The following is a 114,726-nucleotide window of genomic DNA, read 5'->3' as shown; positions in this document are numbered from 1 at the left end:
GAATGCTACGAAAGCTGGAAGCCCTGTTAGCCGTCGCCGATGAAACCGGCTCACTGATCATCACAGGTAACGGTGACGTCGTACAACCAGAAAATGACCTAATTGCAATTGGATCTGGCGGTAATTTTGCCCAAGCCGCAGCAACAGCTCTACTGGAAAACACCGATCTCGATGCCCGTGAAATAGCAGAAAAAGCCCTCAATATTGCAGGGGATATCTGCGTGTTTACCAACCACTACCACACCATCGAAGAGCTCGACACAAAAGAAGGAAGCGACCATGTCTGAGATGACCCCTCGCGAAATCGTTCATGAACTTGATCGCCATATCATTGGTCAAGATAAAGCCAAGCGTGCAGTTGCTATTGCCCTGCGTAACCGCTGGCGCCGTATGCAGCTCCCTGAAGAGCTGCGTGTCGAAGTCACACCGAAAAATATCTTGATGATCGGTCCGACTGGTGTAGGTAAAACCGAAATCGCTCGTCGTCTTGCCAAACTGGCCAATGCACCTTTCATTAAGGTAGAAGCCACCAAATTCACAGAAGTTGGCTATGTGGGTAAGGAAGTGGAAACCATTATTCGTGATCTGACGGATGTGGCGATGAAAATGACCCACCAACAAGCCATGGAAAAAGTCCGTTTCCGCGCCGAGGAGCACGCCGAAGATCGCATTCTTGATATTCTGCTACCACCCGCACGCGATGCGTGGGGGAAAAACGAAGAAAGCGACACTCACTCGTCCACACGTCAGTCTTTCCGTAAAAAACTGCGTGAAGGCAAATTGGATGATAAAGAGATTGAAATTGATGTTGCCGCGCCACAAATGGGGGTTGAAATCATGGCGCCTCCAGGCATGGAGGAAATGACCAACCAGCTACAGGGCATGTTCCAGAATCTGGCTGGCAACACCACCAAAAAGCGCAAAATGAAGATCAAAGACGCGATCAAAGCAGCCACGGAAGAAGAAGCGGCCAAGCTGGTTAACCATGACGAGCTCAAAGAACAAGCTATCTTTGCAGTCGAGAATAATGGCATCGTGTTCTTAGATGAGATCGATAAGATCTGTAAGCGCGGTGAGTCATCAGGCCCAGACGTTTCTCGCGAAGGGGTACAGCGTGATTTGCTTCCTCTGGTTGAAGGTAGCACAGTCACGACCAAACACGGTATGGTCAAAACTGACCACATCCTGTTTGTCGCATCTGGCGCATTCCAGGTTGCGAAACCATCAGATCTGATCCCCGAGCTACAAGGCCGTCTACCGATCAGAGTCGAGCTAGAGGCCCTGACCAGTGGTGACTTCAAACGTATCTTGACCGAGCCTAACGCTTCCCTAACGGAGCAATATAAAGCACTGATGGCAACCGAGTCGGTCGAGATCGAGTTTACCGAAAGTGGCATCGATAAATTGGCTGAGGCTGCCTGGCAGGTCAATGAGCGGACCGAAAACATTGGTGCCCGCCGCCTGCATACCGTTATGGAGCGTCTCATGGAGGAATTATCCTTCGATGCAACGGATCAGTCCGGTTCAAAGACCATCATTGATGAGGCCTATGTCACCAAACGCCTTGGTGAGCTGGTAGAAGATGAAGATCTGAGCCGCTTTATCCTATAGCAACAAGCTGCTTATTTACCCGTAAACGGCGTCCCACGACGCCGTTTTTTTGTTCTCAAACAAACAATATCGCGATAAAGTTGCCCATTGCGACAGTTTCGCCATAATAGGTCTCTACACGTTATAGGCATAAGACCACACTATGAAATCATCTTCACTCGCAATTTGGCTAGATGCTGCACGGCCTAAAACCCTGCCGCTGGCCATCGCCTCAATTGTATGCGGCAGCGCAGTAGCAGGATGGCAAGGAAGTTTTTCTGCAGTGATAGCAGGCCTCGCCTTGCTAACCGCGCTCTTACTCCAGATCCTCTCGAATCTGGCAAATGACTACGGCGATGCCGTGAAAGGCACTGACAACAACCAACGACTCGGCCCCCAGCGTGCCATTCAATCAGGTTTAGTGACACCCAAGGCAATGCAAAAAGCCATGGTACTCAATATTATCCTGACTATGATCAGCGGGCTAAGCTTAATCTTACTCGCCACCAATAACTTACACGATATGTTTGGCTTCATGTTGCTCGGCATCATGGCCATCGTGGCATCGATAGCCTACACCGTAGGCAATAAACCCTATGGCTACCGTGGCCTTGGCGATCTGTCGGTACTGATGTTCTTTGGCTGGTTAGGCGTAGCAGGTACCTATTACCTGCAAGCGGGTCAAATTGACTCTATTATCATGCTACCGGCAACTGCCTGTGGACTGCTAGCGGTCGGCGTTTTAAATATCAACAACTTACGCGACATAGATAATGACCGAGCCTGTGGCAAACTGACCCTCGCAGTGCGCATGGGGCCGGAATGGGGACGTAAATACCACTTATTCTTGCTTATCACCAGCGTGATCTGTCTGGCATTATTTGCCCTGTTAGAGCTGCACTCACCTTTTGGCTGGCTTTTCATCCTTAGTGCTCCGCTGTTATTCAAGCATGGTAAACAAGTCATGCAAGCCACTGACGGGGCGGCGTTACGTCCAATGATGGCCACGATGGTCAAGTGTGCTCTGCTCACTAACCTGCTGTTCGCCACTGGCGTTATACTCGCCACATCGTGATAACCTTTGCAAAATGAAAGAATAATGCTGTTAATCAGTTTGGCATCGCGACACGCTAGCTGAGTAGCTTTCACCCTCTGTTATTTGGCTGCCAATACCGTAGCCAAATAGCTCTTTCCCACTTGCCACAAGAAGAAGCGCGCTTATGGAATACAATACGTCCGAGTTATGCGACATCTATCTCGACCAGGTCGATGTTGTCGAACCTATGTTCAGTTCTTATGGCGGCCGTAGCTCATTTGGCGGCCAGATCACCACCATTAAATGTTTTGAAGACTGTGGTCTGATCCGCACTGTCTTAGAAGAGCCTGGAGCGGGCCGGATATTACTGGTTGATGGTGGCGGCTCATTACGCCGGGCTCTTATCGATGTTGAATTAGCCCAGCTCGCCACGCGCAATGAGTGGGAGGGTATTATTGTCTATGGTTGTGTTCGCCATGTGGATGAACTGGATGCACTGGAGCTGGGCATTCAAGCTATGGCCTCAATGCCTGTCGGGGCGGATGAACAAGGGGGCGGTGAAATTGATGTGGCGGTGAATTTCGGCGGTGTCACTTTCTTGCCAGAAGATCATATCTACGCTGATAACACAGGCGTGATCTTATCGCCTGAGCCTCTGGATATTGATTAAATCCAACCGCCTAGGGATGGCGGCACCATAAAGCGGTGCCATAAAAAACAGAGCCATAAGGCTCTGTTTTTTTTATTCATCACTCAAGTCCATCACCATCAAGGCACCGACTGTCATGCTGACTTACTCGACGTGTTCCATCTTGCCAAGTAGCGCACGTACACGCTCTTGCCATGCTTCATGGTCATTACGTAGCTTATCGTTATCTTGTGCTAGCGTTTCACCACCAGCACGCAATTCACGAGCTTCAGCAATAAGGCTTTCATTTTGTTCTTTTAGTTCTTCAATTTCCATTTGTAGCAAAGAAATTGTATCTACAGCCATTTGTACTTTGGCTTCCAGCTTTTCAAACATTTCTAATGACATAGTATCCACCTGTCTTTAGCCTATCTGTTTACCCTAACCGTTAAGGCAACTTTTTACAGGCACGGTTGCGATTCATTACTGCCTATTCTAACGAGGCGACTGCATTCTTACATCTACAAATACCACGCTTTACCGTGAGTGGACAAAAAACAAGCAAATTTGATGAAATTATTGCTTTCGCTCTGATGCTTTCCACCGGCCCTCCGTCCGGAAATCCCTTTCACCTATAGGGGATAACAAATCAACAATCCGTACCGGTTTCACTCAGCGCCACCGTGGGCAACACTAGCCGAGTTTAAACTGACTCACAATATTCACGAGGTGGCTGTTTGACTCAATCAAGCTATGAGTACTGTCGACGGTTGCCTGACTATTCACCTGAAGCTCTGTTACCATATCGCGAATAGCCGTCATATTTTGGGTTATTTCCTCAGCAACAGCACTCTGCTCTTCTGCAGCGGTCGCAATTTGCGTATTTAAGTCATTAATATGCCCGATAGAATCCGCGATAACATCTAGATTCCCGGCAACCTCAGACGTACTCTCTACGGTTTTTTCACACGTCACCTTGGTGGCCCCCATCGCAGAAATCGCCTGACCAGAACCAGAACGAAGCTTACTCAGCGTTTGTTCTATTTCTGCTGTACTGCTTTGTGTTCTTGCCGCCAATGCACGTACTTCATCAGCCACAACCGCAAAACCACGGCCTTGCTCACCCGCACGCGCGGCTTCAATGGCAGCATTTAAAGCTAAAAGATTTGTTTGATCGGCAATATCACCAATGACCTTTAACACATTAGTAATATCAATCGTGTCTTTATCGATCTCTTCAATACTGTCAGACGTTGCATCAACTTCCTCGGCCAATTGAGAGACGGTCTCCGTGGCCCCTTCAACGGTATTTTTAGAAATCACAACCTGCTCTGTGGTCTCATGGGTAAACTGTGACGCTTTTGATGCATTATTGGCAACATCAGCGGCTGTCGCACTCATTTCAGCAACCGCTGCGACAATTTGCTCTGTTTCTGAACTATGGTGGAGCAGTGCTTTATCATTCGTCTCTGACTGTTGTTTAATCTCTTCCACTTCGACTGTAATAGCCTCAGAAGATATATTAATTTTATTAATAACATCATGGAATTGTATCAACATTTTATTTATCCCTGCGGATAAAAGTGTCAATTCATCATCACCTGTCATTTTAATCCGTAACGATAAATCATAATTTCTCGCTACATCATTCATCGTTTTATTAATATTTGAAATTGATGTGGTTATTGCTCTGATTATCATAAATGATATTAAAATCTGAATGATAGAGAAGGCAACACTGAGAATACCATTAATAATGGTTGTTTTCTTACTGAGCGTTGTTGATTTATTATATACCGATTCAGTAATATCCAGCTGAAGGTTTATTAACTTTTCTAAGTCTGCCGTAAGCGGATCAACAATCCTATATGTATCGATTATAATATCATCTATATTTTTTTGACTGTGATTTTTAAGTCTAGACACAATATTATTAAGTTCATTGTTCGTATTGTATAGTCGAACCTTAACCTCAAGTGCCAATGCCTCTTCGTTTGGCGTCAACTTTGTATTTAAGTATGCATTATAAAGCTTTGTTGTTAATACAATTGATTTTTCAATTTCTAACAACGTTTCTTCTCGTGTTTTAATTCCTACTCTATACTTATTTAAACTATCAATAATATCGACGGAATATTCATCTGATAATGTTTTTAATTCTTTTAGCGGTACCACTCGATTAATATAAATCGAATGCATAAAATCATTCATTTTTTCTAAGCTTGAGAAAGATATGTAACTCAGTAATATTAAACTACTGACCGCAATAATAGGCATTAGTGTTAATTTTTTTGAAATATTCATTTTAACCTTTATATTTACAACTTCCATAACAAGATATTGTTATATGATTCCATAACAATGTTGCATTCTATATATTTATTTTAAAGGTCACTATTACATACTTTCACAGTATTTGTTGTTCAATATTCAATCAAACAGTCTTTTTATATTTCATCTTATGATATAGTCACGCTATACGTTAACCTTCCACTATCTCAGTGCTTAAAAATATCAACAACCGCAATATTTTTCCACAAAGTGCAAAAAGTTATCTATTTTTGACATATTTATATTGCATCTTTTAATCAACTACAATTATATATATGGTTTTCCTGTATATAACAATTTTCATCAGGGATCATGTTATCACTCGTGGCACATTGTGCTGATAAGAACTGAGTGAGAAAATATATCCCCAAGCGACTCCAATCCCTACCCCCCAATACGAATAAAAGAGCAAAAGAGGAACCGTCATGACCATTGAGCAAAAATACATTGTTGCACTCGATCAAGGTACGACCAGCTCACGCGCGGTAATACTTGATGAGCACGCCAACATTGTGTGCTCATCACAGCGTGAATTTAGCCAAATCTACCCGAAGGCTGGTTGGGTGGAGCATGATCCGCTGGAAATCTATGCCTCCCAAAGCTCAACCCTCATTGAATCCTTAGCGAAATCCGGAATCCGGCCAGACCAAATCGCAGGGATCGGGATCACTAACCAACGTGAAACTACAATTGTTTGGCACAAAAAAACCGGCAAACCAGTATACAACGCTATTGTCTGGCAGTGTCGCCGGACAGCCGACATCTGCGAAGAACTAAAAACAGCCGGATTAGAAACCTATATCCGCGAAAACACCGGCCTAGTGGTTGACCCTTACTTTTCCGGCACCAAAATCAAATGGATCCTCGATAACGTGCCGGGTGCACGCGCAGAAGCGGAAGCGGGCAACCTACTCTTTGGTACTGTCGATACTTGGTTGATTTGGAAAATGACTCAGGGCCGAGTCCATGTAACCGATTATACCAATGCCTCACGCACCATGGTGTTTAATATCAATACACTTAATTGGGATCCAAAACTCCTCCAGGCGTTGAATATTCCATTGACCATGATGCCCGCAGTGAAATCCTCCTCTGAAATTTATGGACGGACTAATATCGGCGGAAAGAGCGGCACTCGAATCCCCATCGCAGGCATCGCTGGCGATCAGCAAGCCGCACTATTTGGCCAGATGTGTGTCAATCCCGGTCAGGCAAAGAATACCTATGGCACTGGCTGCTTTTTACTCATGAATACGGGTAAAGAGAAAGTGACCTCTCATAACGGCCTGCTGACCACACTGGCCTGCGGTCCGAAAGGGGAAGTGGCCTACGCGCTGGAAGGCGCCGTTTTCATGGCAGGAGCGTCGATTCAATGGCTACGAGATGAGCTCAAATTACTGGATAACGCCAAAGAATCAGAAGCCATCGCTGAAAGCATCGGCAGCACCAATGGTGTTTATATGGTCCCCGCCTTTACGGGCTTGGGCGCTCCCTACTGGGATCCGTATGCCCGAGGAGCCATTGTCGGCTTAACTCGAGGCGTCAATAGCCAGCATATCATCCGGGCAACACTGGAAAGTATTGCCTACCAAACCCGTGATGTCCTCGAGGCGATGCAGATGGATGCCGCCATCAAGCTTGATACTTTACGGGTCGATGGCGGAGCCGTCGCCAATAATTTCCTGATGCAATTTCAAGCCGATATTCTCAATACTCCGGTTCAGCGCCCAGTGGTGACCGAGGTGACGGCATTGGGAGCCGGTTATTTAGCGGGTCTCGCCGTCGGCTTCTGGGACAGTATTGATGAATTGCAGGATAAAGCGGAGTTGGATCGTACATTTATCCCTTGTCACGATGAAACCAAACGTCACCGCCGTTATCGAGGTTGGAAGCGGGCTGTCGAATGCGCTAAAGGCTGGGCTATCGAGGATGAGTCTGATCACTGATACTGACGTCCACATCAAAAGGCCTGTATCACAGGCCTTTTTCCTATCCTTATATGCAGAGATCCGCCGTGAACGTCGGACATTGGCACATTTTTGTTTTAACGCAAACGTTTCACTGTTAGCTGTGCTAAAATCGCCGCCAAATTATTGGGGGTGGGATAATGAATAAGATCCTACCTCTTGCCCACTGATTTCTATGTCTGGAGTTACCATGAAACGCGATTTGGCGATGGCATTTTCTCGTGTCACTGAAGGTGCAGCCCTAGCTGGCTATAAATGGCTTGGCCGAGGTGATAAGAACGCGGCAGATGGTGCTGCGGTAGAGGTAATGCGCACCCTGCTTAACCAAACCGAGATTGACGGTGAAATCGTAATTGGTGAAGGCGAAATCGATGAAGCACCGATGCTCTACATCGGTGAAAAAGTTGGCGTCGGAGGCGATTCGGTTGATATTGCTGTCGATCCAATTGAAGGTACCCGTATGACAGCCATGGGCCAGAACAACGCATTGGCAGTGTTGGCGGCCGGTGAAAAAGGTTCATTCCTAAAAGCGCCTGATATGTATATGGAAAAACTGGTCGTTGGCCCAGCCGCCAAAGGCAGCATCGATCTGGCGAAACCACTGGCAGAGAACCTAGAAAATATCGCCGCAGCGCTAAATAAACCGCTCAGCAACTTAGTCGTCACCACGTTAGCCAAACCCCGCCACGATGCGATTATCGCGGAGATGCAGGCAATGGGTGTACGCGTGTTCGCCTTCCCTGATGGCGATGTGGCCGCATCTATTCTGACCTGTATGCCAGACAGTGAAGTCGATGTCATGTACTGTATCGGCGGCGCACCGGAAGGTGTGGTTTCTGCGGCAGCCATCCGCGCTCTGGGTGGTGATATGCATGGCCGTCTACTGCCTCGCCATCTGGTCAAAGGCGATACCGAAGAAAACCGCAAGCTGGGTCAAATTGAAATTGACCGTTGCCATGAAATGGGTATCGAGCCCAATAAGCTCCTTCGTATGGAAGACATGGCACAGAGCGATAATGTCATTTTTGCCGGTACTGGGATCACCAAAGGGGATCTGCTGGACGGGATCAGCCGTCAAGGCAACATTGCAACCACCGAAACACTATTGATCCGCGGCAAATGCCGTACCATTCGCCGCATCAAATCGACCCACTATCTGGAACGCAAGGATGAGGCGATTAAGAGCCACATTCTGTAATCCATCACAATATTTATAACCTCAGCAAGGCGCACTTTCTAGTGCGCCTTATTTTTCTGCGTTCCGCCTCCCCCTATCACGCCTCATTATGTAAAGTGGTTGCTTTATTTAGCTTGCTGATTACATAATTAACTTAAGGCCGATGTATTCCCCACCCACCCGTAGAGATTGTAGAGACGGCAGCAATGAAAACGATAGACAGAATACTGTACCAAATGAAACGAGAAGGGCCTGTCACGGCTAAGAAATTGGCTGAAGAATTCAATCTCACCACCATGGGGGTACGTCAGCATTTACAGGGTCTGGAAGAGGATGGACTGGTTGACTTTGAAGATATTAAAGTCAAAGTGGGGCGCCCCACCCGCCATTGGAACCTTACACAAAAAGGGCATAACCGCTTTGCCAATCACCATGGCGAACTAATCATCCAAATGATTGATTCAGTAGAAGATATTTTCGGTCACTCTGGGTTAACCCAAGTCATTGAACAGCGAGAGAAGAAAACCCTGGCCCATTATCAATCACAGCTGGTCGATACGGCAAATATAGAAGAAAAACTGCAAATCCTGACTACACTCAGGGAGCAGGAAGGCTACATGGCTGAGTTTCATCAACATGGCGACGATTTCATTTTTATCGAAAATCACTGCCCGATTTGCCATGCTGCCCAGCGCTGCCCATCGCTATGCCAATCCGAGCTAACCGTTATTCAGCGTCTGCTGGGGAGCGAGTATCATGTGACAAGGAATGAACACATTATTGCCGGAGAGAGGCGCTGCGCTTATCACATAATAAAATCATAATGAGGAGAAAACGATGGCTGACTGGATCCCCGCAAAAATAATCACCAACCGCCACTGGAACCATGATTTATTTAGTCTTACCCTCAATGCCAATATCGAGCCATTTCGAGCGGGTCAGTTCACTAAACTGGGACTGGAGATTGATGGTCAATTAGTCCAACGCGCTTATTCTTTCGTTAATCCCCCAAGCAGCAGCAATATCGAAATCTATGCAACCCGCGTTGCCGACGGATTGCTCTCACCGCGCCTTCACGCTCTGGAAGCCGGAGACGAAGTCCTTATCTCTGCCCGTGCGAATGGCTTTTTTACCTTAAATGAAGTGCCCGAGGGCAATAACCTCTGGCTACTGGCCACGGGTACCGCCATCGGCCCCTACCTATCCATTCTTCACGAACCAACGGTCTGGAAGCGATTTCGTAAAATTATCCTCAGCCATGCGGTACGCTTCTCTGCGGATCTCAGCTATCAGGCCGAAATTAATGCGCTCAAGGAGCGTTATCCCGATCAGCTGATCGTTCAGCCGTTTGTCAGCAGAGAACCCGCGCCACCCGCGTTGTCAGGACGGATCCCACAAGCTATTGCAGATGGCATGCTAGAGCGCCATGTTGGGGTTAATTTGGATCCGAAGACCAGCCAAATCATGCTGTGTGGTAACCCTGAAATGGTCAAAGACACCAGGGCTGTGCTAGAAAGTATGGGATTTCACAAAAACCTACGCCGACAACCAGGCCAAATTACCATGGAGCATTACTGGTAATTCACCTCATCCGCTATCATTGCGTCACACGCACAATGGTCACTAGCCAGTGGCCATTTCGTCCACCGTCTCAACCTTGAAGCACTCCGCCGCAAAAGCGCAAACTAGTTTTATAGGCATAGCCCCATTTCATGACCGATAGGGACCACCTATGCAGACATTGCCTGACTTTGATACCTTAAAGCACATGGCCGAAAATGCGCCGGAAGAACTCGAAGCGCTGCGCCTGACGATGAGTGAGGAAATCATTGAGCGGGCCAGTGATGCCATGAAACCACGACTGCGCGCCCAAATGAGCCATATCAACCATGTTATTGAATACGGTAAAAACCCGAACCATACCAATATTCTACTGATGGCAGAACTACAGCAACAGCTTAAACGGTTTGCTCAAGCGCTCAACGCACCTGACACCCTGACTGAAAACCAGGCTGATATTCATCCGTTTGTCCGCCCGAACCAAAATCACGCTGAGAAATAGCCCACCTCACGCGTTTCTTAACAGGTCAGCTTCAGAAAGCAGTCTCTATCCATATCTCGAATATCGACGGTTAAACTGTTTATCGTCGCGGCATGCTGCTCCAATACCCCCATCAGCAACTGTGACAGCTCCCGCTTTACCGCTGCCGTACGCCCCGAAAGCATACTGACTTCGATATGGATAAACGTCGCAATATCAGCCTCATCGCCCACCAGCCAATCTTGGCAAGAGTAACTTCGCGATTTGACGGTATCGGGTGTAAATAAGCCACAGCCCAACAAAGCTTGATGCAAATCAGTCAGCAGCCCAGGTATATTAACCCGCTCAGCCACTGGCTCTGCATATTCCATAACAAGGTTTGGCATCTCAACATCCTCCATGTAATCAGATGCCCAAGTTAGCTCAAGATACAGGGTTCACTCCCAGTGGGCGAATTGTCTTGAGATCGCTTGGGTATATAACCTCGGTAACACAGTAGCGGAAATCGGTCTTGCAAGCCAAATCTACGACGGAGATATCAACCCTCGATCACTCTCTTTTATTCGCATTGTGATGATCAAATTAAGGCCTAAATGAAATTTATTTCCTCGCAGCAGTTCACTTTTTCCGGTGAAAAAGGTACAACCAAGCACAGAAATGATTTCGGACAGTAAATTAACTTCCCAAATTGTTATATAGTTACAGAGATGTTCAATCATCGATACCCCACAGCATAGTCATCTGGGTTGTCCGATAGATGCACCTTGGTCATCAATCAGATCACTATGCTATTAGGTATTCATTTATTACATCAAATTGATTTGGAGAAAAGCTATGCGCCATCCTGTGGTTATGGGTAACTGGAAGCTAAACGGCAGCAAGGAAATGGTATCTAACCTACTTAAAGGTCTGGATGCAGAACTTAAGGGTGTTAACGGTGTTGACGTAGCAGTTGCTCCACCTGTGATGTATCTTGACCTGGCTGAGCAGCTAATCGGTAAGGCAGAGAGCAAAATTATCCTTGGTGCACAGAACGTAGACGTGAACCTAAGCGGTGCATTTACGGGTGATATCTCTCCAGCGATGCTGAAAGACTTTGGTGCAAGCCACATCATCATCGGCCACTCGGAGCGTCGTGAATACCACCACGAATCAGACGAGTTCGTTGCACAGAAGTTTGCGTTCCTGAAAGAGAACGGCCTGACTCCTGTACTGTGTATCGGTGAATCAGAAGCACAAAACGAAGCGGGCGAGACGGTAGCAGTTTGTGCACGTCAACTTGACGCAGTGATCAACACTCAAGGTGTTGAAGCACTGAACGGCGCAATCATCGCATACGAACCAATCTGGGCGATCGGTACGGGTAAAGCAGCAACCGCGGATGACGCACAGCGCATTCACGCAGCAATCCGTGCTCACATTGCAGCGAAGAGCGAAGACGTCGCGAAGAACGTTGTGATCCAGTACGGCGGCTCAGTGAAGCCAGAAAACGCAGCAGCATACTTCGCACAGCCAGACATCGACGGCGCACTTGTTGGTGGCGCAGCACTAGATGCAGCAAGCTTTGCAGCAATTGCTAAAGCAGCGGCTGAAGCAAAGAAATAATCATCCATACACGATGATAACAAAAGGTCACCTTCGGGTGGCCTTTTTTATACTCGCACATTCATGCTCGGCGTACACGACTCAACGACCGTAAAAACAAAAAGCCGGCACAAGGCCGACTTTCTATCATGGTATGTCTGACGTACTGTTCTTTAGAACAGCTTATCCGCCAACTCATACAGGTCTTTACGCACTGGACGCTTCATGTTTTCAATGGCATCAATGATATCGTGATGAACCATTTGCTCGTTCTGAATGCCCACACAGCGACCGCCGTGACCTTGCATCAGAAGCTCAACCGCGTAAGCCCCCATGCGAGAAGCCAGGATACGGTCAAATGCCGTCGGCTGACCACCGCGCTGAATGTGGCCCAATACGGTTGCACGTGTTTCACGGCCAGTTTCATCTTCGATGAATTTAGCTAGCTCATTCACATCCGTCATTAACTCAGTAATGGCGATAATGGCGTGCTTCTTACCCTTGTAAATACCTTCTTTCACTTTCGCCAGCAGATTATCACGGTTCAAACCGGTCTCTGGCGTAATGATGTATTCACAACCACCTGCAATGGCTGACATCAGCGTCAAGTCACCGCAATGGCGCCCCATCACTTCAACAATTGAAATACGCTGGTGAGAAGAAGACGTGTCACGTAAACGGTCAATCGCATCGATAACGGTATTCAATGCCGTCAGGTAACCGATGGTGTAATCTGTTCCTGCTACATCGTTATCGATTGTACCCGGCAAACCGATACATGGGTAACCCATCTCAGTCAACTTCTTGGCGCCCATATAAGAGCCGTCACCGCCGATCACGACCAGCGCATCGATACCGTGAATCTTCAGATTCTCGATCGCTTGCTCGCGCACTTTCTCTTCCTTAAACTCAGGAAAACGTGCAGAACCCAGGAATGTACCGCCTCGGTTGATCACATCTGACACACTTTGGCGAGTCAATTTTTCGATACGGTTCTGATGCAAGCCCTGGTAACCGTCATACACACCGTAGACTTCAATACCTTCAGACAATGCCATGCGAACCACACCGCGAACTGCCGCGTTCATACCAGGTGCGTCACCACCACTGGTCAATACACCAATCTTCTTAATCATGGTTACCCTCTGACTTTGGGAAATGAAACTTCAAATCCGACACGAGTTGCCAAGGTTCCCCCGCTTGGCATCACACACCATGTTCAGGCCTGTGCTCATGTAAACTGTAACTTTCCTACTAATGTAGGAGTATTACAATTTTGATAAAAAATTTTGTTGATTCACATCACGATAGCCTGAGACTGCATCAGTCTGCAGAACTTTCACCCCACTCTGGCAGGGCCGGATATCAATCGAAACTGTTAGCCATTGGTTGATATCAGGGGCTGGGCGGACGATATAACTCAAATCAACGCCACTGTGACAAGTATATCCCCTGACAACAGAGCCACCAGTTGTGCTGAGCGAGGGCGACGACCGCGGGTGATGATACATTCATCCATGATAATCACGCTTGATGTGCTGCACTGACTGGGCAATACCCCGCAGTATAGCTTTTTTACGATGAAAATTAATAACAAAAAAAGTCACCATTGGTGATTTGTTACCAACTATTGAGGTTAACTAACATAAAAAAGCCACCGCATATTGGGTGGCTATCACTGTTTTAATGATCGTGTACAGGCTTAGTTATTGTGTTTTTCGGCCATGCGGGCCTGACATTGCTCACTACGTTCCGCCTGTAGCTGCTGATATTTTACCTTTTGATCAGGGGTCAGAATCTGTAGCATGTCATGGCGTTGCTTTAGCATCGACACCCGGCGATCAACCTGCTGCTCTGTCATCTGCTCAGCCAGCGCTCTCACCGCAGATTCATCAAAGTTATCCGCGAGCACCAACTGCTGTATCTTCTGATGCTGGGCTTGCATCTCTGCATGGTGGCTGGCTATCTCGCTGCGCATCGTGTCGCGATTTGCTTGACGAAGTGCTTTCATTTCTTTCTTCTGAGTATCGGTCAAATCCAGTCCACGAAACATGGCATGCCCGCTTTTCATTCCGCAACTGTTTTTGCCGCCCTGATCATGGTGCTGCTTACCACCACCATATGCCAGCGCAGACGCTGAGCCCAAAGCCAGTGGTAGTGCAATAACGAGGGCCAGTGTTTTCTTAAATGATGTCATGATATTCGTCTCCAGGGTTGCTGTCTCAGCGTTACGATATTGGGTATATGACTAAGCTTATCCGCTACAAGGTAAATAGCTGTCTAAAAAACGTAAAATTGCGTAAAGCTAAGCCATACTCACTTGGCGTACTGAGGCGGTTCAGAGATACTTCATACTAATGCGAATAGATAAACACTAAAAGGTAGCTCTCATGGCCAAAATCCTGCTTGTTGATGACGATATCGAGCTTACTTCATTGCTGACGGATATCCTCGAAATGGAAGGCTTTGATGTGGAAGAGGCGAATAATGGCGAACAAGGCCTAGCCAAAATAGATACCAGTATCGATCTGATCTTACTGGATGTGATGATGCCGGTAATGAACGGGACCGAGATGCTGCGCCGCCTGCGGGAGAAACATTCGACCCCGGTACTGATGCTGACGGCCAAAGGAGAAGAAATCGACCGTGTCCTTGGCCTTGAACTTGGCGCTGATGACTATTTGCCCAAACCCTTTAGTGATCGCGAGCTTCTGGCTCGGATGCGGGCTATCTTGCGCCGAACCCAATCAGCGGCGACAACCAAGTCTGGGCCAGAGTGCCTAACCTATCAAGATATTATCATCTACCCTGGCCGCCAGGAGGTACTGTGCCACGGCCAGCCGATTGAGATGACGGGCACCGAGTTGGCACTACTAAGCTACTTCATTCAGCATCCGGGAAAAATTATCGCCAAGAATGAACTCAGTCTAGAAGTTTTAGGGAAACGCCTTGCACCGTTTGATCGCGCTATCGACATGCACGTCTCCAATCTGCGTAAAAAACTCCCTGAACGCAGCGATGGAAAGACATGGATCAAAACGCTACGCGGCAAAGGCTACTTATTGGTCGAGGATGCCTGATGAAATTGCCTCGAGTCACAAGCTTATACGGCCGGATTTTTGCGGTATTCTGGCTCACCTTGCTCATTGTGGTACTGACTCTGCTTCTGCTGCCTCATCTTGATCCCCGGACTCAACACACGATTCCCGAACCACAGCTCAAGCGCCTGAATGGATCCGCTTTGCGAATTTCTGCGCAAATCAACCATGATACCGGCAGCCTGAAACAACGCCTGCAGCGTTTGACCAAACATGAACGTCACAACAGTAGCCAACTCTATTTCACTACAACGGAGGGCGAAATAATCGCCCCTCAGGGGCGTAATAAGGCATTGCGCAATTTCATTACCATGGCTGATGATCCGGCCACGCCGCGACAAAAATTGTATGGCCGCTGGATGATGGCGGGTCCTTTTGTGGTGAAATATAACAGTGACACCCTCTTAATGTATGTGGGAAGAATGTGGCGTGAAGCCCCACCGTTCTTTATCCAAATCCTCGATAAACCCTTCCAGTTACTGCTCATCACCATGCTGGTCAGTACCCCGTTACTGCTCTGGCTGGCATGGGCGATATCCATTCCCGCACGTCGGCTGCAACACGCGGCTGAGCGTGTCGCAAAAGGGGAATTCGAAGCCGATCCGGCACTGGAGTCAGGGTCGCTAGAGTTCAAACAAGCTGGCGCGAGCTTCAATCAAATGGTGCAAGCGATCAACCAGATGATCGGAGGCCAGCAGCGCCTGCTGTCCGATATATCTCACGAACTTCGATCCCCGCTGACCCGACTGCGCATGGCAACTGCGCTAGCCCAACGCAAACAAGGCCAGAGCAAAGAGCTGACCCGCATTGATACTGAAGCCGAGCGACTTGAAGCGATGATCAGCGAGCTGCTTGAGCTATCCCGTATGCAAGTCAACAGCCACGAGCAACGAGAGCGCTCTGATGCCCAAACATTATGGTACGACATGCTCGAAGATGCCCGTTTCGAGGCTGAGCAGTGCGGTAAGTCTCTCGACTATAGCCCTCTAGGAGAGTGGCCGATCAGCGGCAATCCTAGCTTGCTGATCAGCGCACTGGAAAATGTAGTCCGTAATGCGATTAAGTATGGAGACAGCACCATTCACGTGGCTTTCACTGTGCATGAGACGCGATTGACAATCACCGTTGACGACAATGGTGACGGCGTTCCAGAACCTGAACTGGATGATATCTTCCGTCCCTTCTACCGGGTCTCCACCGCCCGAGACCGCAGCAGTGGCGGAACAGGGCTAGGGCTGGCGATCACTGAAAGCGCCATCCGTCAACATAGTGGTACAATCAAGGCCAGTCGCAGCCAGTTAGGGGGACTGATGGTCACCATCACGCTGCCACTGAGCCACTAATCTGGCATTATCTGAGACAGAACCATGGCGAACCATAACGGCTTCGCCATTTTTTCGCTACAATAGCGCGACTGTCACCACGGAAAGAAACACAATGTTTGATATTGCCCTGTATGAACCGGAAATCGCCCCTAACACGGGTAACATTATCCGCCTGTGCGCCAACTGTGGTGCGAACCTGCACCTGATAGAGCCACTCGGATTTGATTTAGAAGAGAAGAAGCTGCGCCGAGCAGGGTTGGATTATCATGATTTAGCACATGTCCACCGTCATAAAAATTTCGATGCCTTCCTTGCCCACATTGGTAACCGTAGGATTTTCGCCTGCACCACCAAGACTACCAACTTCCACACCAATGCAAAATTTGAGGAAGGGGATGTACTATTGTTTGGCCCGGAGACCCGAGGTCTACCTGCTGACTATATTGCCAGCCTACCACTGGAGCAACGCCTGCGGATCCCGATGCATCCCACCAGCCGCAGCCTCAACTTATCCAATGCTGCTGCCATCATCGGCTATGAAGCCTGGCGTCAACTTGGATTCAATGGCGCGATTTAAATCCCACACGGATCCAACTCCATTAAAAAAGCGAGAGCCTAGACTCTCGCTTTTTATCATTCATCACCCATTGCCACTAAATACCATCACCGGCAATAAAGGTCTGGCTCGTGCCATTAAAACACTGATCCATATCCATGGACGGTTTTTCCGTGCTTGGTCGTCCCACGACCTTCGCGGGGACACCAGCTACTGTGGTATGAGGCGGCACAGCATTCAGCACCACAGAACAAGAACCAATCTTAGCCCCCTTGCCCACTTCAATGTTGCCCAAGATTTTAGCCCCGGCGCCAATCATCACGCCTTCACGGATTTTCGGATGGCGATCTCCGCCCTCTTTGCCGGTTCCGCCAAGCGTAACGTCCTGAAGCAGTGATACATCATTCTCAATCACCGCCGTTTCACCAACCACTATCCCTGTCGCATGGTCAAACATGATCCCCTGGCCGATCTTTGCAGCAGGATGGACATCCACCTGACACGTCACCGAAATTTGATTTTGCAAATACACGGCCAATGCGACCCGCTGCTGCTTCCACAGCCAGTTAGCCACTCGGTAACCCTGCAGCGCATGAAAACCTTTCAGGTACAGCAAGGGGATCGAAAACATCTCGACAGCCGGATCGCGCTCCACCACGGCCCGAATATCACAGGCTGCCGATTCGGTAATATAACAATCAGCAGCAAAGGCCTCCTCAATCACTTCCCGTACGGCCATCGCCGGCATCGACGGGGTTGCCAGCTTATTGGCCAATATATAGCTCAAAGCCGCAGCCAGGTTATCGTGCTTAATGATGGTGGCATGGTAGAAACTGGCCAGCATCGGCTCCTGTTCTGATTGCTGCCGTGCTTCCTGCTTAATTGCCTGCCAGATGGCATGTTGTTGACATTCCCTCACAGTGCCCTCGGTATTGTTATCGATTTGTTGTTTCCGCTTGCTATAACTTTAACCTGCCCTGAAAAAAAAACAACGCAGGCTTTGCAGCCCGCGTTGCGATTTCGCGTCAGATCGGGGTGCCGGCCATCCGGCGATACCCGCTAAACCGTTATTCGTCTTTTTTCTCGCGTGCCAGTAGATCTTTGGCGGCTTCTCGGGCATCTTTACCCTGATAAAGCACCTGATAGATCTGCTCACTAATCGGCATTTCCACGCCCATACGTTGAGACAGTACCCACACCTCTTTGGTGTTACGATACCCTTCCACAACTTGACCAATTTCTGCCTGTGCGGTTTCCACACTCTTTCCTTGGCCAAGTGCTAAGCCAAAACGGCGGTTACGAGATTGGTTATCGGTACAAGTGAGTACCAAATCACCCAAGCCGGCCATCCCCATAAAGGTCTCTGGTTGGGCTCCCAACGCAGCACCTAGGCGACACATTTCCGCCAGTCCTCGGGTAATAAGAGCAGTACGCGCATTCGCGCCAAAGCCAATCCCATCAGACATGCCCGCACCAATAGCAATCACGTTCTTGACGGCTCCACCGAGCTGCATACCAATAAAGTCACTGTTGCTATAGACTCGAAACGTCTTGCTGCAGTGAATTTTTTCCTGCAAATCACGGACAAAACCCTCATCGGGTGATGCAACGGCAATCGCGGTCGGCATACCAGCAGCCAACTCTTTAGCAAACGTCGGTCCCGACAGCACCGCTAACGGTACGGTATCGCCCAGCACCTCAACCGCGACATCCTTCAACAAACGACCGGTTTCAGGCTCCAGCCCTTTGGTGGCCCAGCACACACGAGAATCTGTACGCAGGAAAGGCTTCACGCTAGCCAATACGTCGCCAAAAACATGGCTTGGTACGACAACCAACAAATCACGACTGGCTTGGACAGCTTGCTCCAGATCCGCAGACACAATCAGCGAATCGGGAAAAGCAACACCGGGAAGAAAAGCCTCATTGGCACGATCAACTTCTAGCTGAGCCATATGCTCAGGCTCATGACCCCATAAGATCACGTTAGCCCCATTACGCGCCAGCGAGATAGCCAGAGAGGTCCCGTAGGATCCCGCTCCAAGGACGGTCATGCTGATAGCTTGTTCACTGCTTGGATTCATAACGGTCCCCAAAAAATTACGCTTCAGTATTTTCTGGGTTAGCTTGAGCTTGGTTCTGAAGGTAGTTCATGAACAGAGCATCAAAGTTAACAGGTGCCAGATTTAGCTGAGGGAAAGTCCCTTTCACCACTAGGCTAGAGATCGTTTCGCGCGCATATGGGAAAAGGATATTCGGGCAGAATGCACCTAGGCAATGTGCAAGCTGTGGCGCTTCCATGCCAGCAACAGAGAAGATACCACCTTGCTGAACTTCACATAGAAATGCAGTTTCTTCAGCATTCTTAACCGTCACAGTCAGACGCAGGATCACTTCAAATACACCTTCACCCAATTCGCGGCTCTGGGTATCAAGATCCAATTTCACATCAGGGTTCCATTCTTTCTGGAACATTTGTGGTGAATTTGGCGCTTCAAAAGAGACGTCTTTTAGAAAAATACGCTGGATTTGAAAGTTTTGTTGTGCGTCGTTGTTTGCTGCTTCAGCCATTTTAGAGTCCTTTTTTCTCTCTGGCTCACCACCGTGAGCGCATAAATATTGCAACCATGATAGATATCACAACTGCACAAAGTTTGACGGTCACCGGATCAAAGCGAACATCGTGTTCTCGCCTATTTCAGTGACCTATCGAATTATTTTTTGCCTTTACCTGACTTACTGCGGATCAGCGGCAAATTTGCCTCATTCCATGAAATCAGGCCATCTTTTAGCAAGTTTACATTTTCAAAACCGGCTTTATGCAGTAGCGCCGCGCTTTCTTGGGCGGTCTGACCGGTCTTGCATACCACGATGATTGGGGCATTTTTATGTTTTTCAAGCTCACCAAAGTTCTGATCTTTGATCTGACTTGGCAGAATGTGAAGTGCTTCCGCAATATGGCCACTGCGGTATTCATCACGACTACGAATATCAACAAAGACACCGTCCTCGCGGTTAACCATGGCAGTCGCCTCGTTCGGCGTAACGACATTGTAGCCCGCCGTTTTCTGCTTGACGAAAGAGGTAATAATTGCCACAACCAGACCCACCCAGGCCACAGAAAGAATTGGGTTGCTTGTTACAAAATCAATGTATTGCTGCATGATGTTCGCTCTATTTTCCTAATATCAGCCAACTGTAACCAGGGCTAAACTCCACCAAATTAAGGGCTCCGAGTATACCCGCGACAAGCTGGTTGTACAGCAAGATGCAATAATTACGCGCCACGGCTCACTCTGTTACAGTGCATTGAGTATACGTCGTAAACAAGATTGCGAATATTTCGCCACGATTATAAAGTAAAAAAAACTGTGCTTCAGGACTTACACTCGTCGACAGAAAGCCCTATATTGCGGTAGTAAGATAACAATCCATTTACAGCATAGTTTGATCTTGCCCTACAGTTTACGGCATAAATTGTAGTAAAATTACGGCGTTTAGCCCCATTACCTTAGCTAGGCACTCGCGCCAGCAGCTAAGGTAATGGATCCAAATTATACTCAGATTTCTAACTTACTTTACGAGGGACAGCATATGTCTGCTAAGAAGCCACTGGCTTTAGTTATCCTGGATGGCTGGGGTTACCGCGAAGACAACGCCAACAACGCTATTGCAAACGCCAACACGCCCGTCATGGACGGTTTAATGGCGAATGAAGCAAATACTCTGATCTCAGCATCAGGTATGGATGTTGGTCTTCCTGATGGGCAAATGGGTAACTCTGAAGTAGGTCACACCAACATTGGTGCTGGTCGTGTGGTTTATCAAGATCTAACCCGTATCACCAAATCAATCGCTGATGGTGATTTCTTTGAGAATGCCGCACTAACAACGGCAATCGATAAAGCGGTGAATGCGGGTAAAGCCGTTCATATTATGGGCCTGATGTCACCGGGTGGCGTACACAGCCACGAAGACCACATTGCCGCAGCCGTTGAAATGGCAGCCCAGCGTGGTGCTGAAAAAATCTATCTACACTGCTTCCTTGATGGTCGTGACACCCCACCTCGCAGTGCTAAAGCCTCATTGGAACGCTTCCAAGCCTTGTTTGCCAAACTAGGCAAAGGCCGCATTGCATCATTGGTTGGCCGTTACTATGCCATGGACCGTGACAATAACTGGGATCGTGTAAAGGTTGCTTACAATCTACTAACGGCCGCTACTGCTGAGTTTACTGCCACCACGGCGGTTGACGGTCTGGAAGCCGCTTATACTCGCGACGAAAATGATGAGTTTGTCAAAGCCACTGAAATTCGTGCCGAGGGCCAGCCTGTAGCGGCAATGGAAGATGGCGATGCTGTGATTTTCATGAACTACCGTGCTGACCGTGCCCGTCAAATCACCCGTGCTTTCGAGCCAGGCTTTACTGGTTTTGAACGAGCTCAGTTCCCACAACTGGCTGATTTCGTCATGCTGACCCAATACGCAGCGGACATCAACCTGACCACCGCATACCTGCCAGCAAGCCTAGACAACACGCTGGGTGAATGGCTGGCGAAGAAGGGTAAGAAACAATTGCGTATTTCTGAAACAGAAAAATACGCACACGTTACTTTCTTCTTCAATGGCGGTATTGAAGATGAGTTCGAGGGCGAATCACGCCAATTGGTCGCGTCACCAAAAGTAGCAACCTATGATCTCCAACCAGAGATGAGTGCACCGGAGCTAACCGAGAAGCTAGTTGCTGCCATCAAGAGCGGCGAATTCGATACTATCATCTGTAACTACCCGAATGGTGACATGGTTGGCCACACTGGCGTTTACGACGCTGCAGTAAAAGCGTGTGAAGCCCTAGACTCATGTATCGGCCAGGTTGTCGCGGCAATCAAAGAAGTCGACGGCCAATTGTTGATCACAGCGGACCACGGTAACGCTGAAATGATGATTAACCCAGAAACGGGCGGCGTGCACACTGCACACACCAACCTGCCTGTTCCTCTGGTTTACGTCGGCAATAAAGCGCTTACATTAAAAGAAGGCGGCAAGCTATCTGATCTCGCACCAACCATGCTGGCGCTATCAGATATTGAAATCCCTTCAGAGATGACTGGTCAGGTGCTATTTGATCTGAAATAATCCCCCTATGCGGGAATTAATCAAACACCTACACCATACTCTCCGCGCCAGTGCATTATGCACTGGCGCTTTGTTATGCCTAACGTTTGCCTCACTGGTCAATGCCAACCAAGGCCAGCTTGATGGCGTAAAACAAGAAATCTCACGCCAACAAATTCAGGTTACCGCGAATAAGAAACGCATTGATAAACTGCAAAAATCACTCCGCCAGCAAGAAATCAAGATTGCTGAAACAACCAAGGCAATGCATCAAGCTAAACAGCGGACAGCCTCACTGACAACATCGATTCAAACTCTCCAGCAGCAATTAGCCCAGCTCAAGCAGCAACAGCTTGGTCAACAAGAAATGCTCAGAGCACTGCTCAACACCCAATACCGCCAAGGCAAGCAAAGCCAATTGGCTTTGCTACTCAGTGATGAAAACAGTAGTCAGCTTGATCGCTATACTGTTTATGCCGAGCACCTGAGTCTTGCCCGCAGTCATGCTTTAGACGAACTCGCAGCAACGGCAACCGAGCTACAGCTCAAGCAACACCAACTTAGTGAACAACAAGCACAGCAGCAGGCCTTGCTCACTCAGCTGACCCAACATAAAAAACAACTGGAATCTGAACGTTACCAACGGCAGAAAACCGTTCGTAGCATTAAGGGTGAAATACAATCAGACAATCAATACCTCACTGAACTCAAGCACAATGAACAGCGCTTGGTCAAAGAAATTGCCCAAGCTAAAGCTGCTGCAGAAGCGGCACGACGAATCGCCCCGATGGATGGCCTCGCTAAACATAGAGGTCGGCTACCCTGGCCGGCAAAGGGCGCAATTTTGCATGATTTTGGGGAAACCCTACAGGGCGAGCTGCATTGGAAAGGGATGGTGATCCAAGAAGCCGCTGGCAGTCAAGTCAAAGCCATTTACCCCGGAAAAGTAGTCTTTGCCGACTGGTTAAGAGGCTATGGACTGATGGTGGTGATTGATCACGGCAAAGGTGATATGAGTTTCTATGGCTATAACCAGACCTTACTCAAGAAAGTCGGCGACAACGTACAAGCCAAAGAAGCTATCGCGCTGGTCGGTGACAGTGGAGGCCAAGAACAGAGCTCACTGTATTTTGAGATCCGCCGTAAAGGCAGCCCGACCAACCCGCGAGGCTGGCTGACTCGCTAGCGCTTTTACTGAGAACCTTAGATATTAGATAACAGACATGCGACGGATTGCTTTCTGGATAACCCTTTTACTCTTGGCCTCCCTACCCACCCTCGTACAGGCTGCGCGGTTGGCCATCATCATTGATGACTTGGGGTATCGCGCCATGCCCCCCGCGCTCTCTGCCTTACCATCGGAAGTGAGCATCTCTATCCTGCCGGGTACCCCATTTGATGCTGCAATCAGCCAGCTAGCCCGCAAACAACAACGTGATATCTTGCTCCATATGCCGATGGAACCCAGCCGCAACGTCTCCCTTGAGCATGCTACCCTGACCCGCAGTATGACCAAAGAGACACTACAGCTGACCTTGCAGCAAGCCCTTAACCGAATACCCGATATTATTGCCGTTAACAACCATATGGGCAGCGCATTAACCCAAGATCCAACAGCGATGGGATGGGTGATGGATGTGCTAGCACATCAAGGACTCTCATTTCTCGACAGCCGGACATCGGCCCAGTCTGTCGCGTTCGAACAGGCAATATCCCATCAAGTTCCCGTATTGCGAAGAGATGTATTTTTAGACCACTTTCGCTCCGAAGCCTTTGTTAAGCAACAGTTAACCTTGGCAGCTAAGCATGCTAAACGCCATGGTTATGCTATCGCGATTGGTCACCCCTACCCGGTAACCCTTACCACCATAAAGCAACAGCTCCCCTCTCTCGCCGCTCAAGGTATTACCCTGGTCCGGCTCTCCGATCTCTATCCACCATCTTAAGCATCACTGATCTTGCTTAACCTGATTACAGTAGTGCGCCTCAAGCTGCTGTACCTGTGCTTTGCCTCTTTCGGTTGTCAGAGGCCGGACAATGCTCAGCATTTGTAACACCCCTTGGTAAATCACCGCTTTGGTAATTTTAGCGCCAGGCACCTGTGTGGTTTGATAAAAGATCCAGCTTGATGCCACCAATTTAAGGGTGTCGGTTAAATTCAATATTTCGCTATCATCCAGATCCAGTAGCCCACTCAGACAAAAGCTGTTCATCATCGCCATGATATTCTGGCGTAAACCGTCCTGTGCCAACAGGTATTTCTGCTGCAGTACCGCGTCACGACGCAGTATGTCGGGCAGGTTGGCGTAAAAGAAACGATAGCGCCACATCAGCATAAAAACAGCATCAAGATAAACCAATACGTTATCGACAGTGATCTGTGTATGCTCAAGCGGCTGAAAATGAATACTGAGATCATCCGCGTATTGATCAAAAATACTGTGTATAATCTCCTCTTTATTGCGGAAATGATAATACAGATTGCCGGGACTGATCCCTAGGTGGGCAGCTATATGATTCGTAGTTACATTCGGCTCGCCGCTTTCATTAAAAAGCTCAAGGGCAGCCAGAATGATTTTATCGCGGGTTTTCATTTGCTTCTCTCTTCTCTGCCCATACAGTTGGCACTCTGCTCATACTATCATAAAGATAATTCATAACGATGGCGGATACCCATCGTTACTCCAAATAGAAGACTGGAATAGCCATGATAATTGTAACTGGTGGGGCTGGTATGATCGGCAGCAATATCATCAAAACCCTTAATGAACGAGGCCACACCAACATCTTGGTCGTGGACAACCTGAAAGATGGGACCAAATTCGCTAACTTGGTTGATCTGGAAATTGCCGACTATCTCGATAAAGACGATTTTATCGCTCGCATCCAGGCCGGCGAAGCGTTCGGTCATGTCGACGCAGTCTTCCATGAAGGTGCCTGCTCATCCACCACCGAGTGGGATGGCAAATACATGATGCGCAATAACTACGAGTATTCGAAAACACTGCTGCACTACTGTCTGACGCGCCGCATTCCTTTCCTGTATGCCTCTTCCGCCGCCACCTATGGTGGTCGTGATCATGACTTCATCGAAGAAAAACCCTACGAGGGGGCGCTGAATGTCTATGGCTTCTCTAAACAGCAGTTTGACAATTATGTTCGCCGCCTGTGGCAAGATGCCGAACAACGCGGTGAAAACCTGTCACAAATTACCGGCTTTCGCTATTTCAATGTCTACGGCCCTCGCGAACAACACAAAGGCAGCATGGCATCGGTCGCATTTCATCTTAACAGCCAAATCACCGCAGGCAGCAACCCGAAACTGTTTGAAGGCTCTGATCTGCTCAAGCGTGATTTTGTCTATGTCGGCGATGTCTGCAACATGAACCTCTGGTTCTGGCAAAATGGTGTCTCAGGGATCTTCAACTGTGGTACCGGCCATGCCGAACCCTTTAGCGAAGTAGCCAAAGCGGTGATCAAGCATCACGGTACAGGCGCTGTTGAGGAAATACCCTTTCCGGAGCACCTCAAAGGCCGTTACCAAAAATTTACCCAAGCCGATCTGACCAAGGTTCGCGCCGTGGGTTACAAGGAAGAATTTAAGTCTGTAGCCAAGGGCGTGGCGGAATACATGACGCATCTAAACCAGAAATAATATGAGCCAGTGAATAGTATCGCCCTATGAATGATCATTACGACAACAAAGCCTACCACCCAGCCTTTAGCTGGTCTTTCCTGCATCCCAAGTATTGGGGGACCTGGCTGGCTGTGCTATTAGCTTCATTACTCAGCCTCTTACCCCACAACGTGCGTCGTACGCTTGCTGCCGCGTTTGCTAAACAAGCGGTTAAGTTAAATAGCAAAGCGAATCAACGGGCCCGGATAAATCTGGCAATGTGCTTTCCTGACAAATCAGACACTGAGCGGGAAATGATGCTGCAAGACAGCTATACCACTGCAGGTAGCTTTCTGATGGGCTTTGCCTCCTTGAGCTTACGTAACAAACAATGGCTCGAAAACAATACCGTGATCCGTGGTGAAGAGCATCTAACCGCACTTAAAGAACGTGGCGAAAGCGTGATTTTACTGGTACCCCATACCTGGGCCATTGATATCCCCGCGGTTTTACTGGCATCTCGCGGACTCCCCGTCTCGGCGATGGCTAAAAAACAAAAAAACGCCGTCTCTGACTGGCTAATGCACAAACAGCGAGTACAATACGGCGGTCGGGTGTATGAGCGTAGCGGTGGAATCAAACCCTTCATCAAATCGATCCGTGAAGGGTATCTAGGTTACTACCTCCCTGATGAAGATCTTGGCCCAGAGCATAGTGTATTCGTTGATTTTTTTGCCACCACCAAAGCCACCATTGCCGGCCTTGGCCGCCTGGCTAAACTCAGCCGCGCGAAAATCGTCCCGCTGTATTCCATCTATAACAGTGAAACTGGTCAGTATGAAATCGACATCTACCCGCCGCTTTCTCCGTTTCCGATGGAAAACGAAGCCCAAGACGCCCGAATGATGAACCAGTGTATCGAGCAGTATGTGACTGAACGTCCCGAGCAGTACATGTGGATTTTACGTTTATTGAAAACTCGGCCAAATGGCGAGTCAAATCCCTATAAGACCAGTCAGTGACATGAAAGATAATACACTCTCAAATACCCTGATCCTGCTGCCGGTCTACTGGCTCTTCAGCGGGATGCTCGTTATGAACAGCGGTGATAAGCCGATGGTCGCCATCACACTGATTTCCATCATCGTCACTCTGTTCAGCTACGGTCTGACAAGCGCTAAAGCCAATATCAGGCATGACAAAACGCTGTGGCTTATTCTGACCATGACGGGCTATGCCTTATTCAGTTACCACTACCATGGCCTGAGTTCGCGTGAAATACGTGCGTTACTCACGGCCTCACTGTTTTTACTGTTTTTCCCCAAGCAACTACTGACGATAGCCAAGCTCCAGATATTGGCGTTGATTGGCAGTATTTTTGCCCTCGGAACCACCTATTATTTTAACCAATACTTAGGAATCGATCGTGGGTTATGGCCGATTAATGCCATACCATTGGCGACCATGAGTGCTGCTTTCGGGCTGATTTCAGTGACATTGTTATTTACCGCCCCGAGAACAAAAAAAAATATCGCCATCACACTGTTGGCAATATTATTCAGTTCTGGTGCCGTTTTGTTTAGCCAAACCAGAGGGATCTGGCTTGGCTATACCATTGTTACCGGCATTGTAGCCATCACTTTAAACAGAGGTAAGGTACTAAATATAAAAGCAATTGCCATTGCAGTTGCCTTACTGTCGGTGACTGGATTTTCACTCAAGCCGGTGATCAGTGAACGCTTAGCACAAACTCAATATGAAATTAACCGTATTCTCAGCGGTCATTTAAATACCTCTATTGGCCTACGTTTGCAGATGTGGATGCTCAGTCCAGAAATGCTACGCAATGATTGGGTCTTAGGGTTGGGTAATGACCATGTGACTAAATTCAAAGAACTTACGGCAGAAGGTCAGGTATCAAGTGATCTGGCAGGGTTTAAACCTGCCCATTATCATAATCAATACATTGATCGCTCAATAAAAAATGGCATTGTTGGCTTGGCTATCCTGCTTGCACTGTTAATTTTCCCCGTATACAGTTCAATGAAACTATCACGAGATAGGCGTTTCATCCTTCTTAGTATATCTCTGCTCTATGCTATCGCATCACTCACTGATGTGCCCTTTAATCATACTCAGACATTACTGCTCTATTTGATCGTAATATCGAGTGTGAACATGCAACCAGCTACCGAAAAAATAACATTATTATGATTGATATTTTTGTTGTAAATCTTGAAACATCTACAGCACGCAAGGCCAGTATTTCTGCTAGGCTGGATGCTTTAGGCCTCAATTATCATATTTTCCCAGCGGTTGATGGACGAGTTGGCGAACACCCTTTATTTCAAAAATACCGCGATGATCTCAGCCAGCACTATCGGGGCAAATCGCTCAGTAAAGGCCAGCTAGGCTGCTACGCCAGCCATTATCTATTATGGGAAAAATGCATCGAGCTCAATAAGCCCATCATCGTACTGGAAGATGATGCACTGTTTAACTCGGCGTTGTTTTCTGAATTTTGTGAAGATAGCGCTTTACTACCCAGCCAGCTAGGGTTTATTCGCCTGCATAAACATCAGCGCAAGAAATACAGCTCTTGTGAAGTTTATCATCACAATAATGTTACGATTCATCGCTTTAGCAAAGGTCAGATGGGCACGATTGGCTATTACCTGACTCCTGATGCGGCGAAGCAATTTCTTAACCACTCACAACAATGGATATTCCCCGTTGATATCATGATGGATCGCTTTTGGGCGACTCATGTTGAGTGCTATGGGCTGGTTCCTGAGTGTGTACTGCACGATGATGATGAAATCTCAGACATTGGTTATGGCAAAAAAGCCCCTCGTAGCTTGCTAACCAAGTGCAAGCGAGAATGGTTCAATCTCAATGAATTTATTCAGCGAGAAACCCATAACCTTCATTTCAAATTCAACAAAAAGTAGCATTATGAAAATTTTAATTGCCAGCTCCTACCACCACGCCTGGAACAGCGTTCGCCCTGAAGCAGAAATGTTCATTGAAATGGTTCGCCAAGGCCATCAAGTGACGGTTGCAACCCAAGGTGATGCCGAGTACGTGGCGCGCTTTCGTGAGCATGGCGTTAAAGTGATCGACTGCTACCCGAAGAAAAAAATCTGCTGGCAAACTATTAAGACGCTTCATCAAGAGCTAAAAGCAGGCGATTACGATATCTGTTATGCGTTTAACTCCAAAACGATCCCTAATGCTGCGTTTGCCTGTATCGGTACCCGTGCCAAAATGATCACCTACCGGGGTACCACGGGCGGACTCTACCGTCATGACCCGAGCGCCTATCTAACCCATCTTCATCCTCGCGTTAATGGGATCGTATGTGTATCAGATGCCGTACGCAAAGATGTTAGCCAGCGAGTATGGCGCAATCAACAGAATATCGTCACCATCTATAAAGGTCATCAACTCGACTGGTACAGTGTGGCTCCCACCGAACGCAGTGAATTTAACCTAACAAATGATAACGTCATTGCGGTCTGTGCCGCACATGTACGTCCAAGTAAAGGGATTTCGGTACTGGTAGAAGCCACGCATCATATTGATAATCCAAACTTCCATTTGCTGCTGGTAGGCAGCGGTTTTGAACCGCATGTTGAGGAAATCAAGCAAAGTCCTATGGCCGATCGCATTCACCTTATCGGTCATCGCAAAGATGTGCCATCAATTATGGCGATGGCCGATTTCCAAGTTCAGCCATCAGTCAGTGGTGAAGGGCTTCCTCGTACCATTATCGAAGCGATGGCGAATGCGACAACATCAGTCGTTACCACAACAGGAGGCTCACCAGAACTGGTCGATGATGGGGAAACAGGATTCATCGTGCCAACCAAAGATGCGAAATCACTCGCAAGGGCAATGAACAAGCTCATTAACGACAAAGCCCTTATTGCACAATTCAGTCAGGCGGCACAACAAAAACTCGCAACGGAGTTTAATGCCGCTCAAACAGTTAAAAAACACATAACCTTCTTTGAGCAACTGCTTCAGCAACATTAGTAACACAGTCAAGCAGGGATCGAGAGGGTCCCTGATTGACACGTACACCAACACATTACTAAAAAAACGGTCAGCGTAGCAAGGCTAAGCTCAAACCTTATGGCTCACATTTCTTTATAAAAACATAATTATCAATACAATAAATACGGCAAAAGCGGTATAGTGCTGCACTTTATTTTCTGTACTATGCCACGTTGAATGTAATGAACATTAAATCAAGAAACTTCATTTTACAGCTTTTGTTAATATTTATATTAGCTATCAGTATTAACTATATGATGGGCTATAAATTTAAAGCAGATCGAACATTCGTCCTCTTCACATTCATTTGCATACTTATTAATACTAATCTTGGCAAGAATATTATATTTGGCATAGCGATTATTGCTGCACTATTTTTCCCGACATCTTGGTATTACGGCCAACCAAACCTAACTATTATGTCGGCAATCCTTGAAACAAATATGGATGAGGCAACAGAATTTTTATTTGACCTACCTGTTATCGCCATTATTAGTTCCATTCTATATATAGCTATTGTATATTTTTTTATTTACAAAAACAAAACACCTATAAATACGAATAATCATAATATTTTTATAGCAATGTTCATCTTATTATTTTTCTTAAAACCTATTGAGTATTACATTAAAGATAAAAGCCATGGGTTTATAAATGACATTAGATTTACCCCTATAGAATTTATTTATGATTTTTATGCAGCTTATCACGCATATCAAGATGAAAATGAAAAAATAAAAAAACAAGTCCATCAAAAACCTAACTGGAATTTAATATCAAGTAACCAGAAATATAAAAACTACATTCTGGTTATCGGAGAGAGCGTCCGCAAAGACTACTTACACTCCTATGGGTTTCCATTACAGAGCACACCTTTTATGTCAAGCGCACCTGGCACCCTCTGGAATGGCTTAATCGCCCCGGGCCCCAATACCTATACCTCTGTCGTACGTCTACTTTCGAATAATAATGGCATTGATGTAGAATTAAATAAAAATATCATTTCGCTCGCTAATGCATCTGGTATCGAAACCTACTGGCTATCCAATCAAGGAAAAATTGGCCCGGTAGACACGGTCATTAGCACGATAGCTTACTACGCTAATAATGTTTTCTTTTTAAAAAAAGGCAGCTATCAAGATGTCGACACGGCTGACAGCGATCTTCTCCCTCATTTAAAAGATATCCTAAACAAAAAAACCGCAGCACCGAAGTTGATTGTGCTGCATTTAATGGGATCACACCAAAACTTCTGTCAACGAGCAGGTGATAATATTCGCTTTGACTATGTCAATAAAAAAATATCTTGCTATTTAACTAGTATCTATAATACCGACGCGTTACTCCAAGAGATTAATAATATTGCACGACATAGCGGCAATAACTTTTCAATGCTCTATTTGGCGGATCATGGTTTAGGGCATCCAAACCACAAAAAAAACAACCTAAAACATAATCCCGACGTCAAGCAAGCTTATGATATCCCCTTATTTATGATATCCAGTGATGACGTCACACGCTCTTATATCGAGAGACAACGTTCTGGCATGCACTTTATTCATTTTTTATCCGAATGGATCGGAGTTAAATCATCTCAGCTGAATAATAATTATGACTTTTTCCATGCTGGCGATGATATCGACATAAAAGTTAACACCGGGAGTGGAAAATTAGTTAATTATTCCACATTAAGAAATGATCCCGTATAGCTCAATGATTAACATTAATAATTGTAATGGGCAGTTAAGGATAATGCGATTAGCTTTACCTCTCATCCCCTCTTACAACAACATCTAATACCCCGCATCATGGGGGAGTCCTCCCCCATGATATGTTGCGTTCAGCGTATTATCTATCGTGCTCAAGCAGCCACAAACCAACATATTTATTGAAGTTCACTTGAGCGTAGGTCATTGCCATAATAAAGCCGACACTGCCATCGAGAAAGCCGCGGCGCAAAATATAGATATGGAAAAATGTCCACATTGCCCGCAGCAATGCCAAGCCTAATCCATGTGATTTTTTCCCTTTCCGATGGTACTTCTGCGCACCGAGCCATGCATACTGAGCTGCTTTATCCAAGCCATGGCCATAATCACGATGGGTATAATGCAGCAAAAAACCCTTCAACGTTCCCGTTGAACCCTGAGTCGGAATCACAGTCTCATGCACCTCATCTAAGGTATACCGTGCTCCATCACGTTTAAATAGGCGCAACACAGAGCGAGCACTACGGCCATATTTCAGGGTTTTACCATAGAGCGTGACACCCCATGGTAATTTATAAGCAGTATGTTCAATCGTTTCTTGATCCAGTAAGGCTACCAACGCCTTTGCCATCTCTGCATCAAGGGCCTCGTCTGCATCAATAGACAATACCCAATCACCCGTCGCCTTGTCCAAAGCTCGCTGCTTCTGCTTACCAAAACCCGGCCAGTCTGTAATGGTGATATTGTCGGTGTAGCGGTGGCAGATTTCTACCGTGTTATCGGTAGAACCACTGTCTAAAATGATAATTTCATCTGCAATATCAACCACAGAGCGCAGACACGTCTCCACTCTATCGGCTTCATTTTTTGTGATCAACATAACTGAAAGCGTATGTTTTCTCATCGTGCTACCACTCCCAATACCCTAGTGACTTTCTCATTTTTAAATTACGCCAAAGGTTCTTCGGCTTCTTGTCTGTCCAGCCCTGCCCCAACATATCCGTAACAGCTGCCAGTACTCGCGGGGCTGATTGCCCATCTAAATACGGTGTGATAGCAGGGCCATATGCCGCAATTTCACTGACTAACTCAGGTTCAGGATTCAAGGCTCGCTCAATTGCACTTCCCAGCAAATCAGGCTGAGTAATATTAATAAAGCTTGGCTGAACCTCGCGATTATTTACCGTAACCACAGGTTTACCTAATAAGAGAAACTCTTGGAAAATTGATGAGTTATCACATACCATGACATCAGCACGGTGGAGTACTTCTATGACCTGATCATTCTCAAAAAACGTCAAATTGTCATTGGCCAACGCCCGGTATTTGGCCACCGTCTCTGCCGCCATCTTAGGATGCAGCGTCACCAGCCAGTGCCAATGACCTTGCTGACTCAACGTCTTGATTTGCTCATACACCAACTCAGCACACGATAAACTCGGCGAAAATGTCGACGAAAAGGCAATTTGCGGTTTATGACCAACCTCATCGCCTGACGGGATATAATCAAACAAGCTATCCAGTTTGATCCAGCCGGTTTCAACTACCTTAAAATAGCCACGCTGTTCCGCCAGGGGCTGTAAGGTCCCCGTTCGCTCATGACCCTCAGTGCAATAGAGATCAAATAAACCGCGCTCCGGATATAAATTACCACGCTTACTTTCATTCAAACCGTGGAATACCTGAACTTTAATCCCCGGAATAAAATTCGGTATGCGATCACCTGGCGCAAACACAGCATCCGGTCGATAAGCCACTGCAGCCGTCACACTCTCCAGTACCTCGTCATCTGGCAACAAATACTGGGGAGAGACATCTTGCCCAACCAGCAACCATTTCACGTCATGGCCCTGTGACTTCGCATAGTCCTGTAACGACCGAAGAATTGAAAAAGAATAGTTTTGCTCAACATAAAACAAGAACCGGTATAACGGTGTCTTGGGGGGCATATTACCATTTGCTTGCATGGGGTGTTCCTGGCTGATTTTTCAACGGGTGTCGGTTCAACATAAAGCCATTGCGATTCATTTTAAGGCCAATAATCATATCAGAAAATCCATCATCTCCCTGCCATTACGGCAAATGGTTGATAAAAAAACGCACACCCACAACAACATCGTTTACACTCTCGGTTGCACAATATTCACCGAGATACAGGACACATTATATGCTCTTGCGCTGCTTATATACCTTGCTGCTTAGTTTAGCGGCTCCTTTCCTGCTTTATGGCCTGTACCGTAAACGAGAAGGCAAACCTACTTTCGGTCCGCGCTGGAAAGAGCATTTTGGCATTACGCCAGTCACCACAGGCGTTAACCCCATTTGGATCCATACTGTCTCGGTAGGCGAATCAATTGCAGCCATTCCGGTGATTAAGGCGATTAAAGCACGCAACCCGCAGCAAGCCATTGTGGTCACCACCACCACCAGCACGGGCGCTCAACAAGTCGAAAGACTAGGGGATTTAGTTGAACATCGCTACATGCCCATCGACTTTGTCTGGTGTATTCGTGGATTTCTCCGTGCAACGAAACCGTCTGCCCTGCTGATCATGGAGACCGAGCTGTGGCCCAATACACTGGCTACCGTCCATAACACCGGGATCCCGGTGATTGTCATGAATGCCCGCTTATCAGCACGCTCTGCGGCACGTTATGCTCTTTTTAAGCCTGTGTTCAATATGATGGCCAGACATATCGACCACCTGCTCTGCTTGCATCACGATGACGCCGAACGTTTCCAGCAATTGGGGGTTGAGGCAAATCGGTTAAGTGTCACGGGTTCGGTCAAATTTGATATTCAGATCGATGTCACTACTCTTGAACAAGCCAGCCAGCTCCGCCACCAACTGGGGACCGTTCGCCCGATCTGGATCGCAGCCAGCACCCACAAAGGGGAAGATGAACAAGTGCTCACGGCCTTTCAACACGTCAGGCAGCAACACCCAACCTGCTTGCTGATCCTAGTACCGCGCCATCCCGAGCGGTTTGATCAGGTGGCACAGCTCTGCCAGCAACAAGGATTCAACTGCCTTCGCCGTACATCAGAGCAGCTGCCGGATAGCGAAACAGATATTTATCTCGCTGATACCATGGGCGAAATGCTAGTAATGATGGGAGCGGCTGATATCACCTTTATGGCGGGCAGCCTGATTGGTGATCGTGTCGGTGGGCATAACATGTTAGAGCCTGCCGCCCTCGGCAAACCGATATTAACCGGACCGAGCTATTACAACTTTACCGATATTACCCTGCAGCTAGAAAGCGCGGGAGCGCTTGAAGTGTGCAATGATGCTAACGCGTTAGGCACCAACCTGTCAGCCCTGCTCAGCGATAAAGCCAAGCAAGCTACAATGGGAGAGGCTGCACAACAAATCGTAAAGCAAAATCAGGGCGCAGTCACAAAAACACTCAACACCCTCACTCAACTGCTGGGCAATTAATCCTGCTGATAACCCGCCAGCAACCATTGCCAGCACTGCGCATCAAACACGATACCCCGCTTGCTCTGCTCTTTGACAAAAGAGCGGTGCAGGCGGGCTAAATTACGCGCTTTCCACTCATCGCCTGTCTGCTCATAACACTTATCAAAATCAATCAGCCATACCTGCTGTGCCTGATCCAATAAAATATTATGGCTGTTAAGATCGGTATGACAGACTTGAAGATCATGCATCTGACGCACCATCTGGCCGATCGCCATCCAGCATGTTTCCGGTAAGGCGGCAGCCGCTAGCAAGGCGACTAAATCACGCGCCCCCACCACCTTTTCAACTAAAAGATCCGCCTGATAAGTCATGCCTCGGCGAACCGCCCGGGCAGCAACAGGCCGTGGGACGTTAACTCCCCCCTGAGCCAACTTATCTAATAACCGGAACTCCTCGGCACCACGCGTTTTCTCCCAGCCTGTAAACCAGTAAGCGTCTTTAACCAATTTGCCAAACAGACCACCGCGACGATAATGCCGCAACGCCATCTCTAATTGATCGCCTTTAACAAACCAGGTAGTGCCACGCCCTTGCGCCGACCCAACCACTCGGCCAGCACGATGCCAATACTCAGAGTCAAAGCATTGTTCAGGATCGTCAGTCAACAAATCCGGATTAAACCAGATGCGCTGGTTACCAATGGACATCTCTTGCATATATTTTCTCCAAGCTGGGGCGACGGAGTATTTTACAATCACTTATGTGAACTGCATAATTTCATCTCTGAATCATTAACAGGTATTTGTCATGGCGCTTTTTACTGCCCCGCCACGCTCGCTCTGCATTCTTCGGCTCTCCGCCATTGGCGATGTCTGCCATGCCATTGCCGTTGTCCAAGCTATCCAGGCACACTGGCCATCGACGGAGATCACTTGGGTAACCGGAAAGATAGAAGCTCAGCTGATCGGTGATCTACCCGGTATTCATGTTGTTGTTTTCGATAAAAAAGCAGGATTCGCCGGCATGAAGTCGGTCTGGCAAATGCTGAAAGGTCAGAAATTTGATGCGCTGTTACACATGCAAGCCGCCCTGCGTGCCAGTGCTCTATCTCTGGGGATCAAGGCAAAATATCGCATCGGGTTTAGCAAAAACCGCACTAAAGAAGGTCAGTGGCTATTCACCAATCGCCATCTACCGAACACCGACAGTTTTCACGTACTGGATAACTTCGCTGACTTTGCTCGCTACCTTGGGGTACCGTTTGATAAACCCCATTGGCAGATCCCGTTAGGGCCTGAGGATGTATCCTTTGCCGAGCAGCAAATCAATGGCAAACCAACACTGATCATCTCGCCAGCTGCCAGTAAAGACGAACGTAACTGGCTGACGGAGCGTTACAGCCAGTTAGCTGACTATGCCAGTGACAAAGGCATGCAGGTGATATTATGTGGTTCGCCTGCGCCACGGGAGATCACCCTTGGCCAAACGATAGAACAACACTGCCAGCATTCGGTAGTGAACTTGATCGGTAAAACCAGCCTCAAGCAACTGACCGCTTTGCTCGGACAGGCTACGGTGGTCGTTGCCCCCGATACCGGACCGGCCCACCTAGCGACGACACAAGGGACACCCGTGATTGGCCTCTATGCCCACAGTAATCCCAAACGTACAGGCCCCTATAACAGTCTTAATATCGTCGCCAGCGTCTATGACCAACATGCGCAGCAACAACACGGTAAAAACGTGGGCCAGCTTCCATGGGGAACACGCGTCAAAGGCGATAACCTGATGAAAGACATTACTCTTGAGAGTGTCACGTCTCAGCTTGATACACTTATTCCATCACCTGAATCTCATTGATTGGTATCCATTATGACAACCCGTGTAATTTATCCTGGCACTTTTGATCCTATTACCAATGGCCACCTTGATTTAATTGAACGTGCCGCAGCAATGTTCGACCATGTTGTCGTCGGTATCGCTTACAGCCCCAGCAAAAAACCGCTGTTTGATCTTCAAGAGCGGGTTGATCTGGCTCAACAAATTACCCAACACCTTAAGAATGTCGAGATTGTCGGCTTTTCCGGTCTATTGGTCGATTTTGCTAAAGAATACCAAGCCAATATTTTAGTTCGAGGCCTCCGTGCCGTGTCAGATTTTGAGTATGAATTTCAGCTGGCCAACATGAACCGTCGCCTGATGCCCGAACTGGAAACAGTGTTCCTGACCCCTGCCGAGGAAAACTCATTCATCTCTTCCACTATCGTCAAGGAAGTCGCCTTGCACAAAGGCGATGTCAGCCAATTTGTTGATCCTATAGTGACCCAAGCATTGCTGAAAAAATTCAGTCAGCAGTAATAACCGGTTTACAATCAATCACAACCAATAAAAAAAGGAGGCCAAGCCTCCTTTTTTTATTTCATCACAATGTCATTAACGCTGATAATACTCACGGTACCAGTCAACAAACGCTTGCACGCCTTCTTTGACCTTCACCGCGGGCTGATAGCCTGTCGCAGCAAACAAGTCCTGAGTATCAGCATACGTCGCATACACATCACCCGGCTGCATTGGCATGAAGTTCTTCTTCGCTTCGATCCCCAACGCGTCTTCCAATGCCTCGATATAGTCCATCAGCTTCACCGGACTGCCATGACCAATATTATATACCCGATAGGGTGCCGAGCTTGTCGCAGGAGAACCCGATTCGACAGTCCAGTCCGGCGTTTTTTGCGGAATCACATCCTGAATACGGATAATACCCTCAACAATATCGTCGATATAAGTGAAGTCACGGCGCATGTCGCCATGGTTATAAACATCAATGGTTTTACCTTCAACAATGGCGTTAGTGAATTTGAACAGCGCCATATCAGGGCGCCCCCATGGGCCATAGACGGTAAAGAAACGCAACCCTGTCGTTGGTACGCCGTACAGGTGGGAATAGGTATGCGCCATCAATTCGTTCGATTTCTTCGTTGCTGCATACAAAGATATTGGGTGATCAACGCTATCTGACGTATCAAACGGCATCTTCTGGTTTAAGCCATACACTGAACTGGAGGAGGCATACACCAAATGCTCAATTTTATGGTGGCGGCAGCCCTCAAGAATCGTCAAATGGCCGACTAAGTTGCTGTCAGCGTACGCCATTGGGTTATCAATCGAATAACGCACCCCTGCCTGCGCGGCTAGGTGGATCACCCGGTTAAACTGCTGTTCAGCAAACAGATTGGCGATCCCATCGCGATCAGCCAAATCCAACGTCAGGAAAGTGAAGTTCGGATGAGCAATACGTGCCAGACGGGCCTGCTTCAGTGACACGTCATAATAATCATTGAGATTATCAATCCCCACGACCTCATGCCCCATCGCACACAATCGTTCAACCACTGCACTGCCGATAAATCCTGCAGCCCCTGTCACCAGATATTTCATCATCCGTTTAACCCTTACATCAGTGCCCAAAAGACACAAAAAATTACCATCAATGACAAGATCATAGCATTCAACCGCTGACTAGGATATGTCATGGAAAAAAAACCAGAGTCAATAATATTGACCCTCGTAGTAAGCCTAATTGAAAGGAAACTACACAATAAACAGTACTACTTCTGACAATCGCTACAATAGACCGTTGCACGCTGGCCAATTTTAAGCTCGCTCAGCGGTTTATCACAGCGCGGGCACGGCTGCCCCCCCTTACCATACACTTGCAGCTCCTGAGCGAAATAGCCCGGCTTACCATCGGCATTTTTAAAGTCCTTGAGCGTTGTTCCGCCCTGCTCAATAGCAAATGCCAGCACTGCTTTGATTTCTTCCACCAGCTGCGCCAATTGCTTGGCTGATACCTTACCCGCTTCACGCTTAGGGTGGATCCCCGCCATGAACAACGACTCGTTGGCGTAGATATTTCCCACCCCTACCACCACGTGGTTATCCATGATCAGCTGCTTGATAGCAATTCGCTTCCCTTGGGCTTTGGTTTGCAAATACTCAGCAGTAAACGCGTCACTGAGTGGTTCCGGCCCAAGCTTTTGCAATACCGGATGCTCACTGCCGCATACTTGCCATAACCAAGCGCCAAAACGGCGGGGATCGTTATAGCGCAGCACTTCTCCGCTCGCCAGGCACAAGTCGACATGATCATGCTTTTCCGCAGGGATCTCGGCAGGCAGTATCCGTAAGTTACCCGACATGCCAAGATGGATAATGGCGTAACCAATGTCAGTTTCCAGCATCAGGTATTTAGCCCGACGGGTCACCCGGCGGATCACCTGGCCTTCAATCTGCGTGATCTCGTCCGGGATCGGCCAGCGCAATTTTGCATTACGCACCACTATTTGGGTCACACGCTGGCCAATCACATGGGGGGAAATCCCCATCCGACTTACTTCCACTTCTGGTAATTCAGGCATCTATACCCTCACAGAGCTATTTTTGGTTAGAGGTAGGCGGAAATAAATACGCCTCATCAACCGACAGCGCAAACCAGTCGCCCTGCCAGTTATTCAGTAACCAAAACTGAGGCAGTGCATATACCGTCACCCGAACCGGCTCCTCATGATCGGCTAGCCAAATCTCGACGGTACGAGGCGTTGTCAGTTGTGGCTTCAGCTTAGTCATCATGTCATGACTCACGGGTGTCCCGGCGAGAGTCTGCCAATGGCCTATCAATGTATGAGCGGGCACACTCAATGCCGGAACAGCCTGCCACCCCAGCGACTGGCGCGATAGCTCGGCCTCAGGCAATACCATCCGGACCGGTTTGGCTCCTTCCGGTAATAAACGGGTTAAGGCAGCATCACTGGCGGCAGGCGCATCTTGGCTGGCAAAACGGTTTTTCACCAACTCGGGCAACTGGATCACCGCGATAAAGCAGACCACCCCGATGATAATGACATTATTCCATCCCCGGCGAGACAATCTCATACTCATTTCCTTCGCTAATAAGAGTGAAAATCATAGCATGGATAAGTGCGGTTCAAAGCAGCAGAAAAACACAAGGGAGAACAAAAAGATAACAGGGATGATAGCGGGGAGAAATTTCAGGTATAAAAAAACCCAGCTAAAAACTGGGTTTTTATCAAAAAAGTCTTAAATCAATTACTTGATTTTAGCTTCTTTGTACATAACGTGCTGGCGAACTACTGGATCAAATTTCTTGATCTCAAATTTGCCTGGCATGTTACGCTTGTTTTTGTCGGTAGTGTAGAAGTGGCCTGTACCAGCTGATGATACTAGACGGATCTTCTCACGAATGCCTTTAGCCATTGTTCAAATCCTCTTAAACGTTCTCGCCGCGAGTACGCATATCTGCAAGAACGACATCAATGCCTTTCTTATCAATGATACGCATACCTTTCGCAGAAAGGCGTAGTTTAACGAAGCGTTTTTCGCTTTCTACCCAGAAACGATGAGTTTGCAGGTTCGGCAGAAAACGACGCTTGGTGGCATTACGTGCGTGTGAACGGTTGTTACCCGTTACAGGACGCTTACCAGTTACTTGGCATACTCGGGACATTACTGTCTTCTCCAAATCGTTTCAGCTCGATATCTACCGTGGTCTATTCAATACAAAAATATTTTTTTGCATCTAACCACAGCTATCAAAGGTCGCGCATTATACTAAGTCAAAACCAGTTGCTCAAGTCCCGAGCAGTGCTTTCTCAACTTTTTAAGCAAAAATAGGCTAATTTATAGCCATCCTCGCTCAGCAAAAGAAGTAATTTCTCCGTCACCGACAACAAAGTGATCCAGAACGCGAATATCCACCAACGCCAATGCATCTGTAATGCGACGGGTGATTCGACGATCTGCTTGACTCGGCTCAGCTACGCCTGACGGGTGATTATGCGCTAAAATGAGCGCGGCTGCATTAAGTTCTAGTGATCTTTTTACAACTTCTCGCGGATACACGCTCGCAGCGTCAATGGTTCCTTCAAATAATACCTCCCCATTTAGCACTCTATGCTGATTATCCAGGAACAACACATAGAAGGCTTCTCGCTGGCGATCGCGTAAAATCTGGCTCAAATAACGCCGGGTATGCGCCGGACTCGTCAGGGCATCGCCCTTTTGCATTATCTCTTCAAAGTGGCGCTGGCTCATTTCCAGCACCGCTTGCAATTGAGCAAACTTGGCGGGCCCCAATCCCTTATGGAGACAAAATGCCTGTTGATCCGCCGCCAGCAACGCCCGTAATGATCCAAACTTAACCAATAAGTCCGCCGCCAGCTCTATGGCATTCATGCCCGTGATCCCAGTACGCAAAAAAATGGCCAGCAGCTCGGCATCAGACAATGCCCCGGCTCCCCTCTCAAGCAGTTTTTCCCGAGGTCGTGATTGTTCGGGCAATAACTTTAGTGACATAAGCACCTCCTATCCCCCCAGCTAATCGCCCCAACAACGTCACGACAAGATGAAAACAGCCATAGCCCAGCGACTACACACACTTTGCCGAGACACCACGCAATAACCACCGCCGTAATGCGTGCCGGCTCACAGTTCTGAGCATTTAACCGTTACAGAGCCATGCTGCCCCCCTGTCATTGCGCATGCTTTTTTTGCTGACCCGTATTTGTTGGTGGTAAGGTGTGGCGCAGTCCTATTCCCAATATTGAAAGCAGGCAATTAAGATGCACACTCTGGCAGGAAAAAAAATACTTCTTGGGATCAGCGGCGGCATTGCCGCATACAAATGTGCTGAACTGACTCGACGGTTAATTGAACACGGTGCCCAAGTGCGTGTCGTCATGACTCAAGCCGCTCAGGAATTCATTACCCCGTTGACCATGCAGGCCGTATCTGGCAACCCTGTCGCAGATAGCCTATTCGATCCTGCTGCCGAAGCATCGATGGGCCATATCGAGCTCGCAAAATGGGCAGATCTGGTACTACTGGCCCCGGCTACTGCTGATCTCATTGCCAGAATCGCAGCAGGAATGGGGAACGACTTACTGTCGACCCTTTGCCTGGCAACGGATGCCCCGCTCGCGATTGCGCCGGCAATGAACCAACAGATGTACGGCAATATCGCTACCCAAGACAATATTGCCACCCTTAAGCGCCGTGGCTACCATATCTGGGGACCAGCCAGCGGTGAGCAAGCCTGTGGCGATGTTGGCCCAGGGCGGATGCTTGAACCAATGCAATTGGTCCATCTCGCCGAGGACTTCTTCCAGCCAGCTGATCTGCATGCACTCACACTCACCATTACAGCAGGACCGACCCGAGAAGCCATCGATCCGGTCCGTTACCTGAGTAACTACAGCTCCGGCAAGATGGGCTATGCCATTGCGGCGGCGGCGGCCAAACGAGGGGCTAGCGTGACCTTAATCAGCGGGCCGACAAACCTAGAGACACCCGCAGGCGTTACCCGTATCGATATCAACAGCGCCCAAGACATGCATCAGGCAGCACTAGAGCATGCGCCACACAGCGATATTTTCATTGGCTGCGCCGCCGTTGCCGACTTCCGTCCAGCCAGCGTGGCTGAGCAGAAGATGAAAAAACAAGCCGGGGAAGATGAAATGGTGATCCGGTTAGTCAAAAACCCTGACATCATCGCCAGCATTGCCCAGCTAGAACATAATCGCCCGTTCACTGTTGGTTTTGCCGCCGAGACCCAAGATGTCGAGCAGTACGCCAAAGACAAGCTCAGCCGCAAGCGACTGGATTTGATCTGCGCTAACGATGTCGCCCAACAGGATCAGGGATTTAATAGCGATAGCAACGCCCTCCACCTCTACTGGTCAACAGGCGATAAAGCCCTGCCGCTGACATCCAAAACCCAATTAGGCCTGCAACTCGTGAGTGAAATCGTCAACCACTATCGGACCAGCCACAACCAATAAGCATGGTTTTAGTCAGACAGCTGCTGATGAATTAAGCGAATGCGATCAAAAAAAAAGCCCAACCCTTCAGGTTGGGCTTTTTTTGTCGATAAAGAGATCAGTATCGGTCAGCCGCGCTTTTCACAGCCCCGCTGCGCCGCTAAGATATGCGGGTTTCATACTGTCCAAGACAGTCTCTATTTGAAAAGGATCGGTTTCATGGCTGGCAACAAGAAAAACAACCGCCGCGAAGAAATTTTACAAGCGCTGGCACAAATGTTGGAATCTGCTCAGGGTAGCCAACGCATTACCACCGCCAAGCTGGCCGCACAGGTGGGAGTCTCGGAAGCCGCTCTCTATCGCCATTTCCCGAGCAAAGCGAAAATGTTCGAGGGTCTGATCGAATTTATCGAAGACGCCATTACCACTCGGATTAACCGCATTCTAGATGATGAAAAAGACACTCTTAACCGTTTACGAATGGTGCTTCAGCTTATTCTCGGGTTTGCCGAACGCAATCCAGGCCTGACCCGTATCATGACTGGCCACGCTCTGATGTTTGAACAAGATCGCCTGCAAGCGCGCATCAACCAGCTGTTTGAACGTATCGAAACCCAACTTCGTCAAATCCTCCGTGAACGTAAACTGCGCGAAGGCAAAGGCTTCCCAGTGGATGAGTCCATTCTTGCCGCTCAGCTCCTCGGCCAAGTAGAGGGCAGCCTGAATCGCTTTGTCCGCTCAAGCTTCAAATATAAGCCGACCGCCAATTTCGATGACTACTGGCGCTTGCTCAGTGCAGAGTTGGGCTAGGTTCGAGGTTCGAGGTTCGAGGTTCGAGGTTCGAGGTTCGAGGTTCGAGGTTCGAGCAGTGTGTAAAAATAAAAAAGCGAGCGTCAACGACACTCGCTTTTTTCGTTTTGAGTAATTTGCAGCTGGCTTCATGGAATCAGACATAACATCACGCTTTTGTTTCTGCTCTTCCTCGTCCCTCAAACCGGCTTTAACGCGTCCCTAAACGTTTATACCCCATACTCTGCACGGTAGGCTTTCACCGCTTCTAGGTGCTGTTCCATACCGTCTTGAGCTTCCAGGTAGTTCACCACATCACCCAGAGAGACAATCGAAACCACGGCACAATCGAAGTCACGCTCGACTTCCTGAATCGCAGATAACTCGCTCTTGCCTTTTTCCTGACGGTCGATGGCCACAAGGACACCCGCGAGATCGGCACCGTTCGCCTTGATGATTTCCATCGATTCACGGATCGCCGTACCGGCAGTGATCACATCGTCAACCAACATGATACGGCCTTCTAATGGGCTACCTACCAAGTTACCGCCCTCACCGTGATCTTTAGCTTCTTTACGGTTAAAGCAGTATGGCGTATCTACGTCATGATGATCCGCCAATGCAACGGCAGTCGTCGTTGCAATTGGGATCCCCTTGTAAGCCGGACCAAATAGCACATCGTACTCAATCCCTGCATCCACCAAAGCTTCAGCGTAAAAACGGCCCAGACGTGCTAAATCACGCCCTGAATTAAACAGCCCCGCATTGAAAAAATACGGGCTCTGACGGCCAGATTTCAGAGTGAACTCACCAAATTTCAATACGCCTTTTTCCAGGGCAAATTCAATGAACTGACGCTGATATGCTTTCATGGTTTCTCCTTATATATAACTAGGCACTGTCGATGCCGCTTGAGAACAAACAGACAAAAAAAAGCGGCTCCAATAGGAACCGCTTAAAAATTAATTTTCCAACGCTCGTTTCTGAACGCCGATAATGTTGTCAATGCCGCTCTTCGCCAGAGCCAGCATTGCCAGTAATTCGTCATGGCTGAAGGCTTCCCCTTCCGCCGTGCCTTGGATCTCAATCATCCTGCCGTCTTCGGTCATGACCACATTCATGTCCGTTTCTGCCGCTGAGTCCTCAACATACTCTAGATCGCAAATTGGCTCACCGTTGTAGATACCAACTGAAACAGCAGCCACCATCCCTTTAAGTGGGCTCTTTTTGATCAAGCCTTTTCCCAGCATGTAGTTAATCGCATCCACCAACGCCACCATGGCACCGGTAATCGATGCAGTGCGGGTACCGCCATCCGCTTGGATCACATCACAATCCACCGTGATCATCTGCTCACCCAGCACTTCCAGATCAACCGCAGCACGCAGGCTACGTGCAATCAAGCGCTGGATTTCCATGGTGCGGCCACCCTGCTTGCCATTAGCCGCTTCACGACGATTACGAGAATGGGTTGCACGCGGTAACATGCCGTATTCAGCCGTCACCCAACCTTGACCCTTGCCTTTTAACCAACGTGGTACTGACTCTTCAACACTGGCGGTACAGATCACCTTGGTATCGCCGAACTCAACCAACACCGAGCCTTCGGCATGGGCAGTAAAGTTACGGGTAATGGTAATTGGACGAACCTGGTTGGCACTTCTTCCGCTTGGACGCATCGGGTTTTCCCTTTGGCTGGCTGACATTAACGGGCGATTATAGCTACAACCACGCAGCAGTGCACGAGAAAACCCATCAGTTACTCAACCTCGACCTCAATCCCCTCAGAGATGGAAGGGGACACCACGACAGGCGCTTGAGCAACCTCACACAGATAAGCATTCGCCATCATGGTCACCGAGCCTGTAAAGCCTAATGGCTGATACAGGTATAACGTGTCGGCGCCCAAATCCGCAGCTTTAATCCGCATTTCATTGAGCGTTCCCCACACCATATCGCGATCGGCATGAAGCCAATAATCATAAAAATGCCCTTGTGAGCCAATCACCGTGCCACGATGCTCACAATGACGCAGCGCATGGGTATCATCCCACAGCACCCGCACTCGATTCGACTCGGCAGTCGGAAAAGTCACACAACCACTGAGGGTCAATAATGTCGATAACACAGCGACAACACGAACGTTTTTCATTGTTGATAAAATAAGCAAGTAGAAAAGCGCGGAGTGTAGCCGTAACCTCGGCGAAGTGCACTCAAAATATGCGCACAACGCCCCTTGGCGACCAAGGATTAAAAAATACCGCAATCTCTTACCGATATTCCACCGTAATACCATCGGTTTTTCTTCGGTTGCCTCTCCCCTTCAGAACAAATCACTGGCTCGTTGCCTATGCTCGTTGCCTATCTTTTACCCGCAAGGCTCAGTATAATCAGCCTACGACGACAACTGCGCCGTATCGACACACCCCGCGGCCCACAGCCTCCTAGGCTGCGAGCTCATTAGCAGTTATCTTTTTCTATATAGAGGCCACCCGCCAATGATCCATAGCATGACCGCTTATGCCCGTCGCGAAATTAAAGCCGACTGGGGCACCGCCGTTTGGGAAATTCGCTCTGTTAATCAGCGCTACCTAGAAACCTACCTACGTATGCCAGAGCAATTTCGTAGCCTTGAGCCTGTGCTTCGCGAACGTTTCCGTAAACGTCTCGCGCGCGGAAAAGTAGAGTGCAACCTGCGCTTCGAGGCCAATACGGCCACCCAAACCGAACTGACCATCAACAAGACACTGACCAGCCAAGTAATTAAAGCGGCAGAGCAGGTGATGACGATGACCGGAGAGCGTAGCCGCATTAACCCATTTCAGGTCATGCAATGGCCGGGCGTGATGGAAACCCCAGAGCAAGATCTTGACATTATTAACAAAGATCTTCTGACTGGCTTTGAAGCCACAGTAGATGATTTTCTCGCGGCCCGAGCCAGCGAAGGTGAGAACATGAAAGATCTGATTGTTCAGCGCCTAGAAGCCATCACGGTTGAAGCCAATAAAGTACGCGCACACATGCCGGAAGTCATGGCATGGCAGCGTGACCGCCTGATCAACCGCTTTGAAGAAGCCAAAATCGAACTTGACGCGAGCCGTGTTGAGCAAGAACTGATTTTACTGGCGCAAAAAAGTGATGTCGCGGAAGAATTAGACCGTCTTGACTCTCACGTTAAAGAGACGCACAAGATCATGAAAAAAGGCGGGGCGTGTGGCCGTCGTCTGGATTTTATGATGCAGGAATTTAACCGCGAGTCGAACACCCTAGCATCAAAGTCGATTAACACTGATATCACCGCCTCAGCGGTAGAGTTAAAAGTGCTGATTGAGCAAATGCGCGAGCAGATCCAGAATATCGAGTAAGATTTTTACTGGCTTATTAGTTTTCACAAACATATCTAACCATAAATTAAAAAGGGTCTAGTTAAAACTAGACCCTTTTTAATTATCAGTTTACTCACATGAATACTTTTTTATTTCGTTAAATTTGATTCATGGCGTACAGAATCTTTATTACTCTTTTTCGACTGAATAACATAGCGTGGTCTTGCTTTTACCTCGGTATAAATTCTACCAACATACTCACCTAAGATACCGTTCGTAATTAATTGAATACCTCCCATAAACGCCATAACCGTCATTAAAGATGCATATCCTTGGACATCAATGCTAAAGAAAATCTTTTCAAAAATAATACTGCAGCCATATAAAAATGACAAACATGAAATAGTAAATCCGATATAGCTTGCTAGCTTCAATGGTGTTGTACTAAAACTAGTAATACCTTCTATTGCTAAATTTAACAATTTGAAACCATTGAATTTTGTTTCCCCTGCAATACGCTCAGGTCTTTTATATTCAACAATAGTAGGATTAAATCCAGGCCAAGATAAAAGCCCTTTCATGAACAGATTCTTCTCCTTGAGGGTAATAACGATATCGACAACACGACGATCCATTAACCTAAAGTCACCCACATTTTCTTCTATTTTAGAATATGATAGTTTGTTATGGAGCTTATAAAACCAATTCGCCGAGATCCGTTTTAACCAATGATCACTACTTCTGTCACTACGCTTAGCTAAAACAAGTTCTGCACCTTCTTCCCATTTTTTATACATAACTTCGATCAATTCAATAGGATCTTGCAAGTCGACATCTAGTGGAATAACCACCTCCCCTTGACTATGTTCCAAACCACAAAACAGTGCGGGCTCTTTACCGAAATTACGAGAGAAATTAATAAGATGCACAAAATTATCGGTCTTGATTATTTTTTCAATAATAGATGAAGTTTGATCGCTGCTGCCATCATTGACAAAAATAATCTCTACATTTTTATGTTGTAAGAAGGCATCGTTTCGCACTGTATTATAAAACGTATCAATCGTTTCTTCTTCGTTAAAAACAGGTACAACGAGAGATATAAGCATTACTGTTCCTTTAAAAATAATATTTTCGAGAATTTATAGCCAATGAATAAACTTAATGCTGAGAATGTTAACAGCGATATGATTGAAGGAAAAGCCAGCTGATCGCCAATATAGCCGATTAGATAACTAACCGTGCCCATAAAGCAGATATACAGACCATATTCTTTAGGTCTGTATTTTGCTTGGAATGTGAATTTTGCGTTTAGAAAATATGAGCAGGTTACAGCAACAAAAAAAGCCATAACATTACTATTACTCTGATTAAATCCTGAAGCAATCAGAGTAAAATATGTAAAAAAGTGGACGGATGTATTTAATACACCGACCAACATATAACGTATAAACACTATAACGAACTCTTAATTTTGGTTAAATAATCAAGATAATCAGTAATAGAAACCTCTTCTATCTCATGGGGTTGCGATATACTTTTAATGTTATAAAAACGAACAAAGCAATGATTAGCCCAATTCTTTTTATCGATTGACAGAGGAGACCAATCATAAAATTGTGGTGCTTTTAATAATAACTGCTCAGAACGGATGATGAAATCATCTTCTACAGAAAGAGCGGATATCGGTTTGATAATAAGAGCTTCATTCGTTATCGATAGTCCCCATGTTTCAATAGTTAAAAAGGAAGCGCTAATAAAAAACAATGGAATGAAAAAGCATTTTTGTATGAATGTTTTCCATTTTAATTGAACAAATAGTGCCAATATTAGTGATGCAAGTACGCTAGCTGTCAAGTAAGCCCTTCGAGCAGGGAGGACACCAACTGTATATGCTGAAACATCAATAATTAGGAGACAATATAAAAAGACAAACATAAGAGCAGTTGAACGTTGCTCAACGCTCAAGACTTTTGTTTTAACTAGATATATAAGCGCAATAACAGAGAATAAAAAATTACTAAAAAGAATCGTTGCCCCTAATGAATCCCCAGAAGGTTTACTGCTATTGAGATAAAGCAGGCCCAATTGAATGATAATTGCAACTAGATACCCACAAAGGAGCTTCATGCGTTTAAATGGTATAAAGTGATATTGTTTTTGTAATGTTATAATAAAATAGGTTGTTGCAATGGATGCTAATGCCACCAAATAATTGGTTTTATACATCGATCTTCCAAGAGTATCGAGGTAGTGCCCAGCTAATTGAGGCAGCTCAAAATTCAACAGCCATGATAGTATTTGCCCCAACGATGTATAATCGTTAACACTCTGCACTCTAACTTGTGTACCTGGCGCGGTATATAGCGTAATAAATCCGGCGATAAAGCAGATAACAGGCAGCATGAAACGCAGACTGCTCTCTTGTTTCTTCGTGATTTTTCTGTAAACAAAAAAACCAAAGTGAATCAAACAGCCTAAAGCACCTAAATCAAAACTACTCATCCCAGCAATAAAACTGAGTAGACAAAAAAGTGCAATAACAAAACTATTCGTGCTCTTATACCAGCTCGTTATGCCCGTATAGTGATATCGATAAATGGTAAAATGCATCATACAAAATGCAAGTGACCATGCATAATTCATCGCGCCAGCACGCCATAAGAATACCGCACCAAAAACTGTTGATATCGACAATAAGCTAAAAAAGATTATGAGGAATAATCCATCACGACTTGTTTCGCCTTTTCGAGCAAAAAGGAGAGGATGAATCATAGCGAAAATAATAAAAAACACCAATGTATTAACAATGGCAAAAGGAAGGCCGATTAAATGCGTACCAAATAAAACCGCCAATATTTCTCCTGTTCTTGCATTCCACGTCATGTAGCTTCTTATCGCAGCATCGAGTCCTCCGTAGGTTAAGTAACTATCTAGATGACAGAAGTCATCAGAAATCAATGGAAAAAGTACATTGAGAAAAAAAATAAAAAGCGTGATTAACGCAAGCGTGAGGATGTACCTGTTTTTTAAGGAGCTATACATAATGGATATGAGCAATGGTGAAAATTTTCTCGATTTTACAATATTTAAGTCATCGTTAGCTATAGGTCGAGCAATTACCCTTCAACGGCTGATTGAAGGTGTATAGTTAAGTTGACTTTTTGTCATTCGGCATGAAATTACGACAAATTCCATCTAGGCTTGAACTAGGGCTTCATACCCTAAGCAAAAAGATGAATTATCAAGCAATCAGCCAATTTCAATTAGGCGCAGTTCATGATAATCTGCGCGCCCTTCTATCACTGAGTGAAAATAGGTAATGAGCAAAGGTACTCTATACATCGTGTCGGCCCCGAGTGGTGCTGGTAAATCAAGTCTGATTAATGCCCTTTTGGAAACCAATCCGACCTATGACATGAAAGTATCCGTCTCCCACACTACGCGCGGTATGCGCCCAGGTGAAGAGCACGGTGTTCATTACAATTTTGTGAGTGTGGAAGAATTTACTGACCTGGCGGATCAGGGTGCCTTCCTTGAGCATGCTGAAGTTTTCGGTAACTATTACGGAACGTCACGCCCTTGGATTGAGCAGCAGCTAAATAAAGGAATCGACGTATTCCTTGATATTGATTGGCAGGGTGCGCGTCAAATTCGCACACAAATGCCAGAAGCGAAAAGCCTGTTTATCTTACCGCCATCGAAAGAAGAGCTTGAGCGCCGTCTGAATACCCGTGGTCAAGACAGCGATGCTGTTATTGCCCGCCGTATGGAAGAAGCCCGCTCGGAGATCTCTCATTACAACGAATACGACTATGTGATCGTTAATGATGATTTCGACATGGCGTTGGTGGATTTTAAAGCCATCATTCGTGCAGAACGATTGAAGCAAGATAAACAAGCTGCTAAATATACCAGTATGCTGAATGCTCTACTGGCAGATCAGTAAGTATTTTTGTACAATTTTCAATCTTTATTTTTTATAACCACTGGAGCCCTCCATGGCACGCGTAACCGTTCAAGACGCAGTTGATAAAATTGGCAACCGTTTCGATCTGATCCAAATTGCTTCACGCCGCGCTCGTCAGATGCAAACCGGCGGCAAGGATCCATTGGTTCCTGAAGAAAACGACAAGTACACTGTTATCGCCCTTCGCGAAATCGAAGAAGGTCTGATCACAAAGGATATCCTTGATGCACGTGAGCGTCAGGAACTTCAAGAGCAAGAAGCTGCAGAGCTAGCCGCTGTTAGTGCTATTGCTGGCGACAACCACCGTTAATTCAGGGAACCGGGCGAATTGTATCTTTTTGATAGCCTGAAAGAAGTCGCAACCCAATACCTGCCTGAGACTCAAATCGAGGCCCTCAGGCAGGCATATCTCGTTGCGCGTGACGCCCATGAGGGACAGACACGCTCCAGCGGCGAACCATACATCATCCACCCTATCGCGGTGGCACGTATCTTGGCGGAAATGCGCCTCGACTACGAAACCTTGATGTCCGCTTTGCTCCATGATGTCATTGAAGATACCGAAGTCACCAAAGATGATCTCGATAGCCGCTTTGGCTCAACCGTCGCTGAGTTAGTGGATGGTGTCTCAAAATTGGACAAGCTCAAGTTCCGCGACCGCAAAGAAGCGCAAGCTGAGAACTTCCGCAAAATGATCATGGCTATGGCCCATGATATCCGCGTCATTCTAATCAAACTGGCCGACCGCACGCACAATATGCGCACTTTAGGTGCCCTGCGTCCGGATAAACGCCGTCGTATTGCCCGTGAGACGCTGGAGATATTCTCTCCACTGGCCCATCGTTTGGGTATTCATAACATCAAGACCGAGCTGGAAGAGTTGGGCTTTGAAGCGCTCTATCCCAATCGCTACCGAGTTTTGAAAGAAGTGGTCGCCGCCGCGCGTGGTAACCGCAAAGAAATGATCAACAAAATCCACGCTGAAATTGAAGGTCGTCTCAATGATGCGGGGATCCAAGGCACCGTCCTCGGCCGCGAGAAAAACCTCTACTCCATCTACAACAAGATGAAGAACAAGGAGCAGCGCTTCCACAGCATCATGGACATCTATGCGTTTCGCGTATTAGTCTCTGATCTGGATACCTGCTATCGCATTCTCGGCCAAGTCCATAACTTGTATAAGCCTCGGCCAAGCAAGATGAAGGACTATATCGCCATTCCTAAAGCTAACGGTTACCAGTCATTACATACTTCGTTGGTTGGCCCACATGGGGTCCCGGTTGAAGTACAGATCCGTACCGAAGACATGGATCAAATGGCCGATAAAGGGGTTGCTGCCCATTGGGCGTATAAAGATGGCGAAAGCTCAAGCACCACAGCACAGGTGAAAGCCCAGCGCTGGATGCAGAGCCTGCTGGAATTACAACAAAGTGCAGGCAGCTCGTTTGAGTTTATCGAGAGTGTAAAATCTGATCTGTTCCCAGATGAGATTTATGTTTTCACGCCAAAAGGCCGAATTGTCGAACTGCCCGTCGGGGCAACCGCGGTGGACTTTGCCTACGCGGTACATACCGATGTCGGTAATGCCTGTGTCGGTGCGCGCGTCGAGCGCCAACCTTATCCGCTCAGTAAACCGCTGAAGAACGGCCAGACTATCGAGATCATCAGTGCCCCTGGCGCACGTCCTAATGCCGCCTGGCTCAACTATGTTGTGACCTCTCGGGCCCGCGCGAAGATCCGTCAGGTTCTCAAGACCATGCGTCGTGAAGAGTCCGTCACGCTTGGACGTCGTCTGCTCAACCATGCCCTGGGTTCATTAAATATCGACCAAATCAACACCGACAACCTGCAACAGGTACTGGCCGATCTGCGATTAAATACTCTCGAAGAACTGTTAGCCGCAATTGGTTTAGGCGAGTTAATGAGTGTAGTGATCGCCCGCCGTTTATTAGGCAAAGCCGATGAGCTCACGGAGAAAGAAAACGACCGACGCTTACCAATCCGTGGCGCGGACGGGATCTTACTGACATTTGCCAACTGCTGTCACCCGATTCAAGGTGACCCAATCATGGCCCATGTCAGCCCGGGTAAAGGCTTGGTGATCCACCGTGAGGAGTGTGCCAATATCCGCGGTTACCAGCGTGAACCCGATAAGTACATGGCTGTTGAATGGAGTGAAGACTTCGAGCAGGAATTTGTTACCTGCCTCAAAGTTGATATGCAAAATCACCAAGGTGCATTGGCCGATCTGACCAATACCATTGCGGCAACCGGTTCGAATATTCAGGGTCTGGCTACCGAAGAGAAAGATGGCCGCCTGTATACCATCACCGTTAAGCTCACCACCAAGGGACGTATCCACCTGGCTAATATCATGCGCCGGATCCGAGTGATGCCTAACGTGGTTCGTGTTTCGCGACAAAAAAACTGATCGCCGGAAGCTGGAATATCATCCGGCCCCGACCATTAATCCAAACGCCCGCATGCGGGCGTTTTCTTTAGCTCGCTTTTTTCAATATCTTGCTTTAGGTAAACCTGTACCATGACCCCTGATCGCTTCCAACGAATCCACTCTGTCCTTGCTACCCGTCAGCCCGATCTCACGGTATGCATGGAAGAAGTGCACAAACCTAACAATGTCTCAGCGATCATCCGTACAGCTGATGCGGTGGGCGTACATAAGGTCCACGCGGTCTGGCCGACAGAAAGTATGCGGCTGCACAGCCATACATCCGCAGGGGCTCGTAACTGGGTTGAGCTGGAAACCCACGACTCCATGGTGGATGCAATTGCCACGTTAAAAGCTCAGGGGATGCAGGTACTGGCAACGAACCTGTCTGATGATGCGGTCGATTTTCGTGAAATTGACTACACCCAACCCACTGCCATCATTCTCGGCGGGGAAAAAAATGGCATCACCGCTCAGGCACTGGCAATGGCTGATCAAGATATCATCATCCCCATGGTGGGTATGGTACAGTCGCTGAATGTTTCTGTTGCCAGTGCACTGATCCTGTATGAGGCACAACGCCAGCGCCAGAATGCGGGGATGTACGATCGCGACACCACCCAATTGCCTGATGACGTGGTTCACCGTATTCTGTTCGAGCGGGGGCATCCTGTACTGGCAAAAGTGGCTCGCCGTAAAGGGCTGCCTTACCCGCCACTGGATGAACATGGCCAAATTGATGCCGATGCACAATGGTGGCAGACCATGCAGGCCACCGAGCCTAAAAAGCACAAACGATTACCGTAAATAGGATAAGCGATGAGCGGACAACTTCTTGATACCATCGCCCTGACCGAGCTGTCAGGGGTTGGTGCCAAAATAGCAGAAAAACTGGATAAAATAGGCCTGCACACGGTGCAAGATCTGCTGTTCCATCTTCCGCTCCGCTATGAAGACCGCACCCGGATCTGGCCGATTGCCAGTGTGATGGCCGGTCAGCACCTGACCATTCAAGGAGAGGTCATCAGCAGTAATATCGCCTTTGGCAAGCGTCGAATGCTGACCGTGAAGATCAGCGATCACACTGGCAGTGCGACACTGCGATTTTTCAACTTCACTGCCGCGATGAAGAACAGCTTCGCTGACGGCAAGCAAGTCAAAGCCTACGGTGAAATCAAACGCGGCCAATACGGGCTGGAGATCATCCATCCTGATTATCGTATTTTTTCTGAACCCACCGAGCTCAGTGTCGAAGAAACTTTGACCCCGGTCTACCCGACTACCGATGGCTTGCGCCAGCTGACCCTGCGTAACCTCACCGATCAGGCAATGCGGCTGCTCGATAAAGCCGCGGTACGTGAGCTACTGCCTGAAGGCCTGTATGATCGCCAAATGACACTCGCCCAAGCCTTGCATGTGATGCACCGCCCAACACCGGATGTTTCGTTGGATCAACTCGAGGAAGGCAGGCATCCCGCTCAGCAACGGTTGATTTTAGAAGAGCTGCTGGCGCAGAACCTTTCAATGCTCGCGGTACGCAGCAAAAGCCAGCAACATGCCGCCTGGCCTCTGGCGGCACCGGACTCCCTAAAACAGACGTCCCTCAAGCAGCAACTGCTCGACAGCCTGCCGTTCAGCCCGACAGGCGCCCAGCAACGGGTCGTGGCCGATATCGAAACCGATCTCACCAAGCCACACCCGATGATGCGTTTAGTCCAAGGTGATGTGGGTTCTGGTAAAACCCTTGTCGCCGCCCTTGCCGCTTTGCGTGCCATCGAACACGGTTATCAGGTGGCCCTGATGGCGCCAACGGAACTGCTGGCCGAGCAACACGCAATTAACTTCGCCAATTGGCTCAACCCGCTTGGTATCAACGTCGGTTGGCTCGCAGGCAAACTCAAAGGCAAAGCCCGTGACGCTGAACTAACCAAGATCGAAGGCGGTGAAGCCAAGATGGTGGTCGGCACCCACGCTTTATTTCAAGAGCAGGTGGTGTTTAATAACCTCGCATTGGTGATCATCGATGAACAGCACCGTTTCGGGGTCCACCAGCGACTGGAGCTACGCGAAAAAGGAGCCAATGACGGCCGTTTCCCGCATCAGCTGATCATGACCGCAACGCCTATCCCACGCACCTTGGCGATGACCGCCTATGCCGATCTGGAAACCTCGGTGATCGATGAACTACCACCAGGCCGTACCCCAATCCAAACCGTTGCCTTGCCGGACTCGCGTCGTCCTGACATTATCGAGCGGATCCGCTCTGCCTGCCTCAATGAAGGACGTCAGGCCTATTGGGTCTGTACCCTGATTGACGAGTCCGAGGTGCTGGAAGCACAAGCAGCCTCAGATACCGCTGATGAGCTCACCGCACTACTGCCCGAACTGAATATAGGCCTCGTGCACGGCCGAATGAAACCGGCAGAAAAACAAGCCGTGATGCAGCGCTTCAAGGCAGGTGAGCTTCAGCTACTAGTCGCCACCACTGTGATTGAAGTCGGGGTCGATGTCCCCAATGCCAGCTTAATGGTGATCGAAAATCCAGAACGCCTTGGTTTGGCCCAGCTCCACCAGCTCCGAGGCCGGGTAGGTCGAGGCCAAGTCGCCAGCCATTGCGTGCTGCTCTATCATGCGCCACTATCTAAGACCGCTCAGAAACGTCTGGGGGTATTACGCGAAAGTAGCGATGGCTTCGTCATCGCCCAACGTGATTTGGAGATCCGCGGCCCCGGTGAGCTACTCGGCACCAAACAAACAGGGATTGCCGATTTCAAAGTGGCAGATCTTATTCGCGACCAACATCTGATCCCGCAGGTGCAAAAACTGGCACGCTACCTTCACGATAATTACCCAAGCAATGCCAAGGCGATTATCGACCGCTGGCTTGGTCAACGCGAAAACTACTCTAATGCCTAGCGCCAGACCAATGGCTCCCTCTCTGCCGTAGATTGCATGTATGCATCATTACTTTCCACCGCGCAATAACGCAAACGATTGCTTTCTACTGAGAGATCACTAAAATAGCGACAAATTCTATCTAGCCCTTCTCTCCAGTGGAATTCTGGTTCTGAGTAACAGCAATCACAGAGCAATCCAGACCCACGGTTTATCGCCCATTCAGCGCAATAAACAGGAATAAAGAGAAACACCAAGGAAGCATTGGCCATGACTCACCAGCACAGCACCGTTGAAACACCACACAAGTCGGATTTGATTTATCGCTTAGAGGATCGACCACCTCTGCCACAAACCTTATTTGCCGCCACCCAACATTTGTTGGCGATGTTTGTTGCTGTGATCACCCCGTCGCTGATCATCTGTCAAGCTCTGGGATTACCCGCCAGTGAAACCAATACCATTGTCAGCATGTCACTGTTTGCGTCTGGTATCGCCTCGTTCATTCAAATCCGCACATTTGGTCCGGTTGGTTCAGGCCTACTGTCTATCCAAGGCACCAGTTTTAATTTCCTTGGCCCAATCATCGGTTCAGGCCTCGCCTTAAAAGCCGGGGGCGCAGATATTCCCACCATGATGGCCGCTATCTTCGGTACCATTCTGTTTGCCTCACTAACCGAAGTCCTGATCTCTCGGATTCTCCAGCATGCACAACGGGTCATTACCCCACTGGTGTCCGGTATTGTCGTCACCCTGATCGGTCTGACTCTGATCCAAATCGGCCTGACCTCCATCGGTGGTGGCTATGAAGCCATTGAAAGTGGCACCTTCGGCAGTCTCGACAATCTGATGTTAGCCGGCACGGTACTAGGCATGATTGTGCTGCTTAACCGCGTTAAAAATCCTTATTTGCGCGTTTCCTCGATTGTGATTGCGATGGCCGCAGGTACCTTGTTGGCCTGGATGACTGGTATGCTCGATACCAGCCGCACCACCGAGGCTGATTTCATCGCGATCCCTATCCCGATGCAATACGGGCTAGGCTTCGACTGGGGATTATTGATCCCGCTAGTGATTGTCTTTGCGATTACCTCACTGGAAGCGATTGGCGATATCACGGCGACCTCTGAAACGTCTGAGCAACCCGTAGCTGGCCCAATCTACATGAAGCGGATCAAAGGCGGTGTACTGGCTGATGGCATTAACTCTGCCGTTGCTGCACTGCTCAATAGCTTCCCCAACTCTACCTTCAGCCAGAACAATGGCATCATCCAGCTAACCGGTGTTGCCAGTCGCTATATTGGCTACTTTGTAGCAGGGATGCTGGTCTTGCTCGGATTGTTCCCAGGGGTAGCTAACTTAGTGCAACTCATTCCAGAACCGGTTCTTGGCGGCGCGACCATCGTCATGTTCGGTACCATTGCCGCCTCGGGAGTTCGGATCATTTCACGCTGTAAACTCGACCGCCGAGCCATTCTGATCATGGCCCTGTCGTTCTCAATGGGTCTGGGAATTGCTCAAAAACCGGAGATCCTCCAGTTCATGCCAGATATAGTCAAAAGCATCCTGTCATCAGGCATGGCTGCCGGTGGGATCACCGCAATTATCCTGAACTTGGTACTTCCGGACGATAGAGACTAGGTTCGAGGTTCGAGGTTCGAGGTTCGAGGTTCGAGGTTCGAGGTTCGAGGTTCGAGGTGAGTGTAAAAACAAGAAAGCGAGAGTCAATGACTCCCGCTTTTTTTTGTTCGACGTAAATGGATTATTTTCGGATGGCTAACGGTAGGCTTATTTGCACCTTCAGCCCGCCGTCTCGGCGATTAGACACCTGAATAGAACCTTCATACTGGTCAATGATCCGCTTAACGATAGCTAACCCCAACCCCGTTCCTTCGGTATCGGTTCCTCTCGCGGTATCACCCCGAGTCAGTGGCTGGAACATCTTCGCAACCTGATCCGGTTCAATCCCAGGGCCGTCATCTTCAACACAGAACCAAGCACTCTTACGATCAGCCGTCACCCCACTGGATATTTTCACCCAGCCGTTACCATAGCGCAGTGCATTAATCGCAAGATTGGCAATCGATCGTTTAATCGACACGCCATTAGCAATAATCACACCAGGGATAGCGGTCAGTGCCAATTCAATCCGTCGCTCATAGCCACCTTCCGAATTAGCGACTTCCTCCAGCAAGCTGTTCAGATCCAACTCTTCCTCAGCCTGCTTCTTGGTGGATTTCAAATAGTCCATAAACTGGCTGATGATGTCATTACACTCTTCCGTATCCTTAATCATGCTTTCAGCTAAATAAGCATCTTCCGGCGACATCATCTCTGTCGCCAGCCGGATCCGAGTCAACGGGGTGCGCAAGTCATGGCTCACCCCTGCTAATAACAGCGCCCGATCATCTTCCAGTTGCTTGATCCCAGCCGACATCCGGTTAAATGCTTTGGTCACAGCACGAATTTCAGAGGCACCACGCGCAGGTAACACGGGCGGTGTTTCTCCTCGAGCCACTTGCAACGCGGCTTTTTCCAACGCGACTAATGGCCGATTTTGGATCCGGATAAACAGCCACCCACCAGCGATCACCATAAAAGTAATGATCAGGCTGTAATGAAATAGCGGTGAGAAATCATCTTCCTGCAGCTCTGATAGCGGGATCCGCATCAGGTAACCCGGAATCGCCTTACTCTGTAGCCATAACACATAGCTGTCAGCGCCTAGCACCAGTCGAACTTCGGTCGGTGAATTGAGCTCTCGGCTCATTTCCTCGCTCAGGTAGTCCACCACGGTGGCTTTCTTAAACTCTTCCATATCTGCATCAGTGACATCGGAGCCATCCATTGCATGCAGCGTCACGCCGAGCTGCTCAAGCAATTGTCGCCGGATCGGGGTATCAAGGTGTACCGTCTTACCATCGGCCAGCTCCACATCTTCTTTGAGCATTAGCCTGACCTCATAAGCCAGAATACGGTTGAACTGCTGCAAACTGGGCAGCAACGCATAATTTAAAACCGCGAGATATGAGAAAACCTGGCTTGCAATCAGCAAGCCAGCTAGCAGGATCAGAGTTCGGGTAAAAGTACTGCGAGGAGATAATCGCATGACTTACGCCTCATTACCGTCCGGCACAAAGACATAGCCTAACCCCCAGACAGTCTGGATATAGCGAGGCCGGCTTGGATCTTCTTCTATCATCCGACGCAAACGGGAGATCTGTACATCAATCGATCGTTCCATGGCCGAATACTCACGACCACGCGCCATATTCATCAGCTTATCACGCGACATTGGCTCACGGGCATTAGTGACCAGTGCCTTCAACACCGCAAATTCACCGGAGGTCAACGGCATGGAATTTTCGCCACGAAACATCTCACGGGTACCGAGATTCAGGCGGAACTCACCAAATTCAATCGTCTTGCTGTCAATGCTCGGAGCCCCAGGCACCTCCACCGTTTGACGACGCAATACCGCACGAATACGCGCTAACAGTTCGCGTGGGTTAAACGGCTTAGGCAGATAATCATCAGCCCCAACCTCCAGCCCGACAATACGATCGACTTCATCGCCTTTGGCAGTCAACATCAAGATCGGCAACATATTATTGGCATTACGTAACCGGCGACAAATCGACAAACCGTCTTCACCCGGCAACATTAAATCCAACACCATCAAGTGGAAAGTTTCTCGGGCTAATAGACGATCCATTTGCTCACCATTGGCAACACTACGAACCTGGAAGCCTTGCTCAGACAGGTAACGTTCCAAAAGCGCACGCAGGCGCATATCATCATCAACAACCAGAATCTTATAATTTTCCTGCATAAATCACCTTGCTTGCGTCGACTGAATTTATCGAACTTGCGCGTATGTTACTCGACCCATCCCATGTCTCACTGAATTTTGCGGCTAAAATACGCGTTAAATTGTTACTGTTTATGTCTAGTCAGGGCCGTCTTTTCATCAACGTAATCCCCGGTGGACCGTTTTACATTTACCTTTCGCTTAAACTAACCTAAATTCAACGAACTATCCAAATTATCCCGAACAGAAAAGCTATCGCACTGATCATCAGACCTGTAGCATAATGCTCTGTAATAACACCTTGTTCAGCTTTCAGCAACCTGACAGGAGCGACACCATTCATGAAAACCAACCTTATCACCCGTGAAGGATTCACCAAGCTCAAAACTGAACTCGATTTTTTATGGCGAGAAGAGCGCCCCGAAGTCACCAAAAAAGTCACCTGGGCCGCCAGTCTGGGTGATCGCTCAGAGAATGCCGATTATCAGTATAATAAAAAGCGTCTGCGTGAAATCGACCGCCGGGTACGCTACCTGCGTAAACGTCTCGAACAAGTCCAAGTGGTAGACTATTCCCCCCAGCAAGACGGTAAGGTATTTTTTGGCGCCTGGGTTGAGATTGAAAATGATGACGGCGATACCAAAGCATTCCGCATTGTCGGCCCGGATGAGATCTATGGCCGTAATGACTATATCTCAATCGACTCTCCGATGGCCCGCGCCATGCTCAAGAAAGAGATTGACGATGAGTTCACCGTCACCACCCCGCTAGGAAAGAAAGAATGGTTCGTCAACAGCATTCGTTATCAGTAAGCCGACAATCAGCCACCGGTCACGTACTGACACGACGCTAACACGCCACACCTTGCCAGCCCCCTATTCCGCCGTAAAATGGGGCCATTCACGATAACAAGAGAAACAAACGGATGAGCAACACGATCAACCAGACGATTGCCCTCGAGCTGAACGCTCGCCAGGAACAAGTCATCGCTGCCATTACTTTGCTTGATGACGGTAACACCGTGCCCTTCATTGCCCGTTACCGTAAAGAAGTCACTGGCGGGTTAGATGATACCCAGTTACGGACACTGGAGTCGCGCCTTGGCTACCTGCGTGAAATGGAAGACCGCCGTCAGGTGATCCTAAAAGCCATTACCGAGCAAGGTAAACTGACGCCAGCGCTACAGGCTGACATCCTGTCTGCAGACAGCAAAACCCGCCTAGAAGATCTCTATCTTCCTTATAAACAGAAACGCCGCACTAAAGGCCAGATTGCCATTGAAGCGGGTATCAAGCCGCTAGCCGATACGCTGTGGAACGATCCAAGTCAGACCCCAGAAACAACAGCACAAGCCTACGTAGATACCGAGAAAGGCTTTGCCGATATCAAAGCGGTACTGGATGGTGCCCGCGCGATTCTAATGGAACGCTTTGCCGAAGATGCCACGCTGCTGGAAAAAATTCGCCGCCATCTTCAGAGCCAGTCCGAGCTAACGGCGCGTGTCGCGGAGGGGAAAGAGCACGAAGGTGCGAAATTCAAAGATTACTTTGAGTACAATGAAGGCCTGAAAAATATCCCGTCACACCGTGCATTGGCCCTATTCCGTGGTCGAAATGAAGGGATCTTACAACTGTCCCTCAATGCCGACCCAGGCCAAGAAGCAGGCAGCCGAGGTTCATACTGCGAAGTGATGATTGCCGACCACTACGGGGTAACTCTGGGCAGCCAACCTGCCGATGCATGGCGCAAGCAGGTGATCAGCTGGGCATGGCGGGTCAAAATCCTGATGCACATGGAAACCGAGCTGATGAGCGCACTGCGCGAAAAAGCCGAAGACGGCGCAATGCAGGTGTTTGCCGATAACCTCAAAGATTTGCTGATGTCGGCACCGGCGGGCCCTCGCGTCACCTTGGCTCTCGATCCCGGTTTACGTACCGGCAGTAAAATTGCAGTCGTGGATGAAACCGGTAAGTTACTTGATACCGCCACTATCTATCCGCACCAGCCACACAACAAAATAGCCGAATCAAGCAAGGTCGTTGTGGCTTTAATCGCCAAACATAACGTCAACTTGATTGCGATTGGTAACGGCACTGCTTCACGTGAAACAGACGCCTTTGTGGCCAAGCTACTGAAAGACAATGACTTGAAAATTCAGAGCGTGATGGTCAGTGAAGCGGGCGCCTCGGTATATTCAGCATCAGAGCTGGCCGCCAACGAATTCCCGAATCTGGACGTCTCGCTGCGTGGTGCGGTCTCAATTGGCCGTCGTCTGCAAGATCCACTGGCAGAGCTGGTGAAGATTGATCCAAAATCCATCGGGGTGGGCCAATACCAACATGATGTTAGCCAAAATATGCTGGCCAAGCGTCTGGACGCGGTCGTCGAAGACTGTGTTAACGCCGTCGGGGTTGATGTGAATACGGCATCTGCCGCCCTGCTGACTCGTGTTGCTGGCCTCAACGGCACCATTGCCCAAAATATCGTTAACTACCGTGATGAAAATGGCCGCTTTGACGCCCGTACGACCTTGAAAAAAGTCGCACGTTTGGGGCCAAAAGCCTTCGAACAGTGCGCGGGCTTCCTACGGATCATGAATGGCAAAAATCCGCTCGATAGCTCGGCGGTGCACCCTGAATCATACACGGTGGTTAAGAACATTGCCGCCGCAAACAGCAAACCGCTAGATGCTATCATCGGTAACAGCGAGTTCCTACGAGGACTAAAAGCGGCCGACTACATCGATGCCCAGTTTGGCCTACCAACCGTGACCGATATCATCAGTGAACTGGATAAACCCGGCCGCGATCCCCGCCCTGAATTCAAGACGGCCACCTTTGCCGATGGCGTCAATGAAGTCAAAGATCTGATCCCAGGCATGGTACTGGAAGGCGTGATCACTAATGTCACCAACTTCGGTGCATTTGTCGATGTCGGTGTTCACCAAGACGGCCTGATCCATATTTCCGCCCTGTCTGACAAGTTTGTCTCTGATCCGCGTGAAGTGGTCAAAGCCGGTGACATCGTGAAGGTGAAGGTCATGGAAGTTGACCTGCAGCGTAAACGTATCGGGATGTCGATGCGCCTAAGCGACGAGCCGGGTCAAGAAAAGCCACAGCGCAAACCGCAAGAAAACCGTACTCAGGCACCACGCTCGACGGGCTCTCGCCCATCAGGCAATCAGTCAAGCAACCACGGTGGCAATCAAAATAACGCTGCCATGGGGGGGGCATTCGCCGCCGCCTTTGCCAACGCGAAGAAGAAGTAAGTTCGAGGCGCTAGTTTCGAGTATCGAGGGACTAGAGCTAAAGAACTAGGAACGAGGGACTAGTTTCGAGTCTTAAGAGACTAGGATAAGCATAAAACGGAGGGCGAAAGTCTTCCGTTTTTTATGCGCAGAGAAAGGCGGGAGGGACGAGGAAAAGAAGCGCTGGAACGAGGGGCTAGGAAGAGCGGAAAAGCAAAAGAGAGGTGGTCTTGTGGTCTTGTAAGCAGGAACGAGACTCGAGTGTAAAGGAAAAAGAACGAATTCTGAGACCCCGCCTCTGATTTTATTCCGCTCTTTCTAGTCCCTCGAACCTAGATTCACTCTTACCCATAGGGCCTAGGGCCAAAGGACCGCTCTTGATCTTCCGCTCTTCCTAGCCCCTCGTCCCTGCTTTTCCTGCTCTTCCCTACAACACTACCAAATACTCGGTAGGCGGATTGGGAATCGTCGACTGGGCATACTTATGGGCAATGACACCACGAGTGCGTTCGGTCTGGCTGATAGTTTCCAGTTGATCCAACAATTCACGGGGTAACTTGATATGCATGGAATACCCCAATTCACTGACATCGCCAAGATAACTGCTGGCAGAGAGTGCTTTAACCAGTTGCTCTAGTTCAGCTTGATAACCATATTGCTGACCCGTGACGCTACCGTGATAATCAGGATGTTCACTGGGATCCCAGGAGGGTTTCTTGAGTTGTTTTTCATCACTACTGAGGGGTTTTTCCCGCCCAGAAGCCGTCATTTCAGCGGGAGGGACAATTTTATCACGGACACGATTATCCCGTGCCACCTGCTCGGTCGGCGGATTAAAGGATGGAGCAATCGTCGGAGCACCGACTTGTACAGGGGATACTAACATGCTGATACTACACTCCAATGGTCGATTGCGCGTGTATCATCCGACCGATTACTAAGCTAAAGCCATCACAACAAACATGAACATCCATCAACATGTTTGCAGACTAGACGATCGCCAATAATACCGTCGCCACGGTCCCCATCGCCGACAATACTTGCCCAGCGGTATAATACTCATCGCCCTCGTTTTTCACTTCACTAGGATGACCCATCCCCAGCACACCAAAAGCGAAGGCTTCGGCTTTTTCTGTCGCCCCTTCCTGCCCGGCAGGCCGTGACGTCTGATTGGGCATCTCACTGGCTTGTCGCTGGCGGGCAGTATCCGAAATGGAAACCTGAGTCGCGGCTACCGGTGCTGCTGCCATCGGTGGAACCGTTGCCTGTTCAGCTGACTGATGATTATGCGCTAGCCTGGCAGAGGCTGCTTTTACGCTGGCAGGTGTATATGTGGCTGTATTCGTGATATTTCTTATCGTCATTATGGCCTCTCTCTATCCCAGAGCAACTCCATTATTAATAGTATCGGCAACATTCAGCAAAAATTTAAACAAATAATGTGGCTATACGGCGACACATCACACTCCCCCCGCTAGCTCTCTTCCATAAATTCCCGCAGTCTCTGAAAGAATTCCTCCGGATGAGAAATAAACGGCGCATGGGATGCCGAGGCAAAAGTTTGCCGTTGTGATCTCGGTGCGAGCATATCAATATCGTCAGCACTTTTCATTGGCACTAATCCATCCAGTCGACCATAAAGCCGCAGCCAAGGCTGATGAATCGCCGCCAACTGCTCTCGTAGATCAATGTCTGCCAACATCTGTAAGCCCGTCGCCAATGCGGCCGGATCGGGAGCAGGTCGAGACAGTACTGCATCTTTCAACAGCCGTATATCTTGCCTTGCCGTTGGGCTGCCCATCGCTTGCAGCGCCATGAACCGCTCAACGGTTGCCACTAAATTGTCATCCAGCTGATGGCGAAAATTGGCCAGAACCTCAGGCTTAATACCTCGCCATCGGTCTTGCGCCGAAAACCGCGGTGAACTGGCAACCGTGACTAATTTATTCACCCGCTCAGGAGCCAGTAAGGCCGCTTGGGTCGCAATGAGCCCCCCTAATGACCAACCCAGCCAGACAGCGGAGTCTGGTGAATTTTCAAGCAAAAGGTATGCCATTTCCTCGATGTTCGCTGCCGATAATCCGCCGCTATGGCCATAACCAGGCAGATCAACCACATGCACTCGATAATGATCAGCAAGCCAAGGCAACTGCTGCTGCCATACCGCCCCATTCATTCCCCAGCCATGAATGAGAACCAGATCGGAACCTTGGCCTTCCGTTTGCCAATAGAGTCGAGCTGTCATTTATATTTCCTTTATGTGCACTTCTGGATGGCAAGAATGGTATCCCTATTATCTCCAATCACCAACTTCCTACGCCGCTATCACCGCTGCCAACTGTGTCAACTTCCCGTTGCTGATACCTCTATTGGTAACAAGACGCATATGTGGTGCCACGATTGTTTGAGTCGGTTTCCTCGGCCGCCATATTGTCATCGCTGTGGCCGTACTACACTCTCTAATACCGCCTATTGTGGCCACTGCTTGGTGGAACCACCGCCCTGGCAGCACCTCTATCGTGTCGGTGAATACCACTTTCCTCTCCGTCAACTGATCCACCAATTCAAATTCGGGCGCCAATTTTGGCTGGCACAACCACTGGCCGATATGCTGGTATCTGAAATAGTCCAACCCGCACCGGTTATTCTGCCTGTTCCGCTCCATCCACTGCGACGCTTTACGCGAGGTTTCAATCAGAGCACCTTACTGGCTGATGCCATCGCGAAACAAACCGCCAGCCGTTGCCAACCCTCACTCCTTCGACGCCAACGTTATACCCGCCCCCAGCACATGCTAAATAAGTCACAGCGCCAACAAAATCTCGACCAAGCATTTATACTTAAGAAACAGGCGCTCCCCAAACATGTTGCCATTGTTGATGACGTCGTCACAACGGGCAGCACCGTGGCTGCAATCACGACTTTATTGCAACAGCATGGTGTCGAGAAGGTCGATATTTACTGTATTTGCTATACCCCAACCGATCTTTAATCACAAAAAAAGCCCCGATCCATGCCAAAGTCATAGATGTATCGATTAAGGGGTGATAGAAAGACTGTCACAGAGTAGAATAGAATTAATCTTACTAAATAAGTCAGGTATTACGTCGTGTCTATGATTACTATTTCTGAAAATGCTCAACAGCACTTCGGCAAACTTTTGGCCCAACAGCCGGAAGGAACAAACATCCGCGTCTTCGTGGTCAACCCTGGTACTCAAACTGCAGAGTGCGGCGTGTCTTACTGCCCCCAGGAAGCGATCGAAGCAACCGATACGAAAATTGATTACGATCTATTTTCAGCTTATATCGATGAACTTAGCCTCCCTTTCCTAGAGGATGCTGAAATTGATTTCGTCACCGACAAGATGGGATCACAGCTGACCCTTAAGGCACCTAACGCCAAACTGCGTAAGGTTTCTGATGACGCATCATTAATGGAACGCGTTGATTACGTGATCCAAACTCAGGTGAACCCGCAACTTGCCGGTCACGGTGGCCATGTATCACTGGCTGAAATCACTGAAGACGGTGTCGCGATTTTGCAATTTGGCGGCGGCTGTAATGGTTGCTCAATGGTCGATGTCACCCTGAAAGAAGGGATCGAGAAAGAACTATTGGCACAATTTACCGGCGAGCTAACAGGCGTGCGCGATATTACTGAGCATGCCCGCGGCGAGCATTCTTACTACTAAGTAAACAATGCCACCCCGGTAGACCCGCTTAAAATAAAAAAGTCAGCCCAAAAGGCTGACTTTTTTGTTGTGATTCATCCACGCCTATTAACGTCATTACACCTTAATAACCGTAATGGTGACATGGCGTCGCCCCCAGTGACGGGCCGCTCTCACATCTTTACCCATATAGATATCGATCTTATTGCGCCAGCGTTTGTGCATCTTGTCGAGCACCACGTATTCACCCGGTAAGCCAGAAATTTTCACCTTCGACCCATGCCTTAAACCTTTGCTCAACATATCTCGAGACACGGCAATCGCCTTCATGCCAGGTTTGAGTCGATCCCCCCAGGCTGCAATCGAGGGATTTCCATCCGTCTGACTATGCACTGAATTATACGCTGTTGCCGTCACCTTATATGACTTCCCCTGGATCCCGGCCATGGCGGGCGTGACCCAACTCAGCGTCATGAGCGCTAATAAAAGTCCGATTACTGCGTTTTTCATTTAACCTCCCGCGGTACAATTGGTCGCAATTTAACCAGAAGAGATTGCCGTTGGGTAGTACTTTTCGCCTAAAAAACAAACAATTTTAGATGAAAATTTCTAACTATCTGTTTGTACAGGCCAGTTCAAGGAAAATATCGTTCTTCCATTGGTAAGCAAATATTACCGCTAAGCCAATACCGCGCATGGCCATAAAACCAAGCATTGCTCCCCACAGCGCATGATTACCGTAAGCCTGCAATAACCACCAGATCGCAAAGAAGCTACAAATGGCTACGAACATACTATTACGCATCTCGCGACCTCGGGTGGCCCCAATGAAGATCCCATCTAACAAGAAACACCACATCGCGACTAACGGGACAGCGGCCAGCCATGGTAAATATGTTGCCGCCTCTCGCTGAACCGCAGGAATATCAGAGATCAAACCAATAATCTCTCGGCCAAAACCAGCAAATGCCAAGGTGATCAGCAGGGAGATCATCAAACTCCAGAAGGTCGTACCAATCAGGGTCCGCCCCAACGCCTCACGGCTACGCGCCCCAATGGCCTTACCGACCATCGCCTCCATGGCATAGGCAAACCCGTCCATCGCATACGACACCAGCATCAAAAAGCTCATCAGTACCGCATTGGCCGCGACCACATTATCGCCCAGCGTAGCCCCCTGAAAAGTCATAAAGGTAAAAGCCAGTTGCAGACACAGGCTGCGCAGAAAAATATCGCGATTGAGTTTTAACAGCCGCCCAATCCCGTCACGGACTGTACCGAGCTTCTCTCGCAGCGGCGGTAACGCACTGGCCAGCCACTGACGAGACACAAACCATAACCCCAACGCTAAACTGCTGTATTCTGCCAGTACGGAGGCGGCTGCAGCACCCTGCACTTTCCAGCCCAGCCCCATTACGAAAAACACATCCAGCACAATGTTAACCACATTGGTGATGATCAGTAACCACATCGGCAGGCGGGCATTCTGACATCCCAGCAACCAGCCCATAATGACAAAATTGGCCAGTGCAGCAGGTGCCCCCCAGATCCGGATCGAGAAATACTGATCGGCATACAACTTAACCTCGGTACTGGCGCTGCTGAAATGAAAAATCAATGCCGCGACAGGCTGATGAAACACAATCAAGAACAACGCAAGCAACCATGCCATTGCAAGCCCCTGCAAGAAAACTGTCGCCTGAGCCCCTTTGTCCGAGGCGCCATACGCTTGCGCGCTGAGCCCTGTAGTCGCCATCCGTAAAAAACCCAGTAACCAGAACGTCACATTGATCATGGTTCCACCGACGGCCACGCCCCCCAGATACCAGGCATAATCAAGGTGACCAATCACCGCCGCATCAACCAACCCCAACAGCGGCACCGTAATATTCGACAACACCATAGGTAACGCTAACGCCAACACCTGACGGTGCAAAGACATATCCCGTAACGCTTTGAACACAATAACCTCAATCCCTCATTATTTAAGCCGCGATTATACCCAAGCTGCCTCTAAATGCAGGATTCAGAATAGGCGTTTAGGTATATCGGCAAATCAGATTAGGGAGAGACAAAATAGAACGCCCCTGTCAGCACGCACAGACAGGGACAAAAACAATACAACGGAGAAGGAATTACCCAAGCATAATCATCAACCAGTGATCGGCTAACAACACGACAAACAGGACCAGCAGATGCCAAATCGAATATTTAAATGTCGCCCAGGCATGGCCGCGCTGATCGGCAAATTTGAGCTTTAGGGCATAGCCAATAAAACCCAGATTCAATATACTGCTGCCTATCAAGTACAACTCGCCACTCATTCCCGTCAGCCATGGCAGTAACCCGACCAAAGCTAAAATTACGGTATAAAGCAGCACCATGGTCTTGGTAAATTCAATACCATGCGTCACTGGCAGCATCGGGATCCCCGCCTTGGCATAGTCATCACGGCGATGAATGGCCAGCGCCCAGAAGTGTGGCGGCGTCCAGGTAAAGACCAGCATCACCAGTAACAATGCATGGGGATCAAGCTGGCCAGTAACGGCTGTCCATCCCAGCAATGGCGGCGCGGCCCCCGCCAAGCCGCCGATGACAATATTTTGCGGCGTCGCGTGCTTGAGCCAAGCCGTATAAATCACCGCATAACCAATCAAGCTGGCAAAAGTCAGCCAAGCCGTCAATGCATTGAGCTGCCACAGGATGGCAAACCCCGCCACCATTAAACTGGAGGCAAAGATCACCGCTTTATGGGTGTCGACCCGCCCCTTCGCAAGCGGACGATTATGAGTACGGGCCATCTTGGCATCAAACTGACGATCAAGTACATGGTTGAAGGCCGCTGCTGCCGCTGACTGCAAGCCAATCCCCAATAATCCAAGCACAACTGCATGAAGCGGTGGGATCCCCTTGACGGCCAGACACATACCTACCAATGCGGTGAGTAGCAGCATTGCCACCACCTTGGGCTTCGTCATGGTAAAGTAATCCTGCCAAACCCGTGATCTGACTGCGCCCAGCTGAGGCTTGATGCCCCCCTTAGCGGCTATCTGTAATTTTGCCATCTTATGGCCCTCCCTTGCGCTTATCTTGCTCTCAACGAGCGATTCCCGTACAGTTTCTTACGAGGCCACAACCTAGTCAGATTGTGAAACCGTCCCATAGCATGTCACCCACCTCTGCCGGTACACTTGCATATTGACCATCACCAATGTCAGCAACAACATCACCCCCGTCACATTATGTGCCACTGCCACTGCCAATGGCAGGCTGGCAACCACATTGGTGATCCCCAATCCAACCTGCACCGCCAGAACCACTAACATCACCAGTGCGACGGGGCGCAACACGGGTCGCAACCATAGCCGCCATCCCAGCACGAGCAAGAGTACCGTCGTGATCATCGCCCCAATTCGATGACTCGCGTGAATAGATACCCGTTGCTGAAAATTCAGCACCCCATATTGATAGCTATCATGTACAGGCTGGATCGGCGCAAAGGCGCTCATATCAAAGCCCTGCAACCAATCCACCTCACACACTGGCAGTTGAGTACACACCATGGCGGCATAATTGGCAGCGGTCCATCCTCCTAACCCAATTTGCGCGATGACAACAACCAGACCGAACAGTGACAAAATCTGCAACCGACGGCCTGCCCGCACACTATTCTCAGCACTCGGTATTCGAACCGGTGAAGGCACAGTCATCAAGCGTAAACGCAGTAGTAACAACAGCGACACGGTCGTAAATCCACCCAGCAAGTGCCCCAGAACGACAACGGGCATCAACACCATTGTGACTGTCCACATTCCCAATAATGCTTGAAAAATAACCGTCACTAATAGCAAACCGGGGATCAATTTAGGTTGTTCAGGCCGTCGCCATGCCATGATGTTGATGATCAGTATCAATATCCCCAGCGCGCCGGCAACATAACGATGCAACATCTCATTCCACGCTTTATGGGGTTCCAACGGGCTATCGGGAAAACGCATTGTCGCAGTGGCTTGTTCAGCTTCACTATCTGGTACCGCCACAAAACCGTAACACCCCGGCCAATCAGGGCAACCTAGCCCCGCCTCCGTCAACCGGGTGTAAGCTCCGAGGGCAACCACGCATAGCGACAATATCAAGGTCATATTGACTAGCCACTTAAATCCATTCTGCTTCATCCCCAGATCTCCTTATCTTCAGCCCGTCGTACTAACCAATTTTCGATATTTTCAACAATCGCTTCAGATCTCGCAGCACATCCTTGCCCTGAGCCAATACCGCGGGCATGCCTTTGACCAATGGGTAGGCCAGCATCACATTGCCCAGAGGGTCGGCGATATAAATCGCCTTCGCACCGTACTCCAGTGTTTTCAACTGGGTAACAACATGGCTGGGGATCTGACGCAGTTCAACCGCCCCCTCTTTGGCGCGAATCGCTTTTGGATCGGAAAATTGTTCCTCATTGCTGATCAGTAAAACACTACTGACCCGCAGCTGATCGGCCCCGACCGCCTGTGGGATTTGACGTAAATTGAACAATGCACCGCGACACTTGTCATCACAGTCATTGGGCAACAAGTAGATCAGTTGCCACTGCTGACTGCCTCCCAACCATTGCGCGGTCATCGGAGACTCCAACAACTCACCGCGATTGGTCACCCCACCTTGATACCAGTTCAAATCTAATATCAACTTGGCCAATATCACCGGCAAGGAAAAAGCCGCCAGTAATAGCAGTAACGTTCCATGTTTCTTCATACCTTACTCCGTTTTAACCACCACACCGCCAGGCCTGATACCGCCAAAGCCAGCAAAAACCATTGCATGGCGTAGGCGTAGTGCTTTTGTGGCCCCACAACGACGGGGATCCAGGTTTGCTCCAAGGCCACTGGGTTCTCGGCATCAATCTGTAGCACCCAAGGCTGGAGTGGCAGCGCTAACTTTTCAGCCAGCAGTGCAATATTCAAATTTTGAACGCGCAACGGATAGCTGTCGCCCAATTGCTCCGGTGCCAGTTCCAGTAAGTTAGAAGGTGGTGCGATCATGCCTGAAACCTTAAGGTCACCATGATGCTCCGGCAGAACGGGGATCTGATCGCGATAAAGAGGTGCGGCTATCCAGCCTAGATTGACCAGCATCCACTGGTTATCCGTTTCAAAAGGATACAGTACGTGATAGCCCGGCTGTCCGCGGAACAGTTGATTATCCAGTAACACCGCCCGGCGATGATCAAACGCCCCCCTCAAAGTCAGGCTGTACCAACGCGGGTCCGGCGGTAAACTGGCCAGGCTGTAATACATTTGCTCACTACGAAACTTCAGTGCGTTACTGAGGCTTTCTTTTTCCTGAGCACGTGACATTTGCCACCAACCCAACTTGACCAATGTCAGTAGTACCGCCACAGTAAAAAGTATGAAACCAATCCTTCGCATCGCCCATCCTTAAATGACTGGCTCTCAAACATCTATGGAGGTTACCCATGCTATTGAAAGCGCTTATTCTCGGCCTGCTGGTTTTTATCCTAATCAATCTTTTCCGGGCTCTGCCAATCATGCTCAAAGGCAAGCACAGCCAGCCCATGTCACGTAGCCTCGGTCGCCGAGTGCTATTTTCGGTATTATTGTTTGCTCTGCTACTCCTCGCCTTAGTCTGTGGCTATATCACACCGAATCCACGACCATACTGAGACAGGGCTTTTCTCTCATAGCTAACACCTAGCACCTAGCACCTAGCACCTAGCACCTCAGAGAATATAAACAAACACAAAGAGCCCGAGCCACACCACATCAACGAAATGCCAATACCATGCTCCAGCTTGGAAGGCAAAATGCTTTTCCGGGGTAAAATGGCCCCGCAAGACCCGTAGCCAGACAATAAACAAAATTACCGTTCCCAAGGTGACATGCAGGCCATGGAAACCTGTCAACATGAAGAAAGTATTGCCATAAATCCCAGCATCCAAGGTCAAGCCCATCTCTTCATAAGCATGGATATATTCCACACCCTGCAAATAAATAAACAAGCAGCCAAGCAGCACTGTCAACAACAGGAACAGTGTCAAGCGGGGACGGTTATTCTGCTCAAGGGCGACATGGGCAATATGCACGGTAATCGATGAGGTCAACAGGATCAGGGTGTTGTAGAGAGGAAGCCCGATAGGCCCCATCGCTTGCGTCTCTGTGCCATCCGGTGTCAGTATCAATGGCCACTGCGCAACAAAATCTGGCCACAGCACCGCATTGGTCATCGCATTGTTGCCCGCCCCGCCGAGCCAAGGCACCGCAATCATCCGGGCATAGAACAGCACGCCAAAGAAAGCGACAAAGAACATCACCTCAGAGAAAATAAACCAGCTCATACCCTGCTTAAACGAGCGATCCATTTGGTGACTGTACAGCCCCCCCATCGATTCAGTGATCACATCGCGAAACCAGCCAATCAGCATGATCAGCAGTAATCCAACCCCTGCTAGTAATAGCCACGGCCCCTGACCATTGAAAAGATCGCCGACGGTGGCACCTGCGCCCATCGCGATCAGAAACAGCGCGACGGCCCCGAGAATCGGCCAGGCGCTAGCCTCGGGGACATAATAGGATTCAGGTGGGGTTTTCATTGATTGATCATGTTCAGAATAAGGATTCGCCATCATTCAACCTCATTGCGTTTGTGCCGCGGGATCCGGCGTGGCGTTGTAAAGGGTATAGGCCAATGTCAGTGTGGTGATCTCTTCGGGTAGCTCGGGATCGACGTAGAAGACAAGGGGCAAGCTCGCGGTATCACCCGCCTCAAGGGGTTGGTGATTAAAACAGAAACACTCAATTTTATTAAAGTAGCGCGCACCGGTTCCTGGACTCACCGATGGCACGGCCTGGCCAATTGTTGCGGCATTGGTCAAGTTACGCGCCTGATAATTAATGGTATGAGTTTGACCCGGATGCACCACCAACGAGCGAACCGCAGGCTCAAACGTCCACTTCATACCCGGATTGATGTAGGCCACAAACTCAACCGTAATTTCCCGAGAAGTATCGACCTTCGTACTGCCTGCGGCTGGCCCATCTGCGGTTTTACCGTTAATCCCGGTGATGTCGCAGAACACATCGTAGAGCGGGACCAGTGCAAAAGCGAAGCCGAACATCGCCACTGCCATAATGACCAATGACCATAGTGAGCGCTGCTGGCGCTGTCCCTGCGTTTTGCTGCCCGTCTCAGGCTGTGGCTGCTGGCTCATCCCGCCCCCTCATATCAGTCAATCTTTGGTGGTGTCGAAAACGTATGGTGCGGCGCTGGGGACGGTACCGTCCACTCCAACCCTTCAGCGCCTTCCCAAGGCTTGGCCGCTGCTTTTTCTCCGCCACGTACACACTTGATCACGACCGCGAGAAAAATGAATTGCGACAGACCAAAGAGGAACCCACCCACACTGACGACGGCATTGATATCAGCAAATTGCAGCGCATAGTCAGGGATCCGCCGTGGCATCCCTGCCAGCCCCAAGAAATGCATCGGGAAAAACAAGATATTGACTGAAATGATCGAGCACCAGAAATGCCACTTTGCCAAGGTTTCATCAAACATGTGCCCGGTCCATTTTGGCAACCAGTAATAAGCGCCCGCCATGATCGAGAATATCGCCCCCGAGACCAGTACATAATGGAAATGTGCCACCACGAAGTAGGTATCGTGGTATTGGAAATCCGCTGGGGTAATCGCCAACATCAGGCCAGAGAACCCACCAATGGTAAACAGCACAATAAAGGCAAGAGCAAACAGCATCGGTACTTCAAAGGTTAGCGATCCGCGCCACATGGTGGCGACCCAGTTAAATACCTTCACCCCGGTCGGCACCGAGATCAACATGGTGCAATACATGAAAAACAGCTCTGCGGCCACTGGCATCCCAGTAGTGAACATATGGTGCGCCCAGACCAGAAAGCTGAGCCCGGCGATAGAAGCGGTGGCATACACCATCGAGCTGTAACCAAAAAGCTTCTTACGGGAAAAGGCGGGAATAATTGCCGAAATAATGCCGAAACTGGGCAATATCATGATGTAAACTTCAGGATGACCAAAGAACCAGAAAATGTGCTGGAACATCACCGGATCCCCACCACCAGCGGCAGAGAAAAAGCTGGTGCCGAAGTATTTATCGGTCAACACCATGGTTACCGCTCCAGCTAACACCGGCATCACTGCAATCAAGAGAAAAGCGGTGATCAGCCAGGTCCAGACAAACAGCGGCATCTTCATATAGGTCATGCCGGGTGCTCGCATATTTACAATGGTGACAATCACATTGATGGCCCCCATGATGGAGCTGATCCCCATGATATGGATAGCAAACACAAACAAGCCAGTGCTCTGCGGGCTAAAGGTGGTCGATAGCGGCGCATAAAATGTCCAGCCGAAGTTAGGACCGCCCCCTTCCATGAACAACGACGCCAGTAACATGGTGAACGCAAATGGCAGAATCCAAAAACTCCAGTTATTCATTCGAGGCAAGGCCATATCTGGCGCCCCAATCATCATCGGGATCATCCAATTTGCCAAACCGGTAAACGCAGGCATTACGGCACCAAACACCATGATCAGGCCATGCACCGTCGTCATCTGATTGAAAAAGTTTGGATCTACCAGCTGTAAACCCGGCTGAAACAACTCAGCACGGATCACCATCGCCATCGCCCCACCAATCAAGAACATGGCAAAACTGAACATCAAATACAGTGACCCGATGTCTTTGTGGTTGGTCGTAAACAACCAGCGCTTCAAACCTGTCGGCTGATGATGTTCCTCATGGTGGTTTTGTTCACTGTGAGTATCTTCCACTTGATCGTCTTCTATCTCAGCCTGATCGCGCAACATATCCGTCATTGTGACTCTCCTATAACTCTTGGCCATTCAGCACGGCTTGTACCTCGGCGGCCTGCACCGTATCTCCGGTGTTGTTTTCCCAGGCATTACGCTCATACGTGATCACCGCCGCGAGCTCTTTCAGGCTCAGCTGCGCACCAAATGCCTGCATCGCCGTGCCTGTTCGGCCATGAACAACGATGTTGATATGCTCAAGCTTGGCCGTTGGATCGATCGAAATCCCCTGCCCGGCTAATCCAGGGAATGCTCCCGGCAGTCCCTGACCATTCGCCTGATGACACATCGCACAACGGGTGTTGTAGACCTTTTCACCCAAATCCATCAGCTCATCCATGGTCATCTGCATTGCCAATAAGCGCTGCTCTTCTTCGTAGGCCTGCTGTTGTGCTTCCTTGGTCATTTTCAACCATTCGTCATATTCGGCTTGCGGCTTCGCGATCACTACAATTGGCATAAACCCATGATCTTTACCGCACAATTCCGCACATTGACCTCGGTATATCCCAGGCTGATCAATCTTGGTCCAGGCTTCATTGATAAAGCCCGGGTTGGCATCTTTCTTAACCGCAAAGTCAGGTACCCACCACGAGTGAATCACATCCTGTGAGGTGATCAAAAAACGCACTTTTTTTCCTATGGGTAATACCAGAGGTCGATCGACTTCCAACAGGTAGTTATCCCGCTTAGCGCGTACGTTCTCAATCTGGGCTGGTGACGTGGCTAACAATGAATAGAAATCGACATCTTCATCGAAATAGCTGTAATGCCACTTCCACTGTGAGCCTGTTATCTGGATGGTCATATCGGGCTTAGAGGTGTCTTCCATCGCCAGTAAGGTCTGTGTGGCAGGAACAGCCATCACGATCAGAATAATGAAAGGGATCACCGTCCAAAGGATTTCCACCTTGGTACTTTCATGGAAGGAGGCTGCCACTGCCCCTTTTGACTTACGGTGGTGAATGATTGACCAGAACATTACCCCGAACACAATCAGCCCTATCACCACGCAGATATAGAGAATGGTCATATGAAGATCAAACACCCGTTGGCTGACGGCTGTCACCCCTTGGGTCATATTCAGTGGTATGGGTTGGGTTTCGGCATAGACTGGCAAGGCCAGCAAAATAACCAGACAGCACATCAGATGGCGAATCATCACCTGGCTCCCTCCTATCCTTATCCTTGAGATATACCGTTCTGGCTCCTTTTTAGTGCCAGTCAGCAGCGCAAAAATGTTTCAATGTTAAGCACGCTTAACATTTCAGTTAACACTTTATTTACATTTAACTTAGAACAGGATCAGGCTAATACGCAAAAAAAGGCAGGGAAAAAATTTAGCGAAGGGCTGTGCTGACACCGGATCTGCCAGCAAGAAATCATAATAATCGGCTAGGTCACAGGCGAATATTCAAAACAACGGGTAACACGCGGTATTTAAGTCCAGGAATGAAGGCAATCCAACGCTGCCACCGTCGCCATCGAGTGCAAGGGTTATCTAAAGGGCTATAACATCCTACCGATTCGGCCCAAGGTAACCAGCACAACACTTGCTGGCGTGGATCACGGAAGCCATGAGCATAGCCACGTACTACGCCCATTCGATGCGAGATGTCTTGATGACACCGATCCCCCGCCAGTACCAAACACAGTTCTAGGTGACCAAAATGACACGCTATCGCCTGCAAGAAACGGGAGATACTCGCAGCATTGTGTTGCAGCAAAGCCTGATCACATACGAGCATCACGGGTGTGCAATTCATGGTGGGCAATGCTTGCAGCCAAGCCAAATCATCAATAGACCCCGACAACATGCGATAACGCTCACTACGGTGGAATAACCGCTGACGCCATACTAGGTGTTCACTGAAATCAATATCAAACCATCGGCAACGGCCATTATCGATACGGTAAAAGCGTGTATCGAGTCCACCGCCAAGGTTTAGGATTCGCCCTGATGGATGGCGACGCAGGAACTGCTGAACTTGGCGATCACACAACTGAGCCACACTGGCATGCAGTAACTGTTGCGCGGTGACATTGCCAAGCAGGCAATCAGGCTTAAGAACACATTGGCTACAAGCCGCAGCGGCAACGGGATCATAAAGAAGGCGATTGTCACTTAAGCTCTCACGACTGCGAAGCCAGAGAGGGTGTAACAAATCAGCAGGAATATCATAGCGGGTAGGATCCGTCATTATCATCTCTATCGCCTTCATGGAATAGACATAAGATGATAATGACTCTCATTTGCTTTTGCAAAGCCTTTCTCTGTAATTCTTACGCGATAAGCATCCGCCTAAAAAATCACATCCAGTCGCTGTTGCGGATCACGCCAACGGCAATCCCCTCAATCGACAAATGCTGGGTATTGAGATCCACCACAATCGGAGAAAAGGCTTCATTTTCAGCATGCAAAATAACTTGCGCCCCTTTACGTTCAAGACGCTTAACTGTGACGTCATCTTCCACGCGGGCAACAACAACCTGACCGTTATGCACATCCTGAGTTTTATGCACCGCCAGCAGATCACCATCCATGATCCCGATATCTTTCATGCTCATTCCGTTAACCCGTAACAGAAAATCTGCTCGCGGCTTAAACAGTGAGGGGTCAACCTCATAATGGGTTTCAACATGCTCTTGTGCCAGAATCGGCTCACCGGCAGCCACTTGGCCAATCAGTGGCAGTCCACTTTCTTCGACACTCTCATTACCCAGTAATAAACGGATCCCGCGCGAGGCGCCCGGAATAATTTCAATGACTTCTTTTCGTGCGAGTGCCTTGAGGTGTTCCTCGGCAGCATTGGCTGAACGGAAACCGAGTTCACGGGCTATTTCAGCACGTGTGGGCGGCATTCCATCATCTTCAATTTTTGCTTTGATCAAATCAAAGACTTCTTGTTGGCGCGGCGTTAACGGCTTCATTCTTCACCCTGTCTTTTTATACAGTCCCTGTGAGTATATCCAGTGTTAACACTCTTGAAAAGATCATTGTTTAGGAAAACAGCAATTTTGCTGCGAATTCACCAGCGACAACAGCCTGTTAGGCTGGCTCGGCTACCAACCTCTCGCCAAAAAAGGAGATTTCACCATATTGCTGAAAGAAAATTGTATTTAACTACAAGTAACCACTATTTCGCTGCTTATCGAAGCGCTTTTTCTGCTAGACTTGCCTCGCATTAAGAATTCGAGGCTAGTAAAAGATATGTCAAGTTGGCAGAAAATCTACCAAAAAATACTGGATTTGCCGCTTTCTCTGCTGGTTAAAACCCATTCCATTCCATCTGATCCCATCGCGGATTTGGATCTCGACCTAGAACGACCGATTGTCTATATCCTACCGTTCCGGTCTAACACCGATTTAATGACCTTGCGCAGCAGTACCCAAAAGCTGGGCCTGCCTGATCCGCTGACACCACTGGAAATCAATGGCCTGCATTTTACCCGCTACGTCTATGTGTCCGATGGCCCGCGCTTGTTTAGCTCCAATGACGCACTTCCGCAAGCTTCTATTGACCTGTTCACAGCACTGCTTGAACAGCATAAGCAAGACAGTGAATTAGATATTCAGGTGGTTCCCGCATCCATTCTTTGGGGCCGTAAACCCGGAAAAGAAGACAACCAACGCCCTATTTTGCGCCCATTAAACGGACCGGAAAAGTTTTTCACTATTCTGGGCCATGGCCGTGATTGTATGGTGCGACTCAGCCCAGCGGTATCATTGCGCTATATGGCGGATCACCACGGTACGGACGACTCCATTGCCAATAAACTGGCACGAGTCGCTCGCATCCACTTTTCACGCCAGCAACTCGCCGCCTCGGGGCCGAAACTGCCCGATCGCCAAGCCCTATTCAAACGTCTGCTCGCCTCTAAAGCAATTGAGAAAGTTGTTGCTGAAGAAGCCGCCAGCCGTGATGTACCCATCGAGAAAGTACGTAAAGAAGCCATCGACATGATGGAAGAAATTGCTGCTGACTTCTCCTATTCGCTGATCAAACGCGGTGAACGCTTTCTGGGCTGGCTGTGGAATAAGCTCTATCAAGGGCTGAATATCAATAATGCCAAGCGAGTACGTAAACTGGCTCAAGATGGTCACGAGATCGTCTATGTGCCCTGTCACCGTAGCCACATGGATTATCTGCTATTGTCCTATGTGCTGTACCGTGAAGGACTGGTACCTCCGCACATTGCGGCCGGTATCAATCTGAATTTCTTCCCGGCAGGCCCGATTTTCCGTCGCGGCGGAGCGTTCTTTATTCGCCGTAGCTTCAAAGGGAATCGCCTCTATTCAACCGTATTTCGTGAGTATCTTGCTGAGCTTTTCGCCAAAGGTTATTCGGTTGAGTACTTCAGCGAAGGCGGACGTTCACGAACCGGTCGTTTGCTACCGGCCAAAACGGGTATGTTGTCGATGACCATTCAGGCGATGTTACGCGGCCTTAACCGACCAGTCACACTGGTTCCGGTCTATATCGGCTACGAACACGTGATGGAAGTGAGCACTTACGCCAAAGAGCTGCGTGGGCACCGAAAAGAGAAAGAAAACGTCGGCCAAGTGCTACGAACCTTACGTAAACTGCGCAATCTTGGCCAGGGTTACGTCAATTTCGGGGAGCCTATTTCCCTTAACCAATACCTGAATGAAAACGTGCCACAATGGCATAAAGACATCGACCCTATCGAACCACAACGTCCGCAATGGTTGAATCCGGTGGTTAACGATCTGGCAGTTAAGATGATGACCCATATCAACGATGCTGCCGCAACCAACGCCCTAACCCTGTGTGGCGTTGCGCTATTGGCAGCACGCCAACGCGCCCTGAGCCGTGAAGATCTGGAACAGCAGATCGATTGCTACCTACAGCTATTGCGCAATGTGCCTTACTCTGCGCAGTTCACGGTACCGGCTGATGATGCCAAAACGATGGTTTCACATGCGCTTGAGATGGATAAGTTCGTTGTCGAACGCGATAGCTTAGGGGAGATGGTGTCACTGAACCGCCAACAGGCGATTTTGATGACCTACTACCGCAATAATATTATCCACCTGTTTGCGCTACCGTCATTGATCGCCAATATCGTGATCTGCCACCAGCAGCTGCCAATCAGTACGGTGATCGAGCAGATCAGCCGCCTGTATCCATTCCTTAAAGCAGAGCTATTCTTGCGTTATAGCAATGAGGAACTGGCCGCCGAAATAGAGGCACAGATTGAAGAACTGACACGCCAGCGTCTGATCTTACGCGATGGTGACGCTATCGCTATCAATAATGCCCGCATTGGCCCGCTTCACTTACTGGCGGGTACCATCATGGAAACCTTACAGCGCTATGCGATTACGCTGACCCTGCTCAACTCTGAACCACAACTGATGAAGAGTGATCTGGAGCAGCAGAGCCAGATGATGGCCCAACGCCTGAGTCGCCTCCATGGGATCAATGCCCCAGAGTTCTTCGATCAGGGCGTATTCGCTTCACTCGTGAAAACCCTGCGCGAAGAAGGCTACCTCAATGACGAATGCCATGCGGTGTCTCAGCCCGTTGAAGCATTGGCTGAGCAGCTGGCAGCCTTGGTCTCCCCAGAAGTGAAGCTCACTATTCAAGCGGTTATGAGCCGCGAAGATAGACTCGAAGACAATGCGTCAGAGGCCTAACTCGGCACACTAAAAAGGGCTGCCTCGGCAGCCCTTTTTTGATTATTGTCACAGCGAGATAAGACTCAGGTCGTCATCACGCTCTTAACGCCAGTGAGCGGTTAGAACACACAAACACTCATCACGATACCAAGACACACCAGCATCCCAACATAATTGTTATTAAGGAAAGCGTTAAAACAAAGCTCGCGTTCTCGGCTGCGGATCTGCATCTGCTGGTACACAAACAAGCAAGACGCGGATAAGAGGAACCAATAATACACCTGCGGTAATGCCTGAACCGCCCCTACCGCAATCAGCAATATCACCGTCGTCAACTGCAGCAAACCGATAATCATCTTATCAAAGCGACCAAACAGAATGGCGGTCGACTTGATACCAATTTTCACATCATCATCACGATCGACCATGGCATATTGGGTATCGTAGGCGATAGTCCATAAGATATTAGCGGCAAACAATAACCAGGCGACAGGCGGTAGCATGCCAGATTGCGCGGCATAGGCCATTGGGATTGACCAACCAAACGCCATCCCCAAAACCAATTGTGGGAGATGGGTATAGCGCTTCATAAAAGGATAGGCAGCCGCCAATATTAAGCCCACGACTGACAGTAGAATCGTCAGGGTATTCATGGTCAGGACCAGTAGAAACGACACCAATACCAGCAGGCCAAACAACGCCAGTGCCTCACGCTCTGAAATTTTACCCGACGGCATCGGCCGCTGAGCCGTACGCTTTACATGGCCATCAACGTTACGGTCAGCAAAATCATTGATCACGCACCCTGCCGCACGCATGAAAATAACCCCCAGCACAAACACTGTCATGACATGGGGATCAGGGAGACCATCAGCGGCGAGAAATAAGGCCCACAATGTCGGCCACAGCAGTAACAGGCTGCCGATCGGGCGGTCAAAACGAGCCAGTTGCCAAAATGCTTTCGCTTTTGTCATTTCCAACGTTGGGTCTCCTTATAAATAGGTGCATCCTGCAAAAAAAGTTCTGCCACCAATAATGGCTTATCATTTAGCCATAATCGGGAGCGGCGAGCCCAGAGCTGATTAATATCACTGCCGACCTTGGCAACAACCAGCGCATCACGACGCGCACTATGATCAGTGAAGACCCGAAAACCAAGGGGAACTTCACCCAACTGCTCAAGATCTTGCTCTTGCCCGGTCAGCGTGTCTAATGGGATCAACGTGCGGGCATACACCCAAGGCACACCATCTCCCTTCAAGACGACCTTACGCAGCAGACAATCAATATCACCAACCAATGCTCGCTCATCATCCGCGAGTCGCTTACGGCTTATCCTCACCTGCTCGAGCAGTGATACGGTAAAATGTTCACAATGGCGCTCCAAACGGCGGGATAGCGAATCCGGCTCTAGCAACCAATGTCCAAACTCAGTCCCATCTATGGCTGCAGAGTCCGGTGTCAACCATCGGGCACCATCCAGCAAGGGTTTGTACAACTGCTTGAATTTCGACATTTTTCCAATAAAAAACTACGCAAGTCTCCCTTAGGGCTTGGTAGATTAAAGTTAATTTATTACCATGAAGAAACACTATTGTAGCAAGCTGTAACCAGTACGAATATCGTTACTGTCGAAAGATAGTAACTCCTCCCACAAATATACCGTAACCCAATGAGTGTAATGATGAAATCGACAATCTCAGGACTACTAATACTGCTGACAGCCTGGTTAATGCCGATGGCAGCTCATGCCGAAGAGGCGCCCGCCCCAGCCGCCACAACACCGCAATATACCTATTACACTTTGGCCCCTGATATTACGACCAACTATTTCACCCAAGGTAGTCGAATCGGCTACCTGCGCCTGCAAGTCGATTTAATGCTGGCAAATCCCGCTGACATCAAAGAAGTGGAACATCATGCGCCGCTGATCCGCGATGCCATTATCAATATCATTGCTCAACAACCTGAAGCTCGGGTGAAATCACTGGCTGGACGTGAAGATATTCGTCAGGCGTGTTTCAATAAGGTCAATGAACTACTGATCACAGAAACCAAGAAAAAACTACTCACCGAGCTACTATTTACTGAATATCTTTATCAGTAGATGATCTGACATACTTTGCATTCCCAAGGTGCAACGCAGGCACCTTGGTACTCAGTATCATCACATCATAGAAAAACTAAATCGCATGCCAATGGCGAATATACTCGGCGACGGCCTGCTGCTGTTCATCACTCAGGAACAAGCCCAGCTTACTGCGACGCCATAGTGCATCTTCAGCGTATAGCACAAACTCATGCTGTAGCAGGTAATCCAATTCTCTTGCATATAAACCCGCCCCGAAACACGGCCCCATATCGGTTTCACTAACGACCCCTGCCAATAAACACGCGGTGCGATTCCCATAGCTAATCACCAGTCGATGGGCCGTCTCAGTGAGTAACCAAGGGTAGCGATGCGTCAACTCGCTGACCTGTTGCGCAATATCAAATCCAGCCTCGCCGCCGGGTAAGTATGATTGTTCCGTCCATGCTCTACCCATGGTGGGGAAAAAAGGAGCGAGCTTCGCCATTGCTGACTCTGCCAGCTTACGGTAGGTCGTCAACTTACCACCAAAAATAGATAACAGCGGGGCGAAATCCCCACACTGATCCAATTCCAGGGTGTAATCACGGGTGATCGCTTGTGGGGAGTCCGATTCATCATCACACAGCGGACGAACCCCACTGTAGCTCCAGATCACCTCTTCAGCCGTGAGCTGACGAATAAAGTGGGCGTTGTATACATCAATGAGATAACGGATTTCACCATCATCAATCGCCACCTCGCGTGGATCCCCTTTAAACTCTTGATCTGTAGTACCAATAATAGAGAACTGCTCCAGATATGGGATCACGAACACAATTCGGCTATCTTCATTTTGCAGAATATACGCCTGAGTCTGATCATGCACCCGTGGTACCACTATATGTGAGCCCTTAATCAGACGAATATTGCGTGGCGATGTCAGGGCCAAACTGTCATCATAAAAGGCCTTTACCCACGGCCCCGACGCATTAACCAGCGCACAAGCACACCGCTCAAAAGTCTCATTCTTCACGGTGTCACGCACTGTCACCCGCCAAATCGTCCCGTCACGAACGGCTTTCTCAACCACGCAGCGATTTCGCACTTCACCACCACGCTCAGCGGCTTCCATCGCATTGAGGATCACCAGACGTGCATCATCGACCCAGCAATCTGAATATTCAAATCCTTGAGTAATGCGAGGTACTAACACCGAATCCGCCCCAAAACGGATGCGATGACTGGCCGGTAACATCGTCCGTTTACCCAAATGATCATAAAGAAACAACCCCGCCCGAATCATCCAGGCTGGGCGTAAATGCGGCTGATGAGGCAGACGAAATCGCATTGGACGGGCAATGTGGGGTAGCTTACGTAACAAGACTTCTCGTTCGGCCAGCGCTTCACCAACCAGACGAAATTCATAATGCTCAAGGTAACGCAGCCCTCCGTGCAGTAATTTTGAACTGGCTGAGGATGTCGCACAAGCAAAGTCCTCCGCTTCATACAGAGCGACACTCAGACCGCGTCCCGCTGCATCCGCCGCAATGCCCGCACCATTGATCCCGCCCCCCACAACAATAAGATCCCACACCTTGTCGTTCACGATCATCTCCTTCCCTCCGGTATCACACTGAGGTTCCATGAAAAATGGGGCCAAAGCAGGTAATCCCTACCATATCGTTAATCAGTGACGGAATTTAGCATCCACCCAAGCCAGCCCACAGCCACTGAACAAACCAAATAAGTGAGCCATATTCGCCACCGACATACCGAACAAATCAGCAAAGCCCAATATCAGCCACACCAACATAAACGCCACATAGGGCCGGGGGATCGACAATCCACGCTCAGGGGCCAGCCACCCCATCCACCAGATGTAGCCCATCAAGGCATATATGACCCCTGACAAGCCCCCAAAATTAGGCCCATCAATCCAGAATTGAGCAAAGCCCGAGATCAATGCTGATAACAGAAAAATCTGAACCAACTTACCGCTACCGCTATGTTGTTCGAGCTGCCCCCCCAAGATCCACCACCATAAACAGTTAAACACCAGATGCAAAATAGAAAAATGGATCAGAGCATGAGAGAAATAGCGCCACAGTTGCCACTGATCGCCATCCATGAATGGAAAATGCATGAGACTAAATAGCGGCTGCTGCATGCCGATAATCCACAAGACATAGACCGTGATGGCAACGAGCATCACCCCCAGCGTAAATGGCCCGGCTTGCTGCTTAACTAAGCCTATCAGGCTCGGACTTTTATAGTAGATTTTAGCTGTGCGACTTTCCGCAACTTGCCATGATGCTGCGAGGTATTTTTTATCGAGGGGGTTGGCCAGAAATATGTGTAGCTCGGCTTCTGCTTCAACCTGATACTGGCTATCATTCAGCCAAATGGCCACCTCTCCGTGGCGATCCAGGGCCAACGACAAAGCGATTCCCCGCGAAGCCATATAATCAATAAATGCCTGGGCCTGACGAGGGTTATTCATTCCGGCTAAGCGATGCATATCACTCTCCAAAATTACTGAACAATCCCTTTGTTATGCGCTCAGGCTAATGGCATTACTGCGTCTCCCCCGCGAGGCAAGGGAACCTAAGCTGTCTGAATACAGGGATAGGAATGGCGTTTCCACGCCTCAAATCCACCGTCTAGGCTATAAACACATTCATAGCCTTGGTGGATCAGGTACTGCGCGGCCCCTTGACTACTGATACCGTGATAACACATCACAATGATCGGCTGTTCAAAATCGACCGTGTTCATCAACTCCACCATTGTGTCATTCGTCAGATGCCACGCGTTTTCTGCATGAGATAACGCAAATGACTGCGGATCACGAATATCAACCAGTACCGCCGCGTCATCCGATTGGGTTAATAACTGGTATGCCTGCTCAACAGAAATATGTTCAAACTGCTCCATAAACTCGTGGACTCTCTCTGATCAATAGCTCATTAATAATGATAGGCGGCAGGATCCTGCCAGCCCAAATAAAACTGTGACGATCGTCCGTTTTCAGTGCTAAACCCACCACCAGCGAACGATGACCATTGTAACCCAGCCAGTTACTCACAGCTCCATCCAGTTAATAGGGTTATTACCCGCCTTTAGAACACGCCTCAAAGCCAGTCAAGTCAAGGGCTGGCGATCGATGGATATAACGGCAATATTACAAACCGAACAAAAATCAACCAGCTGTGGAAAAAGCTGTGAATAGCGTTGATAATGTGGTCGAGAATAAAAAGATCCACTACATCTAGTTTGGATCCGATCAAAAGTTGTGGATAAAATAATTTCTCTTCATTTATTCAGCCAGTGCCTTGCGCTATCTACCGGATTTAAGACACAAAAAAACCAGCAATTTGCTGGTTTCTGTTTATATGCTTTTGTGGATAATTTTCAAGGATCCTTAGGCGAATTCGCCAACCGCTTCCTTGAGTTTCTTCATCGCGTTTTTTTCTAGCTGACGGATCCTTTCGGCAGATACCTGATAATGATCAGCCAGTTCCTGCAGGGTTATTTTGTTCTCATCGAGCCAACGCGAACGCACAATATGCTGACTACGCTCATCTAAACCCGCTAAGGCCACAGACAAACGGTTGTTGGCATGTGCTTCCCAATTGTTGTCTTCATAACTACGGGCAAGATCCGATCCTTTATCTTCCAGATAATAAACGGGTGCGCTATAGCCTGATTCGCGATCATCATCTTCTGCCTGCAACTCAAAAGCAGGATCCTGTGCAGCCAACCGAGATTCCATCTCACGCACATCACTGACTTCAACGCCCAGTTGCTCTGCGACCATCTCAACTTCGGCATTATTGAACCAACCTAAACGCTTTTTTGACTTACGCAAATTAAAGAACAACTTACGTTGCGCCTTAGTCGTGGCAACTTTCACTATCCGCCAGTTACGCAGCACATACTCATGAATTTCAGCTTTGATCCAATGCACGGCAAACGACACTAAACGTACGCCAACCTCTGGGTTGAAACGCTTCACCGCCTTCATCAGGCCAATATTGCCTTCCTGAACCAAATCCGCCATGGGCAAGCCATAACCGGAGTACCCACGCGCTATATGAACAACAAAACGCAGATGTGACATAACCAATGCCTTCGCCGCATTGATATCACCATCGAAATGAAGACGTTCAGCCAGCTCACGCTCCTGCTCTGCCGACAACATTGGGTAGTTGTTGACGCTCTGGACATAACTATCCAGACTGTCTGCAGAAACCAGAGCCATTGACGTCATCTCATGTGCCATTCAATAAACCTCGTGTGTTTTTTGTACCAGGGAGAAATTGCTTGAACCCGCAATAATGCCCAGAAAGCGAGCATTATTGCAAGAGGGTGAGGTGATTTACTCAATTAATTCGCAGAAAAATGTCAGATAGGTTCAATTTCTTTCAAATGACGCCCCGCAGAAAGCCGTGCCGCTAACAACCCAAGAAAAATGGCAACCATGACTAGAATTACCCCTTCTTCTACATTGAGCCCAATCAGACGAAACGGGCTGTCATAGAGGTTAGCCAAATTAACCACTGCGTCATCAAGCAATATCGAGATCATAATGGTAAACAACCACGCACTCACCCCGCCAATCAAGCCATACCAAACACCAGTATAGAGATACGGGCGAAGAATAAAACTGTCGGTGGCACCAACCAACTTCATGACCTGTATTTCATCCCGCTGGTTCAATACTTGCAAACGCAGGGTATTACCGACAATCAGGAAAACGGCAAATAGCATTAATCCAGAAATGATCGCTGCTAGCGTCACCATTAACTGCTTAATTGCCGCTAACCGTTGTAGCCAGTCACTATCGAGACGAACCTCCTCAACCGCAGGCTCCGTGCGGATCCGAGCCGCGAGTTCAGCGGCTTGCTCGCTCTGCTGCCACTGCTCACCAGGCCGCACAATTAAAACCGCCGGAAGCGGATTATCATCCAGCAAACTCAGCGCTTGTTCAAAACCGGCTTGCTGACGAAACTCCGCCAATCCTTGTTGCGGTGAAATATAATCGACGACCTCGATTTCAGGCCAAGCCGCCAATTCATCACGAAGATTCTCGGCTATCGGAGGAGCAATTCCCGGCTCTAGATATAAAGTCAGCTGAGTGGGATTCTGCCAGGCCTGCGCAACCAGTGTGACGTTCTTGGCGAACAAATAAAAGCTGGCGGGTAGGGTCAGAGCAAAAGCCAGCACGGCCAACGTCAATATATTGCCGAGCGGGCGGCGCATCAGATCAGCAAGTGCCTGCTTACATTGCTGCTTATGCAGGCTAAAATAACCGGTTTTATTACGCGCCACTGGCCATCTCCCTCAGTTGTCCTTGATACAAGTCCAATCGCCGATAATGGTGGGTGGTTAACAATGAGGTATCATGGGTTGCCATGAGAACCGCAACTCCCACCCGATTGAATTCTTCAAATAGTGCCATGATTTGACGAGAAAGTGCCGCATCGAGATTTCCCGTGGGCTCATCCGCCAACAACAGCATCGGTTTATTGACGATTGCCCGAGCAATACCGACCCGTTGCTGCTCCCCGCCTGACAGCTGAATCGGCAAACAAAGCGCCTTATCGAGTAAGCCGACCTTATCCAGCGCCGCTGACACGCGTCGCTTAACGTCTTTCTCATTCGCCAATTCAACCCGCAGCGGCATCGCTACATTATCAAAAATGGTATGGTTCATCAGCAACTTATGATCTTGGAAAATCACCCCGATATTGCGCCGTAAGAATGGGATCTGCTTATTATCAATTCGTGTGATGTCATGGCCGTTGAACAGGATCTTGCCATCACTCGGCCGTTCAATTGCACAAATCAGTTTCAGCAGGGTACTCTTACCTGCACCGGAATGCCCGGTCAAAAATGCCATGTCTGCGGGCTGCAAATGGAAATCAACCTTCTGCAGGGCTTGCCGCCCTCCCCGATAAGCCTTACTTACCTGCTGAAACCGAATCACACTCTATTCCTCGTCGCTAAATAACGCTTCAATAAACTCATTGGCCGCAAATGGACGCAAATCATCAATCCCTTCACCGATACCAATGTAACGGATTGGAATATTGAATTGATCAGCAATCGCAAAGATCACCCCGCCCTTCGCAGTACCGTCCAGCTTGGTCAACGTAATACCGGTCACGGGTGCTACTTCACTAAATAGCTTTGCCTGACTGATCGCGTTCTGACCGGTACCCGCATCCACGGTCAGCATAATTTCATGCGGCGCATGTGGATCGACCTTCTTCATCACCCGGACAATCTTACGCAGCTCTTCCATCAGGTGGCCTTTATTCTGCAAGCGCCCTGCGGTATCGGCTATCACCACATCAATATTTTTAGCCTTAGCAGATTCAATCGCATCATAGATCACCGACGCACTGTCTGCCCCGGTATGCTGTGCAACCACAGGTACATTGTTACGCTCACCCCAGACCTGCAGCTGTTCAACAGCCGCGGCACGGAAGGTGTCACCAGCAGCCAGCATCACGGACTTGCCATCATTCTGGAACTGCTTGGCCAGCTTACCAATGGTGGTGGTTTTGCCCACACCATTGACACCGACCATCAAGATCACAAACGGTTTCTTGGTCATATCAACCACGAGTGGCTGCTCGACCTTGGCCAGCATATCTCCCAGATCCTCTTTCAGCAGGCCATATAGCGCCTCACCATCTTTCAGATCTTTACGGCTCGCCTTATCCGTCAGGTTTTCAATGATTTTTAATGTGGTATCCATACCGATATCCGCTACCAGCAGCTGCTCTTCCAGCTCCTCAAATAGCTCATCATCGATTTTTTTACCACGAAACAACCCAAGGAAGCCTGACCCAAAATGACTCTTGGTCTTCTTCAGCCCCCGCATCAGACGGGTAAAGAAACCTTCACTTTTGGGTTTTTCCTGCTCAACCACTGCGGCAGCTGCCGCTGCTTCAGCTTCCGCGTCTACCGCCGCTTGGGCTGCTGCTTCAGCTTCCACTTCTGCCTCGGCTTGAGCGGCTGCCTCAGCTTCCGCTTCTGCCTCGGCTTGGGCTGCTGCCTTAGCTTCCGCCTCTGCCGCTGCTTGAGCGGCTGCCTCAGCTTCCACCACTGCCGCTGCTTGGGCTACTGCCTCAGCTTCGACGGTATTTTCTTGTTGCTCTGCTACAGTTACAGCAGCGTCGTCCACCGGTTGGTGAGCGTTATTTTGTTCGGTTTGTGCGGTTTGCTCGGTCTGCTCTTCAGAGCCAAAACCCAGCCACGAAAATAATCCGCGTTTCTTTTTTTCTGCCATTAGCAAATCCTAGAGCTTGATTGGTACAATTTGCGGCCTAAACACAGGTTTATATCCCCAACATCCCTTCTGAACGGCGCTTCTCATCGCACTTATCAAGGGGGTTTGGGTATACTATCATTTTCTCAACGGTCGAAGAAATCTATGACGAGACGTAGGCAACAATCCGGGCAAAACAATCCCACTAACCGCCGTGATGGCTTCGTAAGAATCATCAGCGGACGCTGGCGTGGCCGAAAACTCCCCGTCCATGACGTGGAAGGGCTCCGCCCAACGACCGATCGCGTCAAAGAGACCGTGTTCAACTGGCTGGCTCAAGACATTATCGATGCAAACTGTCTGGATCTGTTTACCGGCAGTGGCAGCTTAGGGTTCGAAGCGCTATCGCGGGGAGCCAAACATGTCACCATGCTGGAGCTTGATAAAAAAGCCGCCGAGCAGTTGGAAAAAAACCGTCTCACTCTCGGAGTCGACAACGCCACAGTGCGTAATACCGATAGCCTGACGTTCCTCAAGCAGCCTGGTACGCCGTTTGATGTGATCTTTATTGATCCGCCATTTCGCAAAGACTTGATGCAAGAAGTGATCACCCTGCTAGAGCAGAATCACTGGCTGGCACCGCATGCCGTCATTTATATAGAAGCAGAAAAGGAGCTGGGGGAGCTAGATATTCCGCCTCACTGGCACCTGCACCGAGAAAAAACAGCGGGCCAGGTCTGTTACCGCTTATTTGAAAGAGAGGATGCATGAAAGCACTGATTATGCTGGCTAAGGCGGCCATTGGATTCGTCTGGTTAGTCCTGTTATTCAACATCGTTTATCCGTTTCCGGGCGTCGCAGCAATAGCACTGTATATTATGACGGGCTTCCTGCTGATGATGCATGGCCTGCAGACACTGATATTCCTCGGGGCTTTTGGTGACAAACTCACCCTCTCACGCTGGGAAAAAAGCTCTATCCTGATCTTCGGCATCTTTGCCTTACTCGACATCCGCCGCAAGCATATGATGTAAAAAAACGAGGCCATAAGGGCCTCGTTTTTTATGATCGGCTAACTAACATCAGCCATAATAATCAGTGATTGCACATCCGCTCGGGATTGGCCGAGAACACCTCTCCGTCCAATACCACTTTACGGCGGTCAAGCAGAAAAGTAAGCAGCGCATCAAGCGTCAAACCCTCTTGGCTGCAAGTGTGAAAGCGAACATCTTCGCCATATTCAGCAAACACGGCGTGTTTCAGTGACGCAAGCGTATACGGTGTTTCAGCTGCAAGTAACATATTCAACACGTTATGGGCGTGGATTTGGTTCATAGCAATCATCTCAACAAACGAACAATGCCACTATAGTAGCGCCCTCTGGCGAGACAGACGTTGACCCACAACAAATAATGCATTTTTAATGCATGTTATCAGGGCCGTTCTTGACCACATTGCCAACACAACTCAAACGCCCCATCATTATCTTCGCCACAGCGGCGACACGACCAAGTGGGTGAATCCGCCAGCTCATAGTGATCAAGTAACTGTCTCGCCAGTCGCAGCTGCGACTGCCTGACCCAAATCTCCACTTCCATCACATTCGTCGGCAGCTCTCCCGCGGCGGCACCGAGCCCCTCGCCACGTAACATAACCTCGATATTGTCGCTTTCCAACATTCCTTTCAGACTATGCGCCTCCAGTGAGTTGGCGGCACCGTATACCTTACACCACGGTTCAATCATTCCTTGTTCCTGTTACAACCATACGCATAGTGCTACAAGCCCGCAGACCCAAGAAAACATTTCATCACGCATTACACCCACAACGTCGCGACAATCAGTGACTGGGCCAGAAAATAACTGGTCATCACCCACGCAGTGGCAGGACGAAACGGCCCCCGGAAGCGATCAACCGCCAGACACAAATCGGAGAACATAAAAATCAACGAACCCGCAAAAGCCAGTAAGGCAGGCATATTCGCCGCGGTCAGCCAGTATGCCCCTGCTGCCCAGCTCATTTGCACAATCACGGCAATATAGCAGGCAACGGGTAATACCAATGATCCCAGTGAAGGCAACAAAAACAAAAACGTAATCACCCCAGCAGCCACTAACATCGCGGGTAACCACCACACAATACTGCCTGCTAACTGACTCCAAAATGCAATGGAATACGCGATATGGGCGAGCAAAAAACAACTCAACCCAGCAATAAAACGATCTCGGGGTAACATGAGGAAAATATCGCCGATAAGCGATAACAACATACCCACCATGATAGCAACATGGTAGAAGCTACTCGCAGGAGCTTGCCAGGCGGCAATTATAAGTAAGCTGAGTGTAAAAGGCTTAAATACATAAAACTGCCATTTGGGACCATAATAATACGCAGTTATATGTGCCAGACCAGAAAGAGCAATGGCTAACCAAATCCACATAAGTTCACTTCACCGACTTTAGTTTACATTTACCACTAAAAACCATGTATTGCTCAGTTTATAAACTCTGACAGCATTGTCTAGCAATCGACCTCAATATCTAGCGCCCAATCATATTTATCATCTTATTTTACTATAGATTCAGAAAACGCCTCGTTTCACGACACAAAAACCACAACGCAATCGTTTAGCATCGCCTCGCCCCATATAACCACTCACAGACTCAAATAAATCAACGAATAAGCTCTATAATCACCTAAAAAACCATCATCATCAAAAACACAAGTAATATATAAAACAATGATATACGAACAAAAATAACGTATAAAAACAGAAATAAGATTCTGATCAAAGCTAATATCAATATCAACCCCATCAGCCTGAAAATCAACAGCCATAAAATGACTTTGTCCGACAATAGCAAACATTTTCTCTAAGCCACGTTAACCAACCACTTTTTTATCTCATGAATAACCACATAGGATCCCACCAAGACACCAATAGCGATTTATCAACACAATTTCTCACCAGATGATAAGTCGCATCATAAAAAAAACCAAAAAAATTAAAAAATAACACTATAAAACATATAGATATGAATAAATCGCCATTAACAAAAACCATTCGCCCACTTTTTAATCAAGACAAAAAACACAGTTTAAAATCCAAATTAAGCCTTATAGATGCTTACATTAATTATTTTTATTACAGTAATATGACAATTTAACTTGAGAGGTGCGTAAAAATGATGCTATTCTTATCTACATTAACTATCCAGCAGCTAACAAGGAGCCTGTTCTATGTTCACTACCTCTCAAAAACAAGGCCTTATGATGATCGCAGTGGTTGTCGGTTTAATGACGCTGCCTGTGATTTATTAAATAATTTACATATAAAAAAAGGTGCCCATGGGCACCTTTTTTTTATATGTAAATTTTCAATTTCAAGGCGTCAGATTAATATGGTGCCAATGAACAGAATAAAACCATAGCGCCATAGCCGTCACACCCAGCACCAATAGCACGGCCGCCGTCCAGACAAAACGCCCACTTCTTGGAGTCAGCTCTTTTTCACACGCCTTACAAGCAGCAATAAACCCTTTTTTATCATTTAGCTTATAACCATCTTCATGCACCGTTTTATTACGTACAGACGCAATAAATCGCAACTTTGCGATAATCTCATGAGGCAACCGCTCTTCACAGCTAGTGATCAGCTGGTGCAAGCCTTTGCCCTCAGCATGGTAATGCTCACGGAGCAGACTTTCGATCCGTCTTGTTCGTGTTACCACTAACTCAATATTTGCCATAATGCCTCATTCCTTTATTGCCTTAACTTAACTTACCGTGAGTTGTCACGAAAGCAAAGTCTACAACCGCGGTTTTATTACTGATCATCAACAACAAGATACAGTTGGTATATTGCCTACACGTATATTCAGCAATCAATACCTTGCCAAGATCACGTTTTATCACTTGAACCATACTCTCGGTGCTTAGCATCCGGAATAATAGGCACTTAGACTCAAGTTACCTCAATATGCAGGATTGAGAGTGCTTAGCACGCTCAATTTAAGGAAAATGAACGCAGGAATGGCGATTCCCTTTCAAGCTGATTTGACACTGAAATGGAGGGCTAACTCACTCCCAAAGGGCGAGTTGTCTGAGGTAGCTTGAGTATATATCCCGTACCCAGGTATTCAGGAGGAAACTAATGCCAATATGGATTGCCATGGCTATCATTGCCATGATCGCACTCGCCGCGATGTACTACATCCGCTTTTACCGTCGCCATATGCTAGGCGAAAATGCGCCGGAGAGACAAATTGACGTACAGATCCTCGACAAACAAAGTGTGCCAGTGATCGGTGCTAAACCTGGCGAAGATAATGAAGATTATTGGATTTACGTACAACCAACTAACGGTGGTCCCAAGCGCGAATTCATGGTCGGGATCCATTATTACCATGCACTAAATCCAGGAGATCGTGGCATCATGACTTATCAGGGCGTCACCTTCCGCCATTTTGCTTTGCATCGCGATTAATAAGCTATGGTACCAACCAGGCGGTTTTGGGGCTTTTTGCCAGCAACCAACTTGCCATCAAGGCCAGTACGGTGATCACCACTGTCCACAGCGGAATCATCAGTACTGGGGGTAAAAAGTAGAGATCATAAGCACGAACAGGCCACAAGAAGATTGGGTGCAGTAAATAAATGCCAAGACTATAACGGCTCATAAACGCCACCCGATCTAACCACGACTCACTCATCCTCATCACCACATAGCGCCCAAGCGAAAATACCATCGCCGCGATCAACGCGGTATTGAGGGTTTTATATGATAACCAACGGCCAACCGTATACTCCCCATTATCAAGGCTACGGCTAAGCACCATGTAATCAGTCAGTACCAATCCGATGCCACCCAGTATCAACAGCCAGCGCAGGCTCGGCCACTGAAACTGAAACAAGCAATAACCCAGCAGCAAATAGCCACTGTACAACACCAGTTCCTGACTCCATGGCCCATCGACCTTAAATAAAAACAATGCCGTTAGTATCAACCATATCCCAGTCAGACTAACGACAGCAGTTCGATCGTAATGCAGAACAAAGTAGCGTAAGAATGGCACGACGAAATAAAGCGGGATGAAGTAATAAAAGAAACCAAGGTGATAATAGGTTTCATGAGTCGGTAAGTGACTGAGTACATCTAACGCCTCTTGGCCGTTGTAACCACTGGCCGTTAAGCCTGATAATCCGGCATAGAAGCAAGACCAAACTAAAAATGGCAACAGCACCTTACCCAGTCGACGCTTAACATAGTAGCCAAGCTGAAACGGTCGCTGATCAGTCAGCATCAGGGCACCGGTGATCATGATAAATACCGGTACAGCCCAACGACTCAGGCTGTTAAAAGTGATGGCCGCAATCCAGCCACTATCAGGGATCATCCCCAGCTGGTTGCGATAAGGCCCCAGCACATGAATAACAACCACCGCAATTGCCGCCATACAGCGCAACAGATCAAAAAACCTGACTTTCTCTCTCACCTTAGCCCCCTGCATGGACAAAACGGCACCTTCCCGTAAGAAGATACCGTTTAGTATACAGCAGACAGTGGTCATCAAATCACTGAATGGCAAAAAGCACTTACGGCTGTTGACGAGTTGCCGCGAGAACAATCTCACGAATGCACAAATGCTGTGGCTGCTGATACGCGTAGCGGATAGCATTGGCGATATCTTGCGGTGCAATCACCCCACCCATGCCTTCTTTCCACTCTTCATAACCATCTTTAATGGCATCGCTGGTCGTATGACTTAGCAGCTCAGTCTCTACCGCGCCGGGTGCGATAGTGATAAAACGGACATTGTCATCAGCCACTTCTTCACGAATATTTTCAGTGATGGCATGCACAGCAAATTTGGTACCACAATAAGCAGCATGATTCGGAAACGTCTTCCGACCTGCGATAGAGCTGATATTAATCACCGTACCCTGTTTGCGGGCTTTCATCTTCGCCAATACCGCATGGATCCCGTTCAGCATCCCCATCACGTTAACGTCGAACATGGTTTTCCACTCAGCAGGATCTTGCTCGTGAGCTAAGCCCAGTAACATCATGCCAGCATTATTAATCAAACAGTCGACCGGGCCGAATTGAGCTTCTGCTTCTTCAATGGCCGCTGATACCGCCGCCGCATCTGTCACATCGACCTGACGGCATAGCGTATTAGGCAAACCTAATGCATTCAAACGGTCAAGACGGCGAGCAAGCAACAACAAAGGGTAGCCTTCAGCAGACAGCGTACGCGCAGTTGCTTCGCCAATTCCGGAACTTGCACCAGTGATCACGACAAGAGACTTAGACATAATAATACCTTTATAAGACAGAATAACCCGCCTGCTCAGTACTCTGGCAGGCATACTCATCATCAACGGCCGCATCATGATGTTGGCCGACACTATATCCAACCATACCATTTATGAAAAATATCATTTTCCTCTGCTTATCATACGTTTTAGCTATGGATAAAACCCATCCACCCAGCCAGTATGCAAGATATAAGCGTTAATTGAGTGTTGCCAACCGGCATTGAATGATCAAGGTAACAGGTAGAATTCACATGGGGCCGTGGGCAAGATTTGCTATGATGGCAACCTGTCTCCTCAGCTCGGTCACCGCCATGGACTTACGTCTGCTACGCTTCTTTGTTGCCGTTTACGAAGAAAAAAATATCACCCAAGCAGCAGAACGTTGCTACGTGTCTCAACCCTCAATCTCCAATGCCATTAAACAGTTGGAAAATGAGCTCAATACCCCTCTGTTTGAACGTCATAAAAAAGGGGTCAACCTGACAAATGACGCACACTACCTATACCCATTAGCGGTCAGGTTACTCGCCGATGTCAATCGCCTACCGTCACTGTTCCAGCAACGGACTGAATGCCTGCCACTGACGGTAGGGAATTTCCCGGATCTGAGCCAATCAGAGCTGGCACAGGTTCTGGGCTGCCTGCATCGACAGATCCCTAACTTGCTGCTGGAGCTGGTTGATCATGACATGACAGCGGATGCGAGAATTACCTTAGATTTGTTCAAACAGGACGGCGAAATATTCCTGCCGTTATGGGATGAGGACTATGTGTTATGCATGCTGCCAGACCATCCATTGGCCACTCTAGAGCGGGTGCTACCTGAACAGCTCCACCAGCATGATTTTATTGAATGCCCACCTTGCGAAGCCCATCAGCAGACTATCGGTCTACTGGCGTGTGACGGACTGGCCGTCAACCTAGTCGCCAAAGCCGAGCACAAAACCCAGGTCATGCACTTGGTGCAAGCAGGGCTAGGGATCTCTTTCCTCCCCACGGGGGTACTCGAAACGGCAAAGACCCTGGTTACTGTGCCACTGGAAGGACCGCGGATGTTTCGTCGTTTAGGGCTCTGTTATCCGGCCAATAAAACCTTGAATCCAGCACTGGCTGCCGCCGTCAAGGCGCTGAGCCAGTATGCTCGTCGCTTAAGTTAGGCTACCATCTTATATCACACGCTAGCTGGCCTGAGCGATTGACGACTCAGCAGGAGTCACCTGCAAGTATTGAGATGACCATTGCATCGCCAGCTTATAACTTCGGCCCACCAGCTCCTCACTGATCAATAGTTCACGGCAATACCCGCTCACTTTCTCCCAGTCAGCCTGCTCATAGGCTTCAACCAATTGCAACATCTCCCCCAGAACCCCCGTTTGGGTCAACAGGGCGTCATGGATAACGGGTTCCAGTGGTAACTGATCCAGCAGTTCTTCCCGCGGGCGGTCAAGCAAGGCATCAAGCAAAGACAGCAAGCCTGCCATAAAAGCCGATTTTGCATCAATTTGCCGACCACTGCCGGTCGCCAAAATTTCACACATTCTGCCGCGCAGCAGTGATAATGCATACAGTTCTCGCGGCTTGGCGATAGAGGCCTGGGCGGTCGCTATCACACTGACAAACATTTTGAGCCTATCTTCCCCTAAATACACCAATGCCTGACGAAAACCACTGATCGGTACCAATGCCCGATGCGCGGCAGTATTCACATAACGCAGCAATAAATAGGATAACGGTACATCTGCGGTAATGATTTTCTCTACTTGATCAAAATCGACTTCTTCACGGCACACCTCTTGTAACAGGCGCAAGGTCGATAGCCGCTCAGGCTTAAGTTGACGATTCTTCACCATCACCGGACGACTGAAATAATAACCTTGAAAGAAATGAAATCCTGCCTTATATGTGGCCGTAAATTCTTCATGGGTTTCGACCTTTTCCGCCAGAAACATCAACCGACGATGACGGTTAGCAGCCATATACTCACAAGCAGCCTCTACCCCGAGCTGAATCAGATCCAGCTTGATGATATGGACATAAGGCAAAAAACGATTCCAGCGCGGATCCAAATTAAAATCGTCCAGGGCAATCAGATAGCCCATACGATTGAGTCGCCGAATTGCCATCAGCAGCTCATCATTCGGCTCGCAAGTTTCCAGAACTTCAATCACCACTTGTTTTTTAGGCAATAGGGCAGGCAGAAGGCGGATCAGGCTCTGGTGGGGAAAATTAATAAAGACTCGTTTACCAGCATCATCCGGATTACTGCCGACCGCTAAAAAACTGTCCACCAATAAACGGCATGTCGCCTTATTTTCGTCAATATTCGGAAACGCATTACTCTCGCCATCCCGAAATAATAATTCATACCCTGCTGTCTTCTGTTGACGATTGAAGATGGGCTGACGAGCAACGTAAGAATACATGATAGCGAGTAGGCCCTCCGAGCCTCAAAATACATCAATAGAAACGCTGGCACTCACGCCTTGGCGGTTGCTAGCAGCGCACCACAGCCTATAAACATTGATCCAAAAATCCGATTAAGGGCAGCCATGACCCGAGCAGAGCGGATATATCCGGCCAACCGCGCGGCAAGGCTAACATAAACCAGCATTACAAGGGTATCCACAACCACCGTGGTGATCCCCAAAGCCAGCAACTGACTGATTTGTGGTTGAGCAGGATCAATAAACTGGGGGAATAACGCGACCAAAAACACAACGGTTTTAGGATTCGTTAAATTCACCAAAATCGCCTGACGGCACAGTTGCTTACCTGATACAGGATGGCTCGCCGACGCCAGCGACAGTGAAGCACGATCGCGCCATTTTTGGATTCCCAGCCACACCAGATAGACCACACCAGCCCACTTGATCGCAGTAAACGCGGTAGCCGATTGCGCAATCAGTGTGCCTAATCCAACCCCAACCAACACAATATGTGTGCTCAGACCAATCTGTAATCCTACGATGGAAGCCAGCGATTTACGCCACCCATATACCATCCCATTACTGATCGAGTTGACCGTACCTGAACCAGGCGCAATACTAAACACCACTGCCGTTGCCAGATAGGCTAACCATATTTCAAAATTCACAATCGACCTCTCGTCGAAATAATACCGTGCCGACAACCTGTTTTGCCAATGAATATCCGCAGTTACAGGCATTCATAAGCCAATGGCACCCCAAAAAGCGCCACACGTTAACAGTAGTTAATGATAAAAGACAACAAATACCCCAATACAGTGAGATCTTGCTCTCGGTTACGCCAAGGTATACTACTGACAAAAAAGACAGTAAACACCCAATACCGTAAGAACTCACCCTTGTTACATCAGGTTAAGATGCTGATAAAAGAGACAAATAATGACACTTCACGCTGCGCATCATTACGCCCTATCTCTGGAGCCTCACTACCCCGATACCATGGCAGGTCCGATCGCTCAACTCTGGCAGCACCGAAAAGAAGGCATGTTTCGCGGTGTTGACCAACGCAATATTGGCTGGACAGGCTTAACGGGGAATAACCCGGACAAAGTGATCATCGTGGTCAATGGCCGGATAGAGAGCTACTGGAAATACCAAGAGCTATTCTATGATCTGGTTCGTCAGGGCTATGATGTCTATGCCCTTGATCATAGAGGGCAAGGCGTCTCTGATCGCCTCACTGAGGATACCGAGCTGGGTCATGTGGAAAATTTCGATGACTATGTCACCGATCTCGCCACCTTTTATCACGAGGTTGTCGCTCCCCATGGTTATCGGCAGCATTTCATTCTAGCCCACTCCATGGGGGGTACCATCGCCAGCCTGTTCCTCGCCCGCAACCCAGGGCTGATCGACAGTGCAGTACTGAGTGCCCCCATGCACGGTATCAACCTCAAACACTGGATGCGCCCCATTGCCTCACCGCTCGCCAGAGTCATCGAGCAGCTCCAGCGTCAGCCCAACTATGCGCCAGGGCAAGTGCCCTATTACCCCAAGCCCTTTGCCAACAACCCGCTCAGCCAAAGTCAGACCCGCTATCAATGGTTCCGTGATCTGTACGAGCACAAGCCCGATCTCAAACTCGGTGGTCCCAGTGCCCGCTGGGTCTGGCAGGGGATCGCCGCCGCCAAACGCTGTATTGTCGAAGCCCAGCACATCACGACTCCCGTGTTATTGCTACAAGCGAGCCAAGACACCATTATCGATAATCAGGCCCAGCAACGGTTTTGCCAGGCGATGCAGCAAGCCGGCAATGATTGCCAGATAATGGTCATTCCCGGTGCTCGCCACGAGATCCTGTTTGAACGCGACACCTTCCGCACTCCAGCACTCATTGCCGCCTTTGATCACTTCCGGAAAGCGGAAATCATGCAGTGAGAAATTAGCCTCTTTTATATTCGGGGAACTGGTTTAGAATTATCCAGTTTCCCCAGCGCCTTCCGGTTCTGGGTCTCTGTTCCTACCGCGAGAGGTTTCATGTATAAAATTATTGCTTCGGATCTGGACGGCACATTATTAACGTCTGATCACAAGATTGCTCCGTTTACCAAAGAGATCCTCAACCAGCTCCACCTGCAGGACAAAGATTTTGTCTTTGCCACTGGCCGTCATCATATCGATGTTGCTGGCATGCGTGAGCAGTTAGGGATCCCGGCATACATGATCACCTCTAATGGTGCCCGCGTGCACAACTGCAAAAATGAGCTGATTTTCCAGCAAGACCTTCCAGCAGAAGTCGCCAGTGGTATCATCTCGCTGGCCAAACACGATCCTGAGCTTAAAATCCACATCTACCGTAATGACGACTGGTTGCTCAATCAGGAAGATCCTTCATTACGAGACTTCCATGAAACATTCAGCTACCAACTGTTTGATGTTGATAATCCACCACTCGACGGGATTGCAAAAATCTTTGTCACCCGCGAGGATCAGGATCACGACAAACTGGTCGAGTGGGAAACCACCTTCAATGAGCATTTTGGTCATCAGGCCAACATCGCGTTTTCCACCCCATGGTGCCTGGAAGTCATGGATGCCAATGTCTCAAAAGGCCACGCGCTGGAAGCCGTTGCAAAAGACAAAGGCTATGTATTAACCGATTGTATTGCCTTTGGCGATGGCATGAATGACGTCGAAATGCTCACCATGGCTGGCAAAGGGCTGATTATGGGAACCGCCCACGAAAAAGTAAAAAAAGCCCTGCCAGACAATGAGGTGATTGGTGATTGTGACGATCAGGCAGTAGCCCATTACTTGGCTGACTACCTACTAAAATAATCGCGAATCGCGGCCGCAGTACGGTCAATGGCTGTACCGCTGAGGAAGGATATGCCACACTGCGTGGCCTATCCTTTTTCACACTGGTCAACGATATTGAGCGATGCCATGCCCCACGATCATGCCTGTCCCCGTTGCGGATTTTTGCATAACTGTATTTGCCATACCGAGCCAGCCTTAAGCTGTGATAGCCATTTTGTCCTGCTGACCCATCCGCGAGAGCTTGGAAAAGACACCAATACTGGCCAGTTGATGGCACGTAGCCTCATGCATTGCCAACGCCAGATCTGGGATCGGGTCAATCCTCCCCAATCCCTACTCGATCAACTCGCCGACCCGCATTTCCAACCCTGGTTGTTATTTCCCGGTGATGAGACAACACCCGCACCCCCTTATCAGCTGACTGCAGGTAAGAAACCACTGGTGATCATCCTTGATGCGACATGGCAAGAGGCTCGCAAGATGGTCCGTCGCAGCCCATGGCTGGCAGCACTGCCGCGGCTTGAGCTGCACGCTCAACCATCATCCAGCTATGCCCTGCGACGTAATCAACAACCGGGTAACCTATGCACCTGCGAAGCAGGCATTGCCTTACTCAATACCTTGGGTTATGCCGATGACAGTCGCCAGTTGCAGCACTACTTCGATACCTTTATCAGCGTGTTTAAGGCCGAAAAGAGCGGGCATTCTGTTCACCCCCAATAAACGCCCCTCGTCATAATCGCCTAACGGCTAAATCGGCTGACGATTCACAGCAAAGAATAAAATACCCCGCTATACTAAAAACCGACTGACTAGTCGGTTTTTTATTATCTATTTGCCTGACGTTTTTTCCTGATACGGAGTGTTACTATGACTGCGGCTGAAAATGTACACATGATCCCTAACATCTGTCAGCAGATGGACGCGACGCTTTGTAGCCAGAAAGTGGCCTATCTGGCGGCCCCCATGCCTTCACTCGACGAACGGCGGGCCCACCTTAACGCACTGAAAAAAGCGCTAAAGAAACACCGTAAAGCCCTCTGTCAGGCCCTCAATGAAGACTACGGTCAGCGCAGTGAACAAGATACGTTATTAGCCGATATTGTGCCGTGTATCGCCAACATCAATTACACCCTGCGTCATCTAAAACGATGGATGAAACCCTCCCGACGCCATGCCGGTTTAATGCTCACACCAGCCAAAATCAGTGTGATATACCAACCGCTCGGTGTCGTCGGTATCGTGGTGCCGTGGAACTTCCCGGTAATGTTAAGCCTCGGGCCACTGATCTCCGCGCTGGCGGCAGGCAACCGTGCCATGATCAAACTCAGTGAATTTACCCCGGCCACCAATCAGGTACTCCGTACCCTGCTCTCGGAGAGTTTCCCCGCCGAACACGTCGCGGTATTTGAAGGCGAAGCCGAGGCCGCCGCCTATTTCTCAGGACTGGCCTTTGATCATCTGCTGTTTACGGGGTCAACGGCTGTCGGCCATCATGTGATGCGGGCTGCCGCTGATAATCTCACGCCAGTCACCCTAGAGCTGGGTGGCAAGTCTCCGGTGCTCATTGCCCCAGAGATGCCACTGGCACTCGCCGTCGAACGAATACTGTTTGGCAAATGCATGAATGCTGGCCAGATCTGTGTCGCGCCTGACTACGTCTTAGTCCCGCAAGAACAAAAACAAGCATTTATTGAGATCTTTAAACAGCAGTTCAACCGCCACTACCCGGGCGGCGTCGCCAATAAAGATTTCACCTCAGTGATTAATGCCCGCCAGTACACCCGCCTTTGCCAATGGCTAACCGAAGCCGAAGAAAAGGGGGCGAAAGTCTATCCGTGCCATGATCTCGCCCGCGATGACGAACAACACCGCTTGATCCCGCACCTATTAACCGATATTCCTGCGGACGCCACCCTCATGCAGGAAGAAATTTTTGGCCCCTTGCTCCCAGTGGTCGGCTACGACACGCTCGATAATGCGATATCCTACATTCAGCAACGGCCTCGCCCGCTGGCGCTGTATCTGATGAGCTTGGATCCGGCAGTACAAGACAAGGTCAAACACACCACCCACTCCGGTGGCATGGGGATCAATGAAACCGTGCTGCATGTAGCAGCCGACGATGCCCCTTTTGGCGGCATCGGCCCGTCTGGGATGGGGCACTACCATGGCCAAGAAGGGTTTCTCACCCTGTCCAAAGCCAAAACCGTGCTCACCCGTGGCAAATTGACCACCACCTCGTTGGTAACCCCGCCTTATGGCCGCTGGTGGCAAAAGCTGATGTTGGCTTTTTTCATGCGCTAGCCAACCGGAGTCACAATGAGCAAACAACAGCAGCTTCTTGATGCCGCCCTCCACCTGTTTGCCAGCCAAGGTGTGCAGGCCACCACTACCGCCAGTATCGCGCAACAGGCTAAGGTGGCCAATGGTACCCTGTTCCACCACTTTCCCACCAAACAGGTGCTGGTGGACACACTTTACCTGCACGCCAAGCAAAGCTTGGCAGCAGCGATGACCGAGGCGCAACCCTCTCCATCACTGCAAACACGACTGTGGCAATTCTGGCAGTCGGCACTGGACTGGGCTGCACGCCATCCGGCTCAGTTGCAATTAATGCAGCAACTGAGCCATGACCCCCATACCCCCATTAGCCATCATCAGGATCTGATTGAAACCACCATGGGGTTCTTGTCTCATGCCATCGAACAAGGCCAACAGCAGGGAAAATTAGCACCATTGCCTATGCCCTTGGTGTTACATTTTTGCCACCACCATTACCTAGCAACCGCCAAACTGTTTGCCGAATACCCCGAACGGGCACAGCAACCCAGCTACCGGCAAGGGGCGTTTCAAATCTTGTGGCAGGGATTGCAGCCTACCCCCCAGATGATCGAGATGGCAGACTGAAGGCAAAAAAAACGGGAGCCTAAAGGCTCCCGTCATGTATTCATTGCGCTATCTCTTGGTCAGTCGATCGCGCTGTTACGCTTGGTTACGCGCGTACTGGCTAAGTTCATCAACGCTAACGGCGGTGATAAATTCACCATCAAGGTAAAAATTCACGTTCTCACCGGCTTTCTCGCCGCGAAGCACCGCTTGCTTACCATTGGTGTATGCCACATTCATTTCTAATGTGCGTTCATCGATCTGACGGAAGCTCGCTTCTTCGATATCGCTATTGCGCACGCTTGCCAGCGGAGCAGTAGTTAGCTGACGATCGAGCTGCCCATTCACCTTAATAACAGCATTCATCGGGGTATCTGCCAATGCCGGTGATTTACCCGTGATCGGGTTACGGCCCGTCCAGAATTCAATGGTATTGAAGATAAACAAATCCGCCGTCGCAGCGATACCATAAACTGGGGCCAGCAACACATACAGACCAGCACGCGCATAGCGATTATCCACGACTGTCAGGTTCGCTTTTGTCACCAGCTGAGAGGTACCCATCTGACCGATACAACCAGTCAAAGAAGTGGCAAGGATAGTCATCGCTACGGCTTTGTAGGCGATTTTTTTCATCAGGAATAGCTCCGAAAATAGGGGTCGTATAAACACGTAAAAAAGCGCGCGAATTATAGGCTTTTTATCTTAACTAGCTAGCAAAATCGGCTTATTGATGGGTATTTCACGCTAAATGGAATAAATTTCAACCAACTCCACACCCTGCGATATTCCCACAGCCCAACGATCCCCATGGGGAATAGATAAATGGTCAGATAATGACTCAAAAGTGATCTCTAATTGATTAAGATTACTATGACTCGCTAGAGCGTTTATCCCCTGCTCACAAGTAAAAAATCGGTCTCAACCAACGGTTGAGACCGATTACCCTCATTTGCGCTTGCCGTTGGCTTACGCGTGGTGCTTAACGCACCATCCTCTTCTTATTAATAAAACCGCGTGATTTATAAGAACACGCTCAGTGTTGCAACGATGATGAACGCAATACCACCCAGTAGGGTTTCCATCACGGTCCATGTTTTCAGGGTTGTCTTCTCATCCATCTCAAGCAGACGGCCAACCAGCCAGAAACCTGAGTCATTGAAGTGAGACAGCACCGTCGCACCCGATGCAATCGCAATCACGATAAAGCACAGGTCGAACTCACTCAGGCCGACTGTTGCCGCCACGGTTGGCGCAATCAGGGCGGCTGTCGTGGTTAGCGCAACCGTTGCAGAACCTTGTGCCACACGCAGTGCCGTTGAAATCAAGAATGCCGCCAGGATCACTGGCATACCAGTATCCGCCAACAAATCAGCCAGTGCACCGCCGATGCCGCTCGCACGTAGTACACCACCGAACATGCCGCCGGCACCCGTTACCAGAATCACCGCACAGATTGGGGCCAGTGAATCACCACATAGCTTTTCCAGTTTTGCCATGCCGTGATCTTTGGCAAAGACCGCCAGACACACCATCAGAGTGATCAGCAGCGCAACCGGTGTTTTACCTAGCATACGCAAGAAGTTCACCCAACCCGCATCGCCATCAACCACGCCCATCACTGTCAGTGTATGCAGGCCAGTGTCCATGAAAATCAACACAAGTGGCAGTAGCAGAATACCCAACACGGTAGTAAACGCCGGCTTGTTGGCTTCATCAATCACTTCCTGGGCAGCAAGAAATGCTTTTGGCAATGGCAGAACGAAACGTTCACCCGCCCATAAACCGTATAAGTAAGCACCTAGGTACCATGTAGGAATCGCAACCAGCAGACCAACAACGGTCAATAAACCAATGTTCGCACCCAATAATTCACTCGCCGCAACCGGGCCTGGGTGTGGTGGCAAGAATGAGTGCATAACCGCAAACGCACCAGCAGCAGGCAGCGCATACTTAATGGTCGAACCACCAAATTGCTTCGCCACGCTGAAGATGATTGGCATCATCACAATCAAGCCAGCATCAAAGAAAATAGGGAAGCCAAACAGCATCGACGCAATACCCAGCGCCAGCGGTGCCTTCTCACTACCGAAGCGGCCAATCAGCGTGTCTGCCAGCACTTTTGCCCCGCCAGTCACTTCAAGAATTCGGCCAATCATCGAGCCAAGGCCCACCAGCAAGGCAACAGAAGCCAGCGTACCGCCAAAGCCACTCATCATGGTTGGAACCACTTTGTCTGGCGTGACACCGGTTGCCACAGCAGTGAGCACACTCACTAAAGTCAGCGAGGCAAAAGCATGCACTTTAAAGCGCATAATAAGGACGAGAAGCAGTGCAATAGAAGCAACTGCAACCATCAGCAGATAAGCAGCATCTGGCGTGTTAGCAACCGAATTCATACTATTTCCTTCGAAAAATCCGCTCTTTCGCGGCAAAAACATTATTGTGAGAGGCTTCACAAGTCTAATTGTTACCGGTAACATGTTACCGGTAACATGATAGGTTACAAGACAAGAACGCAGTTAAATTCCAAAAATGAGATAGAGGTAGAAAAAATGGCAGGTAAGTGCATTATCGTTATGGGTGTATGCGGCAGCGGTAAGTCCACCATCGGTGAACGCGTTGCCTCTGCGATGGGTGCCAAGTTCATTGATGGTGATGATCTGCATCCGCGCGCCAATATCCAAAAGATGGCCAGCGGTAACCCGCTAAATGATGATGATCGTGCCCCATGGCTCGAGCGTATCCGTGATGCCGCCTATAGCCTAGAGAGCAAAAACGAAGTGGGCATCATTGTCTGCTCGGCGCTAAAGCTCAAATATCGCGAACAAATTCGTGAAGGCAATACCTCTGTCCAGTTTCTGTTTCTCGACGGCGATTATGAGCTGATCCTCGCCCGCATGAAAGCCCGCTCCGGCCACTTCATGCGTGAAACCATGGTAAATAGCCAGTTCGAAACCCTTGAGCGACCAGAAAACGAGCCGGGTGTTGCAATCGTCTCTATCGATTGTTCTATCGACGAAGTGGTTGAGCGCGCCGTGGTTGCATTGGGAGAGCTCGTATGACTCACCCAATGATCAAAGCCGTTACCGCCCGCATTGAAGCCCGCAGCGCGGAATTACGCCGCGCATGGGAAGGCCAAATGTCACGTCAGGCCGCAGAAGGCAAAGGCCGTTCGACCCTGTCTTGCGGTAACCTCGCTCACACTGTCGCGGCCAGTTGTACGCAAGAAAAAAACCATATTCTCGATTTAACCCGGGTCAATGTCGCCATTATCAGCGCTTACAACGACATGTTAAGTGCACACCAGCCATACAAAGACTATCCGGATCAGATCAAGCAAGTACTGGCTGAAAACGGCCATACCGCACAAGTCGCGGGCTGTGTTCCCGCCATGTGTGATGGTGTAACCCAAGGCCAGCCGGGTATGGACATGTCACTGTTCTCGCGTGATCTGATCGCGCAGTCAACCGCCTTTTCGCTCAGTCACAATGCCTTTGATGCCACGCTACTGCTTGGAATCTGCGATAAAATTGCCCCTGGACAGCTGATGGGCGCACTGGCATTTGCCCACCTGCCAACAGCATTTGTTCCAGCCGGGCCAATGAGCAGCGGGATCACCAACGAAGAAAAAGTCAATGTTCGCCAGAAATATACGGCTGGTGAAGTGGGCCGTGATGCCCTGCTGAGCATGGAATGCAGTGCCTACCACTCGCCAGGTACCTGCACATTCTATGGCACCGCGAACACCAACCAGTTAGTGTTTGAAGCCATGGGTCTGATGCTACCGGGATCTGCATTTGTTCACCCTCATTCCGCCTTACGCCAAGCATTGACCGACGAAACTGCACGCCGCATCGCAGCGATGAGCGCAGGCTCGCCAGCCTACCGCCCGCTGAGCAAAGTGCTGGATGCGAAGAGCCTGGTCAACGGCGTGGTGGCATTGCTGGCCTCGGGTGGCAGCACCAACCACAGTATCCACATGGTGGCCATTGCCCGTGCCGCGGGTCTGATCCTGACCTGGGATGATCTGAGCGATCTCTCTGCGGTGGTACCACTACTGGTGCGCATGTATCCGAATGGCCCTGACGATATCAATGCCTTCCAACAGGCCGGTGGCGTACCGGGTCTAATGACCCGTCTGGCTGAATCTGGCCTGTTAAATATGGATGCGACCCCGGTCTTTGGTGATCTTAGCGACTACTTCAAAGAACCGTCGCTACAAGACGGTACGCTATGTTGGGAAGCCTATCGCCAAACCCGCAATCCCGCGGTTCTGGCTGACTCTAATTGTGTTTTCCAAACCTCTGGTGGCATGAAAGTACTGAATGGCAACCTTGGCCGCTCGGTGATCAAAGTGTCTGCGGTAGCAGAAGAGCACCGTGTGATTGAAGCCCCTGCCCGGGTATTCTCTTGTCAGCATGCAGTCGAAGCGGCCTATCAACGTGGCGATCTGAACCAGGATGCCATCGTCATCGTGCGCTATAACGGCCCCGCCGCGAACGGCATGCCTGAACTGCACAAACTGATGCCAATTTTGGGTAATATTCAAAAAGCAGGCTATAAAGTTGCGCTGGTGACCGACGGTCGTCTGTCTGGTGCATCAGGTAAGATCCCTGCCGCGATCCATGTCACGCCAGAGGCTAAACACGGCGGATTGATTGGGCTGGTGCAAGATGGTGATATGATCCGTCTTGATGCCACGACTGGCCAACTAGAGTGTCTGGCGGAGCTCACCGGGCGTGAGTTCGTCGACTTTGACAGCGAGTCCCTGCAGCAAGGCTGGGGCCGCGACTTCTTTAAAGTGATGCGCAACAGCGTTTCAAGCGCCGAATGCGGTGCCACGATCTTAAACTGAGGAAAGAATAATGAACTGGACTATCGATCCTAAAGACGTTTTTGCCGCATCGCCGGTTGTCCCTGTGATGGTGATTGAAAAACTGGAAGATGCCATTCCGATGGCAGAAGCATTGCTGGCTGGCGGGATCTCTGTCTTTGAAATCACCCTGCGTACTGACTGTGCGTTGGATGCCATTGCCGCTATCGCCAACGCGATGCCTGATGCAATGGTGGGTGCGGGTACGGTGCTGAACAGCGAGCAATATGATGCGGCCGTTGCTGCCGGTTCTCGCTTTGTGATCTCTCCGGGAATGACACCAGCACTACTGACTCATGCGAAAAAAGGGACTGCACCGCTGATCCCTGGCGTCGGCACCGCATCTGAAGTAATGCAGGCGCTAGAGCTTGGCTATACCCAGTTAAAATTCTTCCCTGCGGAAGCCAATGGCGGCGCCAAGGCACTGGCGGCTATCGCGGCCCCACTGCCACAGGTCCGCTTCTGCCCAACCGGTGGCATTAGCCCAGCCAATGTTGAGCAGTACACCAGCCTGAACTGCGTCGCGACAGTCGGTGGTTCATGGATGCTACCTAAAGCGGCCATTGATGCTGGCGACTGGGCGGAAGTCACCCGTCTGTCACAACAAGCCGTTGCCCTAGTGAGCTAATCACCGCCCCCATACGACCAAACCATACAGCAGGGTGGCCCATTCGCCGCCCTGTTTTTTGAGGTTATCGAGTCACCCATTGACGCCATCACGGTCATCCCTTTCCCCGCACTTCCCTCTTGCCGATCCTCGCCCCCTCACATTTACGGCACAAATGCCGCTAAGATAACCTTGATGCATAGGAAAGTAGCTGACATTCAACACGCTTAACAGTAAGGTAGCCGCGACAACAATCACAGGAAAACAGATGATGAGAGAACCGCGCAAACGCCGGCCAACATTAAAAGATATTGCAGCAAAAGTCGGTGTAACCAAGATGACGGTCAGCCGTTATTTGCGCGATCCAGAGTCCGTCGCTGAAGCAACCCGAGTCAAAATTGAATCGGTCGTGTCTGATCTGGGCTATATCCCCAGCCGTGCTCCCGATATTTTGTCTAACTCCACCAGCAAAGCGATTGGTATTCTGATCCCCTCACTGTCGAACCAAGTTTTCTCTGATCTGGTGAAAGGCATTGAATCCATCACCAAGGCAGCAGGCTACCAGACACTATTGGCACACTACGGTTACAGCCCGGAAGAAGAGGAAGAAAAAATTGCCTCGCTGCTGTCCTACCATGTCGATGGCCTGATCCTGTCAGAAAGCAGCCACACCGACAAAGCGTTGAAGATGATCCAAACCGCAGGCGTCCCCGTCGTGGAAACCATGGATCTACCGCAACACCCGATCGATATGGTGGTGGGACTCGACCACCATGCCGCCGCCTGTGCCATGGTTGAAACCATGATCGCCCGAGGAAGACGTAAAATTTTATACCTCGGTGCCCGGATGGATGTCCGTACCCGCCTCAGGATGGAAGGCTATCATCAGGCCATGATGTCACACGGCCTGACCCCGATCCCGGTGCTCACCGAAGAGCACTCCAGCTTTACCCTCGGTTGTCAGCTATTGGATCAAGCGCTCGATACCTACCCTGATACTGACGGTATTTTTTGTACCAATGATGATATCGCGGTCGGGGCCCTGCTGCGTTGTCAGCAACGCGGACTCAAGGTGCCGGACGATATTTGCATTGCCGGTTACAACGCCCTCGATATCGGCCGCTCGCTCTACCCGCCGCTGGCCAGCGTCAAAACCCCGCGTGAAGCGATCGGCGTCGAAGCCGCCAAGATGCTACTGGCCCGCCTCGCCGGTGAAACCATCCACTCTCGCACCCGTGATTTAGGCTACACCCTGATCACCGACGGCAGCTTGGGTGAGCCGTAAAATCCAATAGATCTAAAAAAGCGGTGCATTGCACCGCCTATGCTCTCAATCACCTCGCCATTAAAGTACGGTTAGTGCCACTTTCACAGCATTGGGTTCATCCGGCTGAACGATCACTGCTCCGACTTATCACAACCTAATCAAAACCTGCACTTTACCTGTCAATTCAGTCAGATAGTCACCAAAGACATGCGGTAGAATACCCGTACCCGTCATTACGGACAGAGCGTATTGCATTGCCCTAATCATTGCTGCCTACTTACATTTGGTGGCTGTGGAGATCCTCACCATGACACACTGCCGATTCATACCCAGCCATAGCCTTACAGCACACAGTCTGGACTATATCCTGCTGCCAGAAGAAGCAGCATGGACACTACAACGGATCAACACCCCTAAACAGATCCATCAATCACTCCCTAGCGGATTGAAACTGCAAATGGAGCCCTACTCCCATCGTCACATGATGGAGTATCTCAGCCACCTCCAAAGAGAGCTGGCTAGAGGCACCTGGATCGCTTTGTCTATGAGACCCAGAAAGCACGCACTGCCAGAAATCCATCTCAGACGGTATCCCTTGCTAGCGCAAACGGTGAACAGAGCCCAAAATCAACCTCGACACTACCGAAAAGCCCACTACGACATGGTGGTCAGCGACACCCCGCTGCAGAAGGAGCTTGTTTATGTGCCTGTTGAGCCAATACCTGAACACAAAATTGTGGTGGAATTTGCCGGGCAATGGCTCGGCAACTCGGCAGGGCTACGACTGAACAAAACAGACACCCAAAGTGCCTGTTCCGCCAAGCCAATAGCCGATGCAATGACTACACACCGCAGCCTTGCGACTTTTAAGGGTCTTGAACCGTGCCCGCGCAACCTTTACCTGACGGTTCCTATCAGGGGTAATATCGAGCCGCTCAAGCTACTGCTGGCAGAAGGCCTCACCCCGGTCGATAAACAGGCTGATCAGGAAGAGTGGGATCATGTTCTGGTGCCGATTCGCCCCCTTGCCTACCTGAACGGGGCGAAGGACAAAACCCAAGCCGCAGAGCTAAAGGGCGGCTACCTCTACGTATTCTGGAAAAACCAGCTTTGGCGGGAATTCAATATTACCGACAAGGGATTCTATCAGGACATTGACGTCGGTTATTACCGCTTCCGAGACAAAACTGCGCAGCGATCTGCCCAGCCAACGGTCGAATACCGTGAGGCAGAAGGCTTTCCGCTGCCGCAGTTCTGGGTGCCATATAAAATCAATGGCGAAATACAGCAGGGAGAAAAGGGGATCAAGCTCCTGTTTTCCCCCACTCAGCAACCCTATTCTCGCATCGACGCGTTAGAAGCCGACAGCAACAAGCTGAATGCCTGTGCCACCCCGCTTGATGAGCTGTCGGTATACAGCGAGAACCAAGCCTTTTCGGCTCAGGAAAATATTTCAGATATTCCAAGCGCCCAGCTGCATGCCGTTACCAGTGACGACATGCCCTGGCTAACTGACATCGGCACAGTAATACGCAGCCTAGACGATTCCAATACCGTTGCTGCCTATGTCGATGGTCACAACAACCACTTTGTCTTCAAGGTAGAAACCGGGCTAGATGATGAATTCACAGGAGCAAATCCGATACTGTTTGCCGTCATAGAAGACGCCAACAGCGAGTGGCAACAAACCATGCCGCTGGAACCAGCGACGACCGAAAACTCAGGCCATTACTCTCAGGCCATCATTTCTGGGCTGCCCAGCGACGGCATGTTTACCCTGTATGTCACCAACCCCGCCGACCCCGACAGTGCGGAAGTAGTGTTTGCCGATATCAGCCATTCAGACATTGTGAGTCCGCCTTCGGCCCTTGAACCCGCGATCGATACCGGTAACGAACCAGAGCCTGATTACGATGCTGAACAGCAAATCAGCGCACAGCAAAGGTTAATGGCGATGTGGCAGAACGAAGTGCTGTCCATTTAATACATCGAACAATCACCGCAAATAACAGCAAATAACGAGCAGATAATACAGTGAACAGAAAAACAAAAATTCTTTTGGTCGGTGCGGCCATCGGCGGCGGCTTAGCGGCCGGAGGGGTCTACCTGTCAAACAACACCCCCTATGATGATGTGTATATGAACCGTCTGGATCTTATCACCCTCGCTCGAGAGATTTACGGCATCAAACACACGCCTACCTGGGAGATCGTTGTCGACGTCCCCGACAATCCGCCACAAGAAAAGTGGAATACCCAGCATAACATGCCGCAGCTGATAACCACTATTCAGAATCCTGACCATGGACTCTATACCATGAATATGAACGGGACCGATGTTCGGCTGCTGTTTACCGCAAAGGAAATAGGCGGAAACATTGAGAGTAAAGGCTTATCAAGGCCTTCCC

At 49.2% G+C, this 114,726-nt stretch carries 117 protein-coding genes and 1 pseudogene (1 of these 118 only partly in view); 56 read left to right on the top strand and 62 right to left on the bottom strand.

Going from position 1 to position 114,726, the window contains the following annotated elements:
- The 4 genes from hslV to rraA form a co-directional block, all read left to right on the top strand.
- Positions 1–287: the 3' portion of an ATP-dependent protease subunit HslV gene (gene hslV, locus L4D12_RS07555; RefSeq protein WP_428447212.1), read on the top strand. 259 nt of this gene lie to the left of the window's left edge; only the last 287 of its 546 coding nucleotides appear in the window; its start codon lies off the left edge, out of view; it ends in the stop codon at positions 285–287.
- Positions 280–1,611, top strand: a complete 1,332-nt coding sequence (hslU, locus tag L4D12_RS07550) for an ATP-dependent protease ATPase subunit HslU (RefSeq protein WP_428447211.1) — start codon at positions 280–282, stop codon at positions 1,609–1,611. Before hslV ends, hslU begins: the two co-directional genes overlap by 8 nt.
- A gap of 142 nt (positions 1,612–1,753) precedes the next feature.
- A complete protein-coding gene (locus tag L4D12_RS07545; protein ID WP_428447210.1) occupies positions 1,754–2,665 on the top strand; it encodes a 1,4-dihydroxy-2-naphthoate polyprenyltransferase in 912 nt (303 codons plus the stop codon).
- 145 nt (positions 2,666–2,810) lie between these two features.
- Positions 2,811–3,296, top strand: a complete 486-nt coding sequence (gene rraA, locus L4D12_RS07540; RefSeq protein WP_428447209.1) for a ribonuclease E activity regulator RraA — start codon at positions 2,811–2,813, stop codon at positions 3,294–3,296.
- Positions 3,297–3,419: 123 nt separating this feature from the next.
- Here the strand turns inward: rraA and zapB are convergent, their stop codons facing one another.
- Together zapB and L4D12_RS07530 are read right to left on the bottom strand one after the other, a co-directional pair.
- On the bottom strand, positions 3,420–3,662 hold the full coding sequence (zapB, locus tag L4D12_RS07535) for a cell division protein ZapB (RefSeq protein WP_428447208.1): 243 nt from the start codon (positions 3,660–3,662) through the stop codon (positions 3,420–3,422).
- A gap of 285 nt (positions 3,663–3,947) precedes the next feature.
- Positions 3,948–5,558 (bottom strand): methyl-accepting chemotaxis protein, encoded by a 1,611-nt coding sequence (locus L4D12_RS07530; RefSeq protein ID WP_428447207.1) that lies wholly within the window; start codon positions 5,556–5,558, stop codon positions 3,948–3,950.
- 452 nt (positions 5,559–6,010) lie between these two features.
- Here L4D12_RS07530 and glpK point away from each other — a divergent pair, with 452 nt between their 5' ends.
- The 5 genes from glpK to L4D12_RS07505 all read left to right on the top strand — a co-directional run bounded on the left by glpK (position 6,011) and on the right by L4D12_RS07505 (position 10,791).
- Positions 6,011–7,531 carry a glycerol kinase GlpK gene (gene glpK / locus L4D12_RS07525; RefSeq protein ID WP_428447206.1) on the top strand — a complete coding sequence of 507 codons (1,521 nt, stop codon included), beginning with the start codon at positions 6,011–6,013 and terminating at the stop codon, positions 7,529–7,531.
- Between the two features lie 211 nt (positions 7,532–7,742).
- Complete coding sequence (glpX, locus tag L4D12_RS07520) at positions 7,743–8,750, top strand: class II fructose-bisphosphatase (RefSeq protein WP_428447205.1); 1,008 nt, start codon at positions 7,743–7,745, stop codon at positions 8,748–8,750.
- A 185-nt stretch (positions 8,751–8,935) separates the two neighbouring features.
- Positions 8,936–9,553 carry a helix-turn-helix transcriptional regulator gene (locus L4D12_RS07515; RefSeq protein ID WP_428447204.1) on the top strand — a complete coding sequence of 206 codons (618 nt, stop codon included), beginning with the start codon at positions 8,936–8,938 and terminating at the stop codon, positions 9,551–9,553.
- A gap of 13 nt (positions 9,554–9,566) precedes the next feature.
- Positions 9,567–10,310, top strand: coding sequence for a ferredoxin--NADP reductase (locus L4D12_RS07510; RefSeq protein ID WP_428447203.1), 744 nt, complete (start codon positions 9,567–9,569; stop codon positions 10,308–10,310).
- 151 nt (positions 10,311–10,461) lie between these two features.
- Positions 10,462–10,791 carry a DUF3135 domain-containing protein gene (locus L4D12_RS07505; protein WP_428447202.1) on the top strand — a complete coding sequence of 110 codons (330 nt, stop codon included), beginning with the start codon at positions 10,462–10,464 and terminating at the stop codon, positions 10,789–10,791.
- 17 nt (positions 10,792–10,808) lie between these two features.
- Here L4D12_RS07505 and L4D12_RS07500 read toward each other — a convergent pair whose 3' ends face one another.
- Positions 10,809–11,156 carry a 5-carboxymethyl-2-hydroxymuconate Delta-isomerase gene (locus L4D12_RS07500; RefSeq protein WP_428447201.1) on the bottom strand — a complete coding sequence of 116 codons (348 nt, stop codon included), beginning with the start codon at positions 11,154–11,156 and terminating at the stop codon, positions 10,809–10,811.
- Positions 11,157–11,604: 448 nt separating this feature from the next.
- On the opposite strand from L4D12_RS07500, the gene tpiA reads away from it, so the two are divergent.
- Entirely contained in the window at positions 11,605–12,375 is a 771-nt protein-coding gene (gene tpiA, locus L4D12_RS07495) for a triose-phosphate isomerase (RefSeq protein ID WP_428447200.1), read from the top strand.
- 152 nt (positions 12,376–12,527) lie between these two features.
- Here tpiA and pfkA read toward each other — a convergent pair whose 3' ends face one another.
- Positions 12,528–13,490: a 6-phosphofructokinase gene (gene pfkA, locus L4D12_RS07490; protein WP_428447199.1), complete on the bottom strand. Its 963-nt coding sequence runs from the start codon at positions 13,488–13,490 to the stop codon at positions 12,528–12,530.
- A gap of 566 nt (positions 13,491–14,056) precedes the next feature.
- Positions 14,057–14,551 carry a CpxP family protein gene (locus tag L4D12_RS07485; protein ID WP_428447198.1) on the bottom strand — a complete coding sequence of 165 codons (495 nt, stop codon included), beginning with the start codon at positions 14,549–14,551 and terminating at the stop codon, positions 14,057–14,059.
- Positions 14,552–14,744: 193 nt separating this feature from the next.
- On the opposite strand from L4D12_RS07485, the gene L4D12_RS07480 reads away from it, so the two are divergent.
- The 3 genes from L4D12_RS07480 to L4D12_RS07470 all read left to right on the top strand — a co-directional run bounded on the left by L4D12_RS07480 (position 14,745) and on the right by L4D12_RS07470 (position 17,354).
- A complete protein-coding gene (locus tag L4D12_RS07480; RefSeq protein WP_428447197.1) occupies positions 14,745–15,434 on the top strand; it encodes a response regulator in 690 nt (229 codons plus the stop codon).
- Positions 15,434–16,795: an envelope stress sensor histidine kinase CpxA gene (gene cpxA, locus L4D12_RS07475; protein ID WP_428447196.1), complete on the top strand. Its 1,362-nt coding sequence runs from the start codon at positions 15,434–15,436 to the stop codon at positions 16,793–16,795. The genes L4D12_RS07480 and cpxA overlap by 1 nt, the downstream gene beginning before the upstream one ends.
- Positions 16,796–16,889: 94 nt before the next feature.
- The gene (locus L4D12_RS07470) at positions 16,890–17,354 is read left to right on the top strand and encodes a tRNA (cytidine(34)-2'-O)-methyltransferase (RefSeq protein ID WP_428447195.1); all 465 of its coding nucleotides are present in this window, start codon (positions 16,890–16,892) and stop codon (positions 17,352–17,354) included.
- 76 nt (positions 17,355–17,430) lie between these two features.
- Here the strand turns inward: L4D12_RS07470 and cysE are convergent, their stop codons facing one another.
- The 4 genes from cysE to L4D12_RS07450 all read right to left on the bottom strand — a co-directional run bounded on the left by cysE (position 17,431) and on the right by L4D12_RS07450 (position 20,497).
- Entirely contained in the window at positions 17,431–18,252 is an 822-nt protein-coding gene (cysE, locus tag L4D12_RS07465) for a serine O-acetyltransferase (protein WP_428447194.1), read from the bottom strand.
- Between the two features lie 148 nt (positions 18,253–18,400).
- A complete protein-coding gene (gene gpsA / locus L4D12_RS07460) occupies positions 18,401–19,417 on the bottom strand; it encodes an NAD(P)H-dependent glycerol-3-phosphate dehydrogenase (protein ID WP_428447193.1) in 1,017 nt (338 codons plus the stop codon).
- A gap of 16 nt (positions 19,418–19,433) precedes the next feature.
- Positions 19,434–19,904 carry a protein-export chaperone SecB gene (gene secB, locus L4D12_RS07455; RefSeq protein ID WP_428447192.1) on the bottom strand — a complete coding sequence of 157 codons (471 nt, stop codon included), beginning with the start codon at positions 19,902–19,904 and terminating at the stop codon, positions 19,434–19,436.
- A 143-nt stretch (positions 19,905–20,047) separates the two neighbouring features.
- A complete protein-coding gene (locus L4D12_RS07450) occupies positions 20,048–20,497 on the bottom strand; it encodes a rhodanese-like domain-containing protein (RefSeq protein WP_428447191.1) in 450 nt (149 codons plus the stop codon).
- Positions 20,498–20,927: 430 nt separating this feature from the next.
- On the opposite strand from L4D12_RS07450, the gene gpmM reads away from it, so the two are divergent.
- From gpmM to L4D12_RS07435, 3 genes are read left to right on the top strand one after another with little or no spacing between them, the layout of a single operon-like run.
- The gene (gpmM, locus tag L4D12_RS07445; RefSeq protein ID WP_428447190.1) at positions 20,928–22,469 is read left to right on the top strand and encodes a 2,3-bisphosphoglycerate-independent phosphoglycerate mutase; all 1,542 of its coding nucleotides are present in this window, start codon (positions 20,928–20,930) and stop codon (positions 22,467–22,469) included.
- A 7-nt stretch (positions 22,470–22,476) separates the two neighbouring features.
- Positions 22,477–23,634: a peptidoglycan DD-metalloendopeptidase family protein gene (locus L4D12_RS07440; RefSeq protein ID WP_428447189.1), complete on the top strand. Its 1,158-nt coding sequence runs from the start codon at positions 22,477–22,479 to the stop codon at positions 23,632–23,634.
- Positions 23,635–23,671: 37 nt separating this feature from the next.
- Positions 23,672–24,394 carry a divergent polysaccharide deacetylase family protein gene (locus L4D12_RS07435; protein WP_428447188.1) on the top strand — a complete coding sequence of 241 codons (723 nt, stop codon included), beginning with the start codon at positions 23,672–23,674 and terminating at the stop codon, positions 24,392–24,394.
- Between the two features lie 3 nt (positions 24,395–24,397).
- On the opposite strand, the gene L4D12_RS07430 is transcribed toward L4D12_RS07435, so the two are convergent.
- Positions 24,398–25,042 (bottom strand): TetR/AcrR family transcriptional regulator, encoded by a 645-nt coding sequence (locus L4D12_RS07430; RefSeq protein WP_428447187.1) that lies wholly within the window; start codon positions 25,040–25,042, stop codon positions 24,398–24,400.
- A 113-nt stretch (positions 25,043–25,155) separates the two neighbouring features.
- Here L4D12_RS07430 and rfaD point away from each other — a divergent pair, with 113 nt between their 5' ends.
- The 6 genes from rfaD to L4D12_RS07400 all read left to right on the top strand — a co-directional run bounded on the left by rfaD (position 25,156) and on the right by L4D12_RS07400 (position 31,832).
- Positions 25,156–26,103: an ADP-glyceromanno-heptose 6-epimerase gene (rfaD, locus tag L4D12_RS07425; protein ID WP_428447186.1), complete on the top strand. Its 948-nt coding sequence runs from the start codon at positions 25,156–25,158 to the stop codon at positions 26,101–26,103.
- A gap of 26 nt (positions 26,104–26,129) precedes the next feature.
- Positions 26,130–27,086 carry a lauroyl-Kdo(2)-lipid IV(A) myristoyltransferase gene (lpxM, locus tag L4D12_RS07420; protein WP_428447185.1) on the top strand — a complete coding sequence of 319 codons (957 nt, stop codon included), beginning with the start codon at positions 26,130–26,132 and terminating at the stop codon, positions 27,084–27,086.
- 1 nt (position 27,087) lies between these two features.
- A complete protein-coding gene (locus L4D12_RS07415) occupies positions 27,088–28,278 on the top strand; it encodes an O-antigen ligase family protein (protein WP_428447184.1) in 1,191 nt (396 codons plus the stop codon).
- A complete protein-coding gene (locus tag L4D12_RS07410) occupies positions 28,275–29,015 on the top strand; it encodes a glycosyltransferase family 25 protein (RefSeq protein WP_428447183.1) in 741 nt (246 codons plus the stop codon). Before L4D12_RS07415 ends, L4D12_RS07410 begins: the two co-directional genes overlap by 4 nt.
- A gap of 4 nt (positions 29,016–29,019) precedes the next feature.
- A complete protein-coding gene (locus tag L4D12_RS07405; protein ID WP_428447182.1) occupies positions 29,020–30,102 on the top strand; it encodes a glycosyltransferase family 4 protein in 1,083 nt (360 codons plus the stop codon).
- A gap of 203 nt (positions 30,103–30,305) precedes the next feature.
- On the top strand, positions 30,306–31,832 hold the full coding sequence (locus tag L4D12_RS07400) for a phosphoethanolamine transferase (protein ID WP_428447181.1): 1,527 nt from the start codon (positions 30,306–30,308) through the stop codon (positions 31,830–31,832).
- Between the two features lie 139 nt (positions 31,833–31,971).
- Here L4D12_RS07400 and L4D12_RS07395 read toward each other — a convergent pair whose 3' ends face one another.
- Both L4D12_RS07395 and L4D12_RS07390 read right to left on the bottom strand, forming a co-directional pair.
- Entirely contained in the window at positions 31,972–32,736 is a 765-nt protein-coding gene (locus tag L4D12_RS07395) for a glycosyltransferase family 2 protein (protein WP_428447180.1), read from the bottom strand.
- A gap of 4 nt (positions 32,737–32,740) precedes the next feature.
- Positions 32,741–33,799 carry a CDP-glycerol glycerophosphotransferase family protein gene (locus tag L4D12_RS07390; RefSeq protein ID WP_428447179.1) on the bottom strand — a complete coding sequence of 353 codons (1,059 nt, stop codon included), beginning with the start codon at positions 33,797–33,799 and terminating at the stop codon, positions 32,741–32,743.
- A gap of 200 nt (positions 33,800–33,999) precedes the next feature.
- On the opposite strand from L4D12_RS07390, the gene waaA reads away from it, so the two are divergent.
- Positions 34,000–35,274, top strand: a complete 1,275-nt coding sequence (gene waaA, locus L4D12_RS07385; protein WP_428447178.1) for a lipid IV(A) 3-deoxy-D-manno-octulosonic acid transferase — start codon at positions 34,000–34,002, stop codon at positions 35,272–35,274.
- Here the strand turns inward: waaA and L4D12_RS07380 are convergent.
- Positions 35,271–35,975 (bottom strand): 3-deoxy-D-manno-octulosonic acid kinase, encoded by a 705-nt coding sequence (locus tag L4D12_RS07380; RefSeq protein ID WP_428447177.1) that lies wholly within the window; start codon positions 35,973–35,975, stop codon positions 35,271–35,273. The genes waaA and L4D12_RS07380 overlap by 4 nt on opposite strands.
- Positions 35,976–36,066: 91 nt before the next feature.
- Between L4D12_RS07380 and L4D12_RS07375 the strand changes: the two genes are divergently transcribed.
- A complete protein-coding gene (locus tag L4D12_RS07375) occupies positions 36,067–37,119 on the top strand; it encodes a glycosyltransferase family 9 protein (RefSeq protein ID WP_428447176.1) in 1,053 nt (350 codons plus the stop codon).
- A gap of 12 nt (positions 37,120–37,131) precedes the next feature.
- The gene (coaD, locus tag L4D12_RS07370; RefSeq protein ID WP_428447175.1) at positions 37,132–37,617 is read left to right on the top strand and encodes a pantetheine-phosphate adenylyltransferase; all 486 of its coding nucleotides are present in this window, start codon (positions 37,132–37,134) and stop codon (positions 37,615–37,617) included.
- Positions 37,618–37,692: 75 nt separating this feature from the next.
- On the opposite strand, the gene L4D12_RS07365 is transcribed toward coaD, so the two are convergent.
- The 6 genes from L4D12_RS07365 to radC all read right to left on the bottom strand — a co-directional run bounded on the left by L4D12_RS07365 (position 37,693) and on the right by radC (position 41,631).
- A complete protein-coding gene (locus L4D12_RS07365; RefSeq protein WP_428447299.1) occupies positions 37,693–38,697 on the bottom strand; it encodes an NAD-dependent epimerase in 1,005 nt (334 codons plus the stop codon).
- Between the two features lie 170 nt (positions 38,698–38,867).
- Positions 38,868–39,677, bottom strand: coding sequence for a bifunctional DNA-formamidopyrimidine glycosylase/DNA-(apurinic or apyrimidinic site) lyase (gene mutM / locus L4D12_RS07360; RefSeq protein ID WP_428447174.1), 810 nt, complete (start codon positions 39,675–39,677; stop codon positions 38,868–38,870).
- Between the two features lie 16 nt (positions 39,678–39,693).
- On the bottom strand, positions 39,694–40,191 hold the full coding sequence (locus L4D12_RS07355; protein ID WP_428447173.1) for a hypothetical protein: 498 nt from the start codon (positions 40,189–40,191) through the stop codon (positions 39,694–39,696).
- A gap of 174 nt (positions 40,192–40,365) precedes the next feature.
- The gene (rpmG, locus tag L4D12_RS07350; protein WP_002535344.1) at positions 40,366–40,533 is read right to left on the bottom strand and encodes a 50S ribosomal protein L33; all 168 of its coding nucleotides are present in this window, start codon (positions 40,531–40,533) and stop codon (positions 40,366–40,368) included.
- Positions 40,534–40,546: 13 nt separating this feature from the next.
- Positions 40,547–40,783, bottom strand: coding sequence for a 50S ribosomal protein L28 (gene rpmB / locus L4D12_RS07345; protein ID WP_048898826.1), 237 nt, complete (start codon positions 40,781–40,783; stop codon positions 40,547–40,549).
- A 173-nt stretch (positions 40,784–40,956) separates the two neighbouring features.
- A complete protein-coding gene (gene radC / locus L4D12_RS07340) occupies positions 40,957–41,631 on the bottom strand; it encodes a RadC family protein (protein ID WP_428447172.1) in 675 nt (224 codons plus the stop codon).
- Between the two features lie 266 nt (positions 41,632–41,897).
- On the opposite strand from radC, the gene coaBC reads away from it, so the two are divergent.
- Positions 41,898–43,115, top strand: a complete 1,218-nt coding sequence (coaBC, locus tag L4D12_RS07335; RefSeq protein ID WP_428447171.1) for a bifunctional phosphopantothenoylcysteine decarboxylase/phosphopantothenate--cysteine ligase CoaBC — start codon at positions 41,898–41,900, stop codon at positions 43,113–43,115.
- A gap of 198 nt (positions 43,116–43,313) precedes the next feature.
- Positions 43,314–43,904, top strand: a complete 591-nt coding sequence (gene slmA, locus L4D12_RS07330; RefSeq protein WP_428447170.1) for a nucleoid occlusion factor SlmA — start codon at positions 43,314–43,316, stop codon at positions 43,902–43,904.
- 209 nt (positions 43,905–44,113) lie between these two features.
- Here the strand turns inward: slmA and pyrE are convergent, their stop codons facing one another.
- From pyrE to L4D12_RS07315, 3 genes are all read right to left on the bottom strand, one after another.
- Positions 44,114–44,755, bottom strand: coding sequence for an orotate phosphoribosyltransferase (gene pyrE, locus L4D12_RS07325; RefSeq protein ID WP_428447169.1), 642 nt, complete (start codon positions 44,753–44,755; stop codon positions 44,114–44,116).
- A 90-nt stretch (positions 44,756–44,845) separates the two neighbouring features.
- Entirely contained in the window at positions 44,846–45,562 is a 717-nt protein-coding gene (gene rph, locus L4D12_RS07320) for a ribonuclease PH (protein ID WP_428447168.1), read from the bottom strand.
- An 80-nt stretch (positions 45,563–45,642) separates the two neighbouring features.
- Positions 45,643–46,035: a DUF4156 domain-containing protein gene (locus L4D12_RS07315; RefSeq protein ID WP_428447167.1), complete on the bottom strand. Its 393-nt coding sequence runs from the start codon at positions 46,033–46,035 to the stop codon at positions 45,643–45,645.
- A gap of 346 nt (positions 46,036–46,381) precedes the next feature.
- On the opposite strand from L4D12_RS07315, the gene L4D12_RS07310 reads away from it, so the two are divergent.
- Positions 46,382–47,248 (top strand): YicC/YloC family endoribonuclease, encoded by an 867-nt coding sequence (locus L4D12_RS07310; protein ID WP_428447166.1) that lies wholly within the window; start codon positions 46,382–46,384, stop codon positions 47,246–47,248.
- A gap of 110 nt (positions 47,249–47,358) precedes the next feature.
- Here L4D12_RS07310 and L4D12_RS07305 read toward each other — a convergent pair whose 3' ends face one another.
- The 3 genes from L4D12_RS07305 to L4D12_RS07295 are packed head-to-tail and all read right to left on the bottom strand — an operon-like array spanning position 47,359 to position 50,254.
- Entirely contained in the window at positions 47,359–48,318 is a 960-nt protein-coding gene (locus L4D12_RS07305; protein WP_428447165.1) for a glycosyltransferase family 2 protein, read from the bottom strand.
- On the bottom strand, positions 48,318–48,650 hold the full coding sequence (locus tag L4D12_RS07300) for a GtrA family protein (RefSeq protein WP_428447298.1): 333 nt from the start codon (positions 48,648–48,650) through the stop codon (positions 48,318–48,320). The genes L4D12_RS07305 and L4D12_RS07300 overlap by 1 nt, the downstream gene beginning before the upstream one ends.
- A 14-nt stretch (positions 48,651–48,664) precedes the next feature.
- Positions 48,665–50,254 carry a DUF6056 family protein gene (locus L4D12_RS07295; protein WP_428447164.1) on the bottom strand — a complete coding sequence of 530 codons (1,590 nt, stop codon included), beginning with the start codon at positions 50,252–50,254 and terminating at the stop codon, positions 48,665–48,667.
- A 277-nt stretch (positions 50,255–50,531) separates the two neighbouring features.
- Here L4D12_RS07295 and gmk point away from each other — a divergent pair, with 277 nt between their 5' ends.
- The 6 genes from gmk to L4D12_RS07265 all read left to right on the top strand — a co-directional run bounded on the left by gmk (position 50,532) and on the right by L4D12_RS07265 (position 58,164).
- Positions 50,532–51,158 carry a guanylate kinase gene (gene gmk, locus L4D12_RS07290; protein WP_428447163.1) on the top strand — a complete coding sequence of 209 codons (627 nt, stop codon included), beginning with the start codon at positions 50,532–50,534 and terminating at the stop codon, positions 51,156–51,158.
- A 52-nt stretch (positions 51,159–51,210) separates the two neighbouring features.
- Positions 51,211–51,489 carry a DNA-directed RNA polymerase subunit omega gene (rpoZ, locus tag L4D12_RS07285; protein ID WP_428447162.1) on the top strand — a complete coding sequence of 93 codons (279 nt, stop codon included), beginning with the start codon at positions 51,211–51,213 and terminating at the stop codon, positions 51,487–51,489.
- Positions 51,490–51,507: 18 nt separating this feature from the next.
- The gene (gene spoT, locus L4D12_RS07280) at positions 51,508–53,610 is read left to right on the top strand and encodes a bifunctional GTP diphosphokinase/guanosine-3',5'-bis pyrophosphate 3'-pyrophosphohydrolase (RefSeq protein WP_428447161.1); all 2,103 of its coding nucleotides are present in this window, start codon (positions 51,508–51,510) and stop codon (positions 53,608–53,610) included.
- Between the two features lie 111 nt (positions 53,611–53,721).
- Complete coding sequence (trmH, locus tag L4D12_RS07275) at positions 53,722–54,435, top strand: tRNA (guanosine(18)-2'-O)-methyltransferase TrmH (protein WP_428447160.1); 714 nt, start codon at positions 53,722–53,724, stop codon at positions 54,433–54,435.
- A 12-nt stretch (positions 54,436–54,447) separates the two neighbouring features.
- Positions 54,448–56,544 (top strand): ATP-dependent DNA helicase RecG, encoded by a 2,097-nt coding sequence (recG, locus tag L4D12_RS07270; RefSeq protein WP_428447159.1) that lies wholly within the window; start codon positions 54,448–54,450, stop codon positions 56,542–56,544.
- A gap of 249 nt (positions 56,545–56,793) precedes the next feature.
- Positions 56,794–58,164, top strand: coding sequence for a uracil-xanthine permease family protein (locus tag L4D12_RS07265; protein WP_428447158.1), 1,371 nt, complete (start codon positions 56,794–56,796; stop codon positions 58,162–58,164).
- Between the two features lie 121 nt (positions 58,165–58,285).
- Here the strand turns inward: L4D12_RS07265 and envZ are convergent, their stop codons facing one another.
- Together envZ and ompR are read right to left on the bottom strand one after the other, a co-directional pair.
- Positions 58,286–59,632, bottom strand: a complete 1,347-nt coding sequence (gene envZ, locus L4D12_RS07260; protein WP_428447157.1) for a two-component system sensor histidine kinase EnvZ — start codon at positions 59,630–59,632, stop codon at positions 58,286–58,288.
- Between the two features lie 3 nt (positions 59,633–59,635).
- Positions 59,636–60,355 (bottom strand): osmolarity response regulator transcription factor OmpR, encoded by a 720-nt coding sequence (ompR, locus tag L4D12_RS07255; protein WP_428447156.1) that lies wholly within the window; start codon positions 60,353–60,355, stop codon positions 59,636–59,638.
- Positions 60,356–60,675: 320 nt separating this feature from the next.
- On the opposite strand from ompR, the gene greB reads away from it, so the two are divergent.
- Entirely contained in the window at positions 60,676–61,146 is a 471-nt protein-coding gene (greB, locus tag L4D12_RS07250; RefSeq protein WP_428447155.1) for a transcription elongation factor GreB, read from the top strand.
- A gap of 113 nt (positions 61,147–61,259) precedes the next feature.
- Complete coding sequence (locus tag L4D12_RS07245; RefSeq protein WP_428447154.1) at positions 61,260–63,602, top strand: Tex family protein; 2,343 nt, start codon at positions 61,260–61,262, stop codon at positions 63,600–63,602.
- A gap of 406 nt (positions 63,603–64,008) precedes the next feature.
- On the opposite strand, the gene L4D12_RS07240 is transcribed toward L4D12_RS07245, so the two are convergent.
- From L4D12_RS07240 to bioH, 3 genes are all read right to left on the bottom strand, one after another.
- On the bottom strand, positions 64,009–64,467 hold the full coding sequence (locus L4D12_RS07240) for an ATP-dependent Lon protease (protein ID WP_428447153.1): 459 nt from the start codon (positions 64,465–64,467) through the stop codon (positions 64,009–64,011).
- Positions 64,468–64,570: 103 nt separating this feature from the next.
- A complete protein-coding gene (locus L4D12_RS07235; protein ID WP_428447152.1) occupies positions 64,571–64,945 on the bottom strand; it encodes a hypothetical protein in 375 nt (124 codons plus the stop codon).
- Between the two features lie 110 nt (positions 64,946–65,055).
- Positions 65,056–65,826, bottom strand: a complete 771-nt coding sequence (gene bioH, locus L4D12_RS07230; protein ID WP_428447151.1) for a pimeloyl-ACP methyl ester esterase BioH — start codon at positions 65,824–65,826, stop codon at positions 65,056–65,058.
- Between the two features lie 36 nt (positions 65,827–65,862).
- Between bioH and L4D12_RS07225 the strand changes: the two genes are divergently transcribed.
- Complete coding sequence (locus tag L4D12_RS07225; protein WP_428447150.1) at positions 65,863–66,573, top strand: phosphoribosyltransferase family protein; 711 nt, start codon at positions 65,863–65,865, stop codon at positions 66,571–66,573.
- Between the two features lie 123 nt (positions 66,574–66,696).
- A complete protein-coding gene (gene nfuA / locus L4D12_RS07220; protein WP_428447297.1) occupies positions 66,697–67,275 on the top strand; it encodes a Fe-S biogenesis protein NfuA in 579 nt (192 codons plus the stop codon).
- Between the two features lie 96 nt (positions 67,276–67,371).
- Here nfuA and L4D12_RS07215 read toward each other — a convergent pair whose 3' ends face one another.
- The 6 genes from L4D12_RS07215 to L4D12_RS07190 all read right to left on the bottom strand — a co-directional run bounded on the left by L4D12_RS07215 (position 67,372) and on the right by L4D12_RS07190 (position 72,683).
- A complete protein-coding gene (locus L4D12_RS07215) occupies positions 67,372–67,764 on the bottom strand; it encodes a 3D domain-containing protein (protein WP_428447149.1) in 393 nt (130 codons plus the stop codon).
- 103 nt (positions 67,765–67,867) lie between these two features.
- Positions 67,868–69,217, bottom strand: a complete 1,350-nt coding sequence (gene dinF, locus L4D12_RS07210) for an MATE family efflux transporter DinF (RefSeq protein ID WP_428447148.1) — start codon at positions 69,215–69,217, stop codon at positions 67,868–67,870.
- Positions 69,218–69,389: 172 nt separating this feature from the next.
- A complete protein-coding gene (gene cyoE, locus L4D12_RS07205; RefSeq protein ID WP_428447147.1) occupies positions 69,390–70,319 on the bottom strand; it encodes a heme o synthase in 930 nt (309 codons plus the stop codon).
- A 72-nt stretch (positions 70,320–70,391) separates the two neighbouring features.
- Positions 70,392–71,429 (bottom strand): COX15/CtaA family protein, encoded by a 1,038-nt coding sequence (locus L4D12_RS07200; RefSeq protein WP_428447146.1) that lies wholly within the window; start codon positions 71,427–71,429, stop codon positions 70,392–70,394.
- Between the two features lie 31 nt (positions 71,430–71,460).
- Positions 71,461–72,009 carry a cytochrome oxidase gene (locus L4D12_RS07195; RefSeq protein ID WP_428447145.1) on the bottom strand — a complete coding sequence of 183 codons (549 nt, stop codon included), beginning with the start codon at positions 72,007–72,009 and terminating at the stop codon, positions 71,461–71,463.
- The gene (locus L4D12_RS07190; protein WP_428447144.1) at positions 72,006–72,683 is read right to left on the bottom strand and encodes an SURF1 family protein; all 678 of its coding nucleotides are present in this window, start codon (positions 72,681–72,683) and stop codon (positions 72,006–72,008) included. The genes L4D12_RS07195 and L4D12_RS07190 overlap by 4 nt, the downstream gene beginning before the upstream one ends.
- Before the next feature lie 47 nt (positions 72,684–72,730).
- On the opposite strand from L4D12_RS07190, the gene L4D12_RS07185 reads away from it, so the two are divergent.
- A complete protein-coding gene (locus tag L4D12_RS07185) occupies positions 72,731–72,937 on the top strand; it encodes a DUF2909 family protein (RefSeq protein ID WP_428447143.1) in 207 nt (68 codons plus the stop codon).
- Between the two features lie 57 nt (positions 72,938–72,994).
- On the opposite strand, the gene L4D12_RS07180 is transcribed toward L4D12_RS07185, so the two are convergent.
- The 6 genes from L4D12_RS07180 to lexA all read right to left on the bottom strand — a co-directional run bounded on the left by L4D12_RS07180 (position 72,995) and on the right by lexA (position 79,050).
- Complete coding sequence (locus L4D12_RS07180; RefSeq protein WP_428447296.1) at positions 72,995–73,897, bottom strand: cytochrome c oxidase subunit 3; 903 nt, start codon at positions 73,895–73,897, stop codon at positions 72,995–72,997.
- Positions 73,898–73,906: 9 nt separating this feature from the next.
- The gene (locus L4D12_RS07175; RefSeq protein WP_428447142.1) at positions 73,907–74,482 is read right to left on the bottom strand and encodes a cytochrome c oxidase assembly protein; all 576 of its coding nucleotides are present in this window, start codon (positions 74,480–74,482) and stop codon (positions 73,907–73,909) included.
- A 14-nt stretch (positions 74,483–74,496) separates the two neighbouring features.
- Positions 74,497–76,125 (bottom strand): cytochrome c oxidase subunit I, encoded by a 1,629-nt coding sequence (ctaD, locus tag L4D12_RS07170; protein ID WP_428447141.1) that lies wholly within the window; start codon positions 76,123–76,125, stop codon positions 74,497–74,499.
- Between the two features lie 10 nt (positions 76,126–76,135).
- Positions 76,136–77,281 carry a cytochrome c oxidase subunit II gene (gene coxB, locus L4D12_RS07165; protein WP_428447295.1) on the bottom strand — a complete coding sequence of 382 codons (1,146 nt, stop codon included), beginning with the start codon at positions 77,279–77,281 and terminating at the stop codon, positions 76,136–76,138.
- A 238-nt stretch (positions 77,282–77,519) separates the two neighbouring features.
- Complete coding sequence (locus L4D12_RS07160) at positions 77,520–78,320, bottom strand: class I SAM-dependent methyltransferase (RefSeq protein WP_428447140.1); 801 nt, start codon at positions 78,318–78,320, stop codon at positions 77,520–77,522.
- A 109-nt stretch (positions 78,321–78,429) separates the two neighbouring features.
- Positions 78,430–79,050: a transcriptional repressor LexA gene (gene lexA, locus L4D12_RS07155; RefSeq protein ID WP_428447139.1), complete on the bottom strand. Its 621-nt coding sequence runs from the start codon at positions 79,048–79,050 to the stop codon at positions 78,430–78,432.
- Between the two features lie 280 nt (positions 79,051–79,330).
- Here lexA and plsB point away from each other — a divergent pair, with 280 nt between their 5' ends.
- Positions 79,331–81,781: a glycerol-3-phosphate 1-O-acyltransferase PlsB gene (gene plsB, locus L4D12_RS07150; RefSeq protein WP_428447138.1), complete on the top strand. Its 2,451-nt coding sequence runs from the start codon at positions 79,331–79,333 to the stop codon at positions 81,779–81,781.
- Positions 81,782–81,882: 101 nt separating this feature from the next.
- Here plsB and ubiA read toward each other — a convergent pair whose 3' ends face one another.
- Both ubiA and L4D12_RS07140 read right to left on the bottom strand, forming a co-directional pair.
- Positions 81,883–82,737 (bottom strand): 4-hydroxybenzoate octaprenyltransferase, encoded by an 855-nt coding sequence (gene ubiA, locus L4D12_RS07145; RefSeq protein ID WP_428447294.1) that lies wholly within the window; start codon positions 82,735–82,737, stop codon positions 81,883–81,885.
- Positions 82,734–83,279 carry a chorismate lyase gene (locus L4D12_RS07140; protein ID WP_428447137.1) on the bottom strand — a complete coding sequence of 182 codons (546 nt, stop codon included), beginning with the start codon at positions 83,277–83,279 and terminating at the stop codon, positions 82,734–82,736. The genes ubiA and L4D12_RS07140 overlap by 4 nt, the downstream gene beginning before the upstream one ends.
- 165 nt (positions 83,280–83,444) lie before the next feature.
- On the opposite strand from L4D12_RS07140, the gene L4D12_RS07135 reads away from it, so the two are divergent.
- Entirely contained in the window at positions 83,445–83,870 is a 426-nt protein-coding gene (locus L4D12_RS07135; protein WP_428447136.1) for a flagellar basal body-associated protein FliL, read from the top strand.
- A 76-nt stretch (positions 83,871–83,946) separates the two neighbouring features.
- Here the strand turns inward: L4D12_RS07135 and glpD are convergent, their stop codons facing one another.
- The 7 genes from glpD to ftsY all read right to left on the bottom strand — a co-directional run bounded on the left by glpD (position 83,947) and on the right by ftsY (position 91,134).
- Positions 83,947–85,446: a glycerol-3-phosphate dehydrogenase gene (glpD, locus tag L4D12_RS07130; RefSeq protein ID WP_428447293.1), complete on the bottom strand. Its 1,500-nt coding sequence runs from the start codon at positions 85,444–85,446 to the stop codon at positions 83,947–83,949.
- Between the two features lie 75 nt (positions 85,447–85,521).
- Complete coding sequence (gene glpG, locus L4D12_RS07125) at positions 85,522–86,352, bottom strand: rhomboid family intramembrane serine protease GlpG (RefSeq protein ID WP_428447135.1); 831 nt, start codon at positions 86,350–86,352, stop codon at positions 85,522–85,524.
- Positions 86,353–86,438: 86 nt separating this feature from the next.
- A complete protein-coding gene (glpE, locus tag L4D12_RS07120) occupies positions 86,439–86,768 on the bottom strand; it encodes a thiosulfate sulfurtransferase GlpE (protein WP_428447134.1) in 330 nt (109 codons plus the stop codon).
- A gap of 487 nt (positions 86,769–87,255) precedes the next feature.
- A complete protein-coding gene (gene rpoH / locus L4D12_RS07115) occupies positions 87,256–88,116 on the bottom strand; it encodes an RNA polymerase sigma factor RpoH (protein ID WP_428447133.1) in 861 nt (286 codons plus the stop codon).
- A 122-nt stretch (positions 88,117–88,238) separates the two neighbouring features.
- Entirely contained in the window at positions 88,239–89,165 is a 927-nt protein-coding gene (gene ftsX / locus L4D12_RS07110) for a permease-like cell division protein FtsX (RefSeq protein ID WP_428447132.1), read from the bottom strand.
- Positions 89,155–89,823: a cell division ATP-binding protein FtsE gene (gene ftsE / locus L4D12_RS07105; RefSeq protein WP_428447131.1), complete on the bottom strand. Its 669-nt coding sequence runs from the start codon at positions 89,821–89,823 to the stop codon at positions 89,155–89,157. The genes ftsX and ftsE overlap by 11 nt, the downstream gene beginning before the upstream one ends.
- A gap of 3 nt (positions 89,824–89,826) precedes the next feature.
- Complete coding sequence (gene ftsY, locus L4D12_RS07100) at positions 89,827–91,134, bottom strand: signal recognition particle-docking protein FtsY (protein WP_428447130.1); 1,308 nt, start codon at positions 91,132–91,134, stop codon at positions 89,827–89,829.
- Positions 91,135–91,278: 144 nt separating this feature from the next.
- Here ftsY and rsmD point away from each other — a divergent pair, with 144 nt between their 5' ends.
- Positions 91,279–91,884, top strand: coding sequence for a 16S rRNA (guanine(966)-N(2))-methyltransferase RsmD (gene rsmD / locus L4D12_RS07095; RefSeq protein WP_428447129.1), 606 nt, complete (start codon positions 91,279–91,281; stop codon positions 91,882–91,884).
- Positions 91,881–92,147: a DUF1145 domain-containing protein gene (locus L4D12_RS07090; RefSeq protein WP_428447128.1), complete on the top strand. Its 267-nt coding sequence runs from the start codon at positions 91,881–91,883 to the stop codon at positions 92,145–92,147. The genes rsmD and L4D12_RS07090 overlap by 4 nt, the downstream gene beginning before the upstream one ends.
- Before the next feature lie 61 nt (positions 92,148–92,208).
- On the opposite strand, the gene L4D12_RS07085 is transcribed toward L4D12_RS07090, so the two are convergent.
- The 5 genes from L4D12_RS07085 to L4D12_RS07065 all read right to left on the bottom strand — a co-directional run bounded on the left by L4D12_RS07085 (position 92,209) and on the right by L4D12_RS07065 (position 94,862).
- Entirely contained in the window at positions 92,209–92,448 is a 240-nt protein-coding gene (locus tag L4D12_RS07085; RefSeq protein WP_428447127.1) for a YecH family metal-binding protein, read from the bottom strand.
- A gap of 98 nt (positions 92,449–92,546) precedes the next feature.
- A complete protein-coding gene (locus L4D12_RS07080; protein ID WP_428447126.1) occupies positions 92,547–92,858 on the bottom strand; it encodes a putative signal transducing protein in 312 nt (103 codons plus the stop codon).
- A 71-nt stretch (positions 92,859–92,929) separates the two neighbouring features.
- Positions 92,930–93,553, bottom strand: coding sequence for a lysoplasmalogenase (locus L4D12_RS07075; protein ID WP_428447125.1), 624 nt, complete (start codon positions 93,551–93,553; stop codon positions 92,930–92,932).
- Positions 93,554–93,768: 215 nt separating this feature from the next.
- On the bottom strand, positions 93,769–93,981 hold the full coding sequence (locus tag L4D12_RS07070) for a hypothetical protein (protein WP_428447124.1): 213 nt from the start codon (positions 93,979–93,981) through the stop codon (positions 93,769–93,771).
- Positions 93,982–94,496: 515 nt separating this feature from the next.
- On the bottom strand, positions 94,497–94,862 hold the full coding sequence (locus tag L4D12_RS07065) for a DUF4145 domain-containing protein (protein ID WP_428447123.1): 366 nt from the start codon (positions 94,860–94,862) through the stop codon (positions 94,497–94,499).
- A 404-nt stretch (positions 94,863–95,266) separates the two neighbouring features.
- Here L4D12_RS07065 and L4D12_RS07060 point away from each other — a divergent pair, with 404 nt between their 5' ends.
- The gene (locus tag L4D12_RS07060; protein WP_428447122.1) at positions 95,267–95,599 is read left to right on the top strand and encodes a DUF2500 domain-containing protein; all 333 of its coding nucleotides are present in this window, start codon (positions 95,267–95,269) and stop codon (positions 95,597–95,599) included.
- Positions 95,600–95,603: 4 nt separating this feature from the next.
- Here the strand turns inward: L4D12_RS07060 and L4D12_RS07055 are convergent, their stop codons facing one another.
- Positions 95,604–96,608 (bottom strand): acyltransferase, encoded by a 1,005-nt coding sequence (locus L4D12_RS07055; protein ID WP_428447292.1) that lies wholly within the window; start codon positions 96,606–96,608, stop codon positions 95,604–95,606.
- A 100-nt stretch (positions 96,609–96,708) separates the two neighbouring features.
- Positions 96,709–97,431: an SDR family oxidoreductase gene (locus L4D12_RS07050; RefSeq protein WP_428447121.1), complete on the bottom strand. Its 723-nt coding sequence runs from the start codon at positions 97,429–97,431 to the stop codon at positions 96,709–96,711.
- Positions 97,432–97,745: 314 nt separating this feature from the next.
- Between L4D12_RS07050 and L4D12_RS07045 the strand changes: the two genes are divergently transcribed.
- Positions 97,746–98,591 (top strand): LysR family transcriptional regulator, encoded by an 846-nt coding sequence (locus tag L4D12_RS07045; protein WP_428447291.1) that lies wholly within the window; start codon positions 97,746–97,748, stop codon positions 98,589–98,591.
- A 21-nt stretch (positions 98,592–98,612) separates the two neighbouring features.
- Here the strand turns inward: L4D12_RS07045 and L4D12_RS07040 are convergent, their stop codons facing one another.
- Together L4D12_RS07040 and rhtB are read right to left on the bottom strand one after the other, a co-directional pair.
- Entirely contained in the window at positions 98,613–99,857 is a 1,245-nt protein-coding gene (locus L4D12_RS07040; protein WP_428447120.1) for an EAL and HDOD domain-containing protein, read from the bottom strand.
- Positions 99,858–99,910: 53 nt separating this feature from the next.
- Positions 99,911–100,528, bottom strand: coding sequence for a homoserine/homoserine lactone efflux protein (gene rhtB / locus L4D12_RS07035; protein ID WP_428447119.1), 618 nt, complete (start codon positions 100,526–100,528; stop codon positions 99,911–99,913).
- A gap of 271 nt (positions 100,529–100,799) precedes the next feature.
- On the opposite strand from rhtB, the gene L4D12_RS07030 reads away from it, so the two are divergent.
- The 5 genes from L4D12_RS07030 (at position 100,800) to L4D12_RS07010 (ending at position 105,590) form a co-directional block, all read left to right on the top strand.
- On the top strand, positions 100,800–101,798 hold the full coding sequence (locus tag L4D12_RS07030; protein ID WP_428447118.1) for an alpha/beta fold hydrolase: 999 nt from the start codon (positions 100,800–100,802) through the stop codon (positions 101,796–101,798).
- 99 nt (positions 101,799–101,897) lie between these two features.
- A complete protein-coding gene (locus L4D12_RS07025) occupies positions 101,898–102,698 on the top strand; it encodes a Cof-type HAD-IIB family hydrolase (RefSeq protein WP_428447117.1) in 801 nt (266 codons plus the stop codon).
- Between the two features lie 51 nt (positions 102,699–102,749).
- Positions 102,750–103,403, top strand: a complete 654-nt coding sequence (locus tag L4D12_RS07020; RefSeq protein ID WP_428447116.1) for a tRNA-uridine aminocarboxypropyltransferase — start codon at positions 102,750–102,752, stop codon at positions 103,401–103,403.
- Between the two features lie 147 nt (positions 103,404–103,550).
- Entirely contained in the window at positions 103,551–104,987 is a 1,437-nt protein-coding gene (locus L4D12_RS07015) for a coniferyl aldehyde dehydrogenase (RefSeq protein WP_428447115.1), read from the top strand.
- 15 nt (positions 104,988–105,002) lie between these two features.
- A complete protein-coding gene (locus tag L4D12_RS07010; RefSeq protein WP_428447114.1) occupies positions 105,003–105,590 on the top strand; it encodes a TetR/AcrR family transcriptional regulator in 588 nt (195 codons plus the stop codon).
- A 75-nt stretch (positions 105,591–105,665) separates the two neighbouring features.
- On the opposite strand, the gene L4D12_RS07005 is transcribed toward L4D12_RS07010, so the two are convergent.
- Positions 105,666–106,205: a DUF3332 domain-containing protein gene (locus L4D12_RS07005; protein WP_428447113.1), complete on the bottom strand. Its 540-nt coding sequence runs from the start codon at positions 106,203–106,205 to the stop codon at positions 105,666–105,668.
- A gap of 386 nt (positions 106,206–106,591) precedes the next feature.
- Positions 106,592–107,926 (bottom strand): GntP family permease, encoded by a 1,335-nt coding sequence (locus L4D12_RS07000; RefSeq protein ID WP_428447290.1) that lies wholly within the window; start codon positions 107,924–107,926, stop codon positions 106,592–106,594.
- A 198-nt stretch (positions 107,927–108,124) separates the two neighbouring features.
- Here L4D12_RS07000 and L4D12_RS06995 point away from each other — a divergent pair, with 198 nt between their 5' ends.
- From L4D12_RS06995 to L4D12_RS06970, 6 genes and pseudogenes are all read left to right on the top strand, one after another.
- Positions 108,125–108,634, top strand: a complete 510-nt coding sequence (locus L4D12_RS06995) for a gluconokinase (protein WP_428447112.1) — start codon at positions 108,125–108,127, stop codon at positions 108,632–108,634.
- Positions 108,631–110,427 (top strand): phosphogluconate dehydratase, encoded by a 1,797-nt coding sequence (edd, locus tag L4D12_RS06990; RefSeq protein WP_428447111.1) that lies wholly within the window; start codon positions 108,631–108,633, stop codon positions 110,425–110,427. Before L4D12_RS06995 ends, edd begins: the two co-directional genes overlap by 4 nt.
- A 10-nt stretch (positions 110,428–110,437) precedes the next feature.
- Positions 110,438–111,073: a bifunctional 4-hydroxy-2-oxoglutarate aldolase/2-dehydro-3-deoxy-phosphogluconate aldolase gene (locus tag L4D12_RS06985; protein WP_428447110.1), complete on the top strand. Its 636-nt coding sequence runs from the start codon at positions 110,438–110,440 to the stop codon at positions 111,071–111,073.
- Positions 111,074–111,320: 247 nt separating this feature from the next.
- Positions 111,321–112,337: a substrate-binding domain-containing protein gene (locus L4D12_RS06980; protein ID WP_428447109.1), complete on the top strand. Its 1,017-nt coding sequence runs from the start codon at positions 111,321–111,323 to the stop codon at positions 112,335–112,337.
- Between the two features lie 289 nt (positions 112,338–112,626).
- The gene (locus tag L4D12_RS06975; RefSeq protein WP_428447108.1) at positions 112,627–114,303 is read left to right on the top strand and encodes a hypothetical protein; all 1,677 of its coding nucleotides are present in this window, start codon (positions 112,627–112,629) and stop codon (positions 114,301–114,303) included.
- Positions 114,304–114,353: 50 nt separating this feature from the next.
- Positions 114,354–114,726: pseudogene (locus L4D12_RS06970) on the top strand (hypothetical protein); the annotation flags it as partial.

The organism is Photobacterium nomapromontoriensis (genome assembly GCF_050336815.1).
In the GTDB taxonomy this organism is placed as follows: Bacteria; Pseudomonadota; Gammaproteobacteria; order Enterobacterales; family Vibrionaceae; genus Photobacterium; species Photobacterium nomapromontoriensis.
Note: the sequence above shows the minus strand (reverse complement) of the source record. Positions and strands in the feature narration are given on the sequence as shown.

What these genes read in the sequence shown, in the direction of transcription:
- hslU (WP_428447211.1), top strand. Translation starts at nt 280, where the DNA reads ATGTCTGAGATGACCCCTCGCGAAATCGTTCATGAACTTGATCGCCAT.
- L4D12_RS07545 (WP_428447210.1), top strand. Translation starts at nt 1,754, where the DNA reads ATGAAATCATCTTCACTCGCAATTTGGCTAGATGCTGCACGGCCTAAA.
- rraA (WP_428447209.1), top strand. Translation starts at nt 2,811, where the DNA reads ATGGAATACAATACGTCCGAGTTATGCGACATCTATCTCGACCAGGTC.
- zapB (WP_428447208.1), bottom strand. Translation starts at nt 3,662, where the DNA reads ATGTCATTAGAAATGTTTGAAAAGCTGGAAGCCAAAGTACAAATGGCT.
- L4D12_RS07530 (WP_428447207.1), bottom strand. Translation starts at nt 5,558, where the DNA reads ATGAATATTTCAAAAAAATTAACACTAATGCCTATTATTGCGGTCAGT.
- glpK (WP_428447206.1), top strand. Translation starts at nt 6,011, where the DNA reads ATGACCATTGAGCAAAAATACATTGTTGCACTCGATCAAGGTACGACC.
- glpX (WP_428447205.1), top strand. Translation starts at nt 7,743, where the DNA reads ATGAAACGCGATTTGGCGATGGCATTTTCTCGTGTCACTGAAGGTGCA.
- L4D12_RS07515 (WP_428447204.1), top strand. Translation starts at nt 8,936, where the DNA reads ATGAAAACGATAGACAGAATACTGTACCAAATGAAACGAGAAGGGCCT.
- L4D12_RS07510 (WP_428447203.1), top strand. Translation starts at nt 9,567, where the DNA reads ATGGCTGACTGGATCCCCGCAAAAATAATCACCAACCGCCACTGGAAC.
- L4D12_RS07505 (WP_428447202.1), top strand. Translation starts at nt 10,462, where the DNA reads ATGCAGACATTGCCTGACTTTGATACCTTAAAGCACATGGCCGAAAAT.
- L4D12_RS07500 (WP_428447201.1), bottom strand. Translation starts at nt 11,156, where the DNA reads ATGCCAAACCTTGTTATGGAATATGCAGAGCCAGTGGCTGAGCGGGTT.
- tpiA (WP_428447200.1), top strand. Translation starts at nt 11,605, where the DNA reads ATGCGCCATCCTGTGGTTATGGGTAACTGGAAGCTAAACGGCAGCAAG.
- pfkA (WP_428447199.1), bottom strand. Translation starts at nt 13,490, where the DNA reads ATGATTAAGAAGATTGGTGTATTGACCAGTGGTGGTGACGCACCTGGT.
- L4D12_RS07485 (WP_428447198.1), bottom strand. Translation starts at nt 14,551, where the DNA reads ATGACATCATTTAAGAAAACACTGGCCCTCGTTATTGCACTACCACTG.
- L4D12_RS07480 (WP_428447197.1), top strand. Translation starts at nt 14,745, where the DNA reads ATGGCCAAAATCCTGCTTGTTGATGACGATATCGAGCTTACTTCATTG.
- cpxA (WP_428447196.1), top strand. Translation starts at nt 15,434, where the DNA reads ATGAAATTGCCTCGAGTCACAAGCTTATACGGCCGGATTTTTGCGGTA.
- L4D12_RS07470 (WP_428447195.1), top strand. Translation starts at nt 16,890, where the DNA reads ATGTTTGATATTGCCCTGTATGAACCGGAAATCGCCCCTAACACGGGT.
- gpsA (WP_428447193.1), bottom strand. Translation starts at nt 19,417, where the DNA reads ATGAATCCAAGCAGTGAACAAGCTATCAGCATGACCGTCCTTGGAGCG.
- secB (WP_428447192.1), bottom strand. Translation starts at nt 19,904, where the DNA reads ATGGCTGAAGCAGCAAACAACGACGCACAACAAAACTTTCAAATCCAG.
- L4D12_RS07450 (WP_428447191.1), bottom strand. Translation starts at nt 20,497, where the DNA reads ATGCAGCAATACATTGATTTTGTAACAAGCAACCCAATTCTTTCTGTG.
- gpmM (WP_428447190.1), top strand. Translation starts at nt 20,928, where the DNA reads ATGTCTGCTAAGAAGCCACTGGCTTTAGTTATCCTGGATGGCTGGGGT.
- L4D12_RS07440 (WP_428447189.1), top strand. Translation starts at nt 22,477, where the DNA reads ATGCGGGAATTAATCAAACACCTACACCATACTCTCCGCGCCAGTGCA.
- L4D12_RS07435 (WP_428447188.1), top strand. Translation starts at nt 23,672, where the DNA reads ATGCGACGGATTGCTTTCTGGATAACCCTTTTACTCTTGGCCTCCCTA.
- L4D12_RS07430 (WP_428447187.1), bottom strand. Translation starts at nt 25,042, where the DNA reads ATGAAAACCCGCGATAAAATCATTCTGGCTGCCCTTGAGCTTTTTAAT.
- rfaD (WP_428447186.1), top strand. Translation starts at nt 25,156, where the DNA reads ATGATAATTGTAACTGGTGGGGCTGGTATGATCGGCAGCAATATCATC.
- lpxM (WP_428447185.1), top strand. Translation starts at nt 26,130, where the DNA reads ATGAATGATCATTACGACAACAAAGCCTACCACCCAGCCTTTAGCTGG.
- L4D12_RS07415 (WP_428447184.1), top strand. Translation starts at nt 27,088, where the DNA reads ATGAAAGATAATACACTCTCAAATACCCTGATCCTGCTGCCGGTCTAC.
- L4D12_RS07410 (WP_428447183.1), top strand. Translation starts at nt 28,275, where the DNA reads ATGATTGATATTTTTGTTGTAAATCTTGAAACATCTACAGCACGCAAG.
- L4D12_RS07405 (WP_428447182.1), top strand. Translation starts at nt 29,020, where the DNA reads ATGAAAATTTTAATTGCCAGCTCCTACCACCACGCCTGGAACAGCGTT.
- L4D12_RS07400 (WP_428447181.1), top strand. Translation starts at nt 30,306, where the DNA reads ATGAACATTAAATCAAGAAACTTCATTTTACAGCTTTTGTTAATATTT.
- L4D12_RS07395 (WP_428447180.1), bottom strand. Translation starts at nt 32,736, where the DNA reads ATGAGAAAACATACGCTTTCAGTTATGTTGATCACAAAAAATGAAGCC.
- L4D12_RS07390 (WP_428447179.1), bottom strand. Translation starts at nt 33,799, where the DNA reads ATGCAAGCAAATGGTAATATGCCCCCCAAGACACCGTTATACCGGTTC.
- waaA (WP_428447178.1), top strand. Translation starts at nt 34,000, where the DNA reads ATGCTCTTGCGCTGCTTATATACCTTGCTGCTTAGTTTAGCGGCTCCT.
- L4D12_RS07380 (WP_428447177.1), bottom strand. Translation starts at nt 35,975, where the DNA reads ATGCAAGAGATGTCCATTGGTAACCAGCGCATCTGGTTTAATCCGGAT.
- L4D12_RS07375 (WP_428447176.1), top strand. Translation starts at nt 36,067, where the DNA reads ATGGCGCTTTTTACTGCCCCGCCACGCTCGCTCTGCATTCTTCGGCTC.
- coaD (WP_428447175.1), top strand. Translation starts at nt 37,132, where the DNA reads ATGACAACCCGTGTAATTTATCCTGGCACTTTTGATCCTATTACCAAT.
- L4D12_RS07365 (WP_428447299.1), bottom strand. Translation starts at nt 38,697, where the DNA reads ATGAAATATCTGGTGACAGGGGCTGCAGGATTTATCGGCAGTGCAGTG.
- mutM (WP_428447174.1), bottom strand. Translation starts at nt 39,677, where the DNA reads ATGCCTGAATTACCAGAAGTGGAAGTAAGTCGGATGGGGATTTCCCCC.
- L4D12_RS07355 (WP_428447173.1), bottom strand. Translation starts at nt 40,191, where the DNA reads ATGAGATTGTCTCGCCGGGGATGGAATAATGTCATTATCATCGGGGTG.
- rpmG (WP_002535344.1), bottom strand. Translation starts at nt 40,533, where the DNA reads ATGGCTAAAGGCATTCGTGAGAAGATCCGTCTAGTATCATCAGCTGGT.
- rpmB (WP_048898826.1), bottom strand. Translation starts at nt 40,783, where the DNA reads ATGTCCCGAGTATGCCAAGTAACTGGTAAGCGTCCTGTAACGGGTAAC.
- radC (WP_428447172.1), bottom strand. Translation starts at nt 41,631, where the DNA reads ATGTCACTAAAGTTATTGCCCGAACAATCACGACCTCGGGAAAAACTG.
- coaBC (WP_428447171.1), top strand. Translation starts at nt 41,898, where the DNA reads ATGCACACTCTGGCAGGAAAAAAAATACTTCTTGGGATCAGCGGCGGC.
- slmA (WP_428447170.1), top strand. Translation starts at nt 43,314, where the DNA reads ATGGCTGGCAACAAGAAAAACAACCGCCGCGAAGAAATTTTACAAGCG.
- pyrE (WP_428447169.1), bottom strand. Translation starts at nt 44,755, where the DNA reads ATGAAAGCATATCAGCGTCAGTTCATTGAATTTGCCCTGGAAAAAGGC.
- rph (WP_428447168.1), bottom strand. Translation starts at nt 45,562, where the DNA reads ATGCGTCCAAGCGGAAGAAGTGCCAACCAGGTTCGTCCAATTACCATT.
- L4D12_RS07315 (WP_428447167.1), bottom strand. Translation starts at nt 46,035, where the DNA reads ATGAAAAACGTTCGTGTTGTCGCTGTGTTATCGACATTATTGACCCTC.
- L4D12_RS07310 (WP_428447166.1), top strand. Translation starts at nt 46,382, where the DNA reads ATGATCCATAGCATGACCGCTTATGCCCGTCGCGAAATTAAAGCCGAC.
- L4D12_RS07305 (WP_428447165.1), bottom strand. Translation starts at nt 48,318, where the DNA reads ATGCTTATATCTCTCGTTGTACCTGTTTTTAACGAAGAAGAAACGATT.
- L4D12_RS07300 (WP_428447298.1), bottom strand. Translation starts at nt 48,650, where the DNA reads ATGTTGGTCGGTGTATTAAATACATCCGTCCACTTTTTTACATATTTT.
- L4D12_RS07295 (WP_428447164.1), bottom strand. Translation starts at nt 50,254, where the DNA reads ATGTATAGCTCCTTAAAAAACAGGTACATCCTCACGCTTGCGTTAATC.
- gmk (WP_428447163.1), top strand. Translation starts at nt 50,532, where the DNA reads ATGAGCAAAGGTACTCTATACATCGTGTCGGCCCCGAGTGGTGCTGGT.
- rpoZ (WP_428447162.1), top strand. Translation starts at nt 51,211, where the DNA reads ATGGCACGCGTAACCGTTCAAGACGCAGTTGATAAAATTGGCAACCGT.
- trmH (WP_428447160.1), top strand. Translation starts at nt 53,722, where the DNA reads ATGACCCCTGATCGCTTCCAACGAATCCACTCTGTCCTTGCTACCCGT.
- recG (WP_428447159.1), top strand. Translation starts at nt 54,448, where the DNA reads ATGAGCGGACAACTTCTTGATACCATCGCCCTGACCGAGCTGTCAGGG.
- L4D12_RS07265 (WP_428447158.1), top strand. Translation starts at nt 56,794, where the DNA reads ATGACTCACCAGCACAGCACCGTTGAAACACCACACAAGTCGGATTTG.
- envZ (WP_428447157.1), bottom strand. Translation starts at nt 59,632, where the DNA reads ATGCGATTATCTCCTCGCAGTACTTTTACCCGAACTCTGATCCTGCTA.
- ompR (WP_428447156.1), bottom strand. Translation starts at nt 60,355, where the DNA reads ATGCAGGAAAATTATAAGATTCTGGTTGTTGATGATGATATGCGCCTG.
- greB (WP_428447155.1), top strand. Translation starts at nt 60,676, where the DNA reads ATGAAAACCAACCTTATCACCCGTGAAGGATTCACCAAGCTCAAAACT.
- L4D12_RS07245 (WP_428447154.1), top strand. Translation starts at nt 61,260, where the DNA reads ATGAGCAACACGATCAACCAGACGATTGCCCTCGAGCTGAACGCTCGC.
- L4D12_RS07240 (WP_428447153.1), bottom strand. Translation starts at nt 64,467, where the DNA reads ATGTTAGTATCCCCTGTACAAGTCGGTGCTCCGACGATTGCTCCATCC.
- L4D12_RS07235 (WP_428447152.1), bottom strand. Translation starts at nt 64,945, where the DNA reads ATGACGATAAGAAATATCACGAATACAGCCACATATACACCTGCCAGC.
- bioH (WP_428447151.1), bottom strand. Translation starts at nt 65,826, where the DNA reads ATGACAGCTCGACTCTATTGGCAAACGGAAGGCCAAGGTTCCGATCTG.
- L4D12_RS07225 (WP_428447150.1), top strand. Translation starts at nt 65,863, where the DNA reads ATGGTATCCCTATTATCTCCAATCACCAACTTCCTACGCCGCTATCAC.
- nfuA (WP_428447297.1), top strand. Translation starts at nt 66,697, where the DNA reads ATGATTACTATTTCTGAAAATGCTCAACAGCACTTCGGCAAACTTTTG.
- L4D12_RS07215 (WP_428447149.1), bottom strand. Translation starts at nt 67,764, where the DNA reads ATGAAAAACGCAGTAATCGGACTTTTATTAGCGCTCATGACGCTGAGT.
- cyoE (WP_428447147.1), bottom strand. Translation starts at nt 70,319, where the DNA reads ATGGCAAAATTACAGATAGCCGCTAAGGGGGGCATCAAGCCTCAGCTG.
- L4D12_RS07200 (WP_428447146.1), bottom strand. Translation starts at nt 71,429, where the DNA reads ATGAAGCAGAATGGATTTAAGTGGCTAGTCAATATGACCTTGATATTG.
- L4D12_RS07195 (WP_428447145.1), bottom strand. Translation starts at nt 72,009, where the DNA reads ATGAAGAAACATGGAACGTTACTGCTATTACTGGCGGCTTTTTCCTTG.
- L4D12_RS07190 (WP_428447144.1), bottom strand. Translation starts at nt 72,683, where the DNA reads ATGCGAAGGATTGGTTTCATACTTTTTACTGTGGCGGTACTACTGACA.
- L4D12_RS07185 (WP_428447143.1), top strand. Translation starts at nt 72,731, where the DNA reads ATGCTATTGAAAGCGCTTATTCTCGGCCTGCTGGTTTTTATCCTAATC.
- L4D12_RS07180 (WP_428447296.1), bottom strand. Translation starts at nt 73,897, where the DNA reads ATGGCGAATCCTTATTCTGAACATGATCAATCAATGAAAACCCCACCT.
- L4D12_RS07175 (WP_428447142.1), bottom strand. Translation starts at nt 74,482, where the DNA reads ATGAGCCAGCAGCCACAGCCTGAGACGGGCAGCAAAACGCAGGGACAG.
- ctaD (WP_428447141.1), bottom strand. Translation starts at nt 76,125, where the DNA reads ATGACGGATATGTTGCGCGATCAGGCTGAGATAGAAGACGATCAAGTG.
- coxB (WP_428447295.1), bottom strand. Translation starts at nt 77,281, where the DNA reads ATGATTCGCCATCTGATGTGCTGTCTGGTTATTTTGCTGGCCTTGCCA.
- L4D12_RS07160 (WP_428447140.1), bottom strand. Translation starts at nt 78,320, where the DNA reads ATGACGGATCCTACCCGCTATGATATTCCTGCTGATTTGTTACACCCT.
- lexA (WP_428447139.1), bottom strand. Translation starts at nt 79,050, where the DNA reads ATGAAGCCGTTAACGCCGCGCCAACAAGAAGTCTTTGATTTGATCAAA.
- plsB (WP_428447138.1), top strand. Translation starts at nt 79,331, where the DNA reads ATGTCAAGTTGGCAGAAAATCTACCAAAAAATACTGGATTTGCCGCTT.
- ubiA (WP_428447294.1), bottom strand. Translation starts at nt 82,737, where the DNA reads ATGACAAAAGCGAAAGCATTTTGGCAACTGGCTCGTTTTGACCGCCCG.
- L4D12_RS07140 (WP_428447137.1), bottom strand. Translation starts at nt 83,279, where the DNA reads ATGTCGAAATTCAAGCAGTTGTACAAACCCTTGCTGGATGGTGCCCGA.
- L4D12_RS07135 (WP_428447136.1), top strand. Translation starts at nt 83,445, where the DNA reads ATGATGAAATCGACAATCTCAGGACTACTAATACTGCTGACAGCCTGG.
- glpD (WP_428447293.1), bottom strand. Translation starts at nt 85,446, where the DNA reads ATGATCGTGAACGACAAGGTGTGGGATCTTATTGTTGTGGGGGGCGGG.
- glpG (WP_428447135.1), bottom strand. Translation starts at nt 86,352, where the DNA reads ATGCATCGCTTAGCCGGAATGAATAACCCTCGTCAGGCCCAGGCATTT.
- glpE (WP_428447134.1), bottom strand. Translation starts at nt 86,768, where the DNA reads ATGGAGCAGTTTGAACATATTTCTGTTGAGCAGGCATACCAGTTATTA.
- rpoH (WP_428447133.1), bottom strand. Translation starts at nt 88,116, where the DNA reads ATGGCACATGAGATGACGTCAATGGCTCTGGTTTCTGCAGACAGTCTG.
- ftsY (WP_428447130.1), bottom strand. Translation starts at nt 91,134, where the DNA reads ATGGCAGAAAAAAAGAAACGCGGATTATTTTCGTGGCTGGGTTTTGGC.
- rsmD (WP_428447129.1), top strand. Translation starts at nt 91,279, where the DNA reads ATGACGAGACGTAGGCAACAATCCGGGCAAAACAATCCCACTAACCGC.
- L4D12_RS07090 (WP_428447128.1), top strand. Translation starts at nt 91,881, where the DNA reads ATGAAAGCACTGATTATGCTGGCTAAGGCGGCCATTGGATTCGTCTGG.
- L4D12_RS07085 (WP_428447127.1), bottom strand. Translation starts at nt 92,448, where the DNA reads ATGAACCAAATCCACGCCCATAACGTGTTGAATATGTTACTTGCAGCT.
- L4D12_RS07080 (WP_428447126.1), bottom strand. Translation starts at nt 92,858, where the DNA reads ATGATTGAACCGTGGTGTAAGGTATACGGTGCCGCCAACTCACTGGAG.
- L4D12_RS07075 (WP_428447125.1), bottom strand. Translation starts at nt 93,553, where the DNA reads ATGTGGATTTGGTTAGCCATTGCTCTTTCTGGTCTGGCACATATAACT.
- L4D12_RS07070 (WP_428447124.1), bottom strand. Translation starts at nt 93,981, where the DNA reads ATGTTTGCTATTGTCGGACAAAGTCATTTTATGGCTGTTGATTTTCAG.
- L4D12_RS07065 (WP_428447123.1), bottom strand. Translation starts at nt 94,862, where the DNA reads ATGGCAAATATTGAGTTAGTGGTAACACGAACAAGACGGATCGAAAGT.
- L4D12_RS07060 (WP_428447122.1), top strand. Translation starts at nt 95,267, where the DNA reads ATGCCAATATGGATTGCCATGGCTATCATTGCCATGATCGCACTCGCC.
- L4D12_RS07050 (WP_428447121.1), bottom strand. Translation starts at nt 97,431, where the DNA reads ATGTCTAAGTCTCTTGTCGTGATCACTGGTGCAAGTTCCGGAATTGGC.
- L4D12_RS07045 (WP_428447291.1), top strand. Translation starts at nt 97,746, where the DNA reads ATGGACTTACGTCTGCTACGCTTCTTTGTTGCCGTTTACGAAGAAAAA.
- L4D12_RS07040 (WP_428447120.1), bottom strand. Translation starts at nt 99,857, where the DNA reads ATGTATTCTTACGTTGCTCGTCAGCCCATCTTCAATCGTCAACAGAAG.
- L4D12_RS07030 (WP_428447118.1), top strand. Translation starts at nt 100,800, where the DNA reads ATGACACTTCACGCTGCGCATCATTACGCCCTATCTCTGGAGCCTCAC.
- L4D12_RS07025 (WP_428447117.1), top strand. Translation starts at nt 101,898, where the DNA reads ATGTATAAAATTATTGCTTCGGATCTGGACGGCACATTATTAACGTCT.
- L4D12_RS07020 (WP_428447116.1), top strand. Translation starts at nt 102,750, where the DNA reads ATGCCACACTGCGTGGCCTATCCTTTTTCACACTGGTCAACGATATTG.
- L4D12_RS07015 (WP_428447115.1), top strand. Translation starts at nt 103,551, where the DNA reads ATGACTGCGGCTGAAAATGTACACATGATCCCTAACATCTGTCAGCAG.
- L4D12_RS07010 (WP_428447114.1), top strand. Translation starts at nt 105,003, where the DNA reads ATGAGCAAACAACAGCAGCTTCTTGATGCCGCCCTCCACCTGTTTGCC.
- L4D12_RS07005 (WP_428447113.1), bottom strand. Translation starts at nt 106,205, where the DNA reads ATGAAAAAAATCGCCTACAAAGCCGTAGCGATGACTATCCTTGCCACT.
- L4D12_RS07000 (WP_428447290.1), bottom strand. Translation starts at nt 107,926, where the DNA reads ATGGTTGCAGTTGCTTCTATTGCACTGCTTCTCGTCCTTATTATGCGC.
- L4D12_RS06995 (WP_428447112.1), top strand. Translation starts at nt 108,125, where the DNA reads ATGGCAGGTAAGTGCATTATCGTTATGGGTGTATGCGGCAGCGGTAAG.
- edd (WP_428447111.1), top strand. Translation starts at nt 108,631, where the DNA reads ATGACTCACCCAATGATCAAAGCCGTTACCGCCCGCATTGAAGCCCGC.
- L4D12_RS06985 (WP_428447110.1), top strand. Translation starts at nt 110,438, where the DNA reads ATGAACTGGACTATCGATCCTAAAGACGTTTTTGCCGCATCGCCGGTT.
- L4D12_RS06980 (WP_428447109.1), top strand. Translation starts at nt 111,321, where the DNA reads ATGATGAGAGAACCGCGCAAACGCCGGCCAACATTAAAAGATATTGCA.
- L4D12_RS06975 (WP_428447108.1), top strand. Translation starts at nt 112,627, where the DNA reads ATGACACACTGCCGATTCATACCCAGCCATAGCCTTACAGCACACAGT.